Consider the following 101,264-nt stretch of genomic DNA (forward strand, 5'->3'; position numbering starts at 1 on the left):
CCCCCCCCCCCCCCCCCCGTTGGCGTCGCCGCAGACCTTGAACCCGACATCGGCGCGGCGGCGGACGACCCCTCCCCTTGCCCCTCCCCCAAGGGGAGGGGGATTCGAGCGGCGCCTTCGGGGAATGTGCGGCGATGTCATGAAATGTCATGTTTCGTCATGGACGGGGATTGCGGCGGCGCGCGATCCGCTGCCGGGCGGGCCGGGGTATGTTCATATAATGTTCTATTCGCGGATGTCAAGCCCTGTTGTGGCGGTGAGTCGGTTTGACATTGCCGTGCGCGCAGCGGCCTGAAATCGCCCTGCCGTCCAACGCCCCTCCCTTGTCACCCCGGACGCTGCTTGGCAGCGATCCTGGGTCCAGGGCCACATACAAAGACCCGTCGGCGAAGACCTGTCGGATCGGCCCCTTCGACTTCGCGCAGAGCCTGCCCTGAGCTTGTCGAAGGGGCAGGCCCTGGACCCCGGATTTCCGCTTCGCTCCATCCGGGGTGACAAGAGAAGGGATTCGGAGAAAATTACGGGCTTTGTCGGGCACCGAAAGTCAAACTGACTCACTAGCCCTGTTGTGCACGGGCCGGTTCCGGCGGCTTGCGGGACGCCGCACTTCCTTCGCGCCGGTCTTGGAGCGGAGGCCGGCGTTACGCAGGCGGGCCCATTCCGGCCGGCAAAGCGGATTTCGCCGACGGGGCCCCGCCCGCCCCCGCGCCTACAGGTCCTTCAGCACCTTCCGTGTCTCTTCCAGCGTCAGTTGCTCGCGCCGGGCGTCGTCGAGATAGGGGACGCCGATGCCGTATTCGCGCCAGCGGGCGGCGACCTTGCGCTCCAGGTCCGGGTCGATGGTGTTGACCGGCGGCCAGCGGTTGCCGTCCCAGTCCGGGTTCGGCGCGTGCTCCCAGCTCCGGGTCGCGTCGATCAGGGTGCGGGTCCACTTGCCGGTGCCGTAGGCGCGCACGTCCCGGTCCTCGCGCAGGGTCGACGGGTCGAGCACCGAGCCGTAGGTCGGCCCGACCAGCCAGACGTCGCCGCGGCCGGCGTTGACCCGGAAGGCATACGCCCATTCCAGCGCCTCGGGATCGCGGATGTCGATATCCTCCTCGACCACCGTGACATTCTTGAAGAACCACTGGCCGGCGCTGGTGCCCCACAGGGCCATGCCGATCTGCTGGGCGTGGCCGCGATACTGCTTGCGCACCTGCACGACGATGTTGCAGCCCGTCACGACCGGCGGCATCCAGACGTCGGTAATCCCGCTGACGCCGGCGTCCTCCAGCATGTTCCAGGCGATCGCCGACCAGGAATAGGCGCAGAGCAGCGAATCCTCCGACGGGAAGCCGGGCCGCGCCCCCTCCAGCGCGCCGCGCATGATCGGGTCGTGGCGGTGGGTGACGCAGGAGACCTCGACGACCGGCTTGGGCGACGGCTTGCCGCCGAGATAGCCGGGATAGTCGGCGAACGGCCCTTCCATCTCCCACGTCGACGGGTCCGGGTCGATCCAGCCCTCGACGACGATCTCCGAGCTCGCGGGAACCTGGAGCGGCACCGTCTCACAGTCGATCAGCTCGACCGGCCGGCCGAGGATCGCGCCCATCATGTCCCATTCGCAGACATGCTTGGGGAAGGGCGAGCCGGCGCAGAAGGGCATGACGTCGTGCCAGCCGTAGGACACCGCGACCGGCATCCGGCCCTTGGCGTCGCGGTATTTCAGGAAATGGTCGCCCCAGCCCTGGGTCGGGACCAGCAGCTTGCCGATCTTCGCCGGCCCGAGAACCTGGCCGCGGTAGAGGCCGATATTGGGCCGGTCGGTTACCGGATCGTGGGTGATGACGCCGCAGAATGTGTCGATGAACTTGCCGCCGTCGGTCGCGTGCCAGCGCGGCGCCGGGAACTGTTCCAGGTCGATGGCCTCGCCGGTCAGGATATTCTCCTTGCACGGCCCGTGATCGACGGCCACCGGGCGGACCGGGTTGCGGTAGGCGTCCTTGAGATGGCGCACCATGTCCCTGTCGCCGGCATCCTCCGGCAGGCCGAGCATCAGGCGCACCTGGGCCTTGTTCGATATCCCGCAGGTGACGAACTTGGTGCTCGTCGTCTCCCGGTAGTCGCGGATGTTGCGGAAGAACAGGCCGGGGCCCTGGAGCGCGATGTTGACCCGGGCGATGGCGCCGATCTCCTCGTCCCAGTCGACCGGCACGTCGATCCGGCGCAGCTGGTTGTGCGCTTCCAGGGTCTCGAGCCAGGAGCGCAGCGACGGCCCGGCCTCGCGCGCCGGCCCGGAACCGCGGGCGGACGCCGCTACGGCTAGGCCGGCGACGGCAGGATCGACGGGTTTGTTCATCGGATCGGCCTCCGGGCTGTGAGGCGGGCGTTATAGCACGGACGTTCGGCGATTTGCCTAATGCCGCGACAGGGCCCGCAACAGGCCCGGCGTATCGCGCAGCCGGCCGTCAGGCGTCGCAATCGACCCAGACGTCGTCCGACTGCGGCACCGCCTGGCACAGCAGGATGTAGCCCCGCTCCTTGTCGCGCTTCGACAGCACGGTGCTCTTGCGCATCGCGACCTCGCCGGATTTCCGGATCACCATGCAGGAGCCGCAATGGGCGTCCTCGCAGGAAAAGACGGGATCGAGACCCTTGGACAGCATGGATCGCAGCAGGGTTTCGCCGGCCAGGTAGGGAACCTCATGTTCGGCGCCGTCGATCGTGGCGCGGAAGGATTCGACCGCGCCGGCGCCGGCCGCCGGAACCTCCGCGTCCGCATCGCCGTCGCCGTCTTCCGGCATCGTGAAACGCTCGATGAAAACGTGGCGGTCGCCGACGCCGAGGCCGCCCAGGACGTCCTCCGTCAGGTCCATGAACGGCGCCGGCCCGCAAATGAAGAAGTCGCAGTCCAGCCGGCCGCCGATGAAATCCCGGATCGCGCCGGCATCGGCCAGTCCGGACTGCGCGTCGATGTGATGATGGCAGTCCAGCCGGCCGGGGAAGCGGGCGCAGAGTTCGTCGAGCTCGCGCCGGAAGATGATCTGGTCGGTATCCGTATTGGCGTAGAACAGGCGCGGCGAAAGCGCGGTCTCGTGCAGCGCCTGCTTGATCAGCGAGATGACCGGCGTGATGCCGCTGCCGCCGGCGAACAGGACGGGCTGCCGGTCCCGGCTGCGCAGGACGAAGCGCCCGCTCGGCGGCGCGACCTCGATCGCGTCGCCCGGTTTCGGGACGTCGTTGAACCAGTTGGAGCCGAACCCATCCGTGACCCGCTTGACCGTGACTTTCAGCTCGGCGTCGCTGGACGGCGCGCTCGACAGCGAGTAGCAGCGCTCGATATGGCCGTCGCCCTGCGGAATGCGGAACGTCAGGAACTGGCCGGGCTTGTAGCCGAACAGATGCGCGTGCTCGCCGGCCGGCCGCAGCCGGAACGACCGGGCCTGCACGGTCTCGTCGATGACCTCGCGCACTGTAAGCGGATAGAATTTCACCGGCGCATCAATGCGACAGGCATGCCTCGCTTACAAGGGACCTTACAAGGGACAGGGTCCGCGCAGGTCGCAGGCACGCGACGGCCTAGAACTCGGCGGCAGCGGCCCTGGCTTCCTCGATCAGCTTGGCCCGGGTCGCAGCCTGGTCCTCCGGCGGCGACAGCATGGGCTCGACGACCAGCGAACGGATATCCTCGAACCCGATAAAACTGAGCAGGAAGTCGATATACCGCTTCTGGAAATCGACCTCGAAGAAATCCGAGGGCGGCAGATAGGCGGCGCCGCGCGCGACGATCACCATCGCCCGTTTGCCCTTGACCAGCCCTTCGTAACCGCCCTCCACGACGGCGAAGGCCAGGTCCGGCTGGATGATGATGTCGATCAGATGCTTCAGCTTGTAGGGAACGTTGAAGTTCCACATCGGCGTGCTGAGCACGATCTTGTCGGCCGAGTTCACCCGGTTGAAGACCGCTTCGACATCCTTCCAGGCGTTCGCTTCCCGCTCGTCGAGCGTGTCGAGGTCCAGCAGCCGGTACTTGGCGTCGATCATGGCCATGTTGAGCTCGGGCAGCGCGGTATCCCACAGATCCATCTTGTCGATCTCGTGGTCGGGATTGGCCGCCCGGTAGGCCTCCAGGAAGGCTTCCGCCACGGCGATCGAGTGCGACCGCTCCTTGCGGGGAGAAACTTCGATATAGATGAGTTTGGTCATGGCCCGTCACGTCCCTTCGTTGTTTTGCATGGAGGCCTGCCGGACCGTCAGTTGGCGAGCGCGATGGCGTCTCCCTTCCTGACGGGGCCTTCCTTGATGACCGCTGCGTAGACACCGGCAAACCCCTCGTGCTCCTTGGTGACATGCCGCAGCAAGGCGGGGTCCGTCTCAGCGGTTTCCGGATGGATGGTGATGAACTTGCAGCGCGGGTCGCGCTCCACGACCATGATCTCGACCGTGTCGCCGATCTTGACCGTCTTGCCGACCAGCTCGTCCTCGTAGAAGCCGCCCTTGTCGCTCCAGTCGACATAGAAGTTGGCGCGGAACTGCAGCTTGTGGATATCGGTGCCGGTCTCTTCGCTGAGCTGGCCGACCGTCTGCATCGAGAACAGCGTCACCGGCCGGCAGTCGACGATGCTGCGCTGGGTATGGTGCAGCGCCAGCTCGCCCTCGGACTTGTCCTTGAGGCCGTCCAGGAAGGCCGGATCCTCGATGTCGACCACCGCGCCGTCCGGCGTCTCGACCTCGACCCCGAAGGCACCCGGATCGGTCGGGAAGGGCGCATGGATATTGGCCGGGTGGCCCATCGCCTCTGCCATATTGTCGGGCTTCAGCGTTCCGTCGCGCTGCTTGAAGCGCGCCTGGTAGAGCACATAATCTTCCTGCTCGCGGGCCGTGTGCCAGGGAAAGGCCTTGTCGGCCGCGGTCGAAGAAACCGCGTAGACCCGGTCGCCCATCAGGCCGGTAAAGGCGACGAATATCTCGTCGACCTCTTCTCCGCGCATGCTCTTCACAGGATAGCGCCAAATGCTTTCCACGTTACCCAACATCGATCCGCCCTCGCAGTTACAGGGATAATATTCGCCCCCGCCCGCGGACGACGCCGCCCGCGTTCGGAGAAACCCGCGGTGATCCGCTATCTGATTTTCGTGTCGTCCCGGCCGGACTCGGCAGCGACGGACTCGGCAGCGCTTCGACCGCCCGCAGGCAATCGAACTGCCAGTCACCCGACCTGGCTGGTCGCATCATTTGCCTACCAAACGCCGGCCCCGCGATATCGGACGATGCCGTGGGCCGGCTTGTGCGATTCCGGAACTGCCGGGATTCAGCGATTGCGGAACCTTACGCGACACGCGCAGGAAACCTAGCACCGAACCGTTGGGGAGTCCAGCAACCGCGCCGATTCCCCGCCGATTCCCCACCGGCTTGGGGGCGTTCGGACGGGCTCAGGCCGCCTGGTCTTCTTCCTGCTGCAGGGCGAAGATCGAGGTATAGCCCCTCGACCAGTCCGGCGGGATCAGGCAGGGCCGGGGATCGAACTCGGCCCAGCGCGCGGCCTCGCCGCGGATGACGCTGTTGGACAGCGCGATATTGTCGACAATGCCGGGGAACAAGGTAATGGCGTCGGCCGCGGCATAGGTGTGCAACAGGAGCGGGCGCGAGCGGCTCGAATTGTTCGGCATCGAGCCGTGGACCATCCGGCAATTGTGGACGGTCACCGAACCCCGCGGACCCTTCAGCCAGACGACGTCGCCGAGCCGCACCCTGGGCAGGTCGCGGTCGTGGATCGCGCCGACCCACTGGCCGTCGTCGCCGTAGAGGTCGAACAGGTCTTCCTCATGGCTGCCGGGAACGACGCCCATCGGCCCCATCTCGTCGTCGACATCGGCCATGTAGACGCCGATGGTGAGCGGCGAATAGTTGGAATGGGGCCAGAACTGGATGTCCTGGTGCCATTTCACCTCCTCGCCGCCGCCGGACCATTTGAAGTTCAGCTTGGAGTGGTGGAACTTGACGTCGGGGCCGAGCAGGTCCTCGGCGAGATCGACAATCGGCCCGCGCAGGCCGAATTCCTCCAGCACCGGTTCCTGCGTCACCGGATGGTTGAGCCGGCGTAGCCGCGGATTGTCCGCCGAATGGGCCGGTTCGAGGTCGAACACGTCGTTCGACGCCGTGCAGCGGCGGCTGTCGTCGATGAACCGGTCCGTCACCGCCCACAGCCGGTCGAGCCACGCGTCGGAGACGAAGCCGTCCAGATGCAGATAGCCGTGCTCGAAATAGAAGCGGCGCTGGTCGTCGCTCAGCACCTTCGCCGGATGTTCGAGAACCTTCTCGGGGGTCATGGCCTTGCCCTCCCTGGGGCGGTGTCGGAGGCTTCTTCGTGGTGCGGCGGTGCGACTACGCGAGCATCAGGCGCTCGCCTTTCGGCTCCGGCACCCGGTCGCCGAGTTCCCGGGCCGTATCGATCCAGAAATCCATCGCCTCGTTTACATTCCGGAGCGCGGCTTCCTGCGTGTCGCCATGCGCCATGCATCCCGGCAATTCCGGGACTTCGGCGATGAACGCCCGGTCTTCGTTGCTCCAATAGAGAATGATTTCGTACTTGTGCATCACGCGCGCGCCCTACACCCGCAAAATCTTGCCCGGGTTCATGATGTCGTCCGGGTCGAGGGCCTTCTTGATCATGCGCATGAGCGAGACCGCCTCGCCGTGCTCGGCGATCAGGAAGTCCATCTTGCCCATGCCGATGCCGTGCTCGCCGGTGCAGGTGCCTTCCATGGCGATGGCGCGGTGGACCAGGCGCTCGTTGACCGCGTTGGCCCGGGCCATCTCGTCCGCGTCTTCCTTGTCGGCGATCAGGACCAGATGGAAGTTGCCGTCGCCGACATGGCCGACGATGGGCGCGATCAGGTCGTTCTCGCGGATGTCGTTCTGGGTCTCGACGATGCATTCGGCGAGCCGGCTGATCGGCACGCAGACGTCGGTCGCCCACACTTCCGCGCCCTTGCGGATATTCTTGGCGGCGTAGGCGGCGTCGTGGCGCGCCTGCCACAGCTTCGCCCGCTCCTCGGCGCTCGCCGTCCACTGGAAATCGCCGCCGCCCCACTCGTCGGAGATCGCCTTGACCATCTCGGCCTGCTCGGCCGTGCCCGCCTCGGTGCCGTGGAATTCGAACCACAGCATCGGCGCGACCGGCAGGTCGGTGCCCGAATAGTCGTTGGTCGCCTTCATCTGCACTTCGTCGGCGATCTCGATGCGCGCGACCGGGATGCCGAGCTGGATGGTCTCGATCACCGTGTTGACCGCCGCCTCCAGCGAGGGATAGGCGCACAGGGCCGAGACGATGGATTCGGGGATGCCGTAGAGCCTCAGCGTGATCTCGGTAATCACGCCCAGCGTGCCCTCGGAGCCGACGAACAGGCGGGTCAGGTCGTAGCCGGCCGAGGATTTGCGCGCGCGCTGCGCCGTCCTGACGACCCGGCCGTCGGCGGTGACGACGGTGAGGCCGAGGACGTTCTCGCGCATGGTGCCGTAGCGCACCGCGTTGGTGCCGCTGGCGCGGGTCGCCGTCATGCCGCCGATCGAGGCGTCGGCGCCCGGATCGATCGGGAAGAACAGGCCGGTGTCGCGCAGATATTCGTTGAGCTGCTTGCGGGTGACGCCGGGCTGGACGCGGCAGTCCAGGTCTTCGGCGTTGACCTCCAGCACCGCGTCCATGCGCGTCAGGTCGATGCACAGGCCGCCGTTGAGCGCCGCGACATGGCCTTCCAGCGACGTGCCGGTGCCGAAGGGGATCACGGGCACCCGGTATTCGGCGCAGACCCCGACCGCCTCGGCGACCTCCTCGGTCGATTCGGCGTAGAACACGGCGTCCGGCGGCACGACCGGGTGATGGTCCTCGCCCTTGCCGTGCTGCTCGCGCACCGATTCGGAGGTTGAAAGCCGGTCGCCGAACCGCTGTTTGAGGATACCGACCGCCTCGTCGATCCGCGACTCCGGCCGGTGCTCGACCGTGCGGTGTATCTGCAGGGCCATGCCGGCACCCTCCCCGTTTCCTCCGGGTTGCGGCGAACCCGTTTCCGTTCCCCTCCTGCTTACGCCACCGCCGGCCCTGCGGCAAGACGGAGCGGCAAGGCACAGGGCCGCGCCGCGGCTGTCTACGGGGTTTTCCATCGGGCGGGCCTTGCCGTAAGAAACTGCCCGCCGAGCGCGATGCCGGATTTCCGACCCCCTGATGGCCCGACCATGCCGACCCTGCCCGATTTCGCCGAACGGACGCCCGACAAGCCCGCGCTGATCATGGCCGGCAGCGGCGAGATTGTGACCTATGCGGACCTGGAGGCGCGCTCCAACCAGTTCGCCCACCTGCTGCGCGCGCTCGGCATCCGGGCCGGCGACCACATCGCCTTCTTCGTCGAGAACCATCCGCGCTTCTTCGAGCTGTGCTGGGGCGCCAAGCGGGCCGGGCTCTACTATACGGCGATCAGCTCGTACCTCACCGCCGGCGAGGTCGCCTACATCGTCAACGACTGCGGCGCCCGGCTGTTCGTCTCGACGAACTACAAGCGCGACGCGGCGATTGCCGTGCCGCCGCTGTGCCCGAAGTTGGAGCATTGCCTGATGATCGGCGGCGCAGCGGACGGCTTCGCCTCTTACGAGGATGCCGTCGCCGCCCAGCCGGAAAGCCGGATCGCCGACGAAGTCGAAGGCACGGACATGCTCTATTCGTCCGGCACCACCGGCCGGCCCAAGGCGGTCAAGCGGCCGCTCCAGGGCATGGCGTTCGGCGAGCACGACGGGGCGCTCGCCATGCTGGCCGACGCGGTCGGTCTGCACCGCGACATGGTCTACCTGTCGCCGGCGCCGCTCTATCACGCCGCGCCGCTGCGCTACAACATGGCCTCGGTTGCGCGCGGCGCGACCAGCGTGGTCATGGAGCGATTCGACGCCGCGCACAGCCTGGCGCTGATCGAACGCCACCGGGTCACCCACAGCCAGTGGGTGCCGAGCATGTTCGTGCGCATGCTGAAATTGCCGGAGGCCGAGCGGACAAGGCACGACCTGTCGAGCCACGTCACGGCGATCCACGCCGCCGCGCCCTGCCCGATTCCGGTCAAGGAAGCGATGATCGACTGGTGGGGGCCGATCCTGCTCGAATATTACGGCGGCACGGAGAGCAACGGGCTGACGCTGATAAACACCGAAGAGTGGCTGCAGCACCGCGGCTCGGTCGGCCGGCCGGTCGTCGGCGTGCTCCACATCGTCGGCGAGGACGGCGCGGACCTCCCGGCCGGCGAGACCGGCACGGTCTATTTCTCGGACGGGCCGCCCTTCGAATATTTCAACGATCCGGCGCGCACCGCCGAGGCCTACAACGAGCGCGGCTGGTCGACTCTCGGCGACATCGGCTACCTGGACGGAGACGGCTATCTCTATCTCACCGACCGGCGTGCCTTCACCATCATCTCCGGCGGCGTGAATATCTATCCGCAGGAGATCGAGAACCTGCTGATTACCCATCCGACGGTCGCCGACGTGGCGGTGATCGGCGTGCCCAGCGAGGAATTCGGCGAAGAGGTAAAGGCGGTGGTCCAGCCGCTGGCGATGACGGACGCCGGCGACGCGCTGGCCGGCGACCTCATCGCCTTCGCGCGCGCCGCCCTGGGCGCGATCAAGGTCCCGCGCAGCGTCGACTTCATGGACGCCCTGCCCCGCCACCCGACCGGCAAACTCTACAAGCGCCTCCTCAAGGACCGCTACTGGGGCAAGCGAGACAGCCGGATCGTTTAGCGCGTATTCCGTTGCCTTCATATCGACCGGAGCCGCCCGAAGGGCGGCGGAGCGGAGATATCTTTCAGGTAAAGCGCCTCGGGACGGACTCCGCGGGTGAAAGATTACTCCACTTCGCGGCTAATGCCGCTTCGGTCGAAATGACGGTCAGGTTTTGGCGCGACCGGCCCGCCATCACCCGCCCATCGGCACGATCTTGTTCGCCGCGTCGTGGCCGATATCGGCGCGGCCGAGATACGGAACGCCGGCGGCGGCGCAGCGCTCCCGCGCCATTTCCACTTCGGTGAGGACATAATCGGGATCGTTCTCCGGGATCTCGCCGCAGCGGCCGAGGCGCAGGCCGGCGATCCGGTCCATGCCCGGGGCGGACAGGACCTGCCAGAGCGCCCGGTCGAGCCGGTACATGTATTCGTCGATATCCTCGACCATCACGACCCGCCCGGCGAGGTCGGGCTGCCAGGGCGTGCCGATCAGGTGGCCGAGCACCGTCAGGTTGAAGGCCACGGCCGGCGCGCCGTTTCGCGCCGAGGGCTCGACGGTCTCCGGATCGAGATCGACCAGCCAGGAGAGCGCGCGGCGCAAGGCCGCCTCCCCGTCGTTGCGCCTGATGTCCGTCGGCATCGGCCCGTGCGCCAGATCGGCGACGCCGGCTTTCATCAGCAGCGCCAGCATGTTGCCGGCGTCGCTGTAGCCCAGATAGGTCTTCTCCAGCGCCGGCGGAGCAAGCGCGCCCTCGATATGCGGCAGGAGCCGACCGGCGCCGTAGCCGCCGCGGGCGAACCAGACGGCGTCGACCGCGGGATCGTTGGCGACTTCCAGGAAGGCCGCGGCGCGCTCCCGATCGGTTCCGGCGAAATGGCCCGACGACAGGAAGCATTGCGGGTGGAACGACAACTCCGGCCGCTGGGCGAACGGCCGGTCGGCGAACTGTGCCGCAGCAATGGCCTTGACCCATTCGACCAGGGACTGGTCTATGCGGTTGCTCGGCGCGACGATGGCTATTTTCATACCCAAATGACCCAAAAAACCAGCGGGCCCCGATCCTATTTCCTGTGCGGCATCGGCGGCAGCGGAATGCTGCCGCTGGCCCTGATCCTACAGGCGCAGGGCCATCGGGTGGAAGGGTCAGACCGCGCGCTCGACGCAACACCCGATGGCGCGCGCACCGGGGCCAAGTTCGATTACCTGCGCCGCCGTGGCATCCGTCTGCATCCGCAGGACGGCAGCGGCATCCGCCGGGCCGGCCAGATCCTCGTCGCCTCCGCCGCGGTCGAGGACAGCGTGCCCGATGTCGCTGCGGCGCAGAAGATCGGCGCCCGGCGCATGAGCCGGCCGGAGGCGCTTGCCGGACTGTTCAACGCCATGCCGCAACGCATCGGCGTTGCCGGGACCAGCGGCAAGTCCACCGTCACCGGCATGATCGCCTGGATTCTCCACTGCGCCGGGCGCGACCCGACCGTCGTCAACGGCGCGGTGATGAAGAACTTTGCCGGGCCGGACGACCCCTTCGCCAGCGCGCTGGCGGGATCGGGCGATACCGTCGTCAGCGAGATCGACGAAAGCGACGGTTCGATCGCCCTGTTCGATCCGTCGATCGCTGTGCTGACCAACGTTTCGGAAGACCACAAGACGATGGACGAACTGCGGCAGCTGTTCGGCGATTTCGTAAATGCTGCCGGCCGGTCTGTCCTCAATTTTGACGATCCGGAAGTCCGGTCCATCGGCGGAAGCCTGACTATGGGCCGGCAAACGCGTTTCAGCCTGCATGACGGAAGCGCCGACCTTTTCGCCGACCGGCTTGAACCGGCGCCGGATGGCATCGGCTTCCGCCTGTTCGCCGAAGGGTTGCCGGACGGGCAGCAGGTCGGGCTGCAGGTTCCCGGCGTCCACAATGTTGCCAACGCGCTTGCGGCAATCGGCGCGGCGACGGCGTGCGGCGTTCCCGCAGCGGAGGCGGCCGGGCACCTGAACGGATTTGCCGGCCTGCGCCGCCGCCTCGAGACCGTGGGCAGAGCCGGCGGCGTGACCGTGATCGACGATTTCGGCCACAACCCGGACAAGATCGCCGCCACCCTGGACACGCTGCACGACTTTCCCGGCCGGCTGCTCATCCTGTTCCAGCCCCACGGCTTCGGCCCGCTGCGCAAAATGCGTGCAGGCTTCATCGACATGTTCGCCGGGAAACTCGGCGCGGAGGACGTGCTGCTCATGCCGGAACCGGTCTATTTCGGCGGTACCGTGACCCGGGACATTTCGAGCCGCGAGATCGTCGTGGCCGTCGCTGCGGCCGGGCGGCAGGCCGAAGCGCATCAGCGACGTTCGGATTGCGGGGACCGGCTGCTCGAACTGGCCGAACCGGGCGACCGGATCGTCGTCATGGGCGCGCGGGACGATACGTTGACGGAATTCGCCCGCGGGCTTCTGAAGCGGCTGGAACGGTGACCGCCGGGGACCGAACGATATTGATTGCCGGCGCCGGCCTGGGCGGGCTGACCGCGGCGCTCGCCCTGATCCGGCGCGGCTTTCGGGTGACCGTGCTCGAACAGGCGCCGGCGCTGGGCGAGGTCGGCGCCGGCGTCCAGATCGGCGCCAACGGCATGTGCGTGCTCGATCATCTCGGCCTGTGGCCGGCGCTGGAACCGCTGGCGTGGCAGCCGGAAGGCAAGCGCATCTACCACTACCGCACCGGCGAAAGCTGGCCGCTCTACGATCTCGGCGCGGAATCCGTGGAGCGCTACGGCTTCCCCTATTGCATGTTCCACCGGGCGGACCTGCACGCGGTGCTGGCCGGGGCCGTCGCCGAGGCCCAGCCCGATGCCGTACGCCTGGACGCGAAACTCGCCGACGTCGAGCAGGACGGCATCCGCGCTACGGCGGTGCTGGAGGGCGGCGAGCGGGTATCCGGCGCAGCGCTGGTCGGCGCGGACGGCATCCATTCGGTCGTCCGCCGGGCCCTGTTCGGCCCCGACGATCCGCAGTTCACCGGCATCGTCGCCTGGCGCGGCGTGGTTCCGACCGCCGATCTGCCGGCGCGGCTGCTTGAGCCGCAGAGCGCCATCTGGATCGGGCCGGGCGGCCATTGCGTGCATTACCAGCTGCGCAACGGCGCGCTGATGAATTTCGTCGGCGCCATCGAGCGCAGCGACTGGCGGATCGAAAGCTGGAACACGCCGGGCGCCGTCGCGGAATGCCTGCGCGATTTCGACGGTTGGAGCGATACGCTGCGCAGCCTGATCCGCGCGCTTCCGGCGCCCTACAAATGGGCCCTGCATGTCCGCGAGTCGATGGAGGCCTGGTCGAAGGGCAGGATCACCCTGCTCGGCGACGCCTGCCACGCCACCCTGCCCTTCCTCGCCCAGGGCGCCAACCATGCCATCGAGGACGGGCTGGTCCTGGCCCGCGCGCTGGACGCGTTCGTGGATGTCGAAACCGCGTTCAGGCGCTACGAGGCGGCGCGGCTCGAGCGCACGACGCGGATGGTGCGCGGCTCGGCGGCCAACACGGCGCGCTTCCACAATCAGAAACTGGCCGATCCGGCCGAGACAGCGCGTATCGCCCGCGAGGAGTTCGACCCGGCCGCCGTCGCCGCCCGCCACGACTGGCTGTTCGAATACAATGCGGTGACGGCGGCGATATAGGGCCGGCCGCGGAGTGTCGGCGGCACGGCCGGTCCAAGGATGTGGACAGCAGAAATTTAATGGGTTAAGCAAAGTGCATGGATGCCAATCTCGCCGGTTTCGTTGCGCTCGGGGTGCTGATTATCGGCCTGTTCGCCTGGCTGCGGCAGGACATCCGCACTTTGCGCGATGAGATGCGCAGCGAAATCGGTACGCTGCGCGACGAAACGCAGGGTGAATTCGGCACACTGCGCGGTGAAATCGGCACGCTGCGCGACGAAATGCGGGGCGAAATTGGCACGCTGCGCGGTGAGATGAACGAATTGCGCGACCGCGTGGCGCGCATCGAGGGCCTGCTGGAAGCCGTGTTCATGCGCCGGGACCTGACGCCTCTGCCCGATCCGCCGTTGCCCGGCGGTCCGTCGCCGACACCCGAGGCCGCTTGAACCCGCCGGTCGCCCGATAACCGCCCCGCCGCCGGCCATAGTCCCGAAGCGGCGCAGCGAAATGGCCGGCGTCTACTCGAACCCGGCGCCCGGCGCCGGCGTCGCAGCCGGGGCGCCGAGCTTGCGGGCCTCTTGCCAGCCGCCGTAGCGCTCGATCAGGGCGCGCTGGTCCGCCCTGGCGCGGCGGTCGGCATCCTCGGGATCGACGATTTCCCGCAACAGGGCCTCGCATTCGGCGAGCGTTGCGGCATGGGCCGGGTCGGACGCGAGATCGTTCAGTTCTTCGGGATCGGCTTCGAGGTCGAACAGTTCCGGCGGGTGGCCGATATAGTAATGGTACTTGTACCGGCCCTTGCGCAGCATGAAGCCGCCGCTGTTCGAACCGACGGCGTGATATTCGGAGAAGGCGATCCGGCCGGGGTCGTCTTCCTCGTCCAGAATGGCGAACAGGGATCGGCCGGGCAACCCTGCCTCGTCTTCGGCCGGATCGAGGCCGACGGCGTCGATCACCGTGGGATAGAGGTCGATCAGTGACACCGGCGTCGCCACGGTCCGGCCCGCCGGCACGTCCGGCCCGGCGACGATCATCGGGATCCGGCTCGCCTCCTCGTAGAGCACCGATTTGCCCCACAGGCCGCGCGCGCCGACATTGTCGCCGTGATCGCTGGTGTAGATCACCCGCGTCCGGTCGCTCAGGCCGGTTTCGTCCAGCGTATTCAGCACCACGCCGATCCGTTCGTCCACGAAGGTGCAGAGCGCGTGATAGGCGGCGATCGCCAGCAGCCGCTCGTCCTCGCTTTCGAACTGGCTGTCCGTCTGCGAAAACTGCGCGTGCTCCTCGACCCAGGGATGGCGCTTGTAGCCGTTGCGCGGATGCAGCTTCGGGAACGGCATGCCCTCGATCGGATAAGGATCGAAATACCGCTGCGGCGCGACCAGGGGAAAGTGCGGCGCAACGAACCCGATATAGAGCACCCACGGGCGCGGATAATCGTGCTTCGCGGCTTCGCGCAGCCAGGCCGCCGCATGGTCGGCGATCCGCATGTCGTAGCGATTGTAGCCGCTTTCTCCGGGGCCGATCGTCTTGAGCATCCGGAATCTGCCGCGCGTGTCCGGCAGCGGGTCGCGCTGCGAGCCCCAGACCATGCCGATGCCGTTGTAGATGTGCATCGGCTCGATCTGCCGGTCGATGCCGTAGGGATCCGCTTCGCGGCGGTAGTGCAGCTTGCCGATGGTGGCGTTGTACAACCCCTCTTCCTGCAGCCGGTTCGGCCAGCCCTTGACGCGGCCCTCCCAGGCAATGGCGTTGTCCCAATAGCCGATCTCGTGGACGTAGCGGCCGGTTGCGAAGCTCGCCCGCGCCGGCACGCAGATCGGGCTGTTGGTGTAAGCCGCGCTGAAGGCCGTGCCGCGCGCCGCCAGCCGGTCCAGGTTCGGCGTCCGGACCCGCGGATGGCCCATATGCCCCATGAAGCGGGGATCGTGTTCGTCCGACATGACGATGACGAGATTGTGCGGCTTCATCGGGTCGCTGCTCCTGCCGTGTCACCTGCGCCGGCCGGGCGGTCGCGCCCTGCGCCGACGCGACCGGATCACTCCGATTTCTTCCTGCGCGCGAACGGCCCGGCCGGTTCGGTTTCTATCCGCGCCAGGAGCCGGTCGAGACAGCCGACCAGCATGGCCCGCTCCTCGCCCGTCAATTCTTCGACCAGCCAGGCCTGGCGCTGCCGGCCGACGATCCGGATTTCCTCGTAAAGCTTCCGGCCTGCATCGGTCAGACGCAGCGAGGCGCGCCGCCGGTCGGTGGGATCGGGGTCGCGGACAACATCACCGCGATCGATCAGGCCCGGCAACAGGCGCGAAACTTGCGCCTTGTCGATGGCGCCGCGGCGCGAAACGTCGCGCAGCGACAGCGGACCGAATTCGCCCAGCACCGCAATGGTTCGCCACTCAGCGAGCCCGAGCCGGTAGCGCGCCTTCAGTTCGTCGTGCATCTGGCGGCTCAGCAACGTCGACAGCTTGTGCAGGCGATAGGTGTAGAACTGGCTGATGAGAACCGGTCCGTCGCCGCCCGGCCCGGTTTCGTGCTCAACGGCGCCCGCCTGCCGATTTTCAGCGGCGTCCCGTTTGTCCTCCGGCGCATGGGCGCCCGGTCTTGCCCGTTCCGTCACGTTGCGGCCCCGCCCGTTCGATTTCAGCTTGACTCAAATAGTTGATAAATCAACGATATGACCAAATCCTCTTCGATTCGGCTGATCCCGTCAGAGAATCATGGCGCGGCCGCCGAAATTCGCGGCGCCGATTGCCGCGGCTGTCGCCGCCGTGCCCCTTTTCCGTCCCGCGCGCCCCGATCGTCGTCCGGCGCCGCGGCTTCGCGAATATTGAGACAACCGCATGACCGAAACCGCCGACCGCCGCCCCAACATCCTGTTCATCACGTCGGACCAGCAGCGCGGCGATTGCTACGGTTTCGAGGGGCGCCGGATCAAGACTCCGCACCTCGACCGGCTGGCCGCCGAGGGCACGCGTTTTGGCGCCTGCATCACGCCGAACGTGGTCTGCCAGCCATCGCGCGCGTCGATCCTGACCGGGCTGCTGCCGATGACCCACGGCGTGCACGACAACGGCATCTCCCTCGACCCTGAGATCGGCGAGGCGGGTTTCGCCGGCGCTCTTTCCGCCGCCGGCTATCGCACGGGTTTCGTCGGCAAGGCGCATTTTGCGACCTACAGCACCTTCGCGCCGACCGGCAGGCCGGAATGCATCGAGAGTTCGAAGGACTACGGCCCCGACTGGACCGGCCCCTATATGGGCTTCGAGCATGTCGAGCTGATGCTCGTGGGCCACAACTGGTTTCCCGTCCGCAAGCCGCCCCAGGGGCTGCACTACGAGCGCTGGTACCACGCCGACGGACGGGGCGACGAGAAAACCGACCTGTACTGGGGCGATTTCCGGGAGACCGGCGGGCTCGCCGCCCAGACCTGGAATTCGAAACTGCCCGAGGCCTGGCACAACAGCGCCTGGGTCGGCGACCGCACCATTGACTTTATCCGGCAGGGAAACGAAACGCCCTGGTGCGTCTGGGCCAGTTTCCCGGACCCGCACCATCCGTTCGACGCACCGGAGCCCTGGTGCACCCTGCACCACCCCGACGACGTGGACCTGCCGGCGCACCGGACCCGCGATTTCGACCGGCGGCCCTGGTGGCACCGGGAAATCGTCGAGAAGAAGATCGAGGGCGAATTCGCGGAGCTCCGCGCGCAGTACAGCCGGATCCCGTTCCAGAGCGACCGGCAGCTCCGCCATCTGATCGCCAACTATTACGGCCAGATCTCCCTGATCGACCATCATGTCGGCCGCATCCTGATCGCCCTTGCCGAGAGCGGCCAGGCGGACAACACCATCGTCGTCTACTCGTCGGACCACGGCGACTGGCTGGGCGACCACGGACTGATCCTGAAAGGCCCGATGCACTACGAAGGATTGCTGCGCGTCGGGCTGATCCTGCGCGGCCCGGGCGTCCCGGCCGGCCGAGTCGTCGGCGACCCGGTCTCGACCATCGATCTGCCTGCCACATTCCTGGACTGGGCAGGCGCGGACTGGGCGGGCGCGACCGGCCTCAACGCCCGCCACTCGACAAGCCTGCGCCCATTGATCGAGGTCGCCGGGGAGAACGGCGGGCGCACCGGTGCGGGCCGGGACTATGCCTATAACGAATGGGAACTGCATCCGAACCGGGCCGGCGTGCAGCTTTCCCTGCGCTGCGTCCGCACGAAGACCCACAAGCTGACCTGGGAGGCCCTGTCCGATTCTGGCGAACTCTACGACCTGGCGAACGATCCGCAGGAAATGGACAACCGCTGGAACGACCCGGGCGCCGAAAAGGTCCAGCGCGAGCTCATGGACATGATCCGCGCAAGGCCCGACGACATGATACCCGCGCTAAACGAGCCGGACGGGGCGGCGTGAGGGGACCGCCCCCTACCCTCCCAGCCAGGGCAGCCACACCGCGAGCGCGGGGAAGATCACGATCAGCAGGGTGAGCAGCAGGGCGCAGCCCATGAAGGGCAGCGCGGCGAGGCAGATTTCGCCGAAGCGGGTGCCGGGCGGCGCGACGCCCTGCATGACGAACAGCAAGAGGCCGAAGGGCGGCGTCGTGAAGCTGATCTCCATCGCCAGCAGCATGATGACCCCGAACCAGATCAGCTTGACTTCCGGCGCCAGCCCGAATTCCAGCCCCTGCACGATCGGGAAGAAGATCGGCACCGTCAGCAGCATCATGGCAAGCTGGTCCATGAACATGCCGAGCAGCAGCAGGATGCCGAACATCATCAGCAGCATGACATAGGGCGAGACGTCGAAACCCGCGACCCACTCGATCAGCGCCGCGCTCGAGCCCGAGGCCGCCAGCACGTTGGAGAACAGGGACGAGCCGAACAGGATCATCAGCGCAATCACCGTCACCCGCCCGGCGCCCCAGAGCGATTTCCACATCGCCACCGCGAAGTGCGGCCCGAAGGCGAGCGCCTGCCGAAAATCTCCGCGCAGCAACGGCACCGCGAACAGGTAGCCGACCGCCAGCAGGATGACGCCGACCGAGCCGTAGGCGGCCGCCTCAGACGGCGTCGCCACCCCGCCCATGATCAGGACGATGACGAAACCGATGATCGAGATCATCGGCAGCACATCCAGCAGAAAGAGCAGGATGCGCTGGCTGACCGGCACCGTCTCGACATCGTAGAACGGCGCGGCTTCGGGATCGAGCGTCGCCCGGATGAAGATCAGGATCGCATAGAACACGGCGAGCAGGAGGCCGGGCACGACGCCGGCGATCAGCAGCTTGCCGATATCGATCTCCGCCAGCGTGCCAAGCAGCACCGCGAGCGCCGACGGCGGGATCAGCATGGCGAGGCCGCCGGTGCCCAGGATCGGGCCGATCGACATGCTCTTCTTGTAGCCGCGCCGGGCCATCTCCGGCACCATCAGCGTGCCGAGCAGGGCGGTCGAGCCCATCGATGAGCCGGAAAGCGTGGCGAAGGCCGTGCCGCCCGCCACGGTGACGTAGGACAGGCGCGCCGGCACCCGGCCCATCAGCTTCTCGACGGCGTTGAACATCCGGTTGGCTAGGCCGGTATGGAAGAACAGCTCGCCCATGAGCAGAAACATCGGAATCGGCACGATGGCGAAAATCGCCATATTGCCGAACGCGTTGTCGACATGCTGGCCGATGGCCGACTGGACCCGGGTATCGAAATCGCCGAACCGGCCGAAGATGAAGAAGGCGGCAACCGTATTGACCGCGATGAAGGCGATACCGACCGGCAGGCCGGCGAACATCAGGAACAGGATGGAGCCGAACAGCGCCAGAAGGATCCAGTACCACTCCATCTAGCGGGCTTCCGTCAGGCCGCGCCGGGTTTCCTCGAGCTCCACCCGGTCGCTGCCGACGCCGGCTTCGCCGCTGTGCATGGTGTTCCGGCCGAAGACGAAGCGGACAAACTCGACCGCCATGAACAGGAAGCCGACCGGATAGGCGACGGTAACCGTCCACAGCCGCATACCGCGATCGTCGCGGAGTTCGTCGAAGGCGAGCGGGTCTTCGACATGCTCGATGAAAATGCCCCAGGTGTACCAGACCCAGACGAGGCAGATCGCAGCGCACAGGGCGGCGATGCCGCGGGACAGGACCTTTCGGCTGCGCTCGGGGACGGCCGCGGTCAGCAGTTCGATATAGACATGGCCCCGGGTCCGAACGAGCCAGGGAGACCCCAGAAAAAGGATGTAAAGAAATCCGTACTCGATCAGCGTGAAGACGAACTGGTTGTAGGCCCAGCCCGCAGTGCGGAAGATCGTCATGTAGACGATCGCCAGCATGATGAAGCCGATGTAGAGCGCGGCCAGCGCCATCATGGACCACAGCAGGCCGGCCCAGGCTCTATCGACGGCGCGCAGGAAGGTCATCGGGTTCCCACAGCGCGAAAGGTGGCGGCCGGCGCCGCACACACGGGCGGGAAGACTGCCGCGCAGCGGCGGCGCAGCGGCAAGGAAGCGGCGGCGGTCCGATTGCCGGCGCCGCCGTCCCCTGCCATCGGACAGTGCCCCCTAATTCGGGGAATCGGTTATCCGGGCCGGTCTATTGCTGCTGCCAGAGCTTTCGCAGCTTTGCGACATGGCCGGTCGGGCGCTTCGCCTTCTTCAGGCGATCGACCATGCGCGCATAGGCCGAATCGATCGCCAGCTTCGAATAGACCGCGGCCGCCGGTACGGCGTGGAACTTCATGCCTTCGTTGGCAAGCGTCGCCCGCTCCTTCTTCGCTTCCTCGAGAAGAACCTTGCGCACCGCCAGCTCGTTGGCGATCACCATGTCCTGGATCAGCTTTTGGAGGCCGGCGTCAAGGCTGGTCCACTTCTTCAGGTTCATGAACCAACCCATATCGGTGTGATAGAATTCCGGCTCCACCGCATGGCGCAGGAACTTGTCCCATTTCATGCCTTTCAGGCCGATGGTGGCCCAGGCGGCGGCGTTCACCACGCCTTTCTCCAATGCGGAGTAGACCTGCGTTGCCGGCAACGGATGGGTCGTCGCGTCCATGGCGCGGAAAAACGCGCCGTAGATCGGGTTGTCGCGCAGCTTCACGCCGGCAAGGTCCAGCATGCCCTTGTTGTCGAATTTGGGTGCTTTCTCCATGTAAATGCGAAAGCGCCCGCCCGAAGACGTCCAGCCGAGATTCTTCACGCCGAAATACTTTTGCTGAATCTCGTCCAGCATGGCGAGGCCGCCATTGGCGCGAACGGTCGCCGGGTCGGAGGCGGACGTCGACACCGCCTCGTTCTCCGGCACCGCGCGGGCGAAGAAGGCGTAGGGCGTGCACATCAGATCGACCCGGCCCTTGCGGACGGCGGGCGGCTGCTGGAACATCTTGATCGAGTTGAACGGCAGCGCATTGATCGCAAGCTTGCCTTTGGCCGCCTTGGTGATGTCGGCGGCGAGTTGCTTGCACTGCTTGGTGTAGATAAGGAAATCCGGGAACGGATAGACCAGATTCAGTTTCACCTGGGCAGACGCTCCGGTCGCGCCGGCTGAAAGCATGGCCGTCATTCCGGCAACGGCCAGAAGCGCTCCGGTGGAGTTGGTTCTCGGCATGATCGGACTCCTCCCTTTCCGGTTGGTGCCCGCAATCATCCCACAGCAAGACAATGCGGAACAAGGCGCTTCGGCAACGAAGGCGCATAGCGGAAACGGCGCCGCGGCCCTCGGGAGTCTGTCAGCGAATCTGGAAGAAGAGCAGTAGTACTGGAAGAAGATCAGTAGTAGACGTCCGGCGCGTCGTCGACCTTGTATTGCTGCATCGCAGCCAGCAGCGTGTTCTTGGTCGTCGTGAGCAGCGCGCGCATCGCCTTGGCGGCCGCCTCGGCGTCGCGCAGCCGCACCGCCTCCAGGATCTGCTCCTGCGCCGAAATCAGGACCGTGCGGGTCTTCCAGTCGTCGAAGGTCTCGCTGCGGACGAACTGGACATGGCCTTCAACCTGGGAAATCGCCGCGGCCAGGCGGCGGTTTCCGGCCATCGCAAACAGCCGGCTGCGGAAATCCTGGCTCGCCTGCACGAAGGCGATGTTGTCGGAATCGATCAGGCACTGCTTCTCGGTCTGGATCGCGACATGCATGCCCGTTACGCCCTCGTGATAGGCGTTGCGGGCCGCCAGGCCGGCGGCATAGGGCTCGAGCAGATAGCGCAGTTCGAAGATGTCGTTGAGATCGTCGACCTGCAGATCGGGCACCTTGAACCCGCCGTGCGGCATCGACGACAGCAAGCCCTCCCGGCTGAGCAGGCCCAGCGCCTCGCGCACCGGGGTTCGCGATACGCCCAGCGCCTCGGCAATGCCGATCTCGGTCAGGCGCTGGTTCGGGCGGTATTCGCCGGCGCGCAGCGCCGTCCGCAGGCGCTCGTACACCTGCTGGCGCAATGATTGCGGTCGTTGCAGAGCTTCGATCGACATCTATTGAATACAGTATCCTTAACGTCGATTCGTCAACGGGTAATTTGATTTTTCCCTTTTTGTTCATGATTTATTGCCAAAATTGCCCACCATGTGGATGAAACTGGGGAAAAACAAAACCGATTAAGCGGCCGAGCCGGGCCGCTTCCGGGCGACCATGCGCCGACAGGGACAGGACCATGCGCCCGCCGGGACAACACGGAGAATTGTCCGCTGCCGGTTCGCAGCTATGTAGCGCGCAGGCGGCCGACATCCGCGGCGGCGTTGCGTATCGAGTGGAGATATCTTGCCGAAATTCGCCCCCCTTACCGTTCCGCTGTGGCTGCTGATCACCTGCGGCTGCCTGATCGGCGCGATCAGCTTCGGTTCGCGCGCCGGCATGGGCCTGTACATGAACGACATCAGCGTGTCGTTCTTCGACAACCAGACCGCGATCCTCAGCCTGTCGCTGGCGATTCAGCACCTGGTCTGGGGCGCCGCGGCGCCGTTTGCGGGAACCTTCGCCGACAAGTACGGCGCCGGAAAATCGCTTGCGCTCGGCACGATCGTCTACGCCGCAGGCCTGGCGCTGATTCCGCATTCCACGGCGCCGATCGCGATGCATGTCACGGCTGGCGTGCTGATCGGCGTCGGCGTCGCCTTCGCCTCCTTCACCATCGTCGTTGCCACATTCGGACGCAAGGTTACCCCTGAAAGACGCTCGCTCGCCTTCGGCGTCGGCATCGCCTCGGGTTCGGTCGGCCAGCTCGTGCTGGTTCCGCTCGCCGCCTATCTGATCGACGCCTATGGCTGGCAGACTTCGCTCTACATCCTGGCATGCCTTCTGCTGGCCATCGTGCCCTTGACCCTCGCCGTGACCGGCAAGGGCGCGCCGGAAGCCGGCCAGCCGGACCAGACCGCCCGCGAGGCGTTTGCCGAAGCCTTGGGCTATCGCAGCTATCTGCTGCTGTGCGCCGGGTTCTTCGTCTGCGGATTTCACGTCGCGTTCATACAGTCCCACCTGCCCAAGCATCTCCAGGATGCCGACCTGCCCCTGTGGGTGGGCGGCGTGTCCCTGAGCCTGATCGCCGCCTTCAACCTGATCGGAACCTTCGGCGCCGGATGGCTGGGCGGCAAGTTCAGCAAGCGCGGTACGCTCTCCGCCATCTATTTCCTGCGCGCCGCCGTGATCGCCGTCTTTATCCTGACGCCGCTTTCGGTCTGGTCGGTCTATATTTTCTCCGCCTTCCTCGGCCTGCTCTGGCTGTCGACCGTGCCGCTGACCACGGGCCTGGTCGCGCAGTTCTTCGGCATGCAATACATGTCCGGGCTGTTCGGAGTCGTGTTCTTCGGCCACCAGATCGGCGGATTCCTGGGCGTTTACCTGGGCGGCATCCTCTACGATGCCTCCGGCAGCTATGAGGTCGTCTGGTGGATGGGTGTGGCGCTCGGCGTTCTCGCCGCCCTGATCCACCTGCCGATCAAGGAGGCGCCGGTGCCGCGACCGACCGTGGCGACCGCTGCTTCCTAGCTAGCACGACGACCGCAACGAGACCGCGACACCGAAAGAAAAACCCCGGTTCCGAAGAACCGGGGCTCGATAATTCCGGGTGGGCTGGCAGCTACTTCGCCGGTCCGAGATCGACGGCCTTTCCGCCCTTGACCTCCCACTGGTTGTACGAGCCGGCGACGTCGCCGTCCTTGTCGAAATCGATGTCGCCAGTGGCGCCGGCATAATCGATGTCCTTGCCGGCCTTGATGGCCGCGAGCGCTTCCTTCCACTGGCCGGGCAGGATCTTCATGCCCTTGCCGTTGCCGACGGCGCGCAGGGCGTCGCGCACCTTGGTGCCGTCGGTCGAGCCGGCCTTGGCGATTGCAAGCGCGAGAACGAAGGCTGCGTCATAGGTCTGCGGCACGAACAGCCCGCCAGCGCTCTTGGGATACGCTTTCTTCATCGCGGCGTTGAATGCGTCGAGCGCCGGGCCGGACGGCGAAGACGGGCGCGTGTAGAACAGGCCCTCGAGATTCTTGATCCCGACGGTCTTCCACATTTTCGCGTCATAGATCGCTTCCGGGCCGATGAACTTGCCGAACAGGCCGCCTTCCAGGGACTGGCGGATGATGACCGGGGCCGAGGATTGCGGATAGCCCACCAGCACGAGATGCTTGGCCCCGCCCTTGCTCAGCGTCGCCAGTTCGGACCGGTAGGAGCTCTTCTTGTCCTCATGCGCCTGATCGCCGGCAATCGTTCCGCCGCCCTTCTTGAATTCGCTGCGGAAATTGTCGGCCAGCCCCTTGCCGTAGTCGTTCTTCACATAGGTAAGAGCGACCTTCTTGATGCCGCGGGCCAGGACGGCGCGCGCCAGGACCTTGCCCTGGAAGCTGTCCGACGGCGCGACGCGGAAGATGAAGTCCTTGTCCTTCAGCGTGGTGATCGCCGGCGAGGTCGAGGCCGGCGAGATCATCACGACGCCGGCAGGAACCGCCGCGGCATTGGCTGCGCCGATGGTCGCGCCGGAGCACAGGGCGCCGACGATGCCGGCGACATTTTCGACATTCACCAGCTTGTTGGCGGCGCCGACCGAGCTCTGCGGATCGCATTTCGAGTCGCCGAGCACCATGCTCAGCTTGCCGCCCAGGATGCCGCCCTGGTCGTTGACATGTTTCACCGCCAGGCGTGCGGCGTCGATGATCGGCGGGACCGCGCCCTGGATCGGGCCGGTGATGCCGCCGAGAAAGCCGATCTTGGCGCCGGCCGCCATTGCCGGAGCCGCGAGGACTGCCGCTGCGACGCCTGCCAGCACCAGGCTCCGGCCTGTCTGCTTGATCGTCATATCGTTTCCTCCCATTCGGAGATTTTCTCTAAGGATCCGCACGGCGGACCCGACCGGGCCTTGCGCCGGCCGCCGCCGCACCTGCCGGCACTCTTACCGGGAATGGCGCGCGCACGCAATTGCATGTCCGCATTGGATGTCCGCTCCTGGGCGTCCGTAAATTGCCGGAGTCGCGCCGGCTGCGGATCAGGCGGAATCGGTCTGCCGGTTTGCCGCAGCGCAACGGCGCGAAACCGTCCGGGACCTACAGTCGGCGGGAAGCTTGCTCCTGCAGGTTCAAAGAGGCAAACGCGTCGTTCTTCGTTGCGAAAAACGTCCCGATCTTGTCCATCCCGGTCAACTCGAAGACGCCGCGGATATGATCCGCGACACAGCAGAAAACCAGCCTGGCGTCGCGTTCCTGAAGAAACCTGGCCGTCACCAGATGGGCGCGCAGGCCCTCGCTGCCTATGTAGACCAGCCGCTCCATGTTGACGATGACCGCGCGGTCGCTCTCTTCGATCCCGGATTTCATCGCGTCCAGAAACCGGCCGAAATTTGCGCTGTCGATGCGTCCTTCGACGTGGACGGCAAGAACATTGCCGAACCGCTCGGTCGTGACGTTCAACATCCTTCCGCTATCCCGATGACTTCTGCGCGCTTCATCGGACGTAAGGCTCGCGGCTTAGGACAGAGGCGCTCCGCAACCGGCCGGCTGCGGCGTGGCGAATCTCCTGTACGTTTCGCGATTTCGTCCGGCTCTTCCGGCCGGACGCCATGCCCGTTGTCACCCACCAATCCTATCAAGGAGCCGGGATCGAAACAATGGCTTGCCCCGGCCGGATTCATTCCGGGCGGCGAAACGGCGAGGGGCCGGATCTCGGGAAGGCGAAGGGCGGCGGATCAATCTTTCAGCGGCGAGGCCGTTCGCGCCAGGGCCGACGACAGATCGTCCAGGTCCAGTTCGGCAAAGCGCGCGGTCAGCAGTTGTTGCATGTCCGCGACAACCTCGGCCGCCTCGGCGGCGCAGGCCGCGCCGGTATCGGTAAGGTGCAGCCTGACCCGGCGCCGGTCGTGCGGGTCCGGCGCGCGATAGACCAGATTCTCGCTGACCAGCCGGTCCGCTATCCGGGTGAGAGTCGGCCCGCCGATGACCAGGGCCTCCGACAGTTCGGTCATGCTCAGCCCGCCGGCGGCGCTCCCGGTCGCGTTCAGGGCGTGCAGGACCCGCATTTCATCGACCTGAACCCCCAGGGGCTTCAGCCGAATCCCGAGGGTGCTGCTGACCTGGGCGCTGGCCCGCAGGATCAGTTCCGTCAGGGTCTCCGGAGCCGGATTGGCGCTGTCGGGCGGGCGGTCCATGCGTAAATCGTTGCCTTTTTAATATTTTACATTTCAAGGAAAATATGGTTGCATCGCGAAGAGATCAAGCAAAAAGGCCCGACGGGTTTTCGCCGAGGCGGCCGGGCGCGCCGACATGGCGGACAGGGCCGAAAGCTGCAGGGAGGAACGCACGCCTTGGACCGGTCGGTCGGCATACTGGACAGGCCGATTGTCGACAGCGCGGCGCATGACGGGGCGTCGGGGCGTCTTGCCGACCGGCGGGGCCGGCGCGCGCCGTCGGGCACGGCCGCCTCGGCGCACGAACAGCGGCTCATTCGAGTCGGCCTGCTGCTGCCGATCAGCGGTTCGAGCGGCCTGCACGGGCCGTCGGGCCGGTATTGCGCCCAGTTGGCCGCCGAGGAGATCAACGCGCACGGCGGACTGCTCGGCCGGCGCGTCCAGGTCGTCGTCGGCGACGGCGGCATGTCGTTCGCCGCGTCGGCCCGGGAAGGCGAGCGGCTGATCGAGGAAGACGGCGTCGCCGCCCTGATCGGCACCCACCCGAGCGGCGTGCGCGAAATTCTCGGACCGCGAATCGGCCGCCGGCTGCCCTATGTCTACACGCCGATCTTCGAAGGAGACGCCTATGAGCCGGGCGTCTTCTTTCTCGGCGAGACTGCCTATCAGCAGCTGGCGCCGGTACTGCCCTGGATGAAATCGCATCTCGGCGCCCGCCGCTGGTACCTGATCGGAAACGACTACCGCTGGCCGCGCGACGTGCATCGCATGGCGCACCGGCTGCTTGCCGGGCAGGAGGCGGAGATCGCCGGCGAGACGATGGTGCCGCTCGAGACCGAGGATTTCGACGCCGTCATCGGCGAAATCAGCAGGCTGCGGCCCGACGCGCTGATCGTGACGCTGATCGGCAGCGACGCCGTGATTTTCCACCGGGCCTTCACCCGCGCCGGCCTCGACGAGCGGATCTGGCGGCTGGGCCTTCTGACGGAAGAAAACACGGTTCTCGGTATCGGCCCCGAATGCAGCCGGCGGCTGCTGTCCAGCGCCGCCTATTTCGCGAACCTGCCCTACCCCGAGAACGAGGCGTTCGTGCGCCGCTACCGGAGCCGGTTCGGCCCGCACGCGCCGGTGCTGAACTCGATCGGCCAGTCATGCTACGAGGGGCTGATGTTCCTGCACCGGATCGTGTCCGCCGCCGGCAGCCTCGACGTCGAAAAACTGGGCCGGGTTGCCGACGGCCTGGAGATGACCGGGCCGCGCGGCCGGATGCGCATGGTCGGCCGGCATTTCGTCAAGGACATGCACCTTGCCGAAGCCGACGGCGTCGAATTCACCATCCGGCAGACCTTTCCGCAGGTCGAACCGAACAAGGGGACCCCAACGTGAGCAATCCGACGGACTGGACGGCATCGGAAGCGCTGCGCGAAATAGGCGCCGGACGCATTTCGCCGCGCGAATATGCCGAAGCCCTGCTCGCGCAATGCGAAGCCGCGGCCGGGCTCAATGCCTTCATCCATCTCGATCCCGAACAAGTGCTGGAAGAGGCGGAGCGCGCGGCCCAGCAGTCGGGCGGCCGGCTGCGCGGGCTGCCGGTGCCGGTGAAGGACAATTTCGATACGGACGGCATGCCGACGACCGGCGGTACGCCCGGGCTGCGCGACCACCGGCCGGCACGCAATGCGCCCGTGGTCCAGCGGCTGATCGACGAAGGCGCCATAATCATGGGGAATTATATACGAAAGTCACTAGCCGCTTGACGCGCTAGATGTGGCGACTATCTCTGCCCCAGCCCCAAAATGCGTGACGCCGCGCTTGCCAGAGCGCGGCGTTCACAGTGGGGTCAGTCCTGCATGAAACAGGGCGAAACTTGATGGATCAATCGCACCGGGGAAATAGGACGATTCCCCTGAACCGTCAAGTGCGCCCTCCGCATGAAGGAGGTGACCGCAATGACGGTGACTCAACAGCCCGAACCTGTCCGCCTTTCCGCCCGCACCTCTATCACCGGACTCGGCGGCACCGCTGCACTTGCCGAAGCTGTCCGCGCCGCGCGACGGGATCGGCAGGCGATACTGGAAGCCGGGCGGCGCGCCTTGGAGGGACAGCGCAAGCTGACAGCCGAGGCGAAGCGCGCTGTAGCGGCAGCGACCTACGAAATGGCGCGGTTCCCGCAAGAGATGGTCCGCGTCCCGGCCAAGCCGAAAGCCGCGCCGGAACCGGAATCGCAGAAGGAATTTCGGGAGCGGATGGCCGAACGCCATCTGTGGTACGTCTAGGCGTCCGGGTCCAGCACCGGGCTGCGCTGGCCTCCGAACTCGCGCAGTCCGCAGGGGCGGCGGCTTCGCTGAAATGGCCGCCGCCCCGACCCGACGGCCGGGCGATTGACCCGCCAATCTCGCCGCCCTAGAACGCCAACGCCCCCAAGGATGGGAGTCCCCAGGGGCGTTGTGGAAACCTTGCGAGCCGAGGCCGGCCGCGCCCCGTCTATGCTCCATGTAGCGTAAGACGCGCCGCGCCGTCAACGGCCCGCCAAGCATGGAGAGTCAGCCGTGAAGACAGTGCCTAATCCCCTCGATTCGCGTAACTTGCCTGAATCCGACGATTCAGGTCATCCCATTCGTCCTGTGTCGGCCTTGGAAGCGGAACTGGACGCAGAGGGCGAAATGATCGTCGTGCAATTCCTTGACCCCGGGAATGAGTGGCCATTTCCGTTTGCTCTGTCTCCGCCGGCGGCGAAGCAGCTTGCAGAACTTCTTGAGCAGGCGGTTGAGGATTATCTGCATCCGACTCCGCAGCGTCAGCCCTCACCGGCTCCGATGGTTGGACGAAGGGTATAATCTCGGCGCTGGTCATGTCGCACACTCCCTGCTAGAAGGGTTGCGCGTGGATTCTCCTCCCTGAGATAACGCATCGTCTTCGCCCCGTGCCGGTCCCGCAACCGCACGGGGCTTTTCTGTCAGGCGTCCTTGTCCGTCACGATCCGCACGGGCCGCAGGATCGCCGCCGCTAGTTCGTCCGGCGTTGCGTCGATCCTGACAGGCTCTTCCAGTTCCGCCTTTGTCGGATAGATCGAGGCCGGGCGCAACCGCACCGTGCGCGGCTCCGGCAGTTCGACCGGCGGCGGGATCGGCGGTTTCTTGCGCTTCGGTTTCGGCTTGCGCTTCCGCTTTGCGGTCATGTCCTGATTCCTTCCGCCTTGAGTCTGGCGACAAATTCCTCCTGCGAGCGCGCGCCCTTCATGGAGTTGCACGCCGCACACAGCAGTTGGAGATTGTCGAAGTTGTCCTGCCCGCCCTTGGCCCGCGGCACGACGTGATCCACCGTCATGTTGCGGAACGGGAACAGCACGCGGCAGCCCGCGCAGATGCCTTCCTGCCGCCCGAACAGCGTGTGCTTGTGCGTTCGATAGTTCGGCAGGTCGCCGAGGTCCGTCCGGGCCGGCACGTCTTCCCGATGGTGCACGTCGTCGAACAGCGGGCCTCTGTCGTCCCGGAGGCGCTTCAGGACCAGCCGGGCCGCCAGCGGCGACAGGTCGATCCCGGCCCATTCCCGGTCGAGCCTGTCGGCGGCTACCAGCGCCGTAGCGCAGCCGCAAAACGGGTCAAGCACCATGTCGCCCGGATTGGAGCTGGCCCGAATGATCCGGTCGAGTAGCACCAGCGGTTTCTGCGTCGGATAGCCGACGCGCTCGGCAGACGGGCCGACGATTTGCTTGATCTCCCAAACATCCCGCATGGGAACGCCCTTCGATTTTTCGCCAGTCGCGCGAATGCGTTTTTTCCCGGTTTCCTCATCGTGAAATGTCACGATCTTCTTGCCGCCCTTGATCCTCTTGAGCGTTTCATCGCTCAACGGGTCGAATAGCTGGTTCCAAATGACATCATCGCCCTTCGCGTATCGCAGAACGATGTCATGCATCCGCTGAAAATTCTTCTGTTTGGAAGGCCAACGTCTGTAGAACCAAACGATCTCGTTCCTGAACCGCCCCCCCCCGAAGATCGAGTCCATCAGCATCTTGAGATAGTGGGACGCCGTGGGGTCGCAGTGCAGATAGATGCTGCCCGTCTCCTTCAGCAGCCGCTTCATTTCCAGCAACCGCACCGCCATCATGATCAGGTAGGACTTCATGCCCTTGCCGTGCGCGACGCCGGCGGCGTCAATGATGGCGTACAGCGCGGGCGCCCGGTCGGCTATCTCGCCGTGCCAGGCTTGGTCAACGTCCGAAAGCGTCCAGGTATCCTTGAACGCCGCCCCGGCGGCTTCCGAGCCTATCGGCGCGGCATAGTCCCGGTTGCTGTTGAACGGCGGATCGAGGTACAGCAGGTCCACCGACTCGCTGTTCATCCCTCGCATTATATCGAGGTTATCGCCGGTCCAGAGCGTCCGGTTGCGCCAGTTGGCGGGCATATCAGGACTCGAACAGAAACTCGCCGAGGATCAACTCGCTGACGCGCCAGACGGGGAGAGGCTTGCCGTCGATCTTGAGGTCGCACGCCTGCGTTTCCGGGTTCCAGTCCGGGACGATCTCAACATGCGCCTTGTCGGCCCGGCAGGCGGTGATTGTGGCGTCGTCGCGCCGCACCCGGATAACATCGCCGATATAGTCCTCGTCCTCGACGACGTAGTGCCCGCCGGTATTCACCGGTGACTCGACCATTCGCCGGATGACCAGCTCGCCGTTCTCGAGATCGGCCTTGAACTGGCGCTTGCCCCGCTTGTCCGAAGATAAGCCGTTGTAGGACCGGATATCCTTTTTCAGCCGCTTCACCAGTTCGGTCATGTTGTCAGCGGGCGTGCAGTTGGCTCGCGCGACCACCCAATTCTGGGCGCTCATGACCGGGCCCCCGATCCCAGCCCGTTATCGGCGATCAGTTCGCGATACCGGAGCCTTTTGCCGACCCCGCCCGCGGCGATCGCCGACATCATGTCGATTGTGTCGAGATCGCGCAGATTGTGGCGGGTCGCGAACTCTCCGACGTACCGGGGCAGGTGCTTGGGCGAAAAGTGGTGGAACACGCCGTCATGGCTGCGGCTGATCGTGGCCCAGAAGGATTCCAGCCCATTCGTGCTCGCCATGCCCTTGACGTATTCCCCGGCACTGTGGCGGACGGTTTCGTGCGTCCGGTTCGGCAGCCCGCGATAGGCGACCGCCTCATCCGTGTAGACAGTCGAGCCTTCCGCCGTGTGCTCGGTCACGAAGCGGTGCAGCGTCTCCCGCGTCGTGTCGGGAACGACCTGCGCTTTGACCTTGCCCGTGGCCCGGTCCCGCAGCCCGGCGACCGGAACCTTCCCGACCGTGCCGCGGCCTGCGTTCAGCTTCTTGGCGGCGTGCTTGTTGCCTTCCTTGCCGCCGGCATAGAATTCATCCGCCTCGGTCGGCCCGGCGAACAGCGGCTTGCCGCTTTCCATGGCCTTGCGCAGCCGGTGCGACAGGAACCACGCTGATTTCTGCGTGATTTCCAGATCCCGATGCAGCTTCATGCTCGATACGCCTTTCAGGTTCACCGTGACCAGATAGACGGCGATGGCCCAAGTCTGAAAGCCGAGCTTCGACCCTTCCATGATGTTGCCCGTCTTGAGCGAAAACATCGGCTGGCCTTTGCAGTCCCGGCAACGGTGCGTCATCGTCTTGTGCTTGATGTTCGACTGCACGTTGAACGATCCACAGCGCGGGCAGTACGGGCCTTGCGGCCAGAGCTTCGACTCGAACCACTTGCGGGCCGCGTCGTCGTTCGGGAACATGCCGATCAGCTTCTTGAGGCTGATGCCTTCGCGATGATGCTTGCCGGGTGCGTTGTGAGCCATTGTCCGTCCCTCTGTTTCGTGATTATAATATAGGGACGGACGGCGGCATGTTCAAGGAAAAAGTGACTGTCGTATATAATTCCCTAATCATGGGCAAGCTCAACATGCACGAGCTGGCCTTCGGCATTACCTCGAACAACAGCGCTTTCGGTCCCGCGCGCAACCCGTACGGTCCCGACCGGATTCCCGGCGGCAGCAGCGGCGGCTCAGGCGCCGCGGTCGGGGCGCGCATGGCGCCGGTCGCCCTGGGCTCGGACACCGGCGGCTCCGTGCGCATCCCGGCTGCCCTGTGCGGCGTGGCGGGCCTGCGTCCGACCACCGGCCGCTACAGCCAGGCCGGTATTGTGCCGATCTCCCGCACCCGCGATACGGCCGGCCCGCTGGCCCGTTCGGTCGAGGATCTCGCCCTGTTCGACAGCGTCGTCACGAACGAACCGGACGGCCTTGCGGCGACCGCTCTGGCGGGCGCAAGGATCGGCGTTCCCCGCGGCCATTTCTTCGAGAACCTGCATCCCGAAACCGCCCGCGTGGCCGAAGAAGCGCTGGCTGCCCTCACCGCGGCCGGCACCGTGCTGGTCGAGGCGGATATGCCGGACGTGCCGAAACTCGACGAGGCGGCGGGCTTCCCGATCGCGCTCTACGAAACAGTCGTCGACCTGAACCGCTACCTGTCGGGCCACGGGCTGCCGATCGATTACCCCGCCCTGGCGGGCGCCGCCGCCAGCCCGGACGTCGCCGGCCTGTTGCAGAGCCTGACGACGCCGGAGGGCGCGATCCCGGAGACGGTCTATCGCGAGGCGCTCGACGCGACGCGGCCGGCGCTCCAGGCCGCCTACGCCGACTGGTTCGCGGCGAACGACGTTCTGGCGGCGATCTTCCCGACGACGCCCTTGCCCGCTGCCCAGATCGGCGAGGACGAGACCGTCGAGCTGAACGGCGAGCCGGTACCGACCTTCCTCACCTTCATCCGCAACACCAGCCCGTCGAGCGTCGCCGGCATCCCCGGCGTCACCCTGCCGGCCGGCCTGTCCGCCGACGGCCTGCCCATCGGCATGGAACTCGACGGCCCGGCGGGCAGCGACCGCGCCCTGCTGGCGTTGAGCGCCGCGGTCGAAGAAATCCTGCCGGCTACGCCGGCACCGGCTTCAAGCGGGACCGGCGAATGAACCGCCGGTCCCCCCAGGTGGCAATCGAACCTATCAACAGGGAGTGAACGTCATGACCAAAATCCTCAATCCGATTTCGCGCCGCCGCTTCGTCGCCGGCGCGGTGGGCACAGGCGCGGCCGTCGCCGCACCGGCCGTCCTGACCGGCGCACGGGCTGCCGGTGAATTCAAGATGGCCACTTTTCTGGCGTTGAGCGGTCCGGCCTCGCTGTTCGGGCCGACGCAAACCGCCTGCGCCAAGCTGGCCATAGACCAGATCAACGCCGGCGGCGGCATCGGCGGCCGCAAGGTGACGGTCATCCCGGCCGACGGCGGCGCAACCCCGGCCGAGGCCGCCAAGGCGGCGATCCGGCTGATGCTGCGCGACAAGGTCGATCTCGTGCTCGGCTCGCACAACAGTGCGGTGCGCGAGGCGATCGTCGCGGCGCTCAAGGGCCGGGTGCCCTACGTCTACACGCCGCTCTACGAAGGCGGGGAATGCAACCCCAACGTCTATGTGACGGCGGATACGCCCCAGCAGCAGGTCCAGCCCTCGATCTCCTGGCTGGCGAAAACCCTGGGCGCGAAGAGCTACTATCTGATCGGCAACGACTATGTCTGGCCGCACAAGACCAACGAGCAGGCGAAGAAATACATCGCGGCGGCCGGCGGCAAGGTGGTCGGCGAGGAATATCTCCCGCTTGGCGCGCCGAACAAGTTCGAGGATGCGGTGACACGGATCAAGGCGAAGAAGCCCGATCTCGTGGTCATCACCCTGGTCGGCGGCGACAATGTCAACTTCAACCGGACCTTCGCCGGCTTCGGCCTGGACAAGTCGATCAAGCGCGTCTCCTACCTGCTGGAGGAGCTGACCCTGTTCGGCATCGGCGCCGAGAACAGCGCCGGCCTGTACAGCGCGATGTCCTATTTCGTGAACGAGAAGAGCGAGCCCAACGCCAAGTTCAAGGCAGGCTTCGCCAAGGCCTTCGCGCCCAAGCCGCCGCCGCTCAGCATGCTCGGTGCAGACGTCTATTCCGGCGTCTACTGCGCCAAGGCGCTGGTCGAGAAGGCGGGCGGCACGAAGGATGCCGGCAAGCTGATGGCAGCGGCGAATAACCTGCAATACAGGACCGCGACCGGGTCGGGCGTGATGACCAACCGGCACGTCGTCAAGGACATGTACCTTGCCGAGTGCAAGGGCACGAGCTTCGACATCGTCGAGAGCTTCAAGGCGGTGGCGCACGGCCAGACCTGCAGCTGATCCCGTTTCCGGTCTCGTCCGCGCCGGCACAGGCCGCCGGCGCGGGCGGGTGCCGGGATAACGGTCCTGCCCGAAAGGCCGGCGCCTTCCGCGTTTCCGGCTGTTTTGCCGTGACCGGCTCATGACAGGGCCGGTCCCGATGCGGTAAGGAATGTCAGGCAGGGCGCCTGTTCGATCCATCGGTATGCCCGCCCGGAATGGCCGGGACGGCGACGATAGCGCCCCCAGCGCTGGAGGCCGTTTGACATGACCGAATTACCCGCCATCGGCCTTCCGGCGACCGATTCCGCGGTGATCGTCGTCGATATGCAGAATTCCTACCTGCACCCGGAAGGCGCCTTTGCACGGCTCTGGCCGGAAATGAATACGCCGCCCGAGTACGATCCGCAGCGCATGCGCCGGGCGATTCCCGGCTGCCGCCGGCTGATCGACGCTGCGCATCGGGAGCAGGTTCCGGTCATCTATCTCAAATATGTCTACCGTCCGGACTATCGCGACGGCGGCGTTCTGATCCGGGAGGTCTGGCCGGCGCTCAAGGACGCCAACTATGTGGCTGCCGGCACCTGGGAAGCCGAGATCGTCGAGGAGCTGACGCCGGCCGAAGGGGATTTCGTCGTCGAGAAATCCCGCTACAGCGGTTTCTACGCCACCCGCCTGGAAACCGTGCTCCGCAGTCTCGGCGCCTCGACCTTGTACATGTGCGGCGTCGGCACCAGGCACTGCGTCGAGAGCACGGCGCGCGACGCGCATATGCGCGACTACCGGGTGTTCGTCGTTTCGGATGCCACGGCGGATGTGGGCGAGGACATGGAGCAAAGCGTCTTCGCCAGTTTCTCGATCGGGTTCGGCTGGGTCGTGAGCGGCGACGCGGTCATCAATTCCTGGCAGGCCGGCGGAAGTTCGTAGCGGCGGCCCGACCGGTCGCCGGCTGCCGCCGCCGCTTCTCTCGCAACCGCACCCGCGCCGGGAGCCCTGACGCCGATGGATCCGATCCTCACCACCAACATCCTGAATGTGGTGTACGAGGTCTCCACCCTGGCCGTCGTCGTTCTCGGCCTCGCCGTCGTGTTCGGCCTGCTCGGGGTGATGAACCTCGCCCATGGCGAGTTCGTCATGATCGGCGCCTATTGCGCCTTCTTCGTCCAGGCCCAGAACCTGCCCTTCCTCGCCGCCGTGCCCCTGGCGCTCCTTGTCTGCGCCGTTCTCGGGCTGGTTGTCGAGCGGCTGCTCGTGCGGCCGCTCTACGCCCGTCCGTTCGATACGCTGCTGGCGACCTGGGGGCTGAGCATGCTGCTGCGCGAGGCCGTCGAGGCGGTCTACGGCCGGGGCTTCCGCAGCGTCGCCACGCCGCTGACCGGCAGCGTCGACGTGATCGGCGCGGACTATCCGTCCTACCGGTTGCTGCTCACGGTCGTCTCGATCGCGCTGGTCGCCGGGCTGGTCTGGTGGTTCGTACGCAGCGCCACCGGCCGGCGCATCCGCGCGGTGGTCAACAATCCGGAACTCGCCGGCTCGGTCGGCATCCCGGTCACGGGGCTGGCGCGCAACACCTTCGTGTTCGGCTGCTGTCTCGCCGCGCTCGCCGGCGTCATGCTGGCGCCGCTCCTGCCGGTCAATCCGACCCTGGGCCTGGACTTCATCCTCAAATCCTTCTTCGTGCTCGTGGTCGGCGGGCTCGGCAGCCTGGTTGGCCTGATCTCCGGCTCCCGCGTCATCGGCGGCGTCGAGAGCGTCGTCAGCGCCTTCCTGGACCGGACCTACGGCTATACGACCGTGCTCATCATCGCGATCCTCTTCCTCTGGCTGCGCCCGAATGGCCTCTTTCCTCGGACATAGCGCGGCCCTGGTCGCGGCGCTCGCCGTGCTGCCCCAGTTGGTCGGGGAATTCTGGGCCTACACGCTGGCGCTGTACTTTCTCTACGCCATCGCGTCGCTCGGCATCGGCCTGTGCTGGGGCCAGGCCGGTTTCCTGCCGCTCGGCCAGGCCATGTTCTTCGGGCTGGCGGCCTATCTCTCCGGCCTCTCGCTGATCCATTTCAAGGACAGCTGGCTGCTCCTGCTCCTGCTGCCGGGAGCGGCGCTGGCGCCGGGCCTGCTGGCCTACGGCATCGGCCTGCTGGTGTTCCGCGGGCGGACGCTGAGCGGCCCGTTCTTTGCCATGATCACGCTGGCGCTCACCCTGCTCGCCTTCCAGATCGCGAACAGCTGGAACGACGTCACCGGCGGCTTCAACGGACTCAAGAACATCCCCGGCCTCCCCGGGTTGAGCGATTTTACCGACCTCTACTACATTTCGGCAGTTGCGCTGGCAGTCTGTCTCCTCGGCGTCGCCTGGCTGCGCCGCGCGCCGGCCGGGGTCGTCTGGCGGGCGGTCGCCCAGAACGAGCAGCGGGTGCGCTTCTGCGGCTTCGCGGTGCAGAACGTGAAGGCCGCCGTGTTCGGCCTGAGCGGTGTGCTCGCCGGCATCGGCGGCGCCCTCTATGCGCCCCAGCAAAACCTGGTTACGCCGCAGCTTTGCGGTTTTCTCCTGTCCGCCGATCTGGTGATCTGGGCGGCGGTCGGCGGGCGGGCGACGCTCTACGGTCCGGTCGTCGGCGCCGTCCTGATCGGCATCCTGACCGCCGACCTGCGCGACGAGATCAGCTATTGGGAGGTCATCCTCGCCACCATCTTCATTATCGTCGTACTGTATTTCCGGCAGGGTCTCATGGGCTTCGTCGAGCCGCGGTTCGAGCGGCTCCGGCGCCGCCGCACCGACCGCACTCTCGACAGCCCGGCCCGCCCCGAAGCCTCCGGCGATACTAGGTTTGCCGACACGGGGTTTGCCCTCGACGAGGTCCGCGTCCGCATGGGTTCGGTGAACATCCTGGAAGGGCTGGACCTGGAAATCGACCGCGCCGGCATCTATTGCCTGATCGGACCGAACGGCGCGGGCAAGACATCCTGCTTCAACGCGATGACCGGAGAATTGCCGGTGCGCAGCGGTCATATCCGCATCTTCGGCAAGGCGCGCACCGGAACGGCGGCCGACCTGCTGAGCCGCATCGGCGTCGGGCGCAAGTTCCAGGCCCCCAGCCTGTTCCCCGACCTGACCGTGGCGGAGAATTTCAATATCGGCCTGTGGGGTGGACGGGCGCGGCGGCGCGACCTGGTCCGCATGGGCAGCCACCGCTGGTCCAGCGCCATCCTGCGCGAGGCGCAGAGCCGCTTTCCGTTCCTCGCCGAAGAGGACCGCCGGGCCGGCGACCTCTCCCACGGCCAGCGCCAGATCCTGGAACTGGTCATGGTCCTGATCGCGGAGCCGCGGCTTCTCCTGCTCGACGAGCCGTCGGCCGGCCTCTCGCCGACCGAGACCCAGGACGTGATCGAAGCCGTCCGCTGGGTCAGCGGGCGGTTGAACGCCTGCACGGTGATCGTCGAACACGACATGACGTTCGTGCGCGAACTGGCCGACCGGATATTCGTTCTGCACCAGGGCCGGCTGCTGGCGTCGGGCACGGTCGCGGAAATCCAGGCGGACGAGCGGGTCCGTGCCGTATATGTCGGGGCTTCGGCATGACCGGGGATTCGGGCGGGCCGTTGTTTTCTTTCTCCGGCGTGACCGGCGGCTACGGCGCGACGACCGTCGTCCGGTCGGTCGGCGGCGCGGTCTCGGCAGGCGAGGCCTGCTGCGTGCTCGGCCGCAACGGCGTCGGCAAGACGACGCTGATGCGCCTGCTCACCGGGCACCTGCCGCTTCAGTCAGGCTCGGTATCGTTCGACGGGCAACCGCTGGACGGGCTGGCGCCCGACCGGCGCCACGATCTGGGCCTGATCTATTGCCCTCAAGAGCGGCCGGTGTTCGACAATCTGTCGGTCCGGGAGAACCTGACGCTGATGTCTTCGGCCGAAGTCGAAGGCCGCTACGCTCCCTACTTTGCCGCCTTTCCGATCCTCGAAGCCCGTATGACCCAGTCGGCTGGGACATTGAGCGGCGGCGAACGGAAAATCCTGTCTTTCGTGCGCGGCGTCGCCGAACCCGGGCGGCTGCTTCTGCTCGACGAGCCGAGCGAAGGCGTGCAACAGGAAAATGTCGAACGCATGGCCGGCTTCCTGCTCGAGGCCAAGGCCGAGGGCCGGGGGTTGCTGATCGTCGAACAGAATCTCGCCTTCGCGCTCGACATCGCCGACCGGGTGATCGTTATGGACCACGGCGAGGTCGTGCTCGCCGGCGCCGCGGCCGACATGACTGAGGCGACCCTGGCGGCGCATATGCATGTGTGATGCGGGCCAATGGCGACCGGGCCGGAACTGAGATCCGCCCTCCGGGAAGCATCGGGCCATCGACCGGCATTGTAGGGGAGGGTTTGAAACCCTCCCCTACGCCCCGGTGGCGGTCCGGGACCGAATCAGGGCCGCAGCTCGGGGCGAAACCCGGTTGTCGGGCTTCTGAATTGCCGCGAACCTACCCCGTCATCGCGCGCAGGCCGTCCTCGAAGAAGAAGGAATCCTCGCCGAAGGCCGGCTTCAGGCCGTCGAGCCAGGTTGCCTGCGGGTCGAATTTCGCGAAGAAGGGCCGGCCGACCCAGTCGGGATCGCGGCCCTGCAGGAAGCGCAGCACGAAGACCTTCTCGCCGCCGACCTCCTGGACGCCCAGAACCTCGACCTTGCCCGGCGTCGCGCTCATGCTCGGGCCGCGCACGGTGCGGGCGAGGCCTGAGACCTGCTCCACCGCGCCCCGGAAGACCTCCCAGCAGCGCACCAGCGGCACCTCGAAATACCGTTTCGCGCCGGTGTCGCGCTCCACGAACATGTAATAGGGGATGATGCCGAGGCGGACCTGCTCGCGCCACAAGCGCGCCCAGATGTCGGGATCGTTGTTGATATGGGCGAGCAAGGGCGCCTGGCCGCGGATGACCGCGCCGGTATCGCGGATCCGGCGGATCGCTTCGCGCACCACGTTGGTCTGCAACTCCTGCCAGTGGTTGAAATGCGCCATGATCGCGACATGGCGGCCCGACCGCACGATATCCTCGAGCAGCCGCAGCATGCCGTCCGCATCCTCGTCGTGGACGAAGCGGTGCGGCCAGAAAGTGAGCGCCTTGGTGCCGATCCGGATGTTCTGGACATGCTCCAGCGCCGGATCGTCGATGAAGGGCCGGAGATAGCCTTCCATCACCCGGGTCTTCATGATCATGGGATCGCCGCCGGTCATCAGCAGGTCCGAGACGTCCGGGTGGGCGGCGAGATAGCGGTGCAGGCCTTCGGCGTCCTTGGACGAGATTTTCAGCTCCTTGTCGCCGACGAACTGGGCCCAGCGGAAACAGAAGGTGCAATAGGCGTGGCAGGTCTGCCCCTGGCTCGGGAAGAACAGCACGGTCTCGCGGTATTTGTGCTGCAGTCCCTCGAAGACCTCGTCCTCCTCGCTGGGAATGTTGAACTCCCTCTGGCCGGCCGGATGGGGATTGAGGCCGCCGCGAATCTCGGCCGCCGCCAGATCGATCTCATGCTTCGACGCCCCGCGCAGCTGAAGGTCGGCGATCCGGCGGAATTCCGCCTCGCCCAGCATCTCCCGTTGCGGAAATACCAGCTGGTAGATCGGGTCGTCGGGAATCCTGTCCCAGTCGATCAGGTGTTCGATGACATAGCGGTTGGTGCGGAACGGGAGCACCGAACTGACGACGCGCATGGCGAACAGGTCGTCATCCGACACATTGCCGAATTGGGTGACGGAATCGAGGTCCCTTGCAGTCAATGCCCGAAACTTGCCGGGCGGCGGCTCGATGACCCCGGCCGCAAGCGAAGGGCCGAATTTCGCCAATGCTGGATCCTGGGCCGGACTTGGAATTGTCTGAACATTCATTCCCATTGTCTCCTTCGTCAAACAACGTGCGCCTGCGAACCCGCGCGAGCGCGAGCGGCCGAGAGCCGTGTCCGGCTCCGACGAGTCGGACCGATTGCAATCTCATCAGCCGCCCGGAAATTTGCCGCCCCCACGGCGCTCGTCCGTTCCGTGGCGTCGGCTACGGAACGGACGGGCCGGTAGAGTATCGGGGGCTACCGGGCCCGTATGCCGGCGGACGACCGAATATGGCCGCGTTTGCGTCGCGGTCGCCGTCCGCTTTTGCCTGCACCGCCGGCGTCCAACCGGAACGCCGGGATGCAGGCCCCATTATAGTCCCAAAATTACTTTTTCGCCAATTGCTTCAGCACTTCGGCATCGACGGCCGTCGTTTGCGATTTATAGAACGCCATCGCGGCCTTGCCGTCGACGCCCATCGCGTTGATCGACTTGATCCAGTCGGCGAACAGCGGCGCCCAGGCCTTGCGGAACTTCGCCATTTCCGCTTCAGGCATTGTGTGAACCTTGCGCGTGGTCAGGAAGCTCTTGAGCGTTTTCGCTTTCGATGCATCCCACGACAAGCTGCGCCGGCCCAGATTTTCGCCGGACAGGCTCCAGATGATCTTCTGGTCCTGCTCGGGGATCGTGTCCCACTTCTTCTTGTTCCAGAAGGTCGAGAAGGTGGCGCCGAACCAGCCTTCCGGAATTTCGGTGGCGGACTTGGCGTATTTGTCGATCTTGAAGGCGAGCAGGTCGTCGGGGGTCAGGCCGACGAAGGCGTCGACCACGCCCTTCGAGACGATCGGGTAGATGCGCACCGCCGGGCCGGGCACGATGTTGGCGCCGGACAGTTTCAGCGCCTGCGCCGGGATCGACGGCAGGGTCCAGACTTTGATCGTCTTCAGCGACGCCACCGACACAAGCGGCGTGTCGGACATCGAATACCACAGGCCGTCGGGCGCGCCGAAATATCCGACCATTTCGAGGTCTTTGTAGTTCGCCTTGTCCTTGAAGAATTTCTGGTACATCCGCCACAAGGCGACCGCGCGACCGACGCCGGTGACGGCCATCTGCGGATGGATGCTGATCTGGGTCGACGGCACCAGCTTGCGCAGGAACGCGTTGAATACGAAGGCGCCGTCGGCGGTGCCCTTCTGCACCATCACCATCTGGAGCGGCGGCGGTGCCAGCCGGCAGGCCGGCACGAAGCGGATCGAGACCCGGCCTTCCGTCGCTTTCTCGATTTCCTTGGTCCAGGGCTGAAGTATGCCGTGGCTGATCACATGCTTCGGCGTCACGAAGCTGCAGAACAACAATTTGGTCTTGGCCTGCGCCGGCGCGGCCGCAAGGCCGAATGCAGCAGCGGCCGCCGCCAGAACGCCGGCCCGCACGAAATTCTTCATGGGTCTTCCTTTCCGTCTTGTCTCGATCATCCGTCGAGAATTCCCGCCCTATGTTCGCCGCTGGATGCGCATCCGTCAACCGAACGTTGATTTGACAACGATACCGGTTTCGCGGCGCCAACGCTTGATCCGCGGCGGTTCGCCCGGCACTTTGCTTGGACGATGTTCGGCCCGACCCACTGCCCGACGGCGCGTCATGGTACCAGTCGTGCCAACAGTCCTTCACCCATTCATGAACATTGCCTGAGGAGGTGAGATTCTCGATGGGGCCACAGCCGAGATTCTTAGCAAGATGGTCGTTTCCCTTCCCGCCACATACCTTCGCAGCGATTACCTGACGGCCAGGTGTAGATTCCGTGACCGTGCATTTTGCCTTCCCGCCATTCCCCTTCGTAGCGATCGCCTCTAGCCCAACGGTAGGTGCCGCGACCATGGTACTTGCCGCCGCGCAATTCGCCCGTGTAGATGTCCTGCCCGAAGCTTCCCCGCCAGACCAACCGACCGCTCCCCGAGGCTTTGCTGTCCACGCAACCGCCCGTCCAAGTGGCGGTTGAGCCCGGATGCGGCGCCTGATTCCACACCTTGCAGGGCCGGTTCCGCAGTTTCTGCCAGATCGAACCGGAATGGTTGGGCGCCGCTGCACGCAACGTCCTTGCCGAAGCAGCGTCCAGAAACCCCGTCGCCGGCCTGCTTCGGAATTCCTGCCACTCTCTGATCGCCTTGCGCGTGCGGTCTCCAAACACGCCGTCCGGCACGCCCGGATCGAAGCCCAGGACCCACAGGCCGGTCTGGACCTTCTTTCGGTCCCGCGCCGTCAGGTTCAGGGCCGCCTCCGCCGCTTCGGACGCGAACGCGTTCCGGGCGTCGGTCAGGTCCTTCAGGCGATTGCGCGCCAACGCGGCGAAGGTGCCCTGCGGGTAACGGTCGAGATAGGCCCGGAGATCCGCCGGCCGATCCCGGTCCCTGACCGATTCCCAGAATAGGCGCTCCGCAGCGAGCTGTTCCGCGGTCAGCCGGTGCGCCGCCGCGCCGCCGCCCTTGGGCGGAACGGCCGGTTTCGCCTGTGTCGGCGCCGGCGGCTTCGGCCGGGCGCCCAGATACGCGCCCTTGCTCGACAGGGAGCCGTAGACGAAGGGCTCCTGCTTGTTGCCGGTCGTCTTCAGCACCGCGTCGCGCACCTTGCGGAACATCAGCCCGACCTCAAGGCCCGGCTCCTCCAGATGGGCCAGCAGGGCCCGGGTGTAGGGGCTGTTGCGGCCCGCGCCGTCCGAGGCCAGCGTGCCTTCCTTCGCGGCATAGGCCACCAGCATCTCGCCCGACGGCTCGACCCGCGCCAGGCCCCGGCCGATCGAGCGTTTCGCGCCGGCGCGCCGCATCGAGGCCGCAAAGGGATTGTCCCGGCAGGCGTCCAGGATGACCAGGCCGAGGCCCGAAGCGCCCTCGACGGCCCGGCCGACTAGGTCGAGCGGCACCGTCTCGAACTCGACCTCCCGGTCGCTCAGCAGGCGAGCGTCGACCGGCACCAGGAAGTTGCGCTTGTCGACCTCGATGCCGTGGCCGGCATAGAACACCACGGCGGTTTCGGCGGTCGAGGCGGCGCGCGAGAAGTGCAGCAGCCCGCGCTCCAGGGCGACCTTGCCGGCATTCTCCAGCTTCGTGACCGCGAACCCCAGCCGGCCGAGCGCGGCGCCGATGTCGCCGGCATCGTTGAGCGGGTTGGCCAGCTGCGGCGCATGGGCGTAGACCGCGTTGCCGATCACCAGCGCGACCCGCTTGGCGGCTTGCGCCGGGGCTGAAAGCGCCAGCGCCGGCAGCAGAAGGGCGGCGAACAGTGAGGGAAAGGGTCTCATCGTCATCGTTTTCAGCCTCCTCTCCGTCCCGCAGTGCCGCAGGCCGTCGCCATTTTTCCCGGCACTACCGTCGCCTATTTGAACCCGCAGGCTTTCTTCGAATTGCCCCAGGTAAACCACCCACGATATCCTCCCGTATTGTAGCTGTAACAGCCGTTAATCGCCCTGCCCGTGGCTCTTCTCTTGCCGGACTTGTCGAAATAAACTCCCCTGCCGTGGGCCTTTCCGTCTTTGAATTCGCCTTGATATCGCGCGCCATCGGAAAAATAACCTGTCCCTCGGCCGTGTTCTTTATTGTCCTTCCACCCGCCTTCGTAGCGGCTACCGCTCTTCCATGTATTGGTGCCCCGACCGTGCCGATTGCCGTCTAGAAATTCACCTTCGTAGCGGTCGCCATTCTTCCATATGTACGTACCGCGGCCGGTTAGCTTTCCCTTCCGGAATTCACCCTCGTAGCGGTCGCCGTCCTTCCATGTGAAAGTCCCGCGGCCGTGCATCTGGCCGTCCTTCCAGCCTCCCTCGTAACGGTTGCCGGCCGGCCAGGTACGGGTGCCGCGGCCATGTTTCTTGCCGTTCAGATATTCGCCTTCGTAACGATTGTTGTTAGAAAAAACTTCGACTCCGTGACCGCGAACAAATCCGCCGCCCCGCCATTCGCCCTCGAAACGCGTGCCGTTAGGCCAGATCTTTTTTCCCCGGCCGTGCGGCTCTCCATCCTGCCATTCACCGTCGTACCGTACGCCGGCCGGCGATTTGATGATGCCGCGATCCGGCATTCTGCCGTTGACCCATTCGGCCTCGTAGCGGCGGCCGTCGTGCGAGATGTGAGCGCCTTTTCCGTGCCGCTTGCCGTCCTTCCACTCGCCTTCGTACCTGGTCCCGTCGGCCGATCTGGCGGTGCCCTGTCCGTGCTGCGCTCCGTCGCGCCACTCGCCCTCATAGCTGGCGCCATCGGCCCAGAAGGCCTTGCCAGTGCCGTGCTTCCGGCCGGCGCGATACTGGCCGTCGTAAGTCTCCTCGCTCTGCCCGGTCTTCCAGACGGTGCGGCCCTCGCCTGAAGCCCTGCCGCCCTCGCAGGCGCCCGACCAGGTCACCGTCTCGCCCGGCTGCGGGCCGGGGTTCCACAATTTGCAGGGAGCGTTCGTGGCGGTCGCCCAGACGCCGCCGGACAGGTCCGGCGCAATGCCGAGCAGGGTCTTCGCGTCCTCGATACCGAGATAGCCGGTCGAGGGCCGGCCCAGCGCGGCCTGCCACTTGCCGATCGCCGCCCGCGTCGTCTTGTCGAAGAACAGCCCGCCTCGGTCGCCCGGATCGAAGCCGGAGGCCCACAGGGCGGTCTGGATGCGCTGGCGCTCGCCGCGTTTGAGGCCGAGCGCCGCTTCGGCCGCCGCCGGATCGTCAACGTCCCGCGCCTGCGGGTCCCTGAGCCGCGCGATCCGGTTGCGCGCCAGGGACGCGAACACGCCGTCGGGATATTGCTCCAGGTAGGCTTCGAGGTCCGCCGGGTCGCGGCTGCCCTTGACCGAGTGCCAGAACAGCGATTCCTTGTCCTTGACGACGATCCCGCTCCCGCCGCCGGGCGCCACGGTCCCCGGCCCCGGCGCGGACCTTGCCGCCAGGTAGAATCCCTTGCTCGACAGGGAGCCGTAGACGAACGGCTCCTGTTGTCCGCCGGTGGTTCTGAGCACCGCGTCGCGCACCTTGCGGAACATCAGGCCGACCTCGAGCCCCGGCTGCTCCAGATGGGCCAGCAGGGCCGTGCTGTAGGGGCTGTTGCGGCCCGCGCCGTCGGCCGCCACCGAGCCGCCCTTGGCGGCATAGGCGACCAGGGTCTCGCCCGCCGGTTCGACCCGCGCCAGGCCGCGCCCGATCGAGCGCGTCGCGCCGGCGCGCGTCATTGCCTTGGCGAACGGATTGTCCCGGCAGGCGTCGAGCACGATCAGGCGCAATTCCGAGGCCCGGTCGACCGAGCGGGAAACCAGGTCGAGCGGCACCGCCTCGAATTCCACGTCCTGGTCGCTCGCCAGGCGCGCATCGACCGGGATCAGGTAGTTGCGCCCGTCGACCTCGATGCCGTGGCCGGCGTAGAAGACCATGGCGATCTCGGACATTGCCGCGGCCCGGGTGAAGGCCCGCAGGCCCTTGCGCATCGCATCGTAGCCGGCATTGTCGAGCCGGGTGACCGCGAAACCGAGCCGGCCCAGCGCAGCGCCGATATCGGCCGCGTCGTTGAGCGGATTGGCGAGCCGCGACGCATGTTTGTATTCGGCATTGCCGATCACCAGCGCAACGCGCTTTGCGGCCTGCGCAGGGCTGACTAAGGCTAGCGACAGCAACAGCGCAGCCGCGCACTGCCCGGCAATCTGTTTGCGGACGTTCATCTCCTCCTCCTCTCCGCGGCCCCAGCGCCCTTTTCGACGGGCGTTTCTCGCACCGCGTTACCCGGTTCGGCGCGCCGGATCGGCCGGCCGTCACGGCGTGTGCGTGACGTTGCGGATCTCGACGCGCCGGTTGATCGCGGCTTCGGGGTCGTTCGGGTCCAGCAGCTGGCGCTCGCCCATGCCCTTCCAGCTGATCAGCGAACTGTCGAGCGCGAATTTGCGCACGATGTAGCCGACCACGGCGGCGGCCCGCCGGTCGGACAGGGCGTCGTTGTATTCCAGCGTGCCTTTCGCGTCTGTATGGCCGACGATCTCGATGGCCTGGCCCTTCAGCGCCTCGTTGGAGAGCGCCCGACCGAGCACGTCGAGGGTCAGCATGGAGTCGTTGTCGAGCCGGGCCGAATCGAAGGCGAAGGTCACCTTGAGGTCGATCGACGGCACCGGGCGTTTCTCCTCGCCGGTGACGGTCACGCCCCGCTTGCCGAAGCTGCGCGTCGTGCTGAAGCTGCGGGCCTTGGCCGGCCGCTTGGTCAGCGCCTCGATGATCTCCGTTTCGGTCCGCCGCGACTGGCTCTCGGCAGCGGGGGCGAGTGCGGCGCCCGTTATCGCCGTAAGAGCGACGGATAAGGCGATGCAGGATGTCTTCATGGGTCTACTCTCCCTGTTTCGTCTCCAGGGCGACGAAGGCGGCGCCGACGACCCGCTCCGGCCGGGTCGGGTCGGGCCGGGCGACGATGGCGCGGCGCAGCGCGGTCAGGAATTCGCGCTCGGTCTCGATCAGCGGCCGCTTGCCGGCGAACAGCGGGCTGCGCGACGCAATGGCCACAACCATTTCCTTGCCAAAAGGCGCGGAGACAGTGAATTTCGGCCTTCCCTCCCGCCCGTCGCCGAAGGCCAGTGCGGTCCGGGCCGGCCAGGTCCTGAGCGTCACCGGATCGGAGCGGACCAGGTTGACCACCTTGCCGTCGGCCTGGACATAGGCGACGTGCAGATAGCCCTGGAAGCCGGCCATCCTGACTCCGAAGCTCAGGGTCTCGCCGGCCCGGTAGGCGCGCTTCGGCAGGGCGATGATCGGCCGGCTCGTGTGGGCCAGCGGCTTCGCCAGGGTCATCAGGGTCTCGCATTGCGGCCACGGCCGCAGCGCAACGGCGACCTGCGCGTTGGCCTGTGCCGCCGCCCGGCGCACCTTGGCGAGATCGTCCTTCGCGCCGACGAAGCCGATGACGGCCGGCTTGCCGTTCCTCGTCGCGACCCTGAGCCGGCCGCAGGAAACCGCCGGCAACCGGATTGTCTGCACGGCCGGCGGCGGCTTGGGTTTGGGCGGCGCGGGTTTTGCCGCGAGGCGCATGGCGAAGCCGTATTTCACCCGCCGCCGGAAGGTATCGTAGCCGATCCGGCCGAAACCGCGCTCGCCCCAGCGCCGGCCCCAGGAGTTGACGACCTTGAAATAGCGGCCGCGTTCCGAGTAACCGACGACGGTCACGGCATGGCCGTCCTGCCGGAGATCGACCGGACCGGCGCGCCAGACGCGCCGGCCGCGCAGCCGGTGGAACGCCCGGTCCGGCACCATGCCGATCACCACCGGATGGCCCTTGGCCAGTTCGGCCTTGACCTGGTCGGGGCGGCCGGTATCGACCCGCAGCCAGCCGGCGATGCGGAACCGGGTGGCGCGCGCGACGGTCCCCGGCCCCGGCCGGCGGCAGCGCCGCGGACCGTAGGGATAGGTGGCCCAGGAGACCGCGCCGTTCTTCAGCAGGTTGAGGGCGTCGCTGATCCGGCTGCCGGTATCGCAGCCGGCGCCCGGCCGGCGGATCGTATCGTAGATGAAGGCTGGGCTGGGAATCCGGTCGGCGCCCAGGCGCCCGCCGCCGCCGGGCGTGCTGTTATAGTAGGAGCGGGCGGCATAGCCGACCGCCCAGCCGACGCAGGAGCCCTGTCTGCCCTGGTGGCCCGCGGGCGGAAAGCGGTGGCTCAGATCGATCCGTTCGGGCAGGAACGCCCGGAACGTCCGGGTCTGCGGCCGTTTCGCCAGCGCCGCCGGGTCTTCCGGCAATGCGCCGGTGGCATAGACTGTGTCTTCCGGGTCCGGCTGCTCCTGGGCTCGCGCGGTCTGTGTCACGGCGGCGAGAGCCAGCGCAATCGCTCCCGTCAGGACAACGCCGAAGGGAGCAATCGCAAACCCGCCAATTTTATCGCAGTGGGGCCTCATATTGACAGAATATTGCTGAATCACCGATTTATAAATTTTTTTCGGAATAAGTAGATAGGGGCTTGAAATATCCCCGTCAATCCCTATATTCAGAGTACAGGGAGAGACGCCATGAACCTCATCACCATCTTCCAACGCTACCCGGATCAGGAAGCTTGCATTGAGCATATGGAGCGCGTGCGCTGGGGCGACGAAGCCCATTGCCCGCACTGCGGTTCCGTCAAGGTCGCCCGCAAGGCGGAGCGGTACAGGGTAGGCCGCTGGAATTGCCACGATTGCAAGGCCAGCTTCAACGTCCTGTCCGGGACCATCTTCGAAAAGACGAAAATCCCGCTGCAAAAGTGGTTCATGGCTATCGGGATCATGGTCAACGCCAAAAAGAGCGTTTCCAGTTTCCAGTTGTCCCGCGATCTCGACATGAACCAAAAATCGGCATGGTACATGCAACAGCGTATCCGGGCCGCGATGGCCGCGGATCAAGGCCCGCTGCTTCAAGGGATTGTCGAGGCGGATGAAACCTACGTCGGCGGCAAGCCCCGGAAGCCGAACCGCCGCGACGACGACGGGCCGGGCAAGCCGCGCGGTCGCGGAACATCCAAGACTCCGGTTGTCGGCGCTGTAGAGCGCGGCGGCCGGGCCGTTGCCCGCATTGCCGATGGGCTGGACGGCAAAAGCCTTCTGCGGTTCCTGAAACAGAATGTCGATCCGGTCGGAACGCTCCTGATTACCGACGAATGGAAGGGCTACAAGCCGGTCCGTAAAGCCTACCAGCACGCCGTTATCAAGCACTCCGAAGCCTACGCCGACGGCGACACGCACACGAACACCATTGAAGGCGTTTGGGCGCTCCTGAAGCGGGCGCGGTACGGGCAGCACCATCATTACACCCGCCACTGGATGCCTCTGTTCATTGCCGAAGCGGTCTGGAAATACAATCACCGAAAGACGGACAGGGGCTTCGATATGTTCATGCGGAGTTGCTTCGCATGAACCGCCTCTATTACGGCGACTGCCTCACCGTCATGCAGGAAATGTCGCTCGGCAGTGTGGATCTGATCTATCTCGATCCGCCGTTCCAATCGAACCGCGATTACAACGCCATCTATCAGGACGAAACCGGCCGTCCTCTGCCCGATCAAATCGAAGCGTTTTGCGATACATGGACTCTGGATGCAGACCGGGAGCGCGCCATCCGCGCCATGCCGGTGCTGATGCGCGAACATGGGATCGAAGACGAAATCGCGGAGTTCTGGCGCTTGTGGATGAACGCGCTACGCAAGACGAACCCGCGGCTTCTGGCGTATCTGTCCTACATGGTGCAGCGGCTATTACCCATGCGCGGCCTGTTGAAGCCGACCGGAAGCCTGTACCTTCACTGCGATCCGACCGCCAGTCACTACATCAAAGTGATGCTTGACGGGCTGTTCGGGCATGAGAATTTTCGGAATGAAATTGTCTGGCGGCGCACCGGCGCGCATGGCCGCGCGAAAAGATGGGGACCAATTCACGATACGCTTTTGTTTTACAGCCGAGGAAAAAAGTACACATGGAATCGCGTTTTTGAAGCCTATGATCCCGAATACATTGAGAACTTTTACCGCTTCAAAGATGACCATGACCGCTATCGTCTTGTGACGCTTGATGGCCCTGGGACCAGGAAAGGCGATTCCGGGCAACCGTGGCGAGGGGTAAATCCGACCGATAAGGGGCGGCATTGGGAATTGCCGCCGGATCGCGCATTGCCAGACTGGTTCGATTTTCCCGAAGGCTATTCCGGCATGACAATTCAAGAGCGTCTTGATGTTCTTGATGCAGCCGGCCTGATTTACTGGCCGCCGCGTGGGTCCGTTCCGCAGTACAAACGCTATCTGTCCGTGTCTGCGGGCAACCCGGTTCAAGATATTGTCTCGGATATTAGGCCCATAGGATCGCAGGCCAAAGAGCGGCTCGGCTACAACACACAAAAGCCGATAGAACTTCTAGAGCGGATCATCGCGGCCAGCTCGAATCCCGGCGACGTGGTATTCGATCCGTTCTGCGGGTGCGCCACGACGCTTGAAGCGGCGCACCGCCTCGGCCGGCGCTGGATCGGAATCGACATTGCCATTCACGCCATAAAGCGCGTGGCCAAAATACGGCTGGAAGAGCGGTTGAAGCTGGTCGAGGGAACCGACTTCACGATTGACGGTGTCCCGCGCAACCTCGAAGGCGCGCGCGACCTGTGGACCCGCGACAAGTACCATTTCCAGAAATGGGCAGTCGAGGAAGTGGACGGCTTCGTTACGACCCGCCGCGGCAGCGACGGCGGTATCGACGGGCGGCTCTACTTCGCCATGCCGCAGACCAGCCCCACGGCGCGCGATCCGCTCCGCTCAATGGTGATTGAAGTGAAAGGCGGCAAGAACGTCGGTATCGGCGTTGTGCGCGACCTGCGCGGCGTCCTGGAGCGTGAGGAAGCCGAGATGGCAGGGCTGATAGTCATGGACGATCCCGGCCCGCGCAAGCGCGCCAATTTCGAGCGGGAGATGGCCGCGGCTGGCGATCTCGACGTGTTCGGAACGCTCTATCCCCGGATGCAGCTTTTGACGGTCGAGGAAATTATCGGCGGCGCACGCTTCAACACGCCGGGAGCGGTCGGAAAAGGTGCTGGACAAGCCGCCCTTGCTGTGTGATATTAAGCCCCTATCTACTTATTCCGATTTTTTTTTATAATTAGGAAACATTATGGCACTAGCAAGATTTTGGTGTGGCGGCCGGTCCCTCCGGGACCAAGACCCGCAGCGTTCGCCCGGCACGTCTTGATCCGCGGCGGTTCGCCCGGCATTCTTCGCTGCGACGGGCCGGACGATGCCCTGCCTGTCCCTGCCCCGTGCCGGAAGTTCCGTCCGGCATGACGCAGGATTGATCGCCAGACGGGTTGGCTTTACCCGGCCGGCGCGGGAAGATGGCCGCATGAACGACGCCGGTTCCAGGACGGCTGCATGACCGACGACCGCCAGACGGACGGTGCTGCACCGGCGGGTGGACCCGGCGCCGGCGCGGACGAAACAGCCGGCGCCGGCGTGCGCGCGCGTCGGATGCTCATTGCCGACGCGCCGGCGCGGCTGCGCTTTCTCAATATCGCGGCCGCCCTCGGCCTGGTCGCGCTGCTGTTCTTCGTTCTCGTCGTCGGCCGGGACTTCCTGGTGCCGTTCGTGGTCGCCATCGCGATCTGGTACCTGATGATCGCGCTGAAGGAGTCCTTCAAGCAGAGCACGAAATACACCCGTATTCCGGTGCCGGATGCGATCGCCATGGTCCTCGCCATCGCGGCGACCGTTCTGGTGATCACCTTGATCGTGGTGTTGATCAACTCAAGCATAAACGGGGTCGTTGCCTCGATCCCGAAATATCAGGACCGGTTCAACGACATTATCGGCAACACGCTGAAGCTGACCGGCTACGAGGGCGAGAACCCCCTGCGCGAGTTCATCGCCAACCTGCGGCCGCAGGAATATGTCTCGCGCGCCGCCGGCGCGATCGGCGGCCTGGTCCAGGACATGGGCCTGATCATCGTCTATGTGCTGTTCCTGCTGCTCGAGACCTGGACCTTCCGGCGCAAGCTGAACGCGCTGGCGCGGACCGATACGCACCGGGAGAACCTGCGCACGACGATCCGCGAGATCGGCGAGGACATCAACACCTACATGCGGATCAAGACCTGGCTGTCCGCGGCGGTGGCGGTGTTGTGCTACGCGGCGATGAAGCTGGCCGGTGTTGATTTCGCCGAGTTCTGGGCCGTCCTGTTCTTCCTGCTCAATTACATCCCGACCATCGGCGCGATCCTCGCCGTGTTCTTCCCGGCCGTGCTGATGATCGTCCAGTTCACCAGCATCCCGCTGATCGTTTCGGTGATCGTCGTGCTGATCGCGATTCCGACCGTGATCAACAATTTCGTCGAGCCGCGCATGATGGGCCGGTCGCTGAACCTGAGCTCGCTGGTCATCATCATGTCGCTGATCCTGTGGGGCAGCATCTGGGGCATCATCGGCATGTTCCTGTGCGTGCCGATCATGGTGATCCTGAACATCGTGCTGGCCAAGTTCGACTCGACCCGGCCCCTCGCCGTCATGCTGTCGGCCAACGGCAGGATCGATTCGAACCGCGCCGTGACGGCATCGCAACCGGCGGAATAGCGATGGCCGGAGCCAGCGCCGCTGCGCCGGTCGTGCGTTTCGACGACGTGAGCGTGCGCTTCGGCGACGAAACGATCTACGACGGGCTCTCCTTTGCCGTCGAGGCCGGCGAATTCCTGTGCATCCTAGGGCCGAGCGGCTGCGGCAAGTCGACATCGCTCAGGCTGATGGGCGATCTTCTGGCGATCCAGGGCGGGCGGGTCGAGATCGAAGGCCGGACTCCGGCCGAAGCCTGGGACCGGCTCGCCTACGTCTTCCAGTCGCCGCGCCTGGTACCCTGGCGCACCGCGCTCGGCAACGTCATGCTGGGGATGGACCTGCGCTTCGACGGCATGGCCAAGGCCGAAAAGGCGGACCGGGCCGGACAGTTGCTGGACCTTGTCGGCCTTGCCGCCGACACCGGCAAGTTTCCGGCGATGCTCTCCGGCGGCGAGCGCCAGCGCGTGGCGATCGCCCGGGCGCTTTCGGTCGAGCCCGACATCATTCTGATGGACGAGCCGTTTTCCGCCCTCGACCTCAACACGCGGCGGCGCATGCGGCAGGAGATCATCCGCATCTGGCGCGAAACCGGCAAGACCATCGTGTTCGTAACCCACGACATCGACGAAGCCTTGGTACTTGCCGACCGCATCCTGTTATTGTCCAACAAGCCGACATCGGTTCTGGATATACTCGCGATCGACGAACCGCGTCCGCGCGATATCGGCGAGACGCCCAGCCTGCGCGAGCGGCGGGACGAATTGGTGCGCCTGTTCCGCCGTCTGGAACCGGGCGAAGTCAATCTGGAGGGAGAAACAGTATGATCGAACGTAATATTTTGCCGGATCGCCGGCGGGTTTTCGCCGGCCTGTGCGCCGGGGCCCTTGCATTGAGTATGGGGGCTCTTGGGCTCGGGGCCGCGCCGGCCGCCGCCAAGGAGAAGGTCACCTACGGCTATCTGATCGACCCGGCGCTCGAAGGCGTGCTCTACGCCATCAAGCAGGGCATCGTGAAATCCGACAAGATCGAGATCGACGGCAAGGCGCTGGCCATCCCGGCGCTGATCCAGTCCACCCCCACCAAGCGGTTCGACGTGCTGATGAACGCCGTCATGGCGATTCCGCTCGCCGCCAAGCGCGGGCTCAAACTGGTCGTCCTGTCCAGCGCCTTGCGCGCCGGCAAGGGCGGGCTCGGCGCCGGCATCTGGGTCAAGAAGGACAGCCCCTACAAGACGATGGCCGACCTCAAGGGCAAGACCATCGGCAACTATGCCCTGCGCGCGACCGGTACGACCTGGATCCGCCTGGCCCTGCTCAAGAAATACAAGCTGAACGTGTCCTACAAGGGCGGCGACATGAACTGGGTGCAAATCCCCGCGCCGGCGCTCCTGACCGCGCTGGAGACCGGCCGGGTCGACGCCGCGACGCTGATCCACTCCCAGGCCTACAGGGCGCGCGGCTCCGGCAACTACCGGGTGCTCGCCTGGACCAACAAGGACATCCGGGAACTCTACGGCGTCGATACCGTGGCCGCCGTCAACGTGACCTATCCGGAGAAGCTCGCCAAGCGGCCGGAGGCGTTCCGGGAATTCAACCGGATGCTGTACGAATCGGTGCAGTATGCCGTGAAGAATCCCGGCGAGGTCGGCGCGGCGATCGCCAAGGGCGGCAAGATCAGTGCGGCCTATTTCAAGGCCTGGCTGACGGATTATTCCTACTTCCCGGGCGCGGTTTCCGACGCCGACATGAAGGCGATGGAAACGATCTGGTCCGGCGCGAAGGAGATGGGCATCCTCAAGTCGGTGCCGAAGGCCGCCGACGTGGTGTGGGAGCACGCCATCCGCGAATAGGCGCCGGCCAGTCTGAGCCGGATCGTTGGACGCTCCGGCAGCCGTAACGGCCCCGGCCGCCGCCCCTGTCGCTAAAGGGGCCGCCGCAGGGCGCAAATCGCGCCTTGCGGCGCACCTTTTCACGCTCGGCGTGCTCGCCGCCTGGGCGGCCTGGGGCGCCTCGGTGGAGAGCTACCAGATGCCGGGGCCCCTGGCGGTCGCCGAGCGCCTCGGCCTGTTCTTCACCGACGCGCACGAGATCGGCCACATGTTCTGGTCGTTCGGGCATATCATTGCCGCGGTCGTCATCTCCTTCTTCATCGGCTTCGCGCTGGCGCTGCTGCCCTGGTATCTGGGCGCCACGCGACGGATGATGCACGGCCGGCTCACGCCCTTCCTGAACTCCTATCCCGGCATCGGCTGGACCATGCTGGCGATCATCTGGTTCGGCGTGAACGATTTCACCGTCGTCTTCGTCATCAGCATGGTGCTGATCCCCTTCGCCATCATCAACATGCGCGAGGGGCTGGAGGCGCTCGACCCGGAACTGCTGGAGATGGTGCGCAGCTTCTCGCGCCGCCGGGTGCGCGCGCTGCTGCTGCTCGTCCTGCCGGCGCTGTTCCCCTTCATGTTCGCGACGCTGCGCATCAGCTTCGGCGTCTCGTGGAAGGTGGCGCTGACCGCCGAGCTGTTCGGCGGCAACAGCGGGCTGGGCTACATGCTCAACCTGGCGCGCAACGATTTCGATACGCCGCTGATCTTCGGCATCATCCTGATCATCATCGCCTTCGTCTACAGCGTGGAACGGTTCGTTTTCGATCCGGTCCAGAAGCGCCTGGCGCGCCACCATGCCGCCTGACGCGCCCGCCGCCCGTCTCGCAGCCACCGGCGGAATCCGGCCGCTGCCGGTCGCGCTGGCCGAAGGGCTGATCGTTGCCGCAGTGGTCGGCTGGTGGGCAATCGCGCGCGACCTGTCCGACGCCGTGATGCCCGGCCCCTGGACGGTCGCGGTGACGACCGCGGAACTGTTCACCGAACCGGACCAGCTTGCCCACACGCTGACCAGCATGCTGCGCGTCGTCATTTCCGTCATCGCCGCCGTCCTGCTCGGCACGCTGCTCGCCTTCCTGCCCCGGCGCTATCCGGCGCTCGACGTCATCGTCTACGGCCGGATCCAGCCTTTCCTGAACGCCTTCCCTTCCGTCGGCTGGGCGATCGTCGCCAGCATCTGGTTCGGCCCGTCCCACGAAACCATCGTTTTTGTCGAGGTCGCGATCCTCACCCCCTTCTGCCTGGTCAACGTCGCCCAGGGCCTGCGCGAGCTCGATGCCGAGGCGATGGAGATGGCGCACAGCTTCACCCGAACCCGGCGCAGGGTGTTCTTCCTGGTCACGATCCCGCTGCTCATGCCCTACATCGTGGCGGCCCTGCGCATCGCCTACGGCGTCGGCTGGAAGATCGCGCTGGTCGCCGAACTGTTCGGCACCGAGAGCGGCCTCGGCTTCCTGATGCTGCGGGCGCAGACCCTGTCCGACGCCGCCACCGTGTTCGCCGCCTGCTTCGCCGTCGTGATCCTGTTCATCGCCGGCGAAAAGCTGGTAATCGATCCGTTGGCCCGGCGGGTCCGATATAATTGACGCGCAAGAGACAGGTTCGAGAGAGGTTCGACCGATGACCGCCATCCGGTTCAGGAAAATTCCCGGTCCGCCGGACATCGCCGTCGACGAGGCCGGCGAAGGCCCGCTGCTCGTCTTCATGCACGGCATCGGCGGCAACCGGACCAACTGGACCGAACAGGTCGAGGCCTTCGCCGCCCGCGGCTTCCGCGCAGTTTCCTGGGACGCCCGCGGCTACGGCGACAGCGACGATTACGAGGGACCGCTGGATTTCAGCGACTTCTCGCACGATCTGGCCCGGCTGCTCGACCATTACGGCGTCGAAAGGGCCCATCTGTGCGGCCTGTCGATGGGCGGCCGGATCGCCCAGGATTTCCACGCCCTCTATCCCGAGCGGATCGCGACGCTCGCCCTGGTCGCCACCTTCGCCGGCCAGAGCAATTTCTTGCCGGCAGAGCGCGAACGCTTCGTGGCCCTGCGCCTCAAGCCGCTCGCCGAGGAGGGCAAGGAGCCGAGGGACATCGCCCCGGTCGTCGCCTCGACCCTGCGCGGCCCGGACGCGACCGAGGCGCAGTATGAGCGGCTGGTCGCCAGCATGGCGGCGCTGCACAAGGAAAGCTACATGAAGACGGTGCGCGCGACCTCGATGTTCGAGCGTACCGCCGAGCTCGAATCGATCCGCGTGCCGACGCTGCTGATCTACGGCGACGGCGATTCCCTGACCACGCCGGAGATCGGCCGCGGCCTCCACGAGCGGATCGCCGGATCGGAATTCGTCGTCGTGCCGCGCGCCGGCCACCTGATCAATCTGGAAAAGCCGGTCGAGTTCGATGCGGCCCTGCTGCCGTTCCTGACGAAGCACCGCGACCTGGCCTGCTGATCCGCCATGCCGCCTGACACCCCGTCCGAAACTCCGGGTTCGCCCGCCCCCGAGGTCAAGATCTATCGCGGCTACAGCCAGGCGGAACTGGACGCGCAGTACAACCAGGCGACGCTGGTGCCCGATATCGGCGGCTATCTCGACGCCTGGGACGGCGAGAGCGCGCGGGTGCGCGACAGCCAGCCCTGCCGGCTCTCGGTGCCCTACGGCGAGGGGCCGGCCGAGACCCTCGACATCTTTCCGGCGGAGAACGGCGCGGACGGCGTGCCCGTCATGCTGTTCATCCACGGCGGCGCGTGGCGGGCGCTGTCCAAGGACAGTTTCAGCTACCCGGCCGCGCCGTTCGCCGCGGCGGGCGCGGCGTGGGTGGTTGCCGATTTCTCCCTGCTGCCGGAGGTCAGCCTCGACGAACAGGTGCGCCAGAACCGGGCGGCGCTGGTCTGGCTCTGGCGCAACGCACGCAGCTTCGGCGGCGATCCCGGCCGGCTCTTCGTCTGCGGCCATTCCTCCGGCGCCCATGTCGGCGGCACGCTGATCCAGGACGGCTGGCGCGCCCGGGCCGGCCTGCCGGAAGACGTCATCAAGGGCGCGGTGCTGGTCAGCGGCATGTACGACCTGGAGCCGGTGCGCCGGTCGTCGCGCAACGAGTATGTCCGCCTGGACGAGGTCGCGGCGCGGCGGCTGAGCCCGGTCCACAACATTCCGGACCGCCTGCCCGCCCTGGCGCTGTTCTGGGGCAGCGGGGAACTGGACGAATTCCGCCGCCAGTCGCGCGGCTTCGCCGAGGTCCTGTGGGCGCGGGGCCACCGGGCCGAAGCGATGGAGATCGCCGGCGCCAATCATTTCGACATGGCCGACGGCTTTGCCGACAGCCGCAGCGCGATCCTGCGCAGCTGTCTCGGCATGATGGACCTGCTGTAGGCCGATGCCCGGCGAAACCGGCTCCGAGGCCGCCCCCGGTCCCGAACCTGACGATATCCCCTGGCCCGCCGGCCGGGCGGAGCCGCTCGATGCAACCGCCCTCGCCGCCAGCCGCGCCGCCGCGATGGCGCGGCGCCCGGCCGGGCCGGTCTGGGTGTTCGGCTACGGCTCGCTGATCTGGAACCCGGCGTTCGAACCGGCCGAACGCCGCCGCGCCGTGCTGCACGGCTATCGCCGCGCCTTCTGCTTCTGGACCGTGTCGGCCCGCGGCACGCCGGAGCGCCCCGGCCTCGGCTTGGGGCTGGAAGCCGCACCGGGCGCGCGCTGCGGCGGAGTCGCCCTCAGGATCGCCGGCGCGACCGAGGCGGCGGACATCGAAAGGCTGTGGGCGCGGGAAATGTATACCGCCGTCTACCGGCCGGCCTGGGTGCCGCTGCATACCGCCGGAGCGACGGACGGGCCGGACCCGGTGCCCTTCACCGCCCTCGCCTTCGTCATCGACCCGGCCCATCCGCAATATTGCCCGCCGCTCGGCGCGGACCGGCAGGCGCGCATCATCGCCGGCGCTGCGGGAAAGTTCGGCCCCTGCGCGGACTATCTGGCGGACATGGTGGTCCATCTTGCCGAAGCCGGCGAACCGGATGCCGAGCTGGAGGCGCTGCTCGAAAGGGTGCAGCGACTGCGGGACTAGATGTGACTTCTCAATAGGTTGTCCATCCGGGATCTGCCGAGTCACCTTCGCCGATGCGGACGGGGTCTCGGCGGCGGATTGCGCCGGGGTCATCCGGCGGGCGACCGCAGCAATCCGGTCGATCTGAATTTGGACTCGCGGTTTGTGCAATTGCGCCGCATCTTGGGCGAGTTCGCCACGCTTGGCTGGAAACGATATGACCATGTTCGAAGGCTTCACGAAGACCCGGATCGAGGTCTCGTCCATCGCCATCAATCTCGTACAGGGCGGCGACGGCCCGCCGCTGCTGCTGCTGCACGGCTACCCGCAGACCCACGCGATGTGGCACAAGGTGGCGCCGCGGTTCGCCGGGCATTACACGGTGGTCGCGCCCGACCTGCGCGGCTACGGCGACAGCGGCAAGCCGGCCTCGGACGACCTCAACGACTTTTGCAAGCGCACGTCGGCGCAGGACCAGGTCGAGGTCATGGCCGCGCTGGGGTTCGAGCGTTTCCATGTCGTCGGCCACGACCGCGGCGCCCGGGTCGGCCATCGCATGGCCCTCGATCATCCGGAGCGGGTCCGCAGTTTCACGTCGCTCGACGTGGTGGCGTCCCAGGCCGCCTTCGACAACATGAACCGCGATCTCGCCTACTCATGGTTCCATTGGCACCTGATGCGCCAGCCTTCCCCGTTCCCGGAGACGCTGATCGGCAACAGCGCCAAATTCTATCTGGATTTCCTGCTCGGCCAGTGGACGGCGGTGGACGGCGCGGTTACCGACGAGGCCTACGCGGAATATCTCCGCTGCTTCAGCAACCCCGAAACGATCCGTACGACCTGCATGGACTATCGCGCCATCGCGGTCGACCTGGTCCACGACGAGGCCGACCGGGGCCGAAAAATCGCCTGCCCGATGCTGGTGCTGTGGGCCGGCAACATGGCCCGGCGCCCCGGCTGGCAGACCGGCGGCACCCTGGACATGATCGGGAGCTGGCAGGAGCGGGCCGGGGATGTCCGCGGCCGCGCCCTCGACTGCGGCCATTTCCTGGCTGAGGAGTCGCCCGACGAGACCGCGCGGGAAATCCTCGCCTTTCTGGCCGGCTGCTGAATCCGCCGCCGGCCTGACCCGTCGGGCTTGGCGGCGGCTTCGAGTCCCCGGAACGGGTCAGGCGCTGAGCCGCATGCCGACCCGGTTCATGTCGGGTTCCTTGTGGAACTTGCCGTCCTGCATGATCGCGACGAGTCGGGACTGATCCTGCAGCACCTTGATATTCGTCAGCGGGTCGCCGTCGACCAGCAGGAGATCGGCCAGACAGCCCTCCCGGATCGTACCCAGTTCGTCGCCCATGCCCATGATCTGACCGCCATACATCGTACCGGCCTTGATCGCCTCCATCGGCGAGAAGCCGACCATGTCGACGAAATACTCGAAGTCCTTGGCGTTGGTGCCGTGCGGCGTCCAGGCGAAGCCGTAGTCGCCGCCGACCAGGACCCGGATGCCGCGCTTGTGCATCGCCAGCATGGTCGCGCAGGCATGCTCCAGCTCGCGCTCGTAGCGATCCGTGATCGGCGTGCCGGGCACGATGCCCCATTCCGCCGCGTTTCGCGCCACGTTGATCAGCCAGGCCAGGCCGGGCGCCACGAAATGCTTGTCCTTGTTGGCTTCCAGCAGGTCCAGCGTCTCCTCGTCGGAGAAGGAGGCGTGGTAGATGATCTCGATGCCGTGTTTCACGCAGCGCTGGATCGATTCCTTCGAGCGCGCATGGGCGGCGAGGCGGCGGCCGCGGCCCCTGGCCTCGGCGACGGCGACGGCGACCTCCTCGTCGGTGAACTGGTTCTCCTCGGCGGCGAACTGGGTGATCTCTTCGCCGGACAGGTTGATCTTGATCGTATCGACGCCCCATTTCATGAGCGTGCGAACTTCGCGCCGCATCTCTTCCACGCCGGAGACGACGATGCCGAGATTGAGCGCCTTGTGGTCGATATGCGGCAACGTGGCGTCGCCGAGGCCGCCGACTGCCGTCAGTTCAGGCCCCGCCGCGGTATAGCGCGGGCCGGGCACCTTGCCCTCCTTGATGGCGTCGCGGATCACCACGTCCAGCCGCGGTTTGGCCGCCGCCGCGCCGTAGCCCGCGGTGAAGCCGGCGTCGATCAGCAGCTTCGCCATGTAGACGCAGTTGAGCGTGTGCTCTTCGAGCGGCATGAGCTGGATCGGGTCGATGCCCGGCGCGTTGTTCCAGCTCAGATGCAGGTGGGCATCGACCATGCCGGGCATCAGCGTCATGCCCCGCCCGTCGATCCTGTAGCTGCCGTTCTGCGGGCCCCACCCGCCGTTACCGATCCCGCCGCCATATCCGCCGCCGGCGCGGAAGATCGACTTGATCCGGTTGCCGGCAACGGTGACATCGCCGCTGTAGGGCGCTTCGCCCGTACCGTCGAGGATGCGGACATTGGAGAACACGATCTCCGGGTCCGGGCGCCCGTTGCCGTTGGTGCCGGCCCAGCCGCCGTATGCGATTTCCGCCATGGTCCCTCTCCCTGTCTCGCCGCTCTAGCCTGCGGCTCTGTCCAGATGCGCCCTGAGCAATTCCGCCGACCGCGCGGGCGCCTCGATCGTCATCCAGTGGCCCGTATCGGGCAGAATCTCGAGTTCCGCTCCTGAAATACGGTTTTTCAACGCTTCGGCCATAGCCACCGGCGCGACCGGATCCCTTTCGCCCGCGATCAGCAGCGTCGGGCAGCGGATCGCCGTATGGTCCGCCGCAGCCGCCGTCGCCAGCGCCCTGCAATGCGCGGCGTATCCGGCCGGATCCTGGCGCATCAGGCTCTCCCGGACGAAGGCCGGCGCGACCGGATTGTTCCTGCGCGACGCCTCCGCGATGCTCGCGGTCGAAACACTGTCTGCGATTCCGGCCATGCCTTCGCGCCGGGCCGTTTCGGCCCGTTCCTTGAGCGCCTGGCGCGCCGCCGGCGCCGGTTCCAGAATGGGTCCGAACAGCGCAAGACTCAAGACAGCATCGGGCAGATCGGCGGCGAGATGCTGGCAGATCAGCGTGCCCATGGAATGGCCGGCGAAATGGGCGCGCTCGATCCCGGCGGCCCGGACCGCATCGCAGACCGCCGCCGCCAGCCCTTTCAGTCCGGGCCGGCCGGGGCGCAGGGCGGAACGGCCGGCGCCGGGCAGATCGGGGCGCAGTACCCTGAACCCGTCGAGGGCGCCCATCAGAGGCGTGAACGTATTCGAATCGCCGCCCAGGCCGTGGATCAGGACGACGGCCGGCCCGGAACCGCCGCTGTCTTCCGTCACCATGCTGCCGAGGCGCAGGTCGGCCATCGCTCAGACCTCCGCGACCGGGTTTTCGAGGACTCCGATGCCGCCGATTTCGACGGCGACCCGGTCCCCGGCCCTGAGATATTTCGGCGGATCGAAGCCGATCCCGACACCGGCCGGCGTCCCGGTCGCGATGACGTCGCCGGGCATCAGCGTAATCCCGTTTGATATGGCGGCGATTATGGCGGGTACGTCGAAAATCATCAGCGCCGTGTTCGAATCCTGGCGGAGTTCGCCGTTGACCCGGCACCGGACGGGTGTGTCAACCAGATCGACCTCGTCCGCCGTCACGGCGACCGGCCCCATCGGGCAGAAGCTGTCCTGGGACTTGCCGATCAGCCACTGGCTGTGCCGGCTCTGCAGATCGCGCGCGGTGACGTCGTTGACGATGGTGTAGCCCCAGACGTGGCGCATCGCTTCTCGCGCAGAAATGTTCCGGCCGGCCGTCCCGATGATGACCGCCAGTTCCGCCTCGTAGTCCACGGCTTCGGTGACATCGGGATCGAGACGGATTTCCGCGCCGTGGGGAATGACCGATTCCGGCAGCTTGGAAAAGACGATGGGGGCGTCCGGCACGACACCCTTCGCAGCGGAACTGTCGAAGCCGGACTGCGCAAATTCTTTCGCATGCTCGTGGTAGTTCTTGCCGACGCAGAAGACGTTGCGCCGCGGCCGGGGAATCGGCGCCTGGACGGATATTTCGCCCACGGCAATCGCCCGGTCCGTCGCCGGCATTTCCCGGCCGATCAGCGCCGCAACGCCGTCGCTGTCGGCTGCGCCGCCGGGCAGGACGAACCGCTCGACGGTATCGCCGCCCTCGGCGATCCGGCCGACATGACGGCCGCCCTGCCAGTCGAACGCGACGAGCTTCAGGTTTCCGCCTCCCCTTGCTCCGCCGGGATCAGGACGGTCGAGCCGGTCGTCGCCCGGCTTTCCAGCGCGCGGTGCGCTTCGGCGGCATTCTCCAGAGCGAACCGCTGCCCGATCTCGACGGTCACGATGCGCCGCTCGATGGCGTCGAACAGCCGTTCCGCGGCGGCGCCGAATTTTTCGGGCGTATCCGTGTAGTGGACGTAATTCGGCCGCGACAGGGTGGCCGAGCAGCCGGCGAGCATAGAGATATCCTGCGGCCCGATATCGCCGGAGGCCTGGCCGAAACTGACCAGATGCCCGCGCACGGCGAGCGCGGCGACGGAATGGGCGAAGCTGTCCCGGCCGACCGCATCGTAGATCACGTCGGCGCCGCGGTCGTCTGTCAGGTCGCGGACCTGCTCTTCGAGGCTCTTCTCGCCCGGCACGATGACATGATGGGCGCCGGCCGCGCGCGCAACCCGGGCCTTCTCGTCGGTCGAGGTCGCGCCGATCACCGTGGCGCCGAGGCGGTTCGCCCACTGGCACAGAATCCGCCCGACACCGCCCGCGGGCGCGTAGACCAGCACGGTTTCGCCCGGCGCGACGGCATGGACGCGATGGAGCAGGAACTCAGCCGTCACACCCTTGAGCAGTCCGGCGGCAGCGGTCTCGTCGTCGATATGGTCCGGCAACGGAATCACAAGGCCGGCGTCCATGGTCCGGACGGTCGTGTAGGCGCCGAGCGGCGGGCAGGCGTAGGCGACCCGTTGCCCCGGCGCCAGATGGCCGACATTCGCGCCGACATCGACGACGACGCCGGCCGCCTCCAGGCCCGGCACGCCCGGCGGCTCGAGCAGATCGAAATAGCCGGTCCGGCAATAGACATCGATGTAGTTGACACCGATCGCAGTCTGCCGCAGGCGGACCTGCCCCGGCCCCGGCGGCGGCGCCTCGGCCGGTTGCGGGCGGAGTTCCTCCGCGCCGCCGTGGCGGCCTATAACGATGGCGGTGCCGGCGATGGCCGCGCCTCGCACTATGGCGGGCCCAGCCGGGGCGGCGTCCCAGGTCCGCCGCTCCCTGTCGCCTGCGCGTTCCACCCGCTCGCGAACCGCGGTGAAGCCGGCTTCGTAGACCTCCGTCGCAACCAGCGCGGCCAGCTCCCGTTCCTGGCCCGGTGGCGTGTTGAAGGTCGACGACCAGCGCCAGAACGTCCGGTCGCCGTCGGTCACCGGCTTCAGCTCGACCTCGGCGACATAGTCGTGCAGCGGGATATCCGCGCCGACGATGGTATAGCGGAAACGGCGGTCCCGGTCGGACAGGGTGAGCAGACGCTCGCGGACATTGGCGCCGTCCTGCAGGTCGAAGTTGCGCACGCAGCCGACCTGGTCGGTGCGCTTCGACTCCTCGAGGAAGCTGCGCCGGACGATCGGGTGCCAGCGGTCGTGGCCGTTGAAATCGCGCAGGATTTCCCACACCGCCGCGACGGGCGCATCGATCACCGTGCTGCGGACCACCCGAATCATGGCCGGACCATGGCGTCAGGCTCCGAATCGGACCTTGAGTGCGTCGAAAGCAGCCTGGAAGACGGTGTTGCCGATGTTGGCGACGAGTTCGGCCTCCGCCGCCGGATCGCAGTCGAATTCGGCCGTCCATTCGGCGAAGGTCCGGCTTCCGTCGGTGACCGGCACGAACTTCAGCGTCGCGATATAGTTTTCGACCCCCATCGGGCTTTCGAGAATCGAATAGGTGACGCTGTAGTCGTAATCCGACAGCGCCAGCAGCCGCTCGCGCAGGAAGCCGCCGTCTTCCAGCCGGAATGCCCGGACGCAACCGACCTGGTCGGAGGGCTGGCCGCCCTCGATCCGGCTTTCGCGCACCGCCGGCACCCAGTCCGGCAGGGCGTTGAAATCGCGGACGGTCTGCCAGATCCGGTCGGCCGGCGCACCGATCACCGAGGAGATGTAGACCCGGGCCATGATCTAGCCGTCTCCGTCCTTCTTGGTCTCGGCGTCCTTCGCCAGGCTGGCGGCGTCCCGGGCCGAGCGGAAGACGTCGCCGAGCCGCGCGACGTTGGCATTCTCGATGCCGACCTCTTTCATCATCTCGTCGATCAGCGGGCTTTGCACCCGGTAGCGCAAAACGCTCTCGATAACCTCGTCGGTCGGGCTGCGTCCGCTTCCGCCGCCGCCGGCCCCACCCCCGGCAAGGCCGTCGACATGGAGGATCTTGATTCCGTCGATATTCTCCATCGGCCTGACGCTTTCGCGGATGATGCCTTCCAGCCGGTCGAGCAGCCGGACCCGGAGCCGCCCGGCGCGGGCGTCCTCGGTCAACAGGTTCTCCGCCTCGTTGCGCAGGCGTTCGGCCTCTGCCGCGACTGCGGCCGTCACCCGGTCGGCCTCGGCGGCGATCTTCGCGGTATCGGCGTCCTTGCCCGCAACGATCCGGTCTATGGCGGCAATCCGCTCTGCAACCTCGGTTTCGCGGACCGTCGCAACCTTCTCTTCGGCCTCCACGGCGCTGGCGCGCACCGATTCCGTCTCGATCCGGGCTTCGGCCTCCTCCGAGGTCTTTTTCAGCACTTCGATCTGCCGTTCGATTTCGGCCAGTTCGACCGCCATTTCCCGGTCGACCTCGAGCCGCCTGAGTTCGCGCTGCTGAACGATGCGGGCCTCCTCGACGCCGCGGTCGGACAGGATGCGCGACCGTTCGACTTCTTCGCGGGCCGCGATCTCGGCCTCCTCCACCGCCCGGCGCTGGTCGATCTGGTGTGCCTGGAGCTGCCGGTCCCGCTCGATGCGTGCCTTGTCCAGGGTCCGGTCCTGATCGATCCGCGCGGTTTCCACCTCCTTCTGGGCCTCGATGCGCGCGGTCTCGGTCTGCTGGTTGCGCGCGATATCGCGGGCTTCGGTCTCGGCTTCGGCCAAAATCTGCGCCTCGCGCAGCTGGCGCTGGGAGGCGATGCGCGCCCGCTCCAGGTCCTCATTGGCGGCGATCTCGGCATTTTCCAGATCGTGGCGCTGGCGAATCTGCTCCTGCCGAACCAGCCGTTCGCGCTCGATGCGCGCGGTTTCCAGCGCCTGCTCCTGGGCGATGCGCGCCCGCTCGACCTCCTCCTGCGCCCGGATTTCCGCCTCTTCCAGCGTGCGCCGGCGGTCGATCTCGAAACCGCGGGTCTCCTGTTGGCTGCCGATTCTGGCCTGCTCGGCCTCGCTCTCCCGGGCCGCCTGGATCCTGGCGACCTCGGCGCGCTGGTCGGCACGCAGGGTTTCCAGGGCGCGCTGCTGGTTCAGGCGTGCGTCTTCGCTCTCCTGTTCCAGCATGAGGGTCTGCTTTTCCGCTTCGAGATTCTGGCTGCGGATGGCGACCATGGACGACTGCTCGATATCGTTGCGCAGCTTGCGGCGCGCCTCGATGGTCTCGATCAGCTGGGTCAGGCCTTCGGCGTCGAACCGGTTCGACGGGTTGAAGAATTCGAGATTGGTCTGGTCCAGATCCGTGATCGCGACGGATTCGAGCTCGAGGCCGTTCTGGGCCAGGGCGACTGCCGCACGCTCCGCGACGTCGGCAACGAAATCCCCGCGCCGCTCGTGCATCTCGTCGACGGTGCGCTCGGCGGCAACCGAACGCAGCGCGCCGACGAACTTGCCGGTCAGCAGCTCCGCCAGCCTTTCATCCTCAAGAGTGCGCCGGCCGAGGGTCGACGCCGCAGCGGCGACCGCCTCCTTCTTCTGCAGAACGCGGACGAAGAACTCGGCCTCGATATCGACGCGCACCCGGTCGCCGGTGATGACCGCCTCTTCCCGGGTGCGGGCGATGGGTATGCGCACCACATTGAGATTGACCGGCGTCACCTCGTGGACGATCGGCAGGACCAGCGCCCCGCCGTTGATCACCACCTTCTCGCCGCCGAAACCGGTACGCACGAAGGCGACTTCCTTGGTCGAGCGGTGATACAGCCAGTTGAGCAGATAGACGATCACCACGATGGCGATGATCGCCACGATGAGCCACAGGATGATGCTCCCGATCAGGCTTCCCGTCATGGTCCGGCCCTCCCTATCCTTCGATCCTGACCGCCTTGAAGGCCTTCGTCTGTTCGGTCAGGGCTGTTTCCGTCGGCAGGCGCTCCATGGATGAAGCGCCGTAAAATCCGTGACAGTTCCCGGTTTCGTTCAGAATATACCGCGCATCTTCCGGCATGGAGACCGGCCCGCCGTGCACCAGCACGATAATCTCCGGGTCGACGCGCATCGCGGCGGCGGCCCAGGCGTCGACCAGCGCCGGGCAATCCTCCAGCTTCAGGGCGGTTTCCGCACCGATCGAGCCGCCGGTGGTCAGGCCGAGATGGCAGACGACGATGTCGGCCCCGGCCCGGGCCATGGCCTCGGCCTCCTCCTCGCGGAAAACATAGGGCGTGGTCAGCATGTCTTTCTCATGGGCCATGCGGATCATATCGACCTCGAGGCCGTAGGACATGCCGGTTTCTTCGAGGTTGGCGCGGAACACGCCGTCCATCAGCCCGACCGTGGGGAAATTCTGCACGCCGGAAAACCCCAGTTCCGAAAGCCGGTCCAGATACGCGTCGAAGATGCAGAACGGGTCCGTGCCGTTGACGCCGGCGAGGACGGGCGTGTTGCGCACGACGGGCAGCACCTCGTGCGCCATTTCCAGCACCACGTCATTGGCGTTGCCGTAGGCCAGCAGGCCGGACATCGACCCCCGGCCCGCCATGCGGTAGCGGCCGGAATTGTAGATGACGATCAGGTCGATGCCGCCGGCTTCCTCGCATTTCGCCGACAGGCCGGTGCCCGCGCCGCCCCCGATGATCGGCACGCGGTCGGCCTTCATGGCCCGGAACTTCTCGACAAGGGACTTGCGGTCAAACCGTGGCATGGCGGGCTGTCCTGGCCGGGGGGCTGATCTCGTCGAGGGCATCGGCAATCGCGCGGGCGAAGGCCGGGTCGTTGATATGGTGCGGCAGGCGGACCAGGCGCCTGGTCGGCGTTTCCTGCAGCGTGCCGGCGATGGCGCCGAACAGGGCGGCGTCGGCATCCGGCGCGTGGAAGGGCTGGCCCGGCGCATCCAGCGCCGAGACGCCGCCTTCCGGGATCAGGAAGCGGACCGGGCCGGCCATCCCGTTCAGCCGCTCGGCGATCCACGCGCCCATGCGGGCATTTTCCTCCGGCGTCGTGCGCATCAGCGTCACCTGCGGATTGTGCTCGACGAATGTGCGGTCCCTGTACCGGTCCGGCACCGTATTGCGCGGGCCGAAATTCACCATGTCGAGGGCGCCGACGGAGCCGATATAGGGCAGGCGCGAGCGGATGAAGGCGCCGAAGCGGTCTTCCGTCGCCGGGAACACGCCGCCCATCATCAGGTCGCAGACTTCCGTCGTGGTGAGATCTACGGCGGCTGCCAGCATGCCGCTGTCCGCCAGTTTTTCCATCGAGCGGCCGCCGGTACCGGTGGCGTGGAAGACCAGGCAGTCATAACGGTCCTCGAGCAGGCCGGTAATCTGCTGCACCGCGGTCGTGGTGACTCCGAACATGGTGAGCCCCAAGCAGGGCTTGTCGTCGTGCTGCGGCTCGGCCTTGCGGCGCTCGGCGAGCATGCCGGCCATGGCGTTGGCGCCGTTGGCCAGGACCGTGCGGCTGATCCGGTTCAGGCCCTGCACATCGGTGACCGAATACATCATCATGATGTCGGCCGCCCCGACATACCGGCCGACTTCGCCAGAGGCGACAGTGGAAATCATCACCTTGGGTATGCCGACGGCCAGGGCCTGCATGGCCGGCGTCGCGAGCGACGTCCCGCCCGAGCCGCCGGCGGCGATGATGCCGGCAACGTCGGGCTGACGGACCAGCCAGGCCTCGAACGCCTCGGCCATGGCGCCCACCGCTTCGCCGCGGTCTCCGGTGAACACGCCGGAGGCGCCGCGCGGATGGGAGGCGGCGACGATATGGGGCGGCACATCGGCAGAGGACGTATTGCCGGAGGTCGACAGGTCGACGGTCTTCACGGCGATGCCAAGGGCGACCAGCCGGTCGCGGATGAATCCGAGCTCCGCGCCCTTGGTGTCGAACGTGCCGGCCAGATAGACGCTGCCTTCCGCCAACGCGCCGCGATGCGCTGCGGGTTCCTGAAACAGCGGCTCCGGCCTGGCATCGAAGGGCCGCCCGCCGCCTTCCGCCTCCGCAGCGCGGGTCTGCTGCCAGGTCGCGCCCGACCAGCGGGTCGGCGGCACATAGATCAGATCGCCGGTTTCGGGCCTGCCCGCCGGGGCGGCCGCATCGTCCCTGGCTGTCGCCGTCTCGTCTGCAGGCACCGCTTCTTCGAGCGGGGCAGGTTCTTCGACGGCGGCGGCTTCGGCCGGACCGTCATCTTCCAGATCCAGATCGTCGTGGGAATGGCGCCCGACGCCGAGCAGCCGTTCCTGGAGCAGCCGGTCGGCGGCCAGCTCGGCGGATGGCATGGTGCGCCGGATGCGGCCGTTGACCATGATCGAGATCCGTTCGGAAATCGCGGTCGCGACCGAAATATTCTGTTCGATGAGCAGGACGGCGACGCGGTTTTCCCCGGCCAGCGCGGCCAGCAGTTTCTCGACCTGGTCGACGATCAGCGGCGCGAGGCCTTCGGTCGGTTCGTCGAGGATCAGGAGTTCGGGGTCCTGCAGAAGCGACCGGGCGATCGCGAGCATCTGCTGTTCGCCGCCCGAAAGCTGGCCGCCGCCGTTGTTGCGGCGCTCCGCCAATCGGGGGAAGGCGTCGTAAACCCGGTCGACGTTCCAGGCGCCGCCACCCTTCCAGGCCAGCCGCAGATGCTCGTGGACGGTGAGCGACGGCCAGAGCCGGCGGCCCTGGGGCGTATAGCCGACGCCGAGATTGGCGATTCGGTACGACGGCAGCCCGACCAGTTCCTCACCGGCCATGCGGATCGATCCGCGCTGCACCGGCAGCAGGCCCATGATGGCGTTGCACAGCGTCGTCTTGCCCATGCCGTTGCGGCCGACCACCGCGTGAACGCCGGACATCAACTCCAGATCGACGCCCTGGAGCGCGTGGGAAGAGCCGTAGTAGATGTGCAGATCCCGGATGCTGAGCGCATGGGGGTCCGGCTCCAGTCTGCGGGCGCGGCTACGCATGCCCGGCCCCGTTGCCGCCGTGCCCGAGATACAGTTCCTGGACCTCGGGATCGTTCTCGATCTCTTCGGGCTTCCCCTGTTTGAAGATTCGCCCGTTGTGCATCATGGTGACCCGCTCCGCGACGCGCAGCGCGACATCCATGTCGTGTTCGATGATGATGAAGCCGATATGCGCCGGCAGGGACTGCAGAATCTCGACCAGATCGGCGCGTTCGCTCGGCGACAGTCCTGCCGCGGGTTCGTCGAACAGGATCAGCCGCGGCGCGCCCGACAGGGCGAGCGCCACCTCGAGCTGCCGCTGCTGCCCGTGGCTGAGTTCGGCCACCGGCGTATCGCGCCGGTCGTCGAGATGGACGGCTTGGAGCAGCGTCTCCGCCATCTCCATGGCGCCGTCGTCGCGGCGCGGCCGCAGCAGCGAGTGCCGCCCGCGCCCGACGCCCCGACAGGCGAGAAAGATGTTCTCGATAACCGTGAGGCCGCTGAAGAGCAGCGAAATCTGATAGGTCCGGCGGAGGCCGCGACGGATCCGCTCGTGAACCGGCAGATACGTCACGTCCTCACCGAACAGTCTGACGCGCCCCGAGGTCGGCGGAAAGTCACCCGTGATCGCATTGAACAGGGTGGTCTTTCCGGCTCCGTTGGAACCCAGCACCGCCCGCCGCTCGCCGGCGCGAACGGTCATGTCGATGTCCGCCATCGCCACCAGCGCGCCGAAAAGGCGGCCGACGCCGGTCAGCTCCAGCGCGAACTGCCCGGCCTGCGGCAGGGCGGAACGCGGGAGGGCGGTGCCGGGTTCGTCCAACGGGGACCTCGGCTGCGCTGTCCGCCCCGTTCTATTTGCAGGGCGGGTTGGTGCGGCTGACCGGGCCGTATTTCAGGAACTCCTCATATTTGACCCCGAAGGTCTGGGAGACCTGCTTGGTAACCCCGATCGTCTTGTTGACCAGGTTGCCGTCCGGGCCCACGACGACTTCCGTCAGGAACATGTCGGCGATGGCATTGCGACGCGGGTCGAGCGAAACCATGCCGGTCGGCGTCTCAAACTTGAGCGACGAAAGAGCCGCGCGGAACTTCTTGCCGCCGTCGGACAGATCGCCCTTCACCTGGTCCAGGGCCAGCAGCGCGGCCTTGGTGTTGATGTAATAGCCGTGGGCGAACAACGACGGCGACGGGAATCCGCCCTTCCCTGCGAACATTTTCTTGTATTGCGCAACGAAGGCTTTCCAGCGCGGGTCGTCCCAGGTATCGGAAATCGGCCCGGCCGACGGCGTGCCGATCACGGTCTCGCGGATCTTACCCTTCGAGCCCAGCACGGTCTGGTCGACGGTGATCGACCCGGCGATCAGAGGCAGCCCGCCGCCCGCCTGCTGATACTGGCTCAGGAAGTTGATCGCGTCGGCGCCGCCGAGGGCGACGTAGATCGCGTCGACATCGTCAGGCAGCGCGGCGATGACGGACGAATAGTCCTTGTTGCCGATCGGCACCCAGAAACGCGCATCGATCGGCGCCTTGCCGCCGAGGCGGCAGAACGGCTCCAGGAACCCGAACACCTGGGTGTAGGGGAAGGAATAGTCTTCCGCCAGAACGGCGACCTTGCGGTATTTCTTGACCTTGTAGGCATACTCGCCGAGGCCGGCCATCCACTGGGCGCCTTCCGTCGAGAAGCGGAAGAAGTTCGGCGCCGGATTGCGCAGAGTCGTATCCTGCGCCGCCGACGTCCCGTTGATGAACGTCACGTTGGGCTTGGTCTTGGCATAGTCCTTGACCGCGAGGCCCTCAGAGCCGGACAGCGGCCCGATCATGACCTGGACACCGTCCTGCTCGACCAGCTTACGGGTGGCGCGGATAGCGCTCGCCGGCGAGGCATCCGACGAACCGGTGATCAGTTCGATCTTCTTGCCACCGGCGGTGTATTTGTGCTCCTCCAGCGCCATCCTGATGCCGCGGATGCTGTCCTGGCCCGGCGCAGCAAAGGCGCCTTCCAGGGTCGCAAGCCCGCCCATCTTGATGGTGTCCTGCGCCACGGCGGGGCTTGCCACGGCAAAGACCGCCGCCGCCAGCAGGGTTTTTCCTGCAACTTTCAGCATGGTAGTTTCTCCCTCTTTACGTGCGTTCGGGCGAACCGGCGGGATGCCAGTCGTCCCGGTTGGCGCGTACGCCCCAGCGGGCGGTCGCGCGCGGCAGCCGGATTCTCGATTCCATCCGGCGCCAAAGCCCGAGCAGGCCGTCCGGCGAAAACAACACCACGAGCAGAAAGGCGAGGCCGATCACGGTGTTGAAACGCTCGCGGTCGATCAGGTCGATTGCGAAATTCTCGAGTAATACGAAGGCGATGGCGCCCAGGAAGGGTCCGATGGGCGCCCGCATGCCGCCGACAACGGCGATCACCAGAATGTCGATCGCCATGTCGACGCCGACGATGCCCGGCGAAACGCGGCCATTGAACCAGACCAGCAGAACGCCGGCGGTTCCCGCGATCAGTCCGGCGTAGAAATAGGCGGCGATGCGATGCAGGAAGACATTGATGCCGAGCGCCCGCACGCGCCGCGGATTGTCCCGGACCGCTTGCAGCCCCAGGCCGAAGGTCGAGCGGGCGCCGTAAAGCACGGCGAAATAGAAGAAAGCCGCGATCGCCAGGGTGAGATAGTAGAACGGCGTCGGATCGCGCCAGTACACGCCGAACAGGGTCGGCGGCTTGATGCCCGCGAAGCCGGTGAACCCGTTGAAGATCACATAGTTCTGGCGCACGAAATAGAAGAAGGCGACGGCGATCGCCAGCGTGATCATGATGGTGTAGATGCCTTCGGTGCGCGCAGCGATGGCGCCGATGAAGGTGCTGAGCAGCGCCGCGCCCAGGATCGCGATGACGACCGTCAGCCACCACGGCCATCCCAGCCCCATCACACCGACGCTGTTGGTGCCCAGGATTGCCATGAGGTAGGCGGCAAATCCGGCAACCGTCATCTGCGCGATGCTGACCATGCCGCCATACCCGGCAAGCATCGTCAGCGACAGCGCGATGGTCCCCAGGATCAGCGAATAGGCGCCGATCTGGAAGGTGAAGAAATCCGACGTAAAGAGCGGATAGGCGATCAGGAAGACCGCAGCGAGCAGCACCGCCGGGTTGATGCCCAGCGGGTAACGGCCGGAATTCCGCTCGATGCCGAACATCTCAGCGCGTCCCCATGATGCCCTGGGGCCGGACGGCGAGCACGCCGACCATGATCAGGAAGGTCAGCACCACGCCGTAGGTCGGAAAATAAGCCAGGCCGAACTGCTCCGCGAGGCCGATGAGCAGGGCGCCTATCGCGGCCCCGGTCACAGAGCCGAGGCCGCCGACGATCACGACGACGAGCGAGGCCAGCAGGTAGCGGATATCCTCCCCCGGGGCGATCGACAGCGCCGTGCCGCCGACCACACCGGCGAAACCGGCCAGACCCGCGCCGATGGCGAAGACCAGGGCGAAGACGAAATGCACGTTCACGCCGGAGGCTGCGAGCATTTCCCGGTCGTTGACGCCGGCCCTGATCATCATGCCGATGCGGGTGCGGTTCAGGAACAACCAGAGGCCGATACCGACGACCACGGCAACGCCGAGCACGGTAAGCCGGTACATCGGATACTTGATGAACACCGGCGCGCCCGACGACTTGATGACCGAGATCACCGGCAGGACGACGGCGCCGTAGAGTCCCTCGGGGGTATCGAACTGGTAGGTCGTGCCCGTCCAGACGGCCAGCATCAGATCGGCGGCGATGATCGAAATGCCGATGGTCACCAGGGTCTGGCGCAGTTCGTCTCCCTGCATCCGCCGGAAAACCGCCACCTGCAGCGCGATTCCGCTGATCGCTATCGCGAGGAATGCGACGGCAAGCCCGAAGAACCAGCTGCCGGTCGCTTCGGCCACCTCGTAGCCGATGTAGCCGCCGAGCAGATACATCGAGCCGTGCGCGAGATTGACGTTGCGCATCAGGCCGAAGACCAGCGTGAAGCCGCTCGCCACCAGGAAATACAGGCCGCCGAGGGTAATGCCGTTAAGCAGGGTGTTGACGAATGTCTTCTTGCGGCCGATGGCGCCGATCAGCCAGTCCGGCCAGACCGCGAAGATCATCCACAGCAGCGCAGCAGCCAGCAGAACGATTCCGAGAATCAGTACAGTGCGGCGCTGCATCGGTTTCCGCACGGCAGATCAGGCCCCGATGCGGATATCGAACGGAAACGTCGTCGCGATGCGTGCAAAATTCGCGGCCCGGGCGGCCCACGAAACGGCCATATTCCGACTCTCCCCGAAGCGTCCGGGCCGACCCGGATGCGCCAAACGACCGGCTGACCGGTTGAGACCCGGTTTCGCGGCCGGCATTGCGTTCGATCCTGCCGGACAGTCTGTCCCAACCCGCCGAAACCCGCAACCGCGTATCTTCGGGACGCGCCGGACCCGGTGGAACATGGCGGCGGAACGGGCCTTCGTGCGATAGCTTCCGGGGACCGGCAGAGTATCCGCGCGGTAATGGAGAGAAGGCAGGCAATGGCCAGTCCCGGCGCACAGGCGTCCGTTCTCCCAGCGGTATCCGCCCAGGCCGGGCTGCATCACCAGTACCTGCTCGGCCTCCAGCTCATGGTCGCCACCCGCGAAGGTCCGGAGGCGGTCGGCGACTGGATGTTCCGGCTGTTCCGCCGCCAGCATGAAGAAAAGTTCCTTGCGGGTTTGCGGACGCTGGGCCTCGAAGGCCAGCCGGACGCCGTGGCTTGCGCAAAATATCACGTCCTCTCGAACGGCATCGGCGGCGTCGCGGTCGACTATATCGAGGAATCCGCGACCAAAGCCTGGGTGCGCTTCCGCTATCCGCGATGGATGTATGACGGACCGGCGATCTGCGGCGTCCCGATCGAAGCGAGCCGAGGCTTCCTGCGCGGCTGGTATGCGCAGAACGGCGTGTCGCTGAACAATCCGCGGCTCGGCTTCGTCTGCGTCTCGGAGGATATGAGCGGCCAGTTCGGATTGTGCGGATACTTCAGGGAATACGACCGCGACATCGGCGAAGATGAACGCCTGGTCTTTGCGCCCGCCGAACGCCCGCCGGCGGCGGATCCGGACCGGCAACCCGCCCTGCCTGCAGCCGAGTGGGGCGATGAACGACGCGCGAAGGCCAGGCGGAACTATGCCGTCGAGTATGTCCGGAACGGTGTCGGCGAGCTGGTTCACGTGATCGGCGAGGCGAAAGCGCTGCAGCATGGCAAGCTGGCGGCGCGGCTGACCGGTTTGCAGGACTACCGCCGGATGGCCGACGCCGTGGGCGCCGTGGACGGCGGACCGGCGGATGCAGCCGCATTCCTGCGCGCCATGTTCAGCGGCATGGGCGACCGGATCGACATGGAAAATTTCGCGAAACACGCCGGCGAACCCGCCGTCAGACTGCGCCAGACCGGCCTGCGGATCGTGCGCGGTCTCACCGGCGCCGAACGCGGAAACCTGCTTGCCTGCTGGATCGAGCTGTGGCGCGGCGCCGTCGCGTCACACCGCCAATTCATGACGGTTGACGCCGAGGCCGACGGGGACGCCCTGCTCTGGACCATACGCCTTTCCTGAGAAAGCGTAGTCGCCACGCAGATCGCCGGTCTCAACCGGCCAGCAGGTCCGATACGCAAGAATTGAGGAAGCGCAGGAATTCGCTGCCGGCGCGGCTCGGCGACGCCACGCAGTGGCCCCAGGGCGAGTCGAAGGGCCGGAATTCGGCATTCGGCATGTGCCGGGCCTCGATAGCGTTATCCTCGGGCGGGAAGTAGAGGTCGGTCGTGCAGGGGATGAGGATCGCCCGGGCGCGGATGGCGCGTAGCGCGCTTTCGAAATCCCCCCGGTAGCGTTCGTTGGCGCTGATGTCGCCGAGCTGCCAGGTCCGAAGCTTGGCCAGCAGGTCGTTGGCGTCCCAGTCGAGATGATCGCGTTCCCAGGCGAGCAGCAATTCCTCCCAGGTCTCGAAACCGAGATCGCAGTGGAGTCGCTCGCGATAGAAGGTCTGCGAATACGCCCAGCCCGCGTAGACCCGGCCGAAGGCCCGGAGGCCCGCCTCGGGCGGCGCGGTGTAGTCACCGCCTGCAAAGGCGCCGTCGGCCAGCAGCGCCGCCTTTACCCCCTCTAGAAACACCTTGTTGTGTGGCGAGGTGCGCGCCGAGGCGCAGAACGGCAGGATGGCGCCGACCATGTCCGGAAACTGCGCCGCCCACTGATACGACTGGCACCCGGCCATGGACCATCCGAGCACGAGGGCAATGCGCTTCACGCCAAGCGCGGTGAGCAACCGGTGCTGGCAGCCAATGTTGTCGTAAAGCGTGACGGCGGGGAAGCGTGGACCGTCGAACGGCGGCGCGGTGTTGCTTGGCGACGACGACAGGCCATTGCCGAACATATTGATCGAGACGATGAAATAGCGCGATGGATCGAGCGCCGGCACCGACCGCAGGTAGCCCTCATTGCGGACATGCGTGCCCGTATAGAAAGTCGGCAGGACGATCGTGTTGTCGCCGCGCGCATTGAGCGAGCCATAGGTTTTGAAGGCGAGCTTCGCATCCGGCAGCGTCGTGCCGGACTGGAGCGGCACTGCGCCGAGTTCGAAAATTTCGTGGCCCTGCGCCAATTCGGACATCCTCCGCCGCAATCCGCGACCCGCGCACCGGCACGCCTGCAATATCGACGGATCTGCAGCCCTGCCGAAGCCTCAAAGCCTCCGCGAACCGAAGTCCTCAATAGAGCCGCAGATACTCCTGCACCTCCCAATCGGTCACCGCCTGGTGGTAACGCTCCCACTCGTCGAACTTGTAGGCGGACCAGGATTTCAGCATGGCGGCGCCAAGCACTTCGGCGGCGAGCGGATCGGCGTTCAGGCCCTCGGTTGCTTCGAGGAGGTTCCGGGGCAGGCGGCGCCCGCCGGCCGCGAGAATTTCTTCTTCCGGCGTAACATACAAGTCCTTGTTGATCGGCGGACCGGGATCGACGCCTTCGACCACACCGGCGACCGCTGCCGCGGTCGTCATTGCGAGCGCCAGATACGGGTTCATGCACAGGTCCGATGCCCGGTTCTCGATGCAGAACCGGTTCTGCGGCAGGCGCAGCATCGCCGAACGGTTGTTGTTGCCATAGGTCATGTGCGTTGGCGCCCAGGTAAATGTCCCCCCTTCGAACCCGGCGACCTGGGCGACCAGGCCGTTATAGGAGTTGATCGTACAGGCGGTGATCGCAGTCAGCGCCGCGCCGTGCCGTAGCAGCCCGCCGACCGCGTGGTAGGCGGCTTCCGCCCATCCGCTGTCGGAATCCTCGAAGAGATTAACGCCCGGGGCGTCCACCTTCTGCATCGAGTAGTTGATATGTGCGCCCGACCGCCAGTCGCCTGTCGCCGGCTTGGGCATGTAGGTGACGAACAATCCGTGTTGCTTGGCGACTTCTTTCAGCAGCACCCGCAGAAACACCAGGCGGTCGGCCATTCCGACCAGGTCCGTGTAACCGAAATCGAGCTCGAACTGCGAGTAGCTGCCTTCGCAGACAACATCCTTCAGTCCCCAGCCCAGATCCTCGAGTATGTCGATGACCGCGCCGAGAAACCCCATCGAATCGATGGAATATTCGATGTCGTAGCCGAACGCCTGGCGCCGCGGCCGGACGCCCTCGCCGGGCATCGGATCGTCGTCGAACGCCTTGACCGGCTCGCCGTCGCGCCAGCGCATGACGATGAACTCCGGCTCGATGCCGGCGACGCCCGCGAAGCCCTTCGCTGCAGTATCGCGCACCACGCGCTTGAGCGCCTGTCGGGGGCACAGGTTGTAGGGCGCGTCCTCCCACCACAGGTCCGCAAACATCCACGCGCAGGTGCTGTCCCACGGACAGATCACCAGGGTGTCGAGATCGGGAATCGGGATCTGGTCGGGGTCGGAGGCGCCGAGTTCCGGCACGAACGAGATCGAATGTACGGCGAATTGCGGGCCCTTGCCCATGCACAGGTTCTCGAAGTCGCTGAGCGGCACGGGCTTGGTCTTCGGCAGCCCGTGCATGTCGATCCAGCAGGAAAAGACGTAGCGGACGCCTGCCTCGGCGAGCTTCGCATGCTCTTCGCGGACGCGCGCGATGTCGGGAAGCGCCCCGGCCATGGTCTGCAATGTTCGGTTCATCGGGCGGTTCCTCTCGTTCCATCCCCATCTGAAATTGATGAAAAGGCCGAAATTATATCATCAAATTAGCAAAATAATAAAATTTATTGAAGTTTTTTGACAAATATTGTAAAATTCACATCATGAATTCCGAAATTGAAAACAAGGACGGTGTGTCATCGCCAGCAGAGCTGCGGACCGAGATTGCCTCCCGAACCAATGCTCACTCATCGCAGGCAGTGACCGCTCAGAGCGGCGAGGACCCTGACGGAAGGGTCTCGCCGCTCTCCTCGCCTTTCGACGACCTCAACCAGAAAATCATCCGGCTGCTCCAGGACGACGGGCGCGCGGCCTACGACGTCGTCGGGCAGAAGCTCGGCGTCTCGGGCGGGACGATCCGCAACCGGGTCGCCCGGATGCGCGAGGCAGGCATGCTGCGAATCGTGGCCGTGGTCGATCCGGTGGCCGTCGACTACGAGACGGATGCGATGCTCGGCATCAAGACCGCGCCGGGAGTCGCTCCGGCTACCGTCGCGCGGCGGCTCGATCCGCTTGCGGCCGTCGTCTACGTCATGTGGGTCAGCGGCCGGTTCGACCTGCTGGTCGAGGTCGTGTGCGACGAGGACGCCGAGTTTGCGAACTTCCTCAATGAGCACATACACGGACATCCCGATGTTGCGCATGTCGAGGTCATGACCCGCATCGGCATGTTCAAGAACCAGTTCCTGCTCAAGGGCCACCTGCCCTAGCCCGCCCCGCGCTCTCAGGAAACCGGCATGAGCTCTTCACTGCAGTCAATCCTGGGGGCAGAAGCGTTGGCCGCATTCGAAACGCCGGGACCGGTAGCAAGCGGATTGCCGGCCGCAGCCTACACGAGCGACGCGTTCTTCGCGCTCGAGAACGAGCGGCTCATTCCGGACACGTGGGTCTTCGCAGGTTTCGCGCACGAACTCGCCAGTTCCGGCGACGTGGCGCCCGTTACCGTCGCCGGCCGGCCGCTGATTCTGGTGCGCGACCGCGAAAATACGCTTCGCGCGTTTCACAATGTATGCCGGCATCGCTGCCTCAGGCTGGTCGACAAGCCCGGCAACCTCGGATCGCGGATCCGCTGTCCGTATCATTTCTGGACTTACGGTCTCGATGGGTCGCTGCAGGTCGCTCCGCATTTCGGCGGGCAGGACCCGCGCGCGGTGCCCGACGGCTTCGACCGGGATGAGCACGGCCTGGTCCCGGTGAGATCGGCGGTGTGGCACGACTGGATCTTCGTCAACCTGAGCGGCGATGCGCCGCCGATCGAGGACTTCGTGGCTCCGTTGCAGAAACGGCTCGGCGGACTTGACCTCGCCGAGCTTCGCCATGTGGTTACCATCGACCTGGGCGAAGCGGCCGCGAACTGGAAGCTCCTGATGGAAAACTTCATCGAGCCCTACCACGTCCAGTTCGTCCACGCGACGACCACGGAGCAGCCGCTCACCGACCACTATACGATCGACGATCCCGGCTGCCTGGGGTGCGCGGTCGATGTTTCGGGCGCGGCGAGGCGGACGGATACGCTTTCGGCCGACGCCCGCTATCTCACATTGTTTCCGAATTTCGTGTTCGGTCTCTACATCCCGGATCAGGTCGGCGTGCACCTTAACGTGCCCCTGGCGCCGGACCGCACCCTTCATCGCCGCGCGATCTACAGCATCGGGGCCGATTCGGTCCTCGCCGAACGGAAGGAGCAGCTCGCGGCGCTCTGGCGCGAGGTGCATCTCGAAGACGTGGCGATCTGCGAGCGGCTCCAGCAAGGACGTGCCTCCGATCCGGCGGCTGGCGGGGTGCTTTCTCCGGTGTGGGAAGACGCCGTACGCAGCTTCCAGGAACTCGTGGTGGACCGCCTGAAATGAAGGCGGCGTCGATATGGAGCCGGCGTCGCCGCACCCGGCCCGGGCTACCGCCCTCCGCTCGACACGAAACCGTCCCGCTTCGGCGCTATTGGGCGCGCGAGACAAACGCGATAGTTTGACGGCCCTGGCGCAGACCGGTCCCGGCGCGCCGCCGCCCGAGGAAAACGACCATGCAATTTCTACACACGATGCTCCGGGTGGGCGAACTGCAGCGCTCCATCGATTTCTATACCAAGGTCATCGGCATGGACCTGCTGCGCACCACCGAGCGTCCTGACCAGGGGTATACCCTCGCCTTCGTCGCTTTTCAGGGCGGCAACAGGAACGGCGAGGCCGAAATCGAACTGACCTACAACCACGGAACGTCGGAGTATGATCTCGGTACCGCGTACGGACACATCGCGCTGGGCGTGGACAGCGTTGCAGAAACCTGCGAGCGGATCCGCGCCGCGGGCGGCAATATCACCCGCGAGCCGGGACCGGTCAAAGGCGGATCCACGGTCATTGCTTTCGTCGAGGATCCGGACGGGTACAAGGTTGAGTTGATCGAAGCCGGTACGCGCGAGATCTGACGCCGCGCATCGGCGAAGGCCGGTTCCCGGCACCGAAAGCTATCCGATGAATCGCTACCGTATCGCTGTCATTCCCGGCGACGGCATCGGCCGGGAGGTCGTGCCCGAAGGCATCCGGGTGCTGGAGGCCGCCGGCGCCCGCTTCGGCATAGAGTGGGATTGGACCGAGTTCGACTGGGGCTGCGAACGCTATGCAAAGACCGGCGGGCTCATGCCGGAGGACGGTCTCGACCGGCTGGCCGGTTTCGATACCATCTTCCTCGGCGCGGTCGGCTTCCCCGGCGTGCCCGACCATGTCTCGCTCTGGGGTTTGCTGATCCCGATCCGCCGGCGCTTCGAGCAGTATGTCAACCTGCGCCCCGTGCGCCTGCTCGAAGGCCTGCCCTGCCCGCTCGCCGGACGCGAGCCGGGCGACATCGACTACCTGATCGTGCGCGAGAACTGCGAGGGCGAGTATTCCGAGATCGGCGGCCGGCTCCACCAGGGCACCGACGCCGAACTGGCGATGCAGGAGACGGTGTTCACCCGCCGCGGCACCGATCGGATCATGCGCTACGCCTTCGAGCTGGCCCGCGGCCGCCGCCGCCGGCATCTGACCTCGGCGACCAAATCCAACGGCATCATCCACACCATGCCCTATTGGGACGAGCGTTTTGCCGCCGTCGCCGCGGAGTATCCCGAAGTCACGACCGACCAGTTCCATATCGACATCCTGGCGGCCCATTTCGTCCGCAACCCGGATTGGTTCGACGTTGTCGTCGGCTCCAACCTGTTCGGCGACATTCTGTCGGACCTCGGCCCGGCCACGACCGGCACCATCGCCGTTGCACCCTCCGGCAACATAAACCCGGAACTGGAGCATCCGTCGATGTTCGAGCCGGTCCATGGCTCGGCGCCGGACATCGCCGGACAGGGGATCGCCAACCCGATCGGCCAGATCTGGTCCGGCGCGATGATGCTCGACCATCTCGGCGAGCCGGATGCAGCGGCGGCGGTCGTCGCGGCCTTCGAGGGCGTTCTGGCGGAAGGCGCAACGCTGACTCCGGACATGGGCGGCGCGGCGCGCTGTGCCGATCTCGGCAGGGCTGTGGCGGAACGGCTGTAGCGCCGAACATTCAAACTGGAGCGTATGATGTCCGGGATACACTACCGATCGGCGACCGAGTTGATGGCGTTGCTCGATGCGCGGGAGATCGGCGCGCGGGAACTGCTCGATCATTTTCTCGAGCGTGTCGACCGGCATAATCCGGCGATCAACGCGATCGTCTGGCGGGACGCAGAGCGCGCGCGGGCGGAAGCCGATGCTTCGGACCGGCGCCGCGCGGCAGGGGAGGACACCGGTCCCCTGGACGGCCTGCCGGTGACCGTGAAGGAAAGCTACGACCTGGCGGGCTCGCCCACGACCTGGGGCGTCCCGGAATACAGGGACAACATCGCGGATAGGGATTCGGCCGTGGTCGAGAAGTATCGCGGCGCCGGCGCCGTGGTCTTCGGCAAAACGAATGTTCCGTTCATGCTGAGCGACTGGCAGAGCTTCAACGAAATCTACGGCACCTGCAACAATCCTTGGGATCCGGCCCGTTCGCCCGGCGGTTCCTCCGGCGGGTCGGCGGCGGCCCTCGCCGCGGGGCTGACGGGGCTGGACGCCGGCTCGGATATCGGCGCCTCGATCCGCAACCCGGCCCACTATTGCGGAGTCTTCGGCCACAAGCCGACCTGGGAGATCGTCCCGGACCGCGGCCAGGCGCTGCCGGGCAACCGGGCGCCGACTGACATCGCCGTCGTCGGCCCGCTTGCCCGGTCGGCGGCGGACCTGAAGCTCGCCTTCGGCCTTCTGGCCGGCGCCGACGGCCCGGCCGCCCGGGGATGGCGCCTGGAACTGCCCGCGCCGCGCCGGGGGAGCCTGAAGGAGTACCGCGTCGGCCTCCTGCTGAGCGATCCGCAGGCCGAGGTCGAGCAATCCTACCAGGACGCCATCGCCACCCTCGCGCATTGGCTGGAAAGCGAAGGCGCGACCGTCGAGATCGGCGCGAAGCCGGACTTCCCGACCGAAGAGGCGATGGAGGTCTACACGATGCTGCTGCGCGCCGAGACGTCCAAGCCCCTGAGCGACGAGATGATGGCGCAGGCGCACGAGGATCTGCGCCGCCTGCCGGCGGACGCGATCCCCTACCGCCGCCGGATGCTGGAAGCCCAGACCATGCTGCACCGGGACTGGCTGCGCTGGAACGAGCGGCGCTACAAGCTCATGGAAGGCTGGGAAGCGTGGTTCGAGACCTGGGACCTGCTGCTCTGCCCGGCCGCATCCTCGCCGGCCTTCCCGCACGATCAGGCGGGCGAGCGCCACGACCGGACGATCACCGTCAACGGCAGGGTGCAGCCGGTCGTCGACCAGCTCTTCTGGGCCGGCTATCCCTGCGGCTACTACCTGCCCTCGACCGTCGCGCCGATCGGCCTCGTGAACGGCCTGCCCGTCGGCGTCCAGATCGTCGGGCCCCGTTACGACGATCTGACCTGCCTGCACATGGCAGGGCTGATCGAGGAGGGCTATTACCGCTTTACGCCGCCGCCCGGATATTGAAGCCGCAGGCAGCGCTCACGGTGCTTCCCTGCCCGGTCGTCCAGCCGGTCCGCTACCCGGACACCGCCGCGACCGGTCCGGCGGCAGCGCTTTCCCGCTTGAGGCCCGAAGCGAGTTCGATAAAGGTCGCGCCAGTCGATTTCGCGGCGGACGGAAAGGCGCGCCGAAGCGAATAGTCCGAGCCGTCCGCAGGCAGGAAAATCCGGATTGAACCGCGCAGCCCTTCGGATTCCAGGCGGCGGCCGCCATGCCCCCCCTCTTCCGCGGCAGCGCACCCGCCGAAGCAATCCGGATACTGCGCCAACACGGCGTTGAGATGACGGACCACCAGTGCGGCGGGCCGGGGGTTGCACAGCCGGTCATAGGCGCCGTGGCGTACGAAATAGCCGCGGTCGTGATCGACCAGCGTATCGGCGAAGACTCCGGCATGGCCGAGCGTGTTAGCAGTGAACAGGGCTTCGGCCATCCGGGAGGCGATCCTGAGATCGTTGCGCTCCGCCTGCGAAGGATCGAAGCCCGCCGTGCGCAAATGGATCGAGGCGCGAAGACCGAAGCTGCCGGCCAGCTTGTCGATCCCGACCAGCGTTTCGCACACCGGCGCGTCGGCAGGCAGGCGGAATACAAGGCCGGCAAGCGTTCCGGCGAGATCCGGCTGCGTCAGCAACGCTTCGATCCAATCCCGGTCGGCAATGTCGAAGCCATGGTTGACGACATGAAAATAACGCCCGGCCTCGGCGCGCAGTTCGTCATGGGAACGCAACCGCGAAAGATAGAGCGGAATACCGGCAACCGCGGCGGCGGCTGCAATTTCCGGTACGCTGCTATCCGCCCCCGGGTCGAATCCGGCCTCCCATGCGCTCAACAGGTCTGCATTCTCCACGATCAGCCCGCGCGCCCGCGTGTCTGGCAGGCCGAAGGTGAACAGGGTGTAGGCGAAGCCGTGTTCAGCCAGCGCGCGCAGCCGCTCCCGGCGCGAGGCCGTAGCGAGATCGCTCAACGGGATACGCAGGTTGCGGATGCCCATTTCCCAAAGGCCGAGCACGGGATAATCGTTGCGCGCCCGCTTGCGGTCGAACTCGTCGAGCCCGCCCGAGGGCGGCACCTCGACCGTCTCCATCCAATCCTGCCGCATGTCGAAACCGAATGCGCTCCGGTCGATCAGTTTGGGGTGCGGCGGCGAAGGCGGCGCGGGCATTTCGCCGGGAGGCACGAGAGCGTCGGCGGTCTCGCCCCAGGTGCGCACCGGTTCGCAGACGTGGCCGAATTCGTGCATATGGACAACGACGTAGCCCAGCTTCGGCGTGTCGTTGCGGCCGGATTCGTCGTCCGGCCCGGGCGGAGCGCGGTACATCTCGGCATAGTCCTGCCGGACGAAGGCGGTCGACGGCAGGAGATAGCAGTCCGTCGCGCCGATCCGGTTGAACCAGAAATTGTGGACATGGCCGGCGAACAGCGCCTCGACGCCGTATTCGCGGACCAGGCCGGTCAGCCAGCTTCGCCCCGGCTCGCCGATATTGTCGTAGTGCTCCGGTTCGTCCTCGTCCGCGACGAAGGGCGGATAATGGGTGAACAGGAAGATCCGCCTGCCCCCGTTGGCCGCGAGATCGGCCTCCAGCCAGGCGCGCTGTTCCGCCTCCGCTTTCAGGCCGCTGTTCAGCAGCTGGGCGTTGACGATGACGAAATGGCACGCGCCATGGTCGAACGACCGGTAGTGCGGCCCGAAATGCTCCTCCCAGCAGACGAGATAGGCGTCGCAGACGGTTGCGGTCGGCGCCCAGTCATTGGGCTTGTCGCCGACATCGTGATTGCCGGGGGTCAGGTATTGCGTGTGCCGCAGCGCCGCCGACTGTTCCAGATAACGGGCGGCGGCCCGGTCGTACAACGCCGGCACGGCCGGTACGGGATGCAGCAGATCGCCGACATTGACGACGAAGGCGAGGTCGCGCCGGTTCAGGTCGTTGACGACATGGCGCAAACGCCGGTTGGCCAGCGCATTCACCGCGAAGGGCGAATTGCACTCGTCCTCGCCCTGGTTGAGGTGGGTGTCCGTGACAACGGCGAAAGTAAACAGCCGCGCGCCGAGGCCGCGCCGCCGGTCTCGCGCCGATCCCGCAGGTTCCGTCATCGCCGCCCCGGCGAACCCTATCGGCTCGGCTGTGCCGGTTCGACCCGGGGAAGGCGCGCCTTCGCCTTGGTGTCCGCGGCGCCGGCGTTGCGGACGTAACGGGCGTCATCGCCCTCGCGCACGAGATTGACATAGTCCGGCTCACCACCGGTCGTGCGATGGATGAACAGGCGCTGCTGCTGGTTTTCGGCGATGATGTCGGTATAGGCCTTCGGATCCCAGTCCTCGAACAGGATCGCCTCCAGTTCCGCGCGCTGGCCGGCATGAGCCGGATCGGCGGACAGGTCGTTCACCTCTTCGGGGTCGTCGTCGAGATTGTAGAGCAGCGTATCGACGCCCTCGAGCCACATCAGCTTCCACGGCCCCTGACGCACCATCCGGCTGACGCCGGTCGAGCCGTCGGCGGCGAATTCGGAGACGACCGTATCGGTCATGCCGCCTTTCTCGCCCTCCAGCGCGGACAGCAGAGAGGCACCGTCCAACGGCTTGACGAAGCCGTTGAAATTCCCGCCGCTCGCCAGGTCGGTGAGCGTCGGCAGCAGATCGACCAGGGAAACCGCTTCCGTCACCCTGCCCGGCTTCCAGCGGTTCGGGGCATGGACGATGAACGGCACCTTGCCCGACCAGTCGAAGAAGTGCTGTTTGAACCACATGCCGCGCTCGCCCATCATGTCGCCGTGGTCGGCGGTGAAGATGACGACCGTGTCGTCGGCTAGGCCGGTCTCCTCGAGCGTGCGGACAATCCGGCCGACCTTCTCGTCGATGTAAGAGATCATGCCGTAGTAGGCGTGCCGCGCCGTCCGTCGGTCCTCGACGGTCAGGTCGTAGAGATGCCGCGCCTGGCAAAAGTGCAGGTTGCGGCTGAGATGGTCCATTTCGTCGGGATCGAGCGGCGCGGTCGCCGGCGCCTCGATCGCGTCGTGGTCATAGAGGCCCCAGTATTTTTCGTCGATCACATAGGGATGGTGCGGACTGGTGAACGAGACCGTCAGCATGAAGGGCCGGTCGGCGCAGTAGCGCGCCAGGTCGTAGAGCGCCTGGACGCTGAAATGCTCGACTTCGTCGTCATAATCCATCTGCATGGTGCGCACGGCGAGGCCGGCCTCGAGGATCGGCGCCATGGTCAGGTTGGTCGGCCGGTATTCCCGCCCCTTCGACCAGTCGACGGTCCACGCGAAATTGGCCGGATAGATTTCGGTCGTGTGGCGCCTTTCGAAACCGTGCATCTGGTCCGGTCCGACGAAATGCATCTTGCCGCTGAGCTCCACCCGGTAGCCGAGATGGCGCAGATAGTGGGCGAAAGTCGGGATGTCGGCGTGAAATTCCGAGGCATTGTCGTACATGTCGATGGTGAAGGGCAGGATGCCGGCCATCATCGAGGCGCGGGACGGCGCGCACATCGGCAGGTTGCAATAGCAGTTCTCGAAGACGACGCCTTCGTCGGCCAGACGGTCGATATTCGGCGTCAGCGTCGTCCGGTTGCCGTAGTACCGGAGCGCCCGGGCGCTCATCTGGTCGGCCATGATGAACAGAATGTTCGGCTTGTCCGTCGCCATCGGATTCCGTCCCTCTTGCGTTCAAACGGAAACGGGCAGGCGCAGGCCGCCCGCCCGTTCCGCAGGTTTGGCCGGCGGGCCTATTTCTTCAGCTTGGCGACCACTTTCTTGAAGGTCTCGTACTGGTTCTTGACAAAGGCCTTTGTGTCGGCCGGGCTGCGGATGTCCGGAATCGACCCAAGGTTGCCGATCAGCTTGTTGAAGGCCCGGTCCTTCTTGAGGGATGCCAGCACGCTCACCCATTTGTCGACCACCGGCTTGGGCAGATCGGGCGGGCCGAAAATGCCGCTCCAGCCGATGATCGCCTCCATGTTCGGATAGCCCAGCTCGCGAACGGTCGGGACGTCCGGCACCGCCTTGAAACGCTTGTCGGTGGTGATTGCCAGGGCGCGCAGTTGGCCGGCCCGGATCGAACCGATCACACCGGACAGGTTCTGCCACAGGAAATGAACCTGGTTGCCGACGATGGCCGCGCGCGCCTTGCCGCCGCCCTTGAACGGAATATGAGTGATCTGGTCCGGATCGAGGCCCATGTCGTCGGCCATCACCAGCGCCGCCAGGTGCAGCAGGGTGCCGACGCCGGCGGAAGAATAGGTCTTGATCTTGCCCGCCTTGATCCCCGCCTCGAAGTCCTTGAACGTCTTGATGTCCGACTTGGCGTTGACCACAAGGACGAACGGGTTGCGCTCGGTCAGTCCGAGAAAGGTGAACTGGTCCCACTTGTAGGGGATGCTCGGGTTGAAGGCGGGAACACCCGCATTGCTGCCGACGCGCGCCGACAGGAGCGTATAGCCGTCCTTTTTCGCCCGCACGACGTGGAAGGCGCCGATGCTGCCGGCCGCGCCCGCCTTGTTGATCGCGAGTACGGCATGGTTGAGATATTTCGGCGCCGTACCGGCGACAATGCGGGCGTGCAGGTCCGCCGCGCCACCCGGCCCGTAGGGCGCAACCAGCGTGATCGGCCGCGACGGATAGTCGGCGGCAACGGCCGGGATCGCGGCCGCCGTCACCGCCATCGCGGCAACGGCTGCGGTTGTCCATTTCGTCAGTTTGTACACGTCGGTTCCTCCCTGGAATTTTCCCGTCTGTGACGCGGAAAACAGCACAGATGTGCGCCTGCTCCGGTGTCCTTCGGCCGGTGCAGCGCGCGCGATGCAGGAACAGGTTGACAGAACCGGTTTTTCAAATCAAGAAATATTTACCGACGTTAAAAAATAGGCCCGACCTTTGGCTTCCTCGGCTTCCATCGCCGATTTGCGACGCCAGAACCGGCATCTCGTGCTGCGCGCCATTGCCGAGCACGGCGCTGTATCGCGCACCGTCATCGCCGAGACCGTGAGGCTGACGAACGCCGCCGTCTCCCGCATCGTGCGGGAGCTCGTCGAGGCGCGCCTGCTCACCGAATACCCGGCGACCGGCAAGCGGCGGCAGGCGGGCCGGCCGCGGGTCCGCCTCGGATTCGCCGATGACGGCGCTTTCGTGCTGGGCATGGCGATCACACTGAACCAGAAGGAGGTCGTGCTTGCGACCTGCCGCGGGAACGTCGTGGCGCGGCGGGACTGCAGCGACGTGCCGCTCGACCGGCCGGAGCCGGCTCTGGCGGCGCTGGCGCAGGCGGCGGTCGAGTTGATTGCAGAGTCGGGCAGGGATCCGACGCGCATTCTCGGCGGTGCGGCGCTGATCGCCGGCCGGGTCGATCCGGCGACGGGCGAGTTGCGCAGCGGCGGCCCCCTGGGCTGGCGCACGGTCGACGCTGCCGGCATCCTCGCCGGCCTGACCGGGGTGCCCTTCGTCGCCGAGGGCCGGGCCGCAGCGCTGTTGCAGGCCGAAGCCCGGCAGGGCTGCGCCTCCGGCCTGCGCGATGTCCTGCTGGTCAATGTCGGGCTGCGGCTCGGCTCTGCGCTGATGCTTGACGGCGCGCCGGTGCGCGGTGCGGCCAATGAGGCCGGGCAACTGGCCGGATTCCCGTCAGGCGGTGCGACGCTGGACGATACGGCATCCGGAATCGCCATTCTGCACCGGCTGGACAGCATGGGCCTGACGAAGAGCGCCGGACCCGAGGACGACGGACAGCGGCTTCGCGGCATCGCCGAACCGGGCCGGAATCTGCCGGCCGATGCCCGGAGCGTTATCGAGATATGCGGCGCGGAACTCGGCAAGGCCTTACGGCTGCTCGCGACGGTCCTGAAGCCCCAGGCCGTCCTGCTGGCCGGCCAGGTGGGGCGCCATCCGGACTATGTCGCCGGCGTCCGGCGCATCGCAGCCGATGCCGCCCTGTCCGGCCGCACCTTCGATACCCGGGTCAGCGCGCTGACCACGGCCCACTCGGCGGTGTGGCTGGCGCTCGACCGGCACCTGTTCCACGAGCGCTTCGACCTCGGCCGGCTCGCGCCGGAGCGCGCGGCCGACGCCGCCCCGGCAGCGGTCTGAACGATGAAGCTCAACCGAAACATCGTTGCCGGGCTGTGCTTCGTCGGTTTCGGCGTCCTCGCGATTGCCGTGCTTATTCCCTACGGCATCGTCCAGCCGCCTTCGGTCAAATACCGCGCGCTCTCGCCCTCATTCTGGCCCTACATCGTCTGTAGCGGCATTGCCGTCATCGGCGCGCTGCTCCTGGTCTACGAGCTGCTGGCCGCTTTCCGGACCGAGGATACGACAGCCGGCGACGCAGCGCCGCCGGCCGGCCGGCCCGCGTGGATAGCCGGGCGGCCGTTCATCGTGATGGCCCTGCTCCTGGCGATTTACCTGACCCTGGAATTCCTCGGCTTCGTTCTGACCACGACGCTCGGGCTGGTCGCCCTGATGCTGCTGGCGGGCGAACGCCGCCCCCTGATCGTCGTGCCTGTTGCGCTGCTGCTGCCGCTGGCGCTGCACCTGTTCTTCGTCAAGGCGGCGCAGCGGCCGATCCCGGGCGGCGTGCTCGATTTCCTGCTGCAGCGGATCTGACGCCATGTGGGAGACCCTCGCCGCCTCCTTCGCCATGTTCGCCCAGGTCGACAATGTGCTCGCCCTGTTCGTCGGCGTCATGATCGGCACGGTGATCGGCGCCATTCCCGGCATGACAACCCCGATGGGCGTGGCGCTCGCCCTGCCCTTCACCTTCACCATGCAGCCGATCACCGGCATCCTGCTGCTGCTCGGCGTCTACAAGGGCGGGCTCTACGGCGGCTCGATCACCGCCATCCTGATCAACGCGCCGGGCACGCCGGCGGCGTCCTGCACCGGGCTCGACGGCTATCCCCTGGCGCGCAAGGGCGAGGCGCGGCGTGCGCTCGACATGGCGCTCTACGCCTCCTGCACCGCCGATTTCATTTCCAACCTGTCTCTCATCTTCTTCGCCGGCATCCTCGCCAGCTTCGCGCTCAGCTTCGGCTCCCCCGAATTCTTCACGCTGATCGTGTTCTCGCTGACGATCATTGCCAGCGTAAGCGGCGACGACCTGCTGAAAGGCCTGGGCGCCGCCGGGCTTGGACTGGCGCTCGCAATCGTCGGTCTGGACGCGATTTTCGGCACGCCGCGCTTCAACTTCGGCAATTTCGACCTGATGGGCGGGCTGAACTTCATCCCGGTGCTGATCGGGCTGTTCGCAATTCCCGAGGTGCTGAACTTCTACTCCAAGACGGAAACCGCGCAGAAACTCTCCGCGCTTGCCGGCAAGGGCGCCTCGCTGCTCGACTATCGCCGGGCGCTCAAGTCCATCCTGCGCGGCTCGGCGATCGGCGTGATTCTGGGCGTAATTCCCGGCATCGGCGGCGCGCCGGCGGCCTTCCTGTCCTACAGCGAGGCGCGGCGGACGTCGAAGAACCAGGGCAATTTCGGCAAGGGCGAGCTGGAAGGCGTCGCCGCGGCCGAGGCCGGCAACAACGGGGTCGCCGGTGCGACCCTGATCCCGCTGCTCGCGCTGGGCGTGCCGGGCGACATCATCACCGCGATCATCCTGGGCGCCTTCATGATCCACGATCTGCGGCCGGGGCCGCTGATGTTCCAGCAGAACATCACGCTGATCTACGCGCTCTTCATCGGCATCATGCTGAGCTCGGCCTATCTGTTCATCGTCGGCAAGCTCTCGATCCGCTCGATTGCGCGGATCGCCGACATTCCGCAGCGCATCCTGTTTCCGGTCGTGCTGGTGCTGTGCGTGTTCGGCGCCTACGCGATCAACAACACGATCTTCGACGTGCTCGTGATGTTCGTCATGGGGATCGTCGGCTTCGGGATGCTGCGCCTCGGCATACCGGCCGCGCCCTTCCTGATCGCCTTCATTCTGGGGCCGTTGCTCGAGGACAATTTCCGCCGCTCGCTGCGCCTCGGCGACGGCGACTGGACGATCTTTTTCCAGGGCTGGATCACCTGGTTCTTCTGGGGCCTCACCGTTTTGACGCTCGTCCTGATCGTCTGGCAGCGCACCAAGGGCAGGAACGGCCTGCCGCTGGGCGAGGGCAGTTAGCAGACGTCGAGTCTGCCTTCCAGGAGCACCGCGCGGAGTTCGGCGGCAGCATCGCGCAGCATCGGCACATGCCGCCTGGCGTCATCCAACGACATGCGGTGCATCGGGCCGTGCACCGCCAGAGTCGCGACCAGGCGGCCCTTTTCGTCTTCGATCGGCACGGCTACCGCGACCATGCCTTGCACGAGTTCTTCATTGTCTGTTCCCACCCCGTTTTTCCGTATCCGCTCAAGCGCGGTCAGCAATCTTTCCGGATCGGTTATGGTGTTGACCGCGAGCGGCTCCAGTCTCAGTGAATGAACCAAGCGGCGGCGCTGCGCTCTCCGCAGCGTACTCAGGTAGAGCTTGCCGCTGGCCGAACCGTGGAACGGCACCGTCGCCCCCACCGGCAACTGGATGCGCAGCGGCCAGCGCGTCTCGACCCGGTCCAGATAAAACATGCCCTCCCTGTCCGGAATTGTGATGTTGCAGGTCTCTCCGATGGTCTCCGAGAGGCGCCGAAGGATGGCGATCCGGGCCTGCAGGTATCGGGAGAACACGCCGAGGCGGCCGGTAAACGCAGCGAGGCGCCGGCCCGGCAGCACCCGTTTGCCGTCCATATCCCGGACCAGCCATCCGGCTTCCAGCAGTTGCTGGCATATCCGGTGGATGGTTGCTTTCGGGAGATTGAGGCGGTCGTTGATCGCCGTCGGCGTAAGCGGGACGCCGGCATCGAGCAGCGCCTCGATGACCGCCAGGGTACGAATTCCTGCCGGGAGGCGGTCTTGCTGCAGCGGTGACCCGGGATTCAACAAACGTCCGGCCGACAATCAGTTGTGCTGGAACGTGCCCGCCCCCTCATGCACGAGCAATATGGTGGAAATGTCGGGCACAAGAGCAACCACCAGCCACACGACCGACAGGGCGATGAAATAAGGCATGGTGTAATACAACAATCGGAAGTACGGGATATTGGTGATGCTGCTGGCGACATACAGATTGAGCCCGTAGGGCGGCGTGATGAACCCGATGGCATCGCCGATCAGGAACACGACGGCGAAGTGGATCGGATCGACGCCGAACTGGGCGGCGATCGGCGCCAGAATCGGGGCGAAAATGATCGTGTTCGGCAGGCTCTCGAGAATGGTCCCGGCCAGCAGCACGATCGCCATGCAAACGAACAGCACGGCGTAGTAGCCGCCCATCCCGCCGACGAAATCGGTGAAGAAATCCTTGGCCCCCAGCAGGGTCAAGATCTGCTGCATCACGACGGAGATCGCGATCAGCGGCGCGAGAACGCCGGTTATCTGGCCGGACCGCATGATCAGGTCGGGCAGTTCCCGGTACGAAAAACCCGGAATGACGATCCGCTCGAGATAACCGGTATTTTCGGAATACTGCTCGGCCACCGGATTGCCCCGGCCGGCCCGGTCGGCCGCCGAGAGCGCCGCGACTTCCTCTTGCTCCTGTTCGATCCAGTCCGCGTCGGCCGTTTTGCCGCGATGAACGTAACGGTAGATCGGGAAGAAGATCAGGCCGACGATCATGCAGAAGCCCGCGGTCACGCCCGCCGCTTCGGTCGGCGAGAATTTCCCGGAATAGATGCCCCAGATGACCAGGACGATCGCGCCGAAGCCGATCCACGCGCCGATCGCCGTCTTCACGATGCGGCGGAACTCGATCGAGATCAGATGTCCCCAGCCGTTCAACTGGCAGATCAGCCAGCAGACGAACTGCATGGCGACGATCATCAGGATGCCGGGCAGCAATCCGCCGATGAACAGGTCGGAGATCGACAGGTTCATCAGGAAACCGTAGACGATGAAGATGATCGAGGGCGGAATGATGATCCCGACCGTGCCGCCGGCCGCGATCGTGGAAGCGGCGAAATTCCGGTCGTAACCGCCCTTGGTCATTTCCGGATGCATGATCGAACCGATGGTGGCGGTGGTCGCCGAGTTCGATCCCGAAATTGCCGCGAACAGGCCGCATGCCCCGAGCGACGCCATGCCGAGGCCGCCGCGCAGCCAGCCGAGCATGGAATAGGCAAACTCCGAAAGCCGTTTGGCAATGCCGGCGCCCTTGATCAGGTCGCCTGTCAGGATAAAGAGCGGCAGCGCCAGCAGACCGAAGAAATTGAGCCCCTCGAACAGCGTTACGCCGAGATTGGCGAGGGTGAAGTCGATTACCAGGCTGACCCCGATGACCCAGAAGCCGATGACGAGGAAAATCGGTACGCCGACGGCGAAAAAGACCGTAACGGCGCCGGAAATCAGCAGGATCCAGAACGTCTGCATGCCCGCCTCCTAGTCGCCGAGCATGCCGGTCTGAATTTTCAGCGGCCGGCCGTTGCGATAATCGGAAATATCCTTCGCCACGTTTTGCAGAACCCGCACGATCAACAGGGCGAACGCAAGCGGCGTCACAATATAGAACCACCACTGCATGACTTCGTCGGTGCCCTGGACGATGGCGAAATTATCCCTGGAAAGCATGACCTGCTTCGCCGTGTAGTAGATGACGATGACGGAAAAGACGATCCAGAGGAGGGCGTCCAGCAGCAGGCACATCAGTTGCCCGCGCTGGGAGAACCGGGAGCGGATTTCATCGAAGCTGAGATGCGCCCGGATGCGCACATTGTAGGCGCAGGCGATCCAGACGACCCAGAGAAACAGGTAGATCGGGATGGTTGAAGACCAGGCAACCTGCTCACTCAGCAGGAAACGCCGGATCACTTCGACAAAGATGATCCCGGCCATGAAGACATACGCGACCAGGATGATGAACCGTTCGATCCGGGCGTCGATCCAACGCAGTAGCCGCATTGCCGCTCCCCGTTTCCGCCGGCCGAAGACGCTGCCGGCGTTTCGCTGCGCCACGCCGATCTAGCCGATTACCCGCGGGTCTGTCCACCGCTACCGCGCCGGCGGGGCGGCAGAATCGGAAAGAGATGACGTGCTCCGGAATAGACCCGGAGCCCGCCATTTTGCCTCTAACGCACGCCTCGGGACCGGCTGGCGCCTAGCCCTTCCACCAGCGCCGCGGCTCGACATTCTCGGCCAGCGTGTCGGCCGGAATCTCGCGTGCGACGTCGTAGATATACTTGTAGGTGTCGAGGCCGCCGGACCAGCCGTTCAGCCTCTCGCGCCACCGTTCCCAGTGTTTGGGCTGGAATTCCGGCGAACACATCTCCTCCGCCTCGCGCCGCGCCGCTGCGCTCATCCAGGCAACACGGACGTTGTGGTTGGCGAACAGTGTGTTGGGCAACTGCGGATTGGAGAAGCCGACCGTGTTGACCAGGGAGACCTCGTTGGCCGCCTGGACATGGACCTGGGTCAGAAAGGACGATTCCATCACGGCGTCCTGCAGTTCGCCGCCCAGCTTGTCGAACGTCTTGCTGCTCATCGCCGTATGTTCGGTGCCGCAGAAGAACTCGAGATTGACGCACTGCGAGACCACCGGCGACATGTTGGCGTAAGCCACGGCGGAGGGCCAGGTTTCGGCGCCGTCGACCAGGCCCTGTTTCAGGCCGTCCAGGGTTTCCGCCCAGGCGATCGGCGTCGGATTCAGGTTCATCAGCTTCATCGCGATCCGGCCCAGCTGCGTGCCCGTCACGCGGTTCTTCGTGCCGGCCAGTTCCTTCACGCTCTTGACGGTCGGTTTGTCCTTCCACTTCAGGCCGAGCATGATGCCGCGCAGTTCCGCATGGGAGAACAGGAATTCTATGCCATGCCGCTTGCGCATGGGCTCGCGCAGGATCTTCATGCTCTTGGGCGAGTACAGGAAGTGATACTGGGCCGCGCGGGACGGGAACATGTAGGCATAGTCCAGCACGTTCAGGTAGGGCGCGCCGCCGGCCGAGTTCTGCGTCGACGCGGCGTAGATATCGACGATGCCCTGCTGCGTCTTGGTCACGCAATTCAGCTGGCCGCAAATCTGGTTGGAGCCGATGAATTCGATCTGGATTTCGCCGTCGGTCCGCTCTTCCAGATCGTTGACGAATTGCAGGCACCCGGCCCGTTCGATCAGCAGATTGCGTTCGTTGAAGCCGGCAGCGCCGAATTTCAGCTTGAACCGCGCCTTCTTCTTGAAGCGCTTCTTGTAGGTGGAGTTCGCCGCCTCAGCGAGCTGCGGCGCCGTGATCGCGCCGGTCAGCCCGGCAACCGCGATCAACGTCGACGACAGGCCGAACTGCCCCGATATCCGCAGCATGTCGCGCCGTGAAACGTTCTTCAGTTTTTCCGGGATCGATTGCATGGATGCTTCCTCCTGATGCATCGGTTAGGAGCCGCCACACCCAACCTTTCGACAAAAATGTCAAAGTTTGAGACTGACAATCTCAATAATGGCAGATATTGTCGGTTCTGCAAGCGTTGAGTGACGATGAACGCTATTTTTTGACCGCAGCGCGCAGGTTTGCAGGCATGGGCTATGACTATGTCATCGTTGGCGCCGGTTCGGCCGGCTGCGTGCTCGCCAACCGCCTGTCTGCCGACCCTTCGAAAAACGTGCTGCTGCTCGAGGCCGGCGGCGAGGACCGCAACCCCTGGATCCATGTGCCGGTCGGCTATTTCAAGACCATGCACAACCCAAGCACCGACTGGTGCTACCGGACCGACTCCGATCCCGGCCTGAACGGGCGCACCCTGGACTGGCCCCGCGGAAAGGTGCTGGGCGGCTCCAGCGCCATCAACGGCCTGTTGTACGTCCGCGGACAGAAGGAAGACTACGACTATTGGCGCCAGCTCGGTAACGAGGGATGGTCATACGACGAAGTTCTGCCATATTTCCGCCGCGCCGAGGATCAGGAGCGCGGCGCCGACCCGTTCCACGGTACCGGCGGGCCGCTTGCCGTCTCGGACATGCGCGCCCGGCGCGACGTCTGCGAAGCCCTGATTGCCGCGGCGGAAGAACTCGGCATTCCGCGCAACGACGATTTCAACGGAGACCGGCAGGAGGGCGCCGGTTATTTCCAGCTCACGGCGCGCAACGGCAGGCGCTGCTCGGCCGCCACAGCCTATCTCAAGCCGGTACGCTCCCGCAGGAACCTGGAGGTCGTCACCGGCGCACTGGCGGAGCGTCTGCTGTTCGACGAGGCCGGCCCGCGAACCGCAACCGGTATCGCCTACTCCGTCAGCGGCGAACGACGGCAGGCGACGGTGCGCGGCGGCGGTGAAATAATCCTCTCGGCCGGCGCCATCGGTTCGCCGCAGCTTCTCCAACTCTCCGGCATCGGTCCCGGTTCCCTCCTGAGCGACCTCGGCATCGCGGTCCGGCATGAATTGCCGGGCGTCGGAGAGAACCTGCAGGATCATCTCCAGGTGCGCTCGGTGTACGAGGTCAACGTCCCGACGCTGAACGACGAGATCAACAACCTGATCCGCCGGACTGCGATCGGTTTGCGCTACATCCTCACCCGGCGCGGGCCGATGGCGATGGGCGCCAGCCAGGTGTGCATTTTCTGCAAGACGCGGCCGGAGTTGTCGACGCCGGATATCCAGTTCCATTTCCAGCCTCTCAGCGCCGACAAGCCGGGCCTGAAAATGCACCCGTTCTCCGGGATCACCATGTCGGTTTGCCAACTGCGCCCCGAAAGCCGCGGGCGCATTGCGATCCGCTCGCCGGACCCGGCCGCATATCCGTCGATCCAGCCCAATTACCTGGCGACAGAGCTCGACCGGCGCACGGTCGTCGACGGCCTCAAGATGACCCGCAGGCTGATCGGCACCGGCGCCCTGTCGAAATTCGTCCTGCGCGAGCATCTGCCGGGCACGGAGGTTCAGTCGGACAAGGACCTGCTCGACGCCGCGCGCAACATCTCCCAGACCATCTACCATCCGACCAGTTCATGCCGCATGGGCAGGGACCCGCTGTCAGTGGTCGATCCCCGGTTCCGGGTTCACGGCCTGGCCGGCCTGCGCGTCGTCGACGCCTCCGCCATGCCGTCGATCACCTCCGGCAACACCAACGCGCCGACGATCATGATGGCGGAGAAGGCAAGCGACCTGATACTGGAGGATTCGGGCTGACGCCGGTTCCGTTCCACGGCGCATGCCCGACCGGAGCGGGGCGTGTTGCAATCAGATCGCGGTCATGCCGCCGTCCGGCGTTATCACCGACCCGGTGCAGAAACTCGCCTCGTCCGAAAGCAGGAAACAGATCGGGGCCGCGATTTCCTCCGGGGCCGCGATCCGTTTCTGCGGCGTGTCGGCGACGACCTGCGCCGCGCCCTTGTCGAAGTCGCCGCCTCCCCGTTCGACATAGGCGGCTTCGGTAAGCCCGGTCCGCACCACGCCGGGCGCGACGACGTTGACGCGGATCCGGTCCCCGGCCAATTCGAGCGCGAGCTGCCGGGACATGGAAAGGATCGCACCCTTGGCGGCGGTGTAGGCCACGAGGTTCATCCGTCCCACATGCGCCGCGATGGATGACACGTTGACGATCGAACCGCCGCCCTGGGCGCGCAGCGCCGGCACGGCGGCCTTGCATACGAGAAAAGTTCCCGTCGCGTGGACAGCGATCATCCGGTTCCACCGCTCGATCGAATAGTCGTCGATCGGACCGAAATCGGCGTGTCCGGCAGCGTTCAGGACAGCATCGATCCGCCCCAGCCTCTTTCGGGTCTCGGCAACGGCGCGGTTCACCGATTCTTCGCTGGAGACGTCGCAGTGGATTCCGATAGCGCCGTCCAGCGAAGCGGCCATGTCCGCCGCCCGCTCGCCGTCGATGTCGGCCACCGCGACGCGGCCCCCTTCGGCCGAAAATTGCCGCGCCGCAGCCGCGGCGATGCCGGAGCCGGCACCGGTGGCAAACAGCACTCGATCCGTGAATCTCATCCCGGCCTCGGCCTCCTCCGCGCGCCGCCAGCGAGGTCTCGGGGACGCGTTTGCCTCACCGCAGGGTGGCCCCGCCGTCCACGATGACGATCTCTCCCGTGATGTAGCTTGCCCGCGGCGACGCAACAAAAACGATCACGTCGGCCAGTTCCTTCGGGTCCGCGAGCGCGCGGAGCGGAATCGATTCCTTCAGCTGCCGGGTCTGTTCGTCGGTGGCGAACCGGGCCAGACGTTCGCCTTCGACGAATCCGGGGCTGACGCCGACGACCCGGACGCCCGAGCCGGCAACTTCCTTGGCCAGGACCCGCGTGAAGCTGCGCAGCCCCGAGTTTGCCGCGCTCCCCGCGGGGTTGACGGTCACCACGATCTCGGTGGCGATCCCGATCACGTTGACGATCGCGCCCGAGCCGCGTTCGACCATGTGGGCAGCGACCCTGGTGCAGAGCTGCGAGGTGCCGACGACCTTGATCCGGTAATCCCGCTCGTACACGTCCGGCGGAATCTCCCAGACCGGCGCATAGGTGACGTCGCCCCCGGCGGCGCAGACCAGGATGTCGATCGCGCCGCCCAGAAGCTCCTCAGCGCGCCCGGCTGCCGCCGCTGTCGACGCCTCGTCGCGCAGATCGATTTCCACCATGCCGTGCACGTCGAGCCCTGCAGCGCCCAGCGTCCCGGCCATCCGGGCGGCAGAGCGGGCGCCGGCTACGACCCGCGCCCCTTCCGCCAGCAGCCGCTCGACGGTCGCCCGCCCGATGTCGCCGGTTGCGCCGACGACGAACGCGCCGCGCCCCTCGATCTCAAGATCCATGACTGATCCGCCGCTCCCGGTCCGGTGGTCCGCCTGTTTCGGGGAATTCGCTTCCGTGCAATGGACTGTCGCCTCTACGCCTGCCTTCGCGGTTTCGCCTCGAACTCGATATGCAGTTCCTTCAAGGCCCGCAGGAACATGTGCGGCGCGTAGCTGAGTTCGCCCTGTTCGGGAGCCAGCCGGAAATCGTCGATCCGGTCGATGAACGCCTGGAACCCGCAATGCAGTTCCCGCCGGGCGAGAGAGGCGCCGAGACAATGGTGCGTTCCGGAACCGAAAGCCAGATGGCTTGCGGCGTTGGCCCGCTCCAGATCGAGGCGCGCCGCCTCCGGAAACTGGCGCTCGTCGCGATTTGCGGCGCCGTAGCCAGCCATGATGCGGCTCCCTTTGGGAATGCGGACGCCGCAGAGGTCGAGGTCCCTGGCTGCAAACCGGAACAGGAACTGGACCGGGCTCTCCAGCCTGAGAACCTCCTCGACGAACGTGCGCAGGTACCTGTCGGGGTCGGCCTTGAGCCGGCGCCACGCCCCCGGATTCTGAATGAGGAGGAGTATGCCCCCTGACAGCGCATTGGTCGTGGTCTCCGCTCCGCCGACGAAGGTATCGGTCATCATCTCGGCGTGCAGTTCATTGTCGTTCAGCGTGCGGCCCCATTCGGGAATCTCGGTATTCACCAGGTGGCTGAGCAGTGTGTCGTCTGGCTCCTCGCGCAGGCGCTCGAAGATGGGCTGGAAATAGTGCTGCATCTCGATTTCCATCTCCGTCGCCCACACATCCGTTTCCTCGCCGTGCATGAGGCTCAATCTTTGAACGTAGGCGTCGGTCCAGGCCTTGATGCGCCACATATCCTCCTCGCGCGCGCCGACCTGATGAATAATGACGATGAGGGGCAGCGGGATCGCGAATTCCCGCACCCAATCGCACCGGCCCCGGTCGATGAAGCCGTCGACCAGCCGTTCGCTGACCTCGCGCACGAACGGTTCCATCTGCTTGATCTTGCTTGCCCGATACGCCTGCTCGAACAGCTTCCGCATCTGCCTGTGGTTCGGGTCGTCGCGTTTTGCCAGGTTGGGCGCGGGATACCATCCCTTCTTTTCGTAAAGGTTTCGAAGGAGTTCGGTGCGTTCCTGCGTAACGAACATCTGTTCCGGGTCCGGAATGTTGCTGAAGCGCTCCGTGTCGAGAAGAACCTCCTTCAGGATTTCGTAGCGGGAAATCACGAAGTAACCGGTGTTCGGATCGTGCCAGACCGGCGCCTCCTCGCGCAGCTTATCGTAGGCGGCATACGGGCAGTTCTGCGTCTCCGCCCGGCGCAGGTCGATATCGAGCGCGTGTGCCCGTTCTGGAACCCGGTCCGCTGCCGTCATGGAGCCTCCGCCGTTCAGAGAGTTTCTTCGGCGCCGAGAATGTTCGTCGCCTGGCTGGACAGCACACCGCCGTTGCCGTGGCACAGGACGAGCCTCGCGCCCTCGACCTGCCGCGCGCCGGCCGATCCTCTCAATTGCATGACGGCTTCAACGAGGGTGAACAGGCCGTACATTCCCGGATGAACGCAGGAAAGGCCACCCCCGTTCGTGTTGACGGGCAGCGGACCACCCGGCGCGATATGCGAGTCCTCGACGAAGCGGCCCCCCTCCCCTTTGGGACAGAAGCCGAGATCCTCCAGAAACAGGATCGTATTGATCGTGAAGGCATCGTAAAGCTGTACGACATCGATGTCCGACGGCGTTACGCCCGCAGACTCATACGCTCGCCGGCCCGACTCGGCCGCCCCGGTCGCCGTCAGATCGGGCATCTGAGCGATTTCCTTGTGCGTCACCGCCGAGCCGGCGCCCAACAGGAACACCGGCGGTCTCTGCAGGTCGCGGGCGCGGTCTGCCCGAGTCATCACGATCGCAGCGGCGCCGTCCGTGACCAGGCAGCAGTCCCGCACCGTGAGCGGGTCGGCGACCATGCGCGCGGTCAGGCATTGTTCGACGGTAAGGGGATCGCGCTTGTAGGCCTCCGGGTTGAGCTGCGCCCAGCGGCGCGCGGATACGGCGACCTCCGCCAACTGCTCCCGCGTCGTGCCGTACTCGTGCATATGCCGCGCCGCAGCCAGGGCGTATCCGGCGATCGGCATGGCGGGCTGGTACGCCTCCTCGAACGGGGAACCGCGCCAGGAAGAGACCAGGCGGCCGGCGCCGGTCCGCTGGGTGCTGCCGTAGGCGATCAGGGCGACGTCGCACATGCCGGCGGCAAGCGCCAGTGCGGCCCAGACGGTATGGGTGAGGAAGCTGGAACCGCCGGTCCTGTTGTTGTCGGTGAGCTTCGGCCGGACGCCGAGATATTCCGCAAGGGTCAAGCCCGACAGGTAGTCCTGCGGGAGTCCGACGAACAGGGCATCGACCTCGCGCACGGCGAGGCCGGCATCGCGCAAGGCGGCGAGCGACGCCTGCGCCGCCAGGTCGATCGCCTCGAAGCCCGGCACCTCCCCGAGGCCGAAAGTGGCGGCGCCGACGATGGCAGTGCCGCCGCGCGGAAATCCGGCTTGAGCGTTCACGCCGACGCTTCCCCGCCGCCCGCGCGCACGAAGACGATGAGAGGCTCCTCTTCACCGGCGATGCGCGCCTGCACCCTCATGCCGATACGGACAAGGTCCGGGTCCATACCCTCGATCCGGCTCAGCAGGCGTGGCCCTTCATCCAGGTCGATCAGGGCGATGTTCCGATGCGGTTCGGGCGGCCGGCGGCGAATGACCGTGGTCGAGTAGACGAGGCCGAGGCCGGAGACCTCGACCCAGTCCAGATCCGTCGAGCCCGTCCCCGGCTCTGCAATGCGCGGGTAAAAGAAGACCCGGCCGGTCGCCTTCGACCGTTGCAGGAGGATCCGGCCGTCGCGCAGAAACTTCATGAACTGCGGCGCCGGCGTCAGGGTCGCCGATTCATCCATTGCGATGTCCGGTGTCGGTTTGTCCGGGCCCTCTCTCTCGGGCGCCGTGACGGCAGGGAAGCACGCTTGGATTGTTATGGGAGTTATATACTTGACGGACAATTGATCTGCCCATAGCGTGCGCCCTTCTACCACGGGAGGGCGGTATGAGTGAAGACGGTACGCTGAAAGAGGGGCAGT

The 101,264-nt window shown here is 66.0% G+C and carries 90 protein-coding genes and 1 pseudogene; 37 read left to right on the forward strand and 54 right to left on the reverse strand.

Annotation, left to right across the window (positions count from 1 at the left end; genetic code table 11):
• Window positions 1-709: 709 nt before the first annotated feature.
• From OXM58_12175 to OXM58_12205, 7 genes are all read right to left on the reverse strand, one after another.
• Window positions 710-2,338, reverse strand: coding sequence for a UbiD family decarboxylase (locus tag OXM58_12175; GenBank protein MDE0149118.1), 1,629 nt, complete (start codon window positions 2,336-2,338; stop codon window positions 710-712).
• Between the two features lie 109 nt (window positions 2,339-2,447).
• Window positions 2,448-3,473, reverse strand: a complete 1,026-nt coding sequence (locus OXM58_12180) for a ferredoxin--NADP reductase (protein ID MDE0149119.1) — start codon at window positions 3,471-3,473, stop codon at window positions 2,448-2,450.
• A gap of 85 nt (window positions 3,474-3,558) precedes the next feature.
• Window positions 3,559-4,185 (reverse strand): NAD(P)H-dependent oxidoreductase, encoded by a 627-nt coding sequence (locus OXM58_12185; protein ID MDE0149120.1) that lies wholly within the window; start codon window positions 4,183-4,185, stop codon window positions 3,559-3,561.
• Window positions 4,186-4,232: 47 nt separating this feature from the next.
• Window positions 4,233-5,015 (reverse strand): MOSC domain-containing protein, encoded by a 783-nt coding sequence (locus tag OXM58_12190; GenBank protein MDE0149121.1) that lies wholly within the window; start codon window positions 5,013-5,015, stop codon window positions 4,233-4,235.
• Between the two features lie 396 nt (window positions 5,016-5,411).
• Entirely contained in the window at window positions 5,412-6,308 is an 897-nt protein-coding gene (locus OXM58_12195; protein MDE0149122.1) for a phytanoyl-CoA dioxygenase family protein, read from the reverse strand.
• A 55-nt stretch (window positions 6,309-6,363) separates the two neighbouring features.
• Entirely contained in the window at window positions 6,364-6,576 is a 213-nt protein-coding gene (locus tag OXM58_12200) for a type II toxin-antitoxin system HicB family antitoxin (protein MDE0149123.1), read from the reverse strand.
• Window positions 6,577-6,588: 12 nt separating this feature from the next.
• The gene (locus tag OXM58_12205; GenBank protein ID MDE0149124.1) at window positions 6,589-8,001 is read right to left on the reverse strand and encodes an FAD-binding protein; all 1,413 of its coding nucleotides are present in this window, start codon (window positions 7,999-8,001) and stop codon (window positions 6,589-6,591) included.
• Window positions 8,002-8,211: 210 nt separating this feature from the next.
• On the opposite strand from OXM58_12205, the gene OXM58_12210 reads away from it, so the two are divergent.
• Complete coding sequence (locus OXM58_12210) at window positions 8,212-9,756, forward strand: AMP-binding protein (GenBank protein ID MDE0149125.1); 1,545 nt, start codon at window positions 8,212-8,214, stop codon at window positions 9,754-9,756.
• Between the two features lie 174 nt (window positions 9,757-9,930).
• Here OXM58_12210 and OXM58_12215 read toward each other — a convergent pair whose 3' ends face one another.
• Entirely contained in the window at window positions 9,931-10,764 is an 834-nt protein-coding gene (locus OXM58_12215) for an LD-carboxypeptidase (protein MDE0149126.1), read from the reverse strand.
• Between the two features lie 6 nt (window positions 10,765-10,770).
• Here OXM58_12215 and OXM58_12220 point away from each other — a divergent pair, with 6 nt between their 5' ends.
• From OXM58_12220 to OXM58_12230, 3 genes are all read left to right on the forward strand, one after another.
• Complete coding sequence (locus OXM58_12220; protein ID MDE0149127.1) at window positions 10,771-12,198, forward strand: Mur ligase family protein; 1,428 nt, start codon at window positions 10,771-10,773, stop codon at window positions 12,196-12,198.
• A complete protein-coding gene (locus tag OXM58_12225; protein MDE0149128.1) occupies window positions 12,195-13,394 on the forward strand; it encodes an FAD-dependent monooxygenase in 1,200 nt (399 codons plus the stop codon). Before OXM58_12220 ends, OXM58_12225 begins: the two co-directional genes overlap by 4 nt.
• Before the next feature lie 77 nt (window positions 13,395-13,471).
• Window positions 13,472-13,819, forward strand: coding sequence for a hypothetical protein (locus OXM58_12230; protein ID MDE0149129.1), 348 nt, complete (start codon window positions 13,472-13,474; stop codon window positions 13,817-13,819).
• Window positions 13,820-13,891: 72 nt separating this feature from the next.
• On the opposite strand, the gene OXM58_12235 is transcribed toward OXM58_12230, so the two are convergent.
• Both OXM58_12235 and OXM58_12240 read right to left on the reverse strand, forming a co-directional pair.
• Window positions 13,892-15,343: a sulfatase-like hydrolase/transferase gene (locus OXM58_12235; protein ID MDE0149130.1), complete on the reverse strand. Its 1,452-nt coding sequence runs from the start codon at window positions 15,341-15,343 to the stop codon at window positions 13,892-13,894.
• A 68-nt stretch (window positions 15,344-15,411) separates the two neighbouring features.
• The gene (locus OXM58_12240; GenBank protein ID MDE0149131.1) at window positions 15,412-15,990 is read right to left on the reverse strand and encodes a MarR family winged helix-turn-helix transcriptional regulator; all 579 of its coding nucleotides are present in this window, start codon (window positions 15,988-15,990) and stop codon (window positions 15,412-15,414) included.
• A 223-nt stretch (window positions 15,991-16,213) separates the two neighbouring features.
• Between OXM58_12240 and OXM58_12245 the strand changes: the two genes are divergently transcribed.
• Window positions 16,214-17,788, forward strand: a complete 1,575-nt coding sequence (locus tag OXM58_12245) for a sulfatase-like hydrolase/transferase (protein MDE0149132.1) — start codon at window positions 16,214-16,216, stop codon at window positions 17,786-17,788.
• Between the two features lie 12 nt (window positions 17,789-17,800).
• On the opposite strand, the gene OXM58_12250 is transcribed toward OXM58_12245, so the two are convergent.
• The 4 genes from OXM58_12250 to OXM58_12265 form a co-directional block, all read right to left on the reverse strand.
• The gene (locus OXM58_12250; protein MDE0149133.1) at window positions 17,801-19,207 is read right to left on the reverse strand and encodes a TRAP transporter large permease; all 1,407 of its coding nucleotides are present in this window, start codon (window positions 19,205-19,207) and stop codon (window positions 17,801-17,803) included.
• Window positions 19,208-19,780 carry a TRAP transporter small permease gene (locus tag OXM58_12255; protein MDE0149134.1) on the reverse strand — a complete coding sequence of 191 codons (573 nt, stop codon included), beginning with the start codon at window positions 19,778-19,780 and terminating at the stop codon, window positions 19,208-19,210.
• 172 nt (window positions 19,781-19,952) lie between these two features.
• The gene (gene dctP / locus OXM58_12260; protein MDE0149135.1) at window positions 19,953-20,963 is read right to left on the reverse strand and encodes a TRAP transporter substrate-binding protein DctP; all 1,011 of its coding nucleotides are present in this window, start codon (window positions 20,961-20,963) and stop codon (window positions 19,953-19,955) included.
• Between the two features lie 161 nt (window positions 20,964-21,124).
• Window positions 21,125-21,817, reverse strand: coding sequence for a GntR family transcriptional regulator (locus tag OXM58_12265; GenBank protein MDE0149136.1), 693 nt, complete (start codon window positions 21,815-21,817; stop codon window positions 21,125-21,127).
• A 286-nt stretch (window positions 21,818-22,103) separates the two neighbouring features.
• Here OXM58_12265 and OXM58_12270 point away from each other — a divergent pair, with 286 nt between their 5' ends.
• Window positions 22,104-23,327, forward strand: coding sequence for an MFS transporter (locus OXM58_12270; GenBank protein MDE0149137.1), 1,224 nt, complete (start codon window positions 22,104-22,106; stop codon window positions 23,325-23,327).
• Between the two features lie 91 nt (window positions 23,328-23,418).
• On the opposite strand, the gene OXM58_12275 is transcribed toward OXM58_12270, so the two are convergent.
• From OXM58_12275 to OXM58_12285, 3 genes are all read right to left on the reverse strand, one after another.
• Window positions 23,419-24,630, reverse strand: a complete 1,212-nt coding sequence (locus tag OXM58_12275) for an ABC transporter substrate-binding protein (GenBank protein ID MDE0149138.1) — start codon at window positions 24,628-24,630, stop codon at window positions 23,419-23,421.
• A gap of 244 nt (window positions 24,631-24,874) precedes the next feature.
• Window positions 24,875-25,240 (reverse strand): STAS domain-containing protein, encoded by a 366-nt coding sequence (locus tag OXM58_12280; GenBank protein ID MDE0149139.1) that lies wholly within the window; start codon window positions 25,238-25,240, stop codon window positions 24,875-24,877.
• 272 nt (window positions 25,241-25,512) lie between these two features.
• Window positions 25,513-25,971, reverse strand: a complete 459-nt coding sequence (locus OXM58_12285) for a MarR family transcriptional regulator (protein MDE0149140.1) — start codon at window positions 25,969-25,971, stop codon at window positions 25,513-25,515.
• A gap of 156 nt (window positions 25,972-26,127) precedes the next feature.
• Between OXM58_12285 and OXM58_12290 the strand changes: the two genes are divergently transcribed.
• From OXM58_12290 to OXM58_12305, 4 genes are all read left to right on the forward strand, one after another.
• Window positions 26,128-27,336: a substrate-binding domain-containing protein gene (locus tag OXM58_12290; protein MDE0149141.1), complete on the forward strand. Its 1,209-nt coding sequence runs from the start codon at window positions 26,128-26,130 to the stop codon at window positions 27,334-27,336.
• Window positions 27,333-27,707: an amidase family protein gene (locus tag OXM58_12295; protein MDE0149142.1), complete on the forward strand. Its 375-nt coding sequence runs from the start codon at window positions 27,333-27,335 to the stop codon at window positions 27,705-27,707. Before OXM58_12290 ends, OXM58_12295 begins: the two co-directional genes overlap by 4 nt.
• 192 nt (window positions 27,708-27,899) lie before the next feature.
• On the forward strand, window positions 27,900-28,226 hold the full coding sequence (locus tag OXM58_12300) for a hypothetical protein (GenBank protein ID MDE0149143.1): 327 nt from the start codon (window positions 27,900-27,902) through the stop codon (window positions 28,224-28,226).
• A 273-nt stretch (window positions 28,227-28,499) separates the two neighbouring features.
• On the forward strand, window positions 28,500-28,787 hold the full coding sequence (locus OXM58_12305) for a hypothetical protein (protein ID MDE0149144.1): 288 nt from the start codon (window positions 28,500-28,502) through the stop codon (window positions 28,785-28,787).
• Window positions 28,788-28,906: 119 nt separating this feature from the next.
• Here OXM58_12305 and OXM58_12310 read toward each other — a convergent pair whose 3' ends face one another.
• The 4 genes from OXM58_12310 to OXM58_12325 all read right to left on the reverse strand — a co-directional run bounded on the left by OXM58_12310 (window position 28,907) and on the right by OXM58_12325 (window position 31,755).
• Window positions 28,907-29,128 carry a hypothetical protein gene (locus OXM58_12310; GenBank protein MDE0149145.1) on the reverse strand — a complete coding sequence of 74 codons (222 nt, stop codon included), beginning with the start codon at window positions 29,126-29,128 and terminating at the stop codon, window positions 28,907-28,909.
• The gene (locus tag OXM58_12315; protein MDE0149146.1) at window positions 29,125-30,294 is read right to left on the reverse strand and encodes a DNA methyltransferase; all 1,170 of its coding nucleotides are present in this window, start codon (window positions 30,292-30,294) and stop codon (window positions 29,125-29,127) included. The genes OXM58_12310 and OXM58_12315 overlap by 4 nt, the downstream gene beginning before the upstream one ends.
• Before the next feature lie 64 nt (window positions 30,295-30,358).
• A complete protein-coding gene (locus OXM58_12320; protein ID MDE0149147.1) occupies window positions 30,359-30,784 on the reverse strand; it encodes a hypothetical protein in 426 nt (141 codons plus the stop codon).
• Window positions 30,781-31,755 (reverse strand): IS1595 family transposase, encoded by a 975-nt coding sequence (locus OXM58_12325; protein ID MDE0149148.1) that lies wholly within the window; start codon window positions 31,753-31,755, stop codon window positions 30,781-30,783. Before OXM58_12325 ends, OXM58_12320 begins: the two co-directional genes overlap by 4 nt.
• A 47-nt stretch (window positions 31,756-31,802) precedes the next feature.
• On the opposite strand from OXM58_12325, the gene OXM58_12330 reads away from it, so the two are divergent.
• From OXM58_12330 to OXM58_12355, 6 genes are all read left to right on the forward strand, one after another.
• The gene (locus tag OXM58_12330; GenBank protein MDE0149149.1) at window positions 31,803-32,921 is read left to right on the forward strand and encodes an amidase family protein; all 1,119 of its coding nucleotides are present in this window, start codon (window positions 31,803-31,805) and stop codon (window positions 32,919-32,921) included.
• Between the two features lie 52 nt (window positions 32,922-32,973).
• Window positions 32,974-34,161: a substrate-binding domain-containing protein gene (locus OXM58_12335; GenBank protein ID MDE0149150.1), complete on the forward strand. Its 1,188-nt coding sequence runs from the start codon at window positions 32,974-32,976 to the stop codon at window positions 34,159-34,161.
• Window positions 34,162-34,407: 246 nt separating this feature from the next.
• On the forward strand, window positions 34,408-35,067 hold the full coding sequence (locus tag OXM58_12340; GenBank protein ID MDE0149151.1) for a cysteine hydrolase: 660 nt from the start codon (window positions 34,408-34,410) through the stop codon (window positions 35,065-35,067).
• Between the two features lie 75 nt (window positions 35,068-35,142).
• Window positions 35,143-35,997 carry a branched-chain amino acid ABC transporter permease gene (locus OXM58_12345; GenBank protein MDE0149152.1) on the forward strand — a complete coding sequence of 285 codons (855 nt, stop codon included), beginning with the start codon at window positions 35,143-35,145 and terminating at the stop codon, window positions 35,995-35,997.
• The gene (locus OXM58_12350) at window positions 35,975-37,720 is read left to right on the forward strand and encodes an ATP-binding cassette domain-containing protein (GenBank protein ID MDE0149153.1); all 1,746 of its coding nucleotides are present in this window, start codon (window positions 35,975-35,977) and stop codon (window positions 37,718-37,720) included. Before OXM58_12345 ends, OXM58_12350 begins: the two co-directional genes overlap by 23 nt.
• On the forward strand, window positions 37,717-38,424 hold the full coding sequence (locus OXM58_12355; GenBank protein MDE0149154.1) for an ATP-binding cassette domain-containing protein: 708 nt from the start codon (window positions 37,717-37,719) through the stop codon (window positions 38,422-38,424). The genes OXM58_12350 and OXM58_12355 overlap by 4 nt, the downstream gene beginning before the upstream one ends.
• A gap of 181 nt (window positions 38,425-38,605) precedes the next feature.
• On the opposite strand, the gene OXM58_12360 is transcribed toward OXM58_12355, so the two are convergent.
• The 6 genes from OXM58_12360 to OXM58_12385 form a co-directional block, all read right to left on the reverse strand.
• On the reverse strand, window positions 38,606-40,003 hold the full coding sequence (locus OXM58_12360; GenBank protein ID MDE0149155.1) for a hypothetical protein: 1,398 nt from the start codon (window positions 40,001-40,003) through the stop codon (window positions 38,606-38,608).
• 323 nt (window positions 40,004-40,326) lie between these two features.
• Window positions 40,327-41,385 (reverse strand): TRAP transporter substrate-binding protein DctP, encoded by a 1,059-nt coding sequence (gene dctP / locus OXM58_12365; protein MDE0149156.1) that lies wholly within the window; start codon window positions 41,383-41,385, stop codon window positions 40,327-40,329.
• Between the two features lie 284 nt (window positions 41,386-41,669).
• Window positions 41,670-43,241, reverse strand: coding sequence for a caspase family protein (locus OXM58_12370; GenBank protein ID MDE0149157.1), 1,572 nt, complete (start codon window positions 43,239-43,241; stop codon window positions 41,670-41,672).
• 68 nt (window positions 43,242-43,309) lie between these two features.
• Window positions 43,310-45,616 carry a caspase family protein gene (locus OXM58_12375; protein MDE0149158.1) on the reverse strand — a complete coding sequence of 769 codons (2,307 nt, stop codon included), beginning with the start codon at window positions 45,614-45,616 and terminating at the stop codon, window positions 43,310-43,312.
• Window positions 45,617-45,706: 90 nt separating this feature from the next.
• Window positions 45,707-46,264 carry an OmpA family protein gene (locus OXM58_12380; GenBank protein ID MDE0149159.1) on the reverse strand — a complete coding sequence of 186 codons (558 nt, stop codon included), beginning with the start codon at window positions 46,262-46,264 and terminating at the stop codon, window positions 45,707-45,709.
• A 4-nt stretch (window positions 46,265-46,268) separates the two neighbouring features.
• Window positions 46,269-47,735, reverse strand: a complete 1,467-nt coding sequence (locus OXM58_12385) for a DUF4384 domain-containing protein (GenBank protein MDE0149160.1) — start codon at window positions 47,733-47,735, stop codon at window positions 46,269-46,271.
• Between the two features lie 201 nt (window positions 47,736-47,936).
• Between OXM58_12385 and OXM58_12390 the strand changes: the two genes are divergently transcribed.
• The 11 genes from OXM58_12390 to OXM58_12440 all read left to right on the forward strand — a co-directional run bounded on the left by OXM58_12390 (window position 47,937) and on the right by OXM58_12440 (window position 59,005).
• The gene (locus OXM58_12390; protein MDE0149161.1) at window positions 47,937-48,815 is read left to right on the forward strand and encodes an IS1595 family transposase; all 879 of its coding nucleotides are present in this window, start codon (window positions 47,937-47,939) and stop codon (window positions 48,813-48,815) included.
• On the forward strand, window positions 48,812-50,497 hold the full coding sequence (locus OXM58_12395; GenBank protein ID MDE0149162.1) for a DNA methyltransferase: 1,686 nt from the start codon (window positions 48,812-48,814) through the stop codon (window positions 50,495-50,497). The genes OXM58_12390 and OXM58_12395 overlap by 4 nt, the downstream gene beginning before the upstream one ends.
• A 309-nt stretch (window positions 50,498-50,806) precedes the next feature.
• On the forward strand, window positions 50,807-52,000 hold the full coding sequence (locus tag OXM58_12400) for an AI-2E family transporter (GenBank protein ID MDE0149163.1): 1,194 nt from the start codon (window positions 50,807-50,809) through the stop codon (window positions 51,998-52,000).
• A gap of 2 nt (window positions 52,001-52,002) precedes the next feature.
• A complete protein-coding gene (locus OXM58_12405) occupies window positions 52,003-52,803 on the forward strand; it encodes an ABC transporter ATP-binding protein (protein MDE0149164.1) in 801 nt (266 codons plus the stop codon).
• Window positions 52,800-53,828, forward strand: a complete 1,029-nt coding sequence (locus tag OXM58_12410) for an ABC transporter substrate-binding protein (protein MDE0149165.1) — start codon at window positions 52,800-52,802, stop codon at window positions 53,826-53,828. Before OXM58_12405 ends, OXM58_12410 begins: the two co-directional genes overlap by 4 nt.
• Window positions 53,829-53,853: 25 nt before the next feature.
• Window positions 53,854-54,666, forward strand: a complete 813-nt coding sequence (locus OXM58_12415; protein ID MDE0149166.1) for an ABC transporter permease subunit — start codon at window positions 53,854-53,856, stop codon at window positions 54,664-54,666.
• Entirely contained in the window at window positions 54,656-55,444 is a 789-nt protein-coding gene (locus OXM58_12420; GenBank protein MDE0149167.1) for an ABC transporter permease subunit, read from the forward strand. Before OXM58_12415 ends, OXM58_12420 begins: the two co-directional genes overlap by 11 nt.
• A gap of 34 nt (window positions 55,445-55,478) precedes the next feature.
• The gene (locus OXM58_12425; protein MDE0149168.1) at window positions 55,479-56,303 is read left to right on the forward strand and encodes an alpha/beta fold hydrolase; all 825 of its coding nucleotides are present in this window, start codon (window positions 55,479-55,481) and stop codon (window positions 56,301-56,303) included.
• A 6-nt stretch (window positions 56,304-56,309) separates the two neighbouring features.
• Window positions 56,310-57,224: an alpha/beta hydrolase gene (locus OXM58_12430; GenBank protein ID MDE0149169.1), complete on the forward strand. Its 915-nt coding sequence runs from the start codon at window positions 56,310-56,312 to the stop codon at window positions 57,222-57,224.
• A 4-nt stretch (window positions 57,225-57,228) separates the two neighbouring features.
• Window positions 57,229-57,915, forward strand: a complete 687-nt coding sequence (locus OXM58_12435; protein MDE0149170.1) for a gamma-glutamylcyclotransferase — start codon at window positions 57,229-57,231, stop codon at window positions 57,913-57,915.
• 196 nt (window positions 57,916-58,111) lie between these two features.
• The gene (locus OXM58_12440) at window positions 58,112-59,005 is read left to right on the forward strand and encodes an alpha/beta hydrolase (protein MDE0149171.1); all 894 of its coding nucleotides are present in this window, start codon (window positions 58,112-58,114) and stop codon (window positions 59,003-59,005) included.
• Between the two features lie 57 nt (window positions 59,006-59,062).
• Here OXM58_12440 and OXM58_12445 read toward each other — a convergent pair whose 3' ends face one another.
• The 13 genes and pseudogenes from OXM58_12445 to OXM58_12505 all read right to left on the reverse strand — a co-directional run bounded on the left by OXM58_12445 (window position 59,063) and on the right by OXM58_12505 (window position 73,407).
• Entirely contained in the window at window positions 59,063-60,424 is a 1,362-nt protein-coding gene (locus tag OXM58_12445; GenBank protein MDE0149172.1) for an amidohydrolase family protein, read from the reverse strand.
• A gap of 24 nt (window positions 60,425-60,448) precedes the next feature.
• Window positions 60,449-61,231: an alpha/beta hydrolase gene (locus tag OXM58_12450; protein MDE0149173.1), complete on the reverse strand. Its 783-nt coding sequence runs from the start codon at window positions 61,229-61,231 to the stop codon at window positions 60,449-60,451.
• A gap of 3 nt (window positions 61,232-61,234) precedes the next feature.
• A complete protein-coding gene (locus OXM58_12455) occupies window positions 61,235-61,936 on the reverse strand; it encodes a fumarylacetoacetate hydrolase family protein (GenBank protein MDE0149174.1) in 702 nt (233 codons plus the stop codon).
• 161 nt (window positions 61,937-62,097) lie between these two features.
• Entirely contained in the window at window positions 62,098-63,603 is a 1,506-nt protein-coding gene (locus OXM58_12460; GenBank protein MDE0149175.1) for an SRPBCC family protein, read from the reverse strand.
• A 15-nt stretch (window positions 63,604-63,618) separates the two neighbouring features.
• Window positions 63,619-64,056 carry an SRPBCC family protein gene (locus OXM58_12465; GenBank protein ID MDE0149176.1) on the reverse strand — a complete coding sequence of 146 codons (438 nt, stop codon included), beginning with the start codon at window positions 64,054-64,056 and terminating at the stop codon, window positions 63,619-63,621.
• A gap of 3 nt (window positions 64,057-64,059) precedes the next feature.
• Entirely contained in the window at window positions 64,060-66,126 is a 2,067-nt protein-coding gene (locus OXM58_12470; protein MDE0149177.1) for an SPFH domain-containing protein, read from the reverse strand.
• A 13-nt stretch (window positions 66,127-66,139) separates the two neighbouring features.
• Complete coding sequence (locus OXM58_12475) at window positions 66,140-66,976, reverse strand: phosphoenolpyruvate hydrolase family protein (protein ID MDE0149178.1); 837 nt, start codon at window positions 66,974-66,976, stop codon at window positions 66,140-66,142.
• Complete coding sequence (locus OXM58_12480) at window positions 66,963-68,198, reverse strand: Tm-1-like ATP-binding domain-containing protein (GenBank protein MDE0149179.1); 1,236 nt, start codon at window positions 68,196-68,198, stop codon at window positions 66,963-66,965. The genes OXM58_12475 and OXM58_12480 overlap by 14 nt, the downstream gene beginning before the upstream one ends.
• Before the next feature lie 531 nt (window positions 68,199-68,729).
• A pseudogene (locus OXM58_12485) lies at window positions 68,730-69,224 on the reverse strand (ATP-binding cassette domain-containing protein).
• A complete protein-coding gene (locus OXM58_12490; protein ID MDE0149180.1) occupies window positions 69,217-70,026 on the reverse strand; it encodes an ABC transporter ATP-binding protein in 810 nt (269 codons plus the stop codon). The pseudogene OXM58_12485 and the gene OXM58_12490 overlap by 8 nt, the downstream one beginning before the upstream one ends.
• 31 nt (window positions 70,027-70,057) lie before the next feature.
• Window positions 70,058-71,311 carry an ABC transporter substrate-binding protein gene (locus OXM58_12495; GenBank protein ID MDE0149181.1) on the reverse strand — a complete coding sequence of 418 codons (1,254 nt, stop codon included), beginning with the start codon at window positions 71,309-71,311 and terminating at the stop codon, window positions 70,058-70,060.
• A 16-nt stretch (window positions 71,312-71,327) separates the two neighbouring features.
• Entirely contained in the window at window positions 71,328-72,395 is a 1,068-nt protein-coding gene (locus tag OXM58_12500; GenBank protein ID MDE0149182.1) for a branched-chain amino acid ABC transporter permease, read from the reverse strand.
• Window position 72,396: 1 nt separating this feature from the next.
• The gene (locus tag OXM58_12505) at window positions 72,397-73,407 is read right to left on the reverse strand and encodes a branched-chain amino acid ABC transporter permease (GenBank protein ID MDE0149183.1); all 1,011 of its coding nucleotides are present in this window, start codon (window positions 73,405-73,407) and stop codon (window positions 72,397-72,399) included.
• Between the two features lie 342 nt (window positions 73,408-73,749).
• Here OXM58_12505 and OXM58_12510 point away from each other — a divergent pair, with 342 nt between their 5' ends.
• Window positions 73,750-74,811 carry a hypothetical protein gene (locus OXM58_12510; protein MDE0149184.1) on the forward strand — a complete coding sequence of 354 codons (1,062 nt, stop codon included), beginning with the start codon at window positions 73,750-73,752 and terminating at the stop codon, window positions 74,809-74,811.
• Window positions 74,812-74,842: 31 nt separating this feature from the next.
• Here OXM58_12510 and OXM58_12515 read toward each other — a convergent pair whose 3' ends face one another.
• Together OXM58_12515 and OXM58_12520 are read right to left on the reverse strand one after the other, a co-directional pair.
• Window positions 74,843-75,865 (reverse strand): alpha/beta fold hydrolase, encoded by a 1,023-nt coding sequence (locus tag OXM58_12515; GenBank protein MDE0149185.1) that lies wholly within the window; start codon window positions 75,863-75,865, stop codon window positions 74,843-74,845.
• Between the two features lie 97 nt (window positions 75,866-75,962).
• A complete protein-coding gene (locus tag OXM58_12520; protein ID MDE0149186.1) occupies window positions 75,963-77,381 on the reverse strand; it encodes a hypothetical protein in 1,419 nt (472 codons plus the stop codon).
• 218 nt (window positions 77,382-77,599) lie between these two features.
• Between OXM58_12520 and OXM58_12525 the strand changes: the two genes are divergently transcribed.
• The 5 genes from OXM58_12525 to OXM58_12545 all read left to right on the forward strand — a co-directional run bounded on the left by OXM58_12525 (window position 77,600) and on the right by OXM58_12545 (window position 82,402).
• Complete coding sequence (locus tag OXM58_12525; GenBank protein MDE0149187.1) at window positions 77,600-78,109, forward strand: Lrp/AsnC family transcriptional regulator; 510 nt, start codon at window positions 77,600-77,602, stop codon at window positions 78,107-78,109.
• 27 nt (window positions 78,110-78,136) lie between these two features.
• Window positions 78,137-79,249 carry an aromatic ring-hydroxylating dioxygenase subunit alpha gene (locus tag OXM58_12530; GenBank protein ID MDE0149188.1) on the forward strand — a complete coding sequence of 371 codons (1,113 nt, stop codon included), beginning with the start codon at window positions 78,137-78,139 and terminating at the stop codon, window positions 79,247-79,249.
• 170 nt (window positions 79,250-79,419) lie between these two features.
• A complete protein-coding gene (gene gloA, locus OXM58_12535) occupies window positions 79,420-79,821 on the forward strand; it encodes a lactoylglutathione lyase (GenBank protein MDE0149189.1) in 402 nt (133 codons plus the stop codon).
• A gap of 46 nt (window positions 79,822-79,867) precedes the next feature.
• Entirely contained in the window at window positions 79,868-80,926 is a 1,059-nt protein-coding gene (locus tag OXM58_12540) for a tartrate dehydrogenase (GenBank protein MDE0149190.1), read from the forward strand.
• Between the two features lie 24 nt (window positions 80,927-80,950).
• Window positions 80,951-82,402 (forward strand): amidase, encoded by a 1,452-nt coding sequence (locus OXM58_12545; protein ID MDE0149191.1) that lies wholly within the window; start codon window positions 80,951-80,953, stop codon window positions 82,400-82,402.
• Window positions 82,403-82,454: 52 nt separating this feature from the next.
• On the opposite strand, the gene OXM58_12550 is transcribed toward OXM58_12545, so the two are convergent.
• The 3 genes from OXM58_12550 to OXM58_12560 all read right to left on the reverse strand — a co-directional run bounded on the left by OXM58_12550 (window position 82,455) and on the right by OXM58_12560 (window position 87,141).
• Window positions 82,455-84,527, reverse strand: a complete 2,073-nt coding sequence (locus OXM58_12550) for a metallophosphoesterase (protein MDE0149192.1) — start codon at window positions 84,525-84,527, stop codon at window positions 82,455-82,457.
• Between the two features lie 17 nt (window positions 84,528-84,544).
• Window positions 84,545-86,083, reverse strand: a complete 1,539-nt coding sequence (gene betC / locus OXM58_12555; GenBank protein MDE0149193.1) for a choline-sulfatase — start codon at window positions 86,081-86,083, stop codon at window positions 84,545-84,547.
• Window positions 86,084-86,163: 80 nt separating this feature from the next.
• Window positions 86,164-87,141 (reverse strand): tripartite tricarboxylate transporter substrate binding protein, encoded by a 978-nt coding sequence (locus OXM58_12560; protein ID MDE0149194.1) that lies wholly within the window; start codon window positions 87,139-87,141, stop codon window positions 86,164-86,166.
• Window positions 87,142-87,337: 196 nt separating this feature from the next.
• Between OXM58_12560 and OXM58_12565 the strand changes: the two genes are divergently transcribed.
• Genes OXM58_12565 through OXM58_12575 form a run of 3 tightly spaced genes read left to right on the forward strand, consistent with a single transcriptional unit; the run spans window position 87,338 to window position 90,530 of the window.
• The gene (locus tag OXM58_12565; GenBank protein MDE0149195.1) at window positions 87,338-88,513 is read left to right on the forward strand and encodes an ROK family transcriptional regulator; all 1,176 of its coding nucleotides are present in this window, start codon (window positions 87,338-87,340) and stop codon (window positions 88,511-88,513) included.
• Window positions 88,514-88,516: 3 nt separating this feature from the next.
• Entirely contained in the window at window positions 88,517-89,029 is a 513-nt protein-coding gene (locus OXM58_12570) for a tripartite tricarboxylate transporter TctB family protein (protein ID MDE0149196.1), read from the forward strand.
• 4 nt (window positions 89,030-89,033) lie between these two features.
• The gene (locus tag OXM58_12575; protein ID MDE0149197.1) at window positions 89,034-90,530 is read left to right on the forward strand and encodes a tripartite tricarboxylate transporter permease; all 1,497 of its coding nucleotides are present in this window, start codon (window positions 89,034-89,036) and stop codon (window positions 90,528-90,530) included.
• On the opposite strand, the gene OXM58_12580 is transcribed toward OXM58_12575, so the two are convergent.
• The 4 genes from OXM58_12580 to dctP (OXM58_12595) all read right to left on the reverse strand — a co-directional run bounded on the left by OXM58_12580 (window position 90,527) and on the right by dctP (OXM58_12595) (window position 94,766).
• Window positions 90,527-91,339 (reverse strand): IclR family transcriptional regulator, encoded by an 813-nt coding sequence (locus OXM58_12580; GenBank protein MDE0149198.1) that lies wholly within the window; start codon window positions 91,337-91,339, stop codon window positions 90,527-90,529. The two genes, OXM58_12575 and OXM58_12580, sit on opposite strands and share 4 nt — an antisense overlap.
• The gene (locus tag OXM58_12585; GenBank protein MDE0149199.1) at window positions 91,340-92,806 is read right to left on the reverse strand and encodes a TRAP transporter large permease; all 1,467 of its coding nucleotides are present in this window, start codon (window positions 92,804-92,806) and stop codon (window positions 91,340-91,342) included.
• Between the two features lie 9 nt (window positions 92,807-92,815).
• Window positions 92,816-93,334, reverse strand: coding sequence for a TRAP transporter small permease subunit (locus OXM58_12590; protein ID MDE0149200.1), 519 nt, complete (start codon window positions 93,332-93,334; stop codon window positions 92,816-92,818).
• Between the two features lie 196 nt (window positions 93,335-93,530).
• Window positions 93,531-94,766 (reverse strand): TRAP transporter substrate-binding protein DctP, encoded by a 1,236-nt coding sequence (gene dctP, locus OXM58_12595; GenBank protein ID MDE0149201.1) that lies wholly within the window; start codon window positions 94,764-94,766, stop codon window positions 93,531-93,533.
• Between the two features lie 167 nt (window positions 94,767-94,933).
• Here dctP (OXM58_12595) and OXM58_12600 point away from each other — a divergent pair, with 167 nt between their 5' ends.
• Window positions 94,934-96,538: a choline dehydrogenase gene (locus tag OXM58_12600; GenBank protein MDE0149202.1), complete on the forward strand. Its 1,605-nt coding sequence runs from the start codon at window positions 94,934-94,936 to the stop codon at window positions 96,536-96,538.
• 51 nt (window positions 96,539-96,589) lie between these two features.
• Here OXM58_12600 and OXM58_12605 read toward each other — a convergent pair whose 3' ends face one another.
• The 5 genes from OXM58_12605 to OXM58_12625 all read right to left on the reverse strand — a co-directional run bounded on the left by OXM58_12605 (window position 96,590) and on the right by OXM58_12625 (window position 101,084).
• Window positions 96,590-97,345, reverse strand: a complete 756-nt coding sequence (locus OXM58_12605; protein ID MDE0149203.1) for an SDR family oxidoreductase — start codon at window positions 97,343-97,345, stop codon at window positions 96,590-96,592.
• A gap of 55 nt (window positions 97,346-97,400) precedes the next feature.
• Window positions 97,401-98,153 carry an SDR family NAD(P)-dependent oxidoreductase gene (locus OXM58_12610; protein MDE0149204.1) on the reverse strand — a complete coding sequence of 251 codons (753 nt, stop codon included), beginning with the start codon at window positions 98,151-98,153 and terminating at the stop codon, window positions 97,401-97,403.
• A 74-nt stretch (window positions 98,154-98,227) separates the two neighbouring features.
• Window positions 98,228-99,520: a cytochrome P450 gene (locus OXM58_12615; GenBank protein MDE0149205.1), complete on the reverse strand. Its 1,293-nt coding sequence runs from the start codon at window positions 99,518-99,520 to the stop codon at window positions 98,228-98,230.
• A gap of 14 nt (window positions 99,521-99,534) precedes the next feature.
• Complete coding sequence (locus tag OXM58_12620) at window positions 99,535-100,695, reverse strand: thiolase (GenBank protein ID MDE0149206.1); 1,161 nt, start codon at window positions 100,693-100,695, stop codon at window positions 99,535-99,537.
• A complete protein-coding gene (locus OXM58_12625; protein ID MDE0149207.1) occupies window positions 100,692-101,084 on the reverse strand; it encodes a Zn-ribbon domain-containing OB-fold protein in 393 nt (130 codons plus the stop codon). The genes OXM58_12620 and OXM58_12625 overlap by 4 nt, the downstream gene beginning before the upstream one ends.
• Window positions 101,085-101,264 lie beyond the last annotated feature (180 nt).

The organism is Rhodospirillaceae bacterium, assembly GCA_028819475.1.
Classification (GTDB): Bacteria; Pseudomonadota; Alphaproteobacteria; order Bin65; family Bin65; genus Bin65.

Bases quoted from the DNA above. Each gene is read 5' to 3' on its own strand.
- OXM58_12230 (MDE0149129.1), top strand. From the start codon at position 13,472: ATGGATGCCAATCTCGCCGGTTTCGTTGCGCTCGGGGTGCTGATTATC.
- OXM58_12355 (MDE0149154.1), top strand. From the start codon at position 37,717: ATGACCGGGGATTCGGGCGGGCCGTTGTTTTCTTTCTCCGGCGTGACC.
- OXM58_12310 (MDE0149145.1), bottom strand. From the start codon at position 29,128: ATGACCGCAAAGCGGAAGCGCAAGCCGAAACCGAAGCGCAAGAAACCG.
- OXM58_12210 (MDE0149125.1), top strand. From the start codon at position 8,212: ATGCCGACCCTGCCCGATTTCGCCGAACGGACGCCCGACAAGCCCGCG.
- OXM58_12405 (MDE0149164.1), top strand. From the start codon at position 52,003: ATGGCCGGAGCCAGCGCCGCTGCGCCGGTCGTGCGTTTCGACGACGTG.
- OXM58_12425 (MDE0149168.1), top strand. From the start codon at position 55,479: ATGACCGCCATCCGGTTCAGGAAAATTCCCGGTCCGCCGGACATCGCC.
- OXM58_12615 (MDE0149205.1), bottom strand. From the start codon at position 99,520: ATGACGGCAGCGGACCGGGTTCCAGAACGGGCACACGCGCTCGATATC.
- OXM58_12200 (MDE0149123.1), bottom strand. From the start codon at position 6,576: ATGCACAAGTACGAAATCATTCTCTATTGGAGCAACGAAGACCGGGCG.
- gloA (MDE0149189.1), top strand. From the start codon at position 79,420: ATGCAATTTCTACACACGATGCTCCGGGTGGGCGAACTGCAGCGCTCC.
- OXM58_12475 (MDE0149178.1), bottom strand. From the start codon at position 66,976: ATGCCACGGTTTGACCGCAAGTCCCTTGTCGAGAAGTTCCGGGCCATG.
- dctP (MDE0149201.1), bottom strand. From the start codon at position 94,766: ATGCAATCGATCCCGGAAAAACTGAAGAACGTTTCACGGCGCGACATG.
- OXM58_12330 (MDE0149149.1), top strand. From the start codon at position 31,803: ATGTTCAAGGAAAAAGTGACTGTCGTATATAATTCCCTAATCATGGGC.
- OXM58_12315 (MDE0149146.1), bottom strand. From the start codon at position 30,294: ATGAACAGCGAGTCGGTGGACCTGCTGTACCTCGATCCGCCGTTCAAC.
- betC (MDE0149193.1), bottom strand. From the start codon at position 86,083: ATGGCGACGGACAAGCCGAACATTCTGTTCATCATGGCCGACCAGATG.
- OXM58_12335 (MDE0149150.1), top strand. From the start codon at position 32,974: ATGACCAAAATCCTCAATCCGATTTCGCGCCGCCGCTTCGTCGCCGGC.
- OXM58_12430 (MDE0149169.1), top strand. From the start codon at position 56,310: ATGCCGCCTGACACCCCGTCCGAAACTCCGGGTTCGCCCGCCCCCGAG.
- OXM58_12185 (MDE0149120.1), bottom strand. From the start codon at position 4,185: ATGACCAAACTCATCTATATCGAAGTTTCTCCCCGCAAGGAGCGGTCG.
- OXM58_12190 (MDE0149121.1), bottom strand. From the start codon at position 5,015: ATGTTGGGTAACGTGGAAAGCATTTGGCGCTATCCTGTGAAGAGCATG.
- OXM58_12570 (MDE0149196.1), top strand. From the start codon at position 88,517: ATGAAGCTCAACCGAAACATCGTTGCCGGGCTGTGCTTCGTCGGTTTC.
- OXM58_12375 (MDE0149158.1), bottom strand. From the start codon at position 45,616: ATGAACGTCCGCAAACAGATTGCCGGGCAGTGCGCGGCTGCGCTGTTG.
- OXM58_12255 (MDE0149134.1), bottom strand. From the start codon at position 19,780: ATGACCTTCCTGCGCGCCGTCGATAGAGCCTGGGCCGGCCTGCTGTGG.
- dctP (MDE0149156.1), bottom strand. From the start codon at position 41,385: ATGAAGAATTTCGTGCGGGCCGGCGTTCTGGCGGCGGCCGCTGCTGCA.
- OXM58_12515 (MDE0149185.1), bottom strand. From the start codon at position 75,865: ATGTCCGAATTGGCGCAGGGCCACGAAATTTTCGAACTCGGCGCAGTG.
- OXM58_12550 (MDE0149192.1), bottom strand. From the start codon at position 84,527: ATGACGGAACCTGCGGGATCGGCGCGAGACCGGCGGCGCGGCCTCGGC.
- OXM58_12610 (MDE0149204.1), bottom strand. From the start codon at position 98,153: ATGGATCTTGAGATCGAGGGGCGCGGCGCGTTCGTCGTCGGCGCAACC.
- OXM58_12400 (MDE0149163.1), top strand. From the start codon at position 50,807: ATGACCGACGACCGCCAGACGGACGGTGCTGCACCGGCGGGTGGACCC.
- OXM58_12510 (MDE0149184.1), top strand. From the start codon at position 73,750: ATGGCCAGTCCCGGCGCACAGGCGTCCGTTCTCCCAGCGGTATCCGCC.
- OXM58_12195 (MDE0149122.1), bottom strand. From the start codon at position 6,308: ATGACCCCCGAGAAGGTTCTCGAACATCCGGCGAAGGTGCTGAGCGAC.
- OXM58_12440 (MDE0149171.1), top strand. From the start codon at position 58,112: ATGACCATGTTCGAAGGCTTCACGAAGACCCGGATCGAGGTCTCGTCC.
- OXM58_12235 (MDE0149130.1), bottom strand. From the start codon at position 15,343: ATGAAGCCGCACAATCTCGTCATCGTCATGTCGGACGAACACGATCCC.
- OXM58_12460 (MDE0149175.1), bottom strand. From the start codon at position 63,603: ATGATTCGGGTGGTCCGCAGCACGGTGATCGATGCGCCCGTCGCGGCG.
- OXM58_12575 (MDE0149197.1), top strand. From the start codon at position 89,034: ATGTGGGAGACCCTCGCCGCCTCCTTCGCCATGTTCGCCCAGGTCGAC.
- OXM58_12410 (MDE0149165.1), top strand. From the start codon at position 52,800: ATGATCGAACGTAATATTTTGCCGGATCGCCGGCGGGTTTTCGCCGGC.
- OXM58_12250 (MDE0149133.1), bottom strand. From the start codon at position 19,207: ATGGAGTGGTACTGGATCCTTCTGGCGCTGTTCGGCTCCATCCTGTTC.
- OXM58_12600 (MDE0149202.1), top strand. From the start codon at position 94,934: ATGGGCTATGACTATGTCATCGTTGGCGCCGGTTCGGCCGGCTGCGTG.
- OXM58_12545 (MDE0149191.1), top strand. From the start codon at position 80,951: ATGATGTCCGGGATACACTACCGATCGGCGACCGAGTTGATGGCGTTG.
- OXM58_12420 (MDE0149167.1), top strand. From the start codon at position 54,656: ATGCCGCCTGACGCGCCCGCCGCCCGTCTCGCAGCCACCGGCGGAATC.
- OXM58_12280 (MDE0149139.1), bottom strand. From the start codon at position 25,240: ATGTTGAACGTCACGACCGAGCGGTTCGGCAATGTTCTTGCCGTCCAC.
- OXM58_12625 (MDE0149207.1), bottom strand. From the start codon at position 101,084: ATGGATGAATCGGCGACCCTGACGCCGGCGCCGCAGTTCATGAAGTTT.
- OXM58_12470 (MDE0149177.1), bottom strand. From the start codon at position 66,126: ATGACGGGAAGCCTGATCGGGAGCATCATCCTGTGGCTCATCGTGGCG.
- OXM58_12205 (MDE0149124.1), bottom strand. From the start codon at position 8,001: ATGGCCCTGCAGATACACCGCACGGTCGAGCACCGGCCGGAGTCGCGG.
- OXM58_12500 (MDE0149182.1), bottom strand. From the start codon at position 72,395: ATGTTCGGCATCGAGCGGAATTCCGGCCGTTACCCGCTGGGCATCAAC.
- OXM58_12390 (MDE0149161.1), top strand. From the start codon at position 47,937: ATGAACCTCATCACCATCTTCCAACGCTACCCGGATCAGGAAGCTTGC.
- OXM58_12320 (MDE0149147.1), bottom strand. From the start codon at position 30,784: ATGAGCGCCCAGAATTGGGTGGTCGCGCGAGCCAACTGCACGCCCGCT.
- OXM58_12530 (MDE0149188.1), top strand. From the start codon at position 78,137: ATGAGCTCTTCACTGCAGTCAATCCTGGGGGCAGAAGCGTTGGCCGCA.
- OXM58_12245 (MDE0149132.1), top strand. From the start codon at position 16,214: ATGACCGAAACCGCCGACCGCCGCCCCAACATCCTGTTCATCACGTCG.
- dctP (MDE0149135.1), bottom strand. From the start codon at position 20,963: ATGCCGAGAACCAACTCCACCGGAGCGCTTCTGGCCGTTGCCGGAATG.
- OXM58_12220 (MDE0149127.1), top strand. From the start codon at position 10,771: ATGACCCAAAAAACCAGCGGGCCCCGATCCTATTTCCTGTGCGGCATC.
- OXM58_12540 (MDE0149190.1), top strand. From the start codon at position 79,868: ATGAATCGCTACCGTATCGCTGTCATTCCCGGCGACGGCATCGGCCGG.
- OXM58_12605 (MDE0149203.1), bottom strand. From the start codon at position 97,345: ATGAGATTCACGGATCGAGTGCTGTTTGCCACCGGTGCCGGCTCCGGC.
- OXM58_12445 (MDE0149172.1), bottom strand. From the start codon at position 60,424: ATGGCGGAAATCGCATACGGCGGCTGGGCCGGCACCAACGGCAACGGG.
- OXM58_12215 (MDE0149126.1), bottom strand. From the start codon at position 10,764: ATGAAAATAGCCATCGTCGCGCCGAGCAACCGCATAGACCAGTCCCTG.
- OXM58_12175 (MDE0149118.1), bottom strand. From the start codon at position 2,338: ATGAACAAACCCGTCGATCCTGCCGTCGCCGGCCTAGCCGTAGCGGCG.
- OXM58_12590 (MDE0149200.1), bottom strand. From the start codon at position 93,334: ATGCGGCTACTGCGTTGGATCGACGCCCGGATCGAACGGTTCATCATC.
- OXM58_12585 (MDE0149199.1), bottom strand. From the start codon at position 92,806: ATGCAGACGTTCTGGATCCTGCTGATTTCCGGCGCCGTTACGGTCTTT.
- OXM58_12285 (MDE0149140.1), bottom strand. From the start codon at position 25,971: ATGGACCGCCCGCCCGACAGCGCCAATCCGGCTCCGGAGACCCTGACG.
- OXM58_12465 (MDE0149176.1), bottom strand. From the start codon at position 64,056: ATGGCCCGGGTCTACATCTCCTCGGTGATCGGTGCGCCGGCCGACCGG.
- OXM58_12435 (MDE0149170.1), top strand. From the start codon at position 57,229: ATGCCCGGCGAAACCGGCTCCGAGGCCGCCCCCGGTCCCGAACCTGAC.
- OXM58_12520 (MDE0149186.1), bottom strand. From the start codon at position 77,381: ATGAACCGAACATTGCAGACCATGGCCGGGGCGCTTCCCGACATCGCG.
- OXM58_12380 (MDE0149159.1), bottom strand. From the start codon at position 46,264: ATGAAGACATCCTGCATCGCCTTATCCGTCGCTCTTACGGCGATAACG.
- OXM58_12450 (MDE0149173.1), bottom strand. From the start codon at position 61,231: ATGGCCGACCTGCGCCTCGGCAGCATGGTGACGGAAGACAGCGGCGGT.
- OXM58_12300 (MDE0149143.1), top strand. From the start codon at position 27,900: ATGACGGTGACTCAACAGCCCGAACCTGTCCGCCTTTCCGCCCGCACC.
- OXM58_12495 (MDE0149181.1), bottom strand. From the start codon at position 71,311: ATGCTGAAAGTTGCAGGAAAAACCCTGCTGGCGGCGGCGGTCTTTGCC.
- OXM58_12340 (MDE0149151.1), top strand. From the start codon at position 34,408: ATGACCGAATTACCCGCCATCGGCCTTCCGGCGACCGATTCCGCGGTG.
- OXM58_12345 (MDE0149152.1), top strand. From the start codon at position 35,143: ATGGATCCGATCCTCACCACCAACATCCTGAATGTGGTGTACGAGGTC.
- OXM58_12325 (MDE0149148.1), bottom strand. From the start codon at position 31,755: ATGGCTCACAACGCACCCGGCAAGCATCATCGCGAAGGCATCAGCCTC.
- OXM58_12370 (MDE0149157.1), bottom strand. From the start codon at position 43,241: ATGACGATGAGACCCTTTCCCTCACTGTTCGCCGCCCTTCTGCTGCCG.
- OXM58_12360 (MDE0149155.1), bottom strand. From the start codon at position 40,003: ATGAATGTTCAGACAATTCCAAGTCCGGCCCAGGATCCAGCATTGGCG.
- OXM58_12265 (MDE0149136.1), bottom strand. From the start codon at position 21,817: ATGTCGATCGAAGCTCTGCAACGACCGCAATCATTGCGCCAGCAGGTG.
- OXM58_12350 (MDE0149153.1), top strand. From the start codon at position 35,975: ATGGCCTCTTTCCTCGGACATAGCGCGGCCCTGGTCGCGGCGCTCGCC.
- OXM58_12395 (MDE0149162.1), top strand. From the start codon at position 48,812: ATGAACCGCCTCTATTACGGCGACTGCCTCACCGTCATGCAGGAAATG.
- OXM58_12275 (MDE0149138.1), bottom strand. From the start codon at position 24,630: ATGACGATCAAGCAGACAGGCCGGAGCCTGGTGCTGGCAGGCGTCGCA.